This window comes from Photorhabdus thracensis, from assembly GCF_001010285.1.
Lineage (GTDB): Bacteria > Pseudomonadota > Gammaproteobacteria > Enterobacterales > Enterobacteriaceae > Photorhabdus > Photorhabdus temperata.
Genome location: NZ_CP011104.1, coordinates 1671615 through 1784184 on the forward strand (window position 1 = coordinate 1671615; position 112570 = coordinate 1784184).

Annotated in this window: 128 protein-coding genes, 6 tRNA genes, 4 rRNA genes and 10 pseudogenes (2 of these 148 only partly in view); 32 read left to right on the plus strand and 116 right to left on the minus strand. The window is 45.7% G+C overall.

Annotated elements, in window-relative coordinates:
• Positions 1 to 243, plus strand: partial view of a Trk system potassium transporter TrkA gene (gene trkA, locus VY86_RS06810; RefSeq protein WP_046974406.1) — the end only. It extends 1134 nt beyond the left edge of the window; only the last 243 of its 1377 coding nucleotides appear in the window; its start codon lies beyond the left edge, outside the window; the stop codon is at positions 241 to 243.
• Between the two features lie 347 nt (positions 244 to 590).
• Here the strand turns inward: trkA and VY86_RS06815 are convergent, their stop codons facing one another.
• The 37 genes from VY86_RS06815 to VY86_RS06985 all read right to left on the minus strand — a co-directional run bounded on the left by VY86_RS06815 (position 591) and on the right by VY86_RS06985 (position 18544).
• Positions 591 to 791, minus strand: coding sequence for an alternative ribosome-rescue factor A (locus tag VY86_RS06815; RefSeq protein WP_046974407.1), 201 nt, complete (start codon positions 789 to 791; stop codon positions 591 to 593).
• Between the two features lie 79 nt (positions 792 to 870).
• Positions 871 to 1287 carry a Zn(2+)-responsive transcriptional regulator gene (zntR, locus tag VY86_RS06820; protein WP_021322782.1) on the minus strand — a complete coding sequence of 139 codons (417 nt, stop codon included), beginning with the start codon at positions 1285 to 1287 and terminating at the stop codon, positions 871 to 873.
• Between the two features lie 133 nt (positions 1288 to 1420).
• Positions 1421 to 1813 carry a 50S ribosomal protein L17 gene (gene rplQ, locus VY86_RS06825; RefSeq protein WP_021322783.1) on the minus strand — a complete coding sequence of 131 codons (393 nt, stop codon included), beginning with the start codon at positions 1811 to 1813 and terminating at the stop codon, positions 1421 to 1423.
• 40 nt (positions 1814 to 1853) lie between these two features.
• Positions 1854 to 2843 (minus strand): DNA-directed RNA polymerase subunit alpha, encoded by a 990-nt coding sequence (locus tag VY86_RS06830; protein WP_011148772.1) that lies wholly within the window; start codon positions 2841 to 2843, stop codon positions 1854 to 1856.
• Between the two features lie 25 nt (positions 2844 to 2868).
• Positions 2869 to 3489 (minus strand): 30S ribosomal protein S4, encoded by a 621-nt coding sequence (gene rpsD / locus VY86_RS06835; RefSeq protein WP_023043907.1) that lies wholly within the window; start codon positions 3487 to 3489, stop codon positions 2869 to 2871.
• Positions 3490 to 3525: 36 nt separating this feature from the next.
• The gene (gene rpsK, locus VY86_RS06840) at positions 3526 to 3915 is read right to left on the minus strand and encodes a 30S ribosomal protein S11 (RefSeq protein ID WP_002919257.1); all 390 of its coding nucleotides are present in this window, start codon (positions 3913 to 3915) and stop codon (positions 3526 to 3528) included.
• 15 nt (positions 3916 to 3930) lie between these two features.
• Positions 3931 to 4287 (minus strand): 30S ribosomal protein S13, encoded by a 357-nt coding sequence (gene rpsM / locus VY86_RS06845; protein ID WP_011148774.1) that lies wholly within the window; start codon positions 4285 to 4287, stop codon positions 3931 to 3933.
• Positions 4288 to 4432: 145 nt separating this feature from the next.
• Positions 4433 to 4549, minus strand: coding sequence for a 50S ribosomal protein L36 (gene rpmJ, locus VY86_RS23125; protein ID WP_002227352.1), 117 nt, complete (start codon positions 4547 to 4549; stop codon positions 4433 to 4435).
• Between the two features lie 32 nt (positions 4550 to 4581).
• A complete protein-coding gene (gene secY, locus VY86_RS06850) occupies positions 4582 to 5913 on the minus strand; it encodes a preprotein translocase subunit SecY (RefSeq protein ID WP_011148775.1) in 1332 nt (443 codons plus the stop codon).
• Between the two features lie 7 nt (positions 5914 to 5920).
• Positions 5921 to 6355, minus strand: a complete 435-nt coding sequence (gene rplO, locus VY86_RS06855) for a 50S ribosomal protein L15 (protein ID WP_021322787.1) — start codon at positions 6353 to 6355, stop codon at positions 5921 to 5923.
• 3 nt (positions 6356 to 6358) lie between these two features.
• Complete coding sequence (gene rpmD, locus VY86_RS06860) at positions 6359 to 6538, minus strand: 50S ribosomal protein L30 (RefSeq protein ID WP_011148777.1); 180 nt, start codon at positions 6536 to 6538, stop codon at positions 6359 to 6361.
• A 5-nt stretch (positions 6539 to 6543) separates the two neighbouring features.
• Positions 6544 to 7044, minus strand: a complete 501-nt coding sequence (gene rpsE / locus VY86_RS06865; RefSeq protein ID WP_021322788.1) for a 30S ribosomal protein S5 — start codon at positions 7042 to 7044, stop codon at positions 6544 to 6546.
• Between the two features lie 14 nt (positions 7045 to 7058).
• Positions 7059 to 7412: a 50S ribosomal protein L18 gene (gene rplR, locus VY86_RS06870; protein ID WP_046974408.1), complete on the minus strand. Its 354-nt coding sequence runs from the start codon at positions 7410 to 7412 to the stop codon at positions 7059 to 7061.
• 9 nt (positions 7413 to 7421) lie between these two features.
• Positions 7422 to 7955 carry a 50S ribosomal protein L6 gene (rplF, locus tag VY86_RS06875; RefSeq protein ID WP_046974409.1) on the minus strand — a complete coding sequence of 178 codons (534 nt, stop codon included), beginning with the start codon at positions 7953 to 7955 and terminating at the stop codon, positions 7422 to 7424.
• Positions 7956 to 7969: 14 nt separating this feature from the next.
• A complete protein-coding gene (gene rpsH / locus VY86_RS06880) occupies positions 7970 to 8362 on the minus strand; it encodes a 30S ribosomal protein S8 (protein ID WP_011148781.1) in 393 nt (130 codons plus the stop codon).
• Positions 8363 to 8395: 33 nt separating this feature from the next.
• On the minus strand, positions 8396 to 8701 hold the full coding sequence (gene rpsN / locus VY86_RS06885; RefSeq protein WP_021322791.1) for a 30S ribosomal protein S14: 306 nt from the start codon (positions 8699 to 8701) through the stop codon (positions 8396 to 8398).
• Between the two features lie 12 nt (positions 8702 to 8713).
• Positions 8714 to 9253, minus strand: coding sequence for a 50S ribosomal protein L5 (gene rplE / locus VY86_RS06890; protein ID WP_021322792.1), 540 nt, complete (start codon positions 9251 to 9253; stop codon positions 8714 to 8716).
• Positions 9254 to 9267: 14 nt separating this feature from the next.
• Entirely contained in the window at positions 9268 to 9582 is a 315-nt protein-coding gene (gene rplX / locus VY86_RS06895; RefSeq protein ID WP_046974410.1) for a 50S ribosomal protein L24, read from the minus strand.
• Between the two features lie 10 nt (positions 9583 to 9592).
• Positions 9593 to 9964 (minus strand): 50S ribosomal protein L14, encoded by a 372-nt coding sequence (gene rplN, locus VY86_RS06900; protein WP_015836277.1) that lies wholly within the window; start codon positions 9962 to 9964, stop codon positions 9593 to 9595.
• A gap of 169 nt (positions 9965 to 10133) precedes the next feature.
• Positions 10134 to 10388: a 30S ribosomal protein S17 gene (gene rpsQ / locus VY86_RS06905; RefSeq protein WP_011148786.1), complete on the minus strand. Its 255-nt coding sequence runs from the start codon at positions 10386 to 10388 to the stop codon at positions 10134 to 10136.
• Entirely contained in the window at positions 10388 to 10579 is a 192-nt protein-coding gene (gene rpmC / locus VY86_RS06910) for a 50S ribosomal protein L29 (protein ID WP_021322794.1), read from the minus strand. The genes rpsQ and rpmC overlap by 1 nt, the downstream gene beginning before the upstream one ends.
• Positions 10579 to 10989, minus strand: coding sequence for a 50S ribosomal protein L16 (gene rplP / locus VY86_RS06915; RefSeq protein ID WP_012990491.1), 411 nt, complete (start codon positions 10987 to 10989; stop codon positions 10579 to 10581). Before rplP ends, rpmC begins: the two co-directional genes overlap by 1 nt.
• 12 nt (positions 10990 to 11001) lie before the next feature.
• Positions 11002 to 11703: a 30S ribosomal protein S3 gene (rpsC, locus tag VY86_RS06920; RefSeq protein WP_015836279.1), complete on the minus strand. Its 702-nt coding sequence runs from the start codon at positions 11701 to 11703 to the stop codon at positions 11002 to 11004.
• 17 nt (positions 11704 to 11720) lie between these two features.
• Positions 11721 to 12053, minus strand: a complete 333-nt coding sequence (rplV, locus tag VY86_RS06925; protein WP_046974411.1) for a 50S ribosomal protein L22 — start codon at positions 12051 to 12053, stop codon at positions 11721 to 11723.
• A gap of 14 nt (positions 12054 to 12067) precedes the next feature.
• On the minus strand, positions 12068 to 12346 hold the full coding sequence (gene rpsS / locus VY86_RS06930; protein WP_011148791.1) for a 30S ribosomal protein S19: 279 nt from the start codon (positions 12344 to 12346) through the stop codon (positions 12068 to 12070).
• A gap of 14 nt (positions 12347 to 12360) precedes the next feature.
• The gene (rplB, locus tag VY86_RS06935; RefSeq protein WP_021322795.1) at positions 12361 to 13185 is read right to left on the minus strand and encodes a 50S ribosomal protein L2; all 825 of its coding nucleotides are present in this window, start codon (positions 13183 to 13185) and stop codon (positions 12361 to 12363) included.
• Positions 13186 to 13204: 19 nt separating this feature from the next.
• The gene (gene rplW, locus VY86_RS06940; RefSeq protein WP_021322796.1) at positions 13205 to 13507 is read right to left on the minus strand and encodes a 50S ribosomal protein L23; all 303 of its coding nucleotides are present in this window, start codon (positions 13505 to 13507) and stop codon (positions 13205 to 13207) included.
• The gene (rplD, locus tag VY86_RS06945) at positions 13504 to 14109 is read right to left on the minus strand and encodes a 50S ribosomal protein L4 (RefSeq protein WP_021322797.1); all 606 of its coding nucleotides are present in this window, start codon (positions 14107 to 14109) and stop codon (positions 13504 to 13506) included. Before rplD ends, rplW begins: the two co-directional genes overlap by 4 nt.
• A gap of 16 nt (positions 14110 to 14125) precedes the next feature.
• Positions 14126 to 14755 carry a 50S ribosomal protein L3 gene (rplC, locus tag VY86_RS06950; protein WP_046974412.1) on the minus strand — a complete coding sequence of 210 codons (630 nt, stop codon included), beginning with the start codon at positions 14753 to 14755 and terminating at the stop codon, positions 14126 to 14128.
• A 32-nt stretch (positions 14756 to 14787) separates the two neighbouring features.
• Complete coding sequence (gene rpsJ, locus VY86_RS06955) at positions 14788 to 15099, minus strand: 30S ribosomal protein S10 (protein ID WP_001181005.1); 312 nt, start codon at positions 15097 to 15099, stop codon at positions 14788 to 14790.
• A 306-nt stretch (positions 15100 to 15405) separates the two neighbouring features.
• The gene (gene bfr, locus VY86_RS06960; protein ID WP_046974413.1) at positions 15406 to 15882 is read right to left on the minus strand and encodes a bacterioferritin; all 477 of its coding nucleotides are present in this window, start codon (positions 15880 to 15882) and stop codon (positions 15406 to 15408) included.
• A gap of 77 nt (positions 15883 to 15959) precedes the next feature.
• Positions 15960 to 16154, minus strand: coding sequence for a bacterioferritin-associated ferredoxin (bfd, locus tag VY86_RS23130; protein ID WP_071880992.1), 195 nt, complete (start codon positions 16152 to 16154; stop codon positions 15960 to 15962).
• A 658-nt stretch (positions 16155 to 16812) separates the two neighbouring features.
• On the minus strand, positions 16813 to 17997 hold the full coding sequence (tuf, locus tag VY86_RS06965; protein WP_046974414.1) for an elongation factor Tu: 1185 nt from the start codon (positions 17995 to 17997) through the stop codon (positions 16813 to 16815).
• Between the two features lie 110 nt (positions 17998 to 18107).
• A tRNA-Thr gene (locus tag VY86_RS06970) sits at positions 18108 to 18183 on the minus strand.
• A gap of 6 nt (positions 18184 to 18189) precedes the next feature.
• Positions 18190 to 18264, minus strand: a tRNA-Gly gene (locus VY86_RS06975).
• A gap of 103 nt (positions 18265 to 18367) precedes the next feature.
• Positions 18368 to 18452: transfer RNA gene (locus VY86_RS06980), tRNA-Tyr, on the minus strand.
• A 16-nt stretch (positions 18453 to 18468) separates the two neighbouring features.
• Positions 18469 to 18544, minus strand: a tRNA-Thr gene (locus VY86_RS06985).
• A gap of 431 nt (positions 18545 to 18975) precedes the next feature.
• Here VY86_RS06985 and coaA point away from each other — a divergent pair.
• Positions 18976 to 19926, plus strand: coding sequence for a type I pantothenate kinase (gene coaA, locus VY86_RS06990; RefSeq protein WP_046974415.1), 951 nt, complete (start codon positions 18976 to 18978; stop codon positions 19924 to 19926).
• Between the two features lie 43 nt (positions 19927 to 19969).
• On the opposite strand, the gene birA is transcribed toward coaA, so the two are convergent.
• From birA to btuB, 10 genes are all read right to left on the minus strand, one after another.
• A complete protein-coding gene (gene birA / locus VY86_RS06995; protein WP_046974416.1) occupies positions 19970 to 20929 on the minus strand; it encodes a bifunctional biotin--[acetyl-CoA-carboxylase] ligase/biotin operon repressor BirA in 960 nt (319 codons plus the stop codon).
• Complete coding sequence (gene murB, locus VY86_RS07000) at positions 20926 to 21951, minus strand: UDP-N-acetylmuramate dehydrogenase (protein WP_046974417.1); 1026 nt, start codon at positions 21949 to 21951, stop codon at positions 20926 to 20928. The genes birA and murB overlap by 4 nt, the downstream gene beginning before the upstream one ends.
• Before the next feature lie 139 nt (positions 21952 to 22090).
• Positions 22091 to 22206: ribosomal RNA gene (gene rrf, locus VY86_RS07005) — 5S ribosomal RNA — on the minus strand.
• A gap of 21 nt (positions 22207 to 22227) precedes the next feature.
• Positions 22228 to 22303 (minus strand) — tRNA-Thr (locus tag VY86_RS07010).
• 46 nt (positions 22304 to 22349) lie between these two features.
• Positions 22350 to 22465: ribosomal RNA gene (rrf, locus tag VY86_RS07015) — 5S ribosomal RNA — on the minus strand.
• A gap of 127 nt (positions 22466 to 22592) precedes the next feature.
• Positions 22593 to 25503: ribosomal RNA gene (locus VY86_RS07020) — 23S ribosomal RNA — on the minus strand.
• A 189-nt stretch (positions 25504 to 25692) separates the two neighbouring features.
• Positions 25693 to 25768: transfer RNA gene (locus VY86_RS07025), tRNA-Glu, on the minus strand.
• Positions 25769 to 25850: 82 nt separating this feature from the next.
• Positions 25851 to 27396 (minus strand): 16S ribosomal RNA (locus VY86_RS07030).
• The 16S, 23S and 5S rRNA genes sit together here with 2 tRNA genes alongside, the layout of an rRNA operon.
• A gap of 356 nt (positions 27397 to 27752) precedes the next feature.
• Entirely contained in the window at positions 27753 to 28616 is an 864-nt protein-coding gene (murI, locus tag VY86_RS07035; protein ID WP_046974418.1) for a glutamate racemase, read from the minus strand.
• Entirely contained in the window at positions 28561 to 30423 is a 1863-nt protein-coding gene (btuB, locus tag VY86_RS07040; protein ID WP_046974419.1) for a TonB-dependent vitamin B12 receptor BtuB, read from the minus strand. The genes murI and btuB overlap by 56 nt, the downstream gene beginning before the upstream one ends.
• Before the next feature lie 187 nt (positions 30424 to 30610).
• Here btuB and trmA point away from each other — a divergent pair, with 187 nt between their 5' ends.
• Positions 30611 to 31714 carry a tRNA (uridine(54)-C5)-methyltransferase TrmA gene (gene trmA / locus VY86_RS07045; RefSeq protein ID WP_158020018.1) on the plus strand — a complete coding sequence of 368 codons (1104 nt, stop codon included), beginning with the start codon at positions 30611 to 30613 and terminating at the stop codon, positions 31712 to 31714.
• Between the two features lie 61 nt (positions 31715 to 31775).
• On the opposite strand, the gene VY86_RS07050 is transcribed toward trmA, so the two are convergent.
• Together VY86_RS07050 and fabR are read right to left on the minus strand one after the other, a co-directional pair.
• Positions 31776 to 32147: a YijD family membrane protein gene (locus VY86_RS07050; protein WP_046976753.1), complete on the minus strand. Its 372-nt coding sequence runs from the start codon at positions 32145 to 32147 to the stop codon at positions 31776 to 31778.
• Between the two features lie 23 nt (positions 32148 to 32170).
• Complete coding sequence (fabR, locus tag VY86_RS07055) at positions 32171 to 32815, minus strand: HTH-type transcriptional repressor FabR (RefSeq protein WP_021325464.1); 645 nt, start codon at positions 32813 to 32815, stop codon at positions 32171 to 32173.
• A gap of 193 nt (positions 32816 to 33008) precedes the next feature.
• On the opposite strand from fabR, the gene sthA reads away from it, so the two are divergent.
• Entirely contained in the window at positions 33009 to 34406 is a 1398-nt protein-coding gene (sthA, locus tag VY86_RS07060) for a Si-specific NAD(P)(+) transhydrogenase (protein WP_021325463.1), read from the plus strand.
• Here the strand turns inward: sthA and oxyR are convergent.
• From oxyR to argC, 5 genes are all read right to left on the minus strand, one after another.
• Positions 34398 to 35303 carry a DNA-binding transcriptional regulator OxyR gene (oxyR, locus tag VY86_RS07065; protein ID WP_046974421.1) on the minus strand — a complete coding sequence of 302 codons (906 nt, stop codon included), beginning with the start codon at positions 35301 to 35303 and terminating at the stop codon, positions 34398 to 34400. The two genes, sthA and oxyR, sit on opposite strands and share 9 nt — an antisense overlap.
• Positions 35304 to 35453: 150 nt before the next feature.
• Positions 35454 to 36833, minus strand: coding sequence for an argininosuccinate lyase (argH, locus tag VY86_RS07070; protein WP_046974422.1), 1380 nt, complete (start codon positions 36831 to 36833; stop codon positions 35454 to 35456).
• 151 nt (positions 36834 to 36984) lie between these two features.
• Positions 36985 to 38199, minus strand: a complete 1215-nt coding sequence (locus VY86_RS07075) for an argininosuccinate synthase (protein ID WP_046974423.1) — start codon at positions 38197 to 38199, stop codon at positions 36985 to 36987.
• A gap of 57 nt (positions 38200 to 38256) precedes the next feature.
• Complete coding sequence (argB, locus tag VY86_RS07080) at positions 38257 to 39030, minus strand: acetylglutamate kinase (protein ID WP_046974424.1); 774 nt, start codon at positions 39028 to 39030, stop codon at positions 38257 to 38259.
• A 25-nt stretch (positions 39031 to 39055) separates the two neighbouring features.
• A complete protein-coding gene (gene argC, locus VY86_RS07085; RefSeq protein ID WP_046974425.1) occupies positions 39056 to 40060 on the minus strand; it encodes an N-acetyl-gamma-glutamyl-phosphate reductase in 1005 nt (334 codons plus the stop codon).
• Between the two features lie 102 nt (positions 40061 to 40162).
• On the opposite strand from argC, the gene argE reads away from it, so the two are divergent.
• From argE to VY86_RS07110, 5 genes are all read left to right on the plus strand, one after another.
• Positions 40163 to 41320, plus strand: a complete 1158-nt coding sequence (gene argE, locus VY86_RS07090) for an acetylornithine deacetylase (RefSeq protein ID WP_046974426.1) — start codon at positions 40163 to 40165, stop codon at positions 41318 to 41320.
• A gap of 305 nt (positions 41321 to 41625) precedes the next feature.
• On the plus strand, positions 41626 to 44262 hold the full coding sequence (gene ppc / locus VY86_RS07095) for a phosphoenolpyruvate carboxylase (protein ID WP_046974427.1): 2637 nt from the start codon (positions 41626 to 41628) through the stop codon (positions 44260 to 44262).
• A gap of 357 nt (positions 44263 to 44619) precedes the next feature.
• Positions 44620 to 45198 carry a YolA family protein gene (locus tag VY86_RS07100; protein ID WP_046974428.1) on the plus strand — a complete coding sequence of 193 codons (579 nt, stop codon included), beginning with the start codon at positions 44620 to 44622 and terminating at the stop codon, positions 45196 to 45198.
• A 544-nt stretch (positions 45199 to 45742) separates the two neighbouring features.
• Positions 45743 to 46324 carry a YolA family protein gene (locus VY86_RS07105; protein ID WP_052760787.1) on the plus strand — a complete coding sequence of 194 codons (582 nt, stop codon included), beginning with the start codon at positions 45743 to 45745 and terminating at the stop codon, positions 46322 to 46324.
• Positions 46325 to 46438: 114 nt separating this feature from the next.
• Positions 46439 to 46609, plus strand: a complete 171-nt coding sequence (locus tag VY86_RS07110) for a hypothetical protein (protein WP_162200371.1) — start codon at positions 46439 to 46441, stop codon at positions 46607 to 46609.
• A 91-nt stretch (positions 46610 to 46700) separates the two neighbouring features.
• Here VY86_RS07110 and VY86_RS07115 read toward each other — a convergent pair whose 3' ends face one another.
• The 5 genes from VY86_RS07115 to metB all read right to left on the minus strand — a co-directional run bounded on the left by VY86_RS07115 (position 46701) and on the right by metB (position 53793).
• The gene (locus tag VY86_RS07115) at positions 46701 to 47096 is read right to left on the minus strand and encodes a hypothetical protein (RefSeq protein ID WP_052760788.1); all 396 of its coding nucleotides are present in this window, start codon (positions 47094 to 47096) and stop codon (positions 46701 to 46703) included.
• Between the two features lie 2 nt (positions 47097 to 47098).
• On the minus strand, positions 47099 to 48034 hold the full coding sequence (locus VY86_RS07120) for a hypothetical protein (RefSeq protein WP_046974432.1): 936 nt from the start codon (positions 48032 to 48034) through the stop codon (positions 47099 to 47101).
• A gap of 925 nt (positions 48035 to 48959) precedes the next feature.
• Positions 48960 to 49844 (minus strand): methylenetetrahydrofolate reductase, encoded by an 885-nt coding sequence (gene metF, locus VY86_RS07125; protein ID WP_021325406.1) that lies wholly within the window; start codon positions 49842 to 49844, stop codon positions 48960 to 48962.
• Between the two features lie 350 nt (positions 49845 to 50194).
• Positions 50195 to 52630 carry a bifunctional aspartate kinase/homoserine dehydrogenase II gene (locus VY86_RS07130; RefSeq protein ID WP_046974433.1) on the minus strand — a complete coding sequence of 812 codons (2436 nt, stop codon included), beginning with the start codon at positions 52628 to 52630 and terminating at the stop codon, positions 50195 to 50197.
• A gap of 2 nt (positions 52631 to 52632) precedes the next feature.
• On the minus strand, positions 52633 to 53793 hold the full coding sequence (gene metB / locus VY86_RS07135; protein ID WP_046974434.1) for a cystathionine gamma-synthase: 1161 nt from the start codon (positions 53791 to 53793) through the stop codon (positions 52633 to 52635).
• 287 nt (positions 53794 to 54080) lie between these two features.
• Here metB and metJ point away from each other — a divergent pair, with 287 nt between their 5' ends.
• A complete protein-coding gene (gene metJ / locus VY86_RS07140; RefSeq protein ID WP_021325403.1) occupies positions 54081 to 54398 on the plus strand; it encodes a met regulon transcriptional regulator MetJ in 318 nt (105 codons plus the stop codon).
• Between the two features lie 151 nt (positions 54399 to 54549).
• On the opposite strand, the gene rpmE is transcribed toward metJ, so the two are convergent.
• Positions 54550 to 54765 carry a 50S ribosomal protein L31 gene (rpmE, locus tag VY86_RS07145; protein WP_046974435.1) on the minus strand — a complete coding sequence of 72 codons (216 nt, stop codon included), beginning with the start codon at positions 54763 to 54765 and terminating at the stop codon, positions 54550 to 54552.
• Between the two features lie 209 nt (positions 54766 to 54974).
• Here rpmE and priA point away from each other — a divergent pair, with 209 nt between their 5' ends.
• The 7 genes from priA to rraA all read left to right on the plus strand — a co-directional run bounded on the left by priA (position 54975) and on the right by rraA (position 63011).
• Positions 54975 to 57173, plus strand: coding sequence for a primosomal protein N' (priA, locus tag VY86_RS07150; protein ID WP_046974436.1), 2199 nt, complete (start codon positions 54975 to 54977; stop codon positions 57171 to 57173).
• Between the two features lie 326 nt (positions 57174 to 57499).
• Entirely contained in the window at positions 57500 to 58528 is a 1029-nt protein-coding gene (gene cytR / locus VY86_RS07155) for a DNA-binding transcriptional regulator CytR (RefSeq protein ID WP_046974437.1), read from the plus strand.
• A gap of 69 nt (positions 58529 to 58597) precedes the next feature.
• Positions 58598 to 59419, plus strand: a complete 822-nt coding sequence (gene ftsN / locus VY86_RS07160) for a cell division protein FtsN (protein WP_046974438.1) — start codon at positions 58598 to 58600, stop codon at positions 59417 to 59419.
• Between the two features lie 123 nt (positions 59420 to 59542).
• Positions 59543 to 60073: an ATP-dependent protease subunit HslV gene (gene hslV, locus VY86_RS07165; protein WP_046974439.1), complete on the plus strand. Its 531-nt coding sequence runs from the start codon at positions 59543 to 59545 to the stop codon at positions 60071 to 60073.
• Positions 60074 to 60084: 11 nt separating this feature from the next.
• On the plus strand, positions 60085 to 61416 hold the full coding sequence (hslU, locus tag VY86_RS07170) for an ATP-dependent protease ATPase subunit HslU (RefSeq protein ID WP_046974440.1): 1332 nt from the start codon (positions 60085 to 60087) through the stop codon (positions 61414 to 61416).
• Between the two features lie 96 nt (positions 61417 to 61512).
• Positions 61513 to 62433: a 1,4-dihydroxy-2-naphthoate polyprenyltransferase gene (locus tag VY86_RS07175; RefSeq protein ID WP_021325398.1), complete on the plus strand. Its 921-nt coding sequence runs from the start codon at positions 61513 to 61515 to the stop codon at positions 62431 to 62433.
• Between the two features lie 68 nt (positions 62434 to 62501).
• On the plus strand, positions 62502 to 63011 hold the full coding sequence (gene rraA / locus VY86_RS07180; RefSeq protein ID WP_046974441.1) for a ribonuclease E activity regulator RraA: 510 nt from the start codon (positions 62502 to 62504) through the stop codon (positions 63009 to 63011).
• A gap of 65 nt (positions 63012 to 63076) precedes the next feature.
• Here the strand turns inward: rraA and zapB are convergent, their stop codons facing one another.
• Complete coding sequence (zapB, locus tag VY86_RS07185) at positions 63077 to 63319, minus strand: cell division protein ZapB (RefSeq protein ID WP_046974442.1); 243 nt, start codon at positions 63317 to 63319, stop codon at positions 63077 to 63079.
• Positions 63320 to 63622: 303 nt separating this feature from the next.
• On the opposite strand from zapB, the gene VY86_RS07190 reads away from it, so the two are divergent.
• The 3 genes from VY86_RS07190 (at position 63623) to fpr (ending at position 67168) form a co-directional block, all read left to right on the plus strand.
• Positions 63623 to 64453, plus strand: a complete 831-nt coding sequence (locus VY86_RS07190) for an MIP/aquaporin family protein (RefSeq protein WP_021325395.1) — start codon at positions 63623 to 63625, stop codon at positions 64451 to 64453.
• Positions 64454 to 64483: 30 nt separating this feature from the next.
• Positions 64484 to 66007, plus strand: a complete 1524-nt coding sequence (gene glpK, locus VY86_RS07195) for a glycerol kinase GlpK (RefSeq protein WP_046974443.1) — start codon at positions 64484 to 64486, stop codon at positions 66005 to 66007.
• A 414-nt stretch (positions 66008 to 66421) separates the two neighbouring features.
• The gene (fpr, locus tag VY86_RS07200; protein ID WP_046974444.1) at positions 66422 to 67168 is read left to right on the plus strand and encodes a ferredoxin--NADP(+) reductase; all 747 of its coding nucleotides are present in this window, start codon (positions 66422 to 66424) and stop codon (positions 67166 to 67168) included.
• A gap of 2 nt (positions 67169 to 67170) precedes the next feature.
• Here fpr and VY86_RS07205 read toward each other — a convergent pair whose 3' ends face one another.
• Complete coding sequence (locus tag VY86_RS07205) at positions 67171 to 67605, minus strand: DUF805 domain-containing protein (protein ID WP_046974445.1); 435 nt, start codon at positions 67603 to 67605, stop codon at positions 67171 to 67173.
• Between the two features lie 67 nt (positions 67606 to 67672).
• Between VY86_RS07205 and VY86_RS07210 the strand changes: the two genes are divergently transcribed.
• Positions 67673 to 68275, plus strand: coding sequence for a DUF1454 family protein (locus VY86_RS07210; RefSeq protein ID WP_193386971.1), 603 nt, complete (start codon positions 67673 to 67675; stop codon positions 68273 to 68275).
• 136 nt (positions 68276 to 68411) lie between these two features.
• Positions 68412 to 69179, plus strand: coding sequence for a triose-phosphate isomerase (gene tpiA / locus VY86_RS07215; protein ID WP_046974447.1), 768 nt, complete (start codon positions 68412 to 68414; stop codon positions 69177 to 69179).
• 45 nt (positions 69180 to 69224) lie between these two features.
• Here the strand turns inward: tpiA and VY86_RS07220 are convergent, their stop codons facing one another.
• From VY86_RS07220 to VY86_RS25125, 6 genes and pseudogenes are all read right to left on the minus strand, one after another.
• The gene (locus tag VY86_RS07220; protein WP_046974448.1) at positions 69225 to 70226 is read right to left on the minus strand and encodes a sulfate ABC transporter substrate-binding protein; all 1002 of its coding nucleotides are present in this window, start codon (positions 70224 to 70226) and stop codon (positions 69225 to 69227) included.
• Between the two features lie 172 nt (positions 70227 to 70398).
• Positions 70399 to 71370, minus strand: coding sequence for a 6-phosphofructokinase (pfkA, locus tag VY86_RS07225; protein WP_046974449.1), 972 nt, complete (start codon positions 71368 to 71370; stop codon positions 70399 to 70401).
• A 358-nt stretch (positions 71371 to 71728) separates the two neighbouring features.
• Positions 71729 to 72670, minus strand: coding sequence for a phosphatidate cytidylyltransferase (locus VY86_RS07230; protein WP_046974450.1), 942 nt, complete (start codon positions 72668 to 72670; stop codon positions 71729 to 71731).
• Positions 72667 to 73308, minus strand: a complete 642-nt coding sequence (locus VY86_RS07235; RefSeq protein ID WP_046974451.1) for a lysophospholipid acyltransferase family protein — start codon at positions 73306 to 73308, stop codon at positions 72667 to 72669. Before VY86_RS07235 ends, VY86_RS07230 begins: the two co-directional genes overlap by 4 nt.
• Positions 73301 to 73975, minus strand: a complete 675-nt coding sequence (locus VY86_RS07240; protein ID WP_046974452.1) for a CDP-alcohol phosphatidyltransferase family protein — start codon at positions 73973 to 73975, stop codon at positions 73301 to 73303. Before VY86_RS07240 ends, VY86_RS07235 begins: the two co-directional genes overlap by 8 nt.
• Positions 73976 to 74088: 113 nt before the next feature.
• Positions 74089 to 74209: pseudogene (locus tag VY86_RS25125) on the minus strand (phage tail protein); the annotation flags it as partial.
• 574 nt (positions 74210 to 74783) lie between these two features.
• Here VY86_RS25125 and VY86_RS24560 point away from each other — a divergent pair.
• A pseudogene (locus VY86_RS24560) lies at positions 74784 to 75029 on the plus strand (oxidoreductase); the annotation flags it as partial.
• Here the strand turns inward: VY86_RS24560 and VY86_RS07250 are convergent.
• From VY86_RS07250 to VY86_RS26450, 8 genes and pseudogenes are all read right to left on the minus strand, one after another.
• Positions 75005 to 75310, minus strand: coding sequence for a helix-turn-helix domain-containing protein (locus VY86_RS07250; protein WP_015836363.1), 306 nt, complete (start codon positions 75308 to 75310; stop codon positions 75005 to 75007). The pseudogene VY86_RS24560 and the gene VY86_RS07250 overlap by 25 nt on opposite strands.
• 8 nt (positions 75311 to 75318) lie before the next feature.
• Positions 75319 to 75654: a type II toxin-antitoxin system RelE/ParE family toxin gene (locus VY86_RS07255; protein ID WP_015836364.1), complete on the minus strand. Its 336-nt coding sequence runs from the start codon at positions 75652 to 75654 to the stop codon at positions 75319 to 75321.
• A gap of 125 nt (positions 75655 to 75779) precedes the next feature.
• Positions 75780 to 75923: pseudogene (locus tag VY86_RS07260) on the minus strand (DNA cytosine methyltransferase); the annotation flags it as partial.
• Between the two features lie 147 nt (positions 75924 to 76070).
• Positions 76071 to 76173: pseudogene (locus VY86_RS26445) on the minus strand (IS982 family transposase); the annotation flags it as partial.
• Positions 76174 to 76444: 271 nt separating this feature from the next.
• Entirely contained in the window at positions 76445 to 77449 is a 1005-nt protein-coding gene (locus VY86_RS07265) for an IS110 family RNA-guided transposase (RefSeq protein WP_046974455.1), read from the minus strand.
• 211 nt (positions 77450 to 77660) lie between these two features.
• The gene (locus tag VY86_RS26675; RefSeq protein WP_228940717.1) at positions 77661 to 77930 is read right to left on the minus strand and encodes a group II intron maturase-specific domain-containing protein; all 270 of its coding nucleotides are present in this window, start codon (positions 77928 to 77930) and stop codon (positions 77661 to 77663) included.
• 29 nt (positions 77931 to 77959) lie between these two features.
• Positions 77960 to 78958: a group II intron reverse transcriptase/maturase gene (gene ltrA, locus VY86_RS07270; protein WP_238591589.1), complete on the minus strand. Its 999-nt coding sequence runs from the start codon at positions 78956 to 78958 to the stop codon at positions 77960 to 77962.
• Positions 78959 to 79422: 464 nt separating this feature from the next.
• Positions 79423 to 80128: pseudogene (locus VY86_RS26450) on the minus strand (IS982 family transposase); the annotation flags it as partial.
• 88 nt (positions 80129 to 80216) lie between these two features.
• On the opposite strand from VY86_RS26450, the pseudogene VY86_RS23140 reads away from it, so the two are divergent.
• Positions 80217 to 80439: pseudogene (locus tag VY86_RS23140) on the plus strand (tyrosine-type recombinase/integrase); the annotation flags it as partial.
• A gap of 577 nt (positions 80440 to 81016) precedes the next feature.
• Positions 81017 to 81457, plus strand: coding sequence for a type II toxin-antitoxin system PemK/MazF family toxin (locus tag VY86_RS07280; RefSeq protein WP_046974456.1), 441 nt, complete (start codon positions 81017 to 81019; stop codon positions 81455 to 81457).
• Positions 81458 to 81594: 137 nt separating this feature from the next.
• On the opposite strand, the gene VY86_RS07285 is transcribed toward VY86_RS07280, so the two are convergent.
• The 4 genes from VY86_RS07285 to VY86_RS07300 all read right to left on the minus strand — a co-directional run bounded on the left by VY86_RS07285 (position 81595) and on the right by VY86_RS07300 (position 83922).
• Entirely contained in the window at positions 81595 to 81840 is a 246-nt protein-coding gene (locus VY86_RS07285) for a hypothetical protein (RefSeq protein WP_046974457.1), read from the minus strand.
• A gap of 81 nt (positions 81841 to 81921) precedes the next feature.
• On the minus strand, positions 81922 to 82647 hold the full coding sequence (mobC, locus tag VY86_RS07290) for a MobC family replication-relaxation protein (RefSeq protein WP_046974458.1): 726 nt from the start codon (positions 82645 to 82647) through the stop codon (positions 81922 to 81924).
• 656 nt (positions 82648 to 83303) lie between these two features.
• The gene (locus VY86_RS07295) at positions 83304 to 83651 is read right to left on the minus strand and encodes a type II toxin-antitoxin system HicB family antitoxin (protein WP_036780168.1); all 348 of its coding nucleotides are present in this window, start codon (positions 83649 to 83651) and stop codon (positions 83304 to 83306) included.
• Positions 83644 to 83922: a type II toxin-antitoxin system HicA family toxin gene (locus tag VY86_RS07300; protein ID WP_023045644.1), complete on the minus strand. Its 279-nt coding sequence runs from the start codon at positions 83920 to 83922 to the stop codon at positions 83644 to 83646. Before VY86_RS07300 ends, VY86_RS07295 begins: the two co-directional genes overlap by 8 nt.
• A 678-nt stretch (positions 83923 to 84600) precedes the next feature.
• Here VY86_RS07300 and VY86_RS07305 point away from each other — a divergent pair.
• Positions 84601 to 84876 carry a helix-turn-helix domain-containing protein gene (locus tag VY86_RS07305; protein WP_023045645.1) on the plus strand — a complete coding sequence of 92 codons (276 nt, stop codon included), beginning with the start codon at positions 84601 to 84603 and terminating at the stop codon, positions 84874 to 84876.
• Positions 84877 to 84953: 77 nt separating this feature from the next.
• On the opposite strand, the gene VY86_RS07310 is transcribed toward VY86_RS07305, so the two are convergent.
• Positions 84954 to 85169 (minus strand): helix-turn-helix domain-containing protein, encoded by a 216-nt coding sequence (locus tag VY86_RS07310; RefSeq protein WP_023045646.1) that lies wholly within the window; start codon positions 85167 to 85169, stop codon positions 84954 to 84956.
• A gap of 407 nt (positions 85170 to 85576) precedes the next feature.
• On the opposite strand from VY86_RS07310, the gene VY86_RS07315 reads away from it, so the two are divergent.
• Positions 85577 to 85852 carry a helix-turn-helix domain-containing protein gene (locus tag VY86_RS07315; RefSeq protein WP_046974459.1) on the plus strand — a complete coding sequence of 92 codons (276 nt, stop codon included), beginning with the start codon at positions 85577 to 85579 and terminating at the stop codon, positions 85850 to 85852.
• 144 nt (positions 85853 to 85996) lie between these two features.
• Here VY86_RS07315 and VY86_RS07320 read toward each other — a convergent pair whose 3' ends face one another.
• From VY86_RS07320 to VY86_RS07355, 8 genes and pseudogenes are all read right to left on the minus strand, one after another.
• The gene (locus tag VY86_RS07320; RefSeq protein WP_046974460.1) at positions 85997 to 86215 is read right to left on the minus strand and encodes an ogr/Delta-like zinc finger family protein; all 219 of its coding nucleotides are present in this window, start codon (positions 86213 to 86215) and stop codon (positions 85997 to 85999) included.
• A 54-nt stretch (positions 86216 to 86269) separates the two neighbouring features.
• A pseudogene (locus tag VY86_RS07325) lies at positions 86270 to 87365 on the minus strand (phage late control D family protein).
• 14 nt (positions 87366 to 87379) lie between these two features.
• The gene (locus VY86_RS07330) at positions 87380 to 87844 is read right to left on the minus strand and encodes a phage tail protein (protein WP_046974461.1); all 465 of its coding nucleotides are present in this window, start codon (positions 87842 to 87844) and stop codon (positions 87380 to 87382) included.
• Positions 87841 to 90483 (minus strand): phage tail tape measure protein, encoded by a 2643-nt coding sequence (locus tag VY86_RS07335; protein WP_052760789.1) that lies wholly within the window; start codon positions 90481 to 90483, stop codon positions 87841 to 87843. The genes VY86_RS07330 and VY86_RS07335 overlap by 4 nt, the downstream gene beginning before the upstream one ends.
• A complete protein-coding gene (locus tag VY86_RS07340; RefSeq protein ID WP_046974463.1) occupies positions 90476 to 90595 on the minus strand; it encodes a GpE family phage tail protein in 120 nt (39 codons plus the stop codon). Before VY86_RS07340 ends, VY86_RS07335 begins: the two co-directional genes overlap by 8 nt.
• Positions 90596 to 90609: 14 nt before the next feature.
• A complete protein-coding gene (locus tag VY86_RS07345) occupies positions 90610 to 90927 on the minus strand; it encodes a phage tail assembly protein (RefSeq protein ID WP_046974464.1) in 318 nt (105 codons plus the stop codon).
• Positions 90928 to 90972: 45 nt separating this feature from the next.
• Complete coding sequence (locus VY86_RS07350; RefSeq protein WP_046974465.1) at positions 90973 to 91488, minus strand: phage major tail tube protein; 516 nt, start codon at positions 91486 to 91488, stop codon at positions 90973 to 90975.
• Between the two features lie 10 nt (positions 91489 to 91498).
• A pseudogene (locus VY86_RS07355) lies at positions 91499 to 92672 on the minus strand (phage tail sheath protein).
• A gap of 278 nt (positions 92673 to 92950) precedes the next feature.
• Between VY86_RS07355 and VY86_RS07360 the strand changes: the two are divergent.
• Positions 92951 to 93268, plus strand: coding sequence for a type II toxin-antitoxin system RelE/ParE family toxin (locus VY86_RS07360; protein WP_158020019.1), 318 nt, complete (start codon positions 92951 to 92953; stop codon positions 93266 to 93268).
• Positions 93265 to 93603: a helix-turn-helix domain-containing protein gene (locus VY86_RS07365; RefSeq protein ID WP_046974467.1), complete on the plus strand. Its 339-nt coding sequence runs from the start codon at positions 93265 to 93267 to the stop codon at positions 93601 to 93603. Before VY86_RS07360 ends, VY86_RS07365 begins: the two co-directional genes overlap by 4 nt.
• Before the next feature lie 398 nt (positions 93604 to 94001).
• Here the strand turns inward: VY86_RS07365 and VY86_RS07370 are convergent, their stop codons facing one another.
• Both VY86_RS07370 and VY86_RS07375 read right to left on the minus strand, forming a co-directional pair.
• Positions 94002 to 94250, minus strand: coding sequence for a helix-turn-helix domain-containing protein (locus tag VY86_RS07370; RefSeq protein WP_036844852.1), 249 nt, complete (start codon positions 94248 to 94250; stop codon positions 94002 to 94004).
• Between the two features lie 70 nt (positions 94251 to 94320).
• Positions 94321 to 94593: a helix-turn-helix domain-containing protein gene (locus VY86_RS07375; protein WP_046974468.1), complete on the minus strand. Its 273-nt coding sequence runs from the start codon at positions 94591 to 94593 to the stop codon at positions 94321 to 94323.
• Positions 94594 to 94697: 104 nt separating this feature from the next.
• Here VY86_RS07375 and VY86_RS23145 point away from each other — a divergent pair, with 104 nt between their 5' ends.
• Positions 94698 to 94955 carry a helix-turn-helix domain-containing protein gene (locus VY86_RS23145; protein WP_071880994.1) on the plus strand — a complete coding sequence of 86 codons (258 nt, stop codon included), beginning with the start codon at positions 94698 to 94700 and terminating at the stop codon, positions 94953 to 94955.
• A 100-nt stretch (positions 94956 to 95055) separates the two neighbouring features.
• Here VY86_RS23145 and VY86_RS07380 read toward each other — a convergent pair whose 3' ends face one another.
• The 17 genes from VY86_RS07380 to VY86_RS07455 form a co-directional block, all read right to left on the minus strand.
• A complete protein-coding gene (locus tag VY86_RS07380; RefSeq protein ID WP_046974469.1) occupies positions 95056 to 95508 on the minus strand; it encodes a tail fiber assembly protein in 453 nt (150 codons plus the stop codon).
• Positions 95509 to 97032 (minus strand): phage tail protein, encoded by a 1524-nt coding sequence (locus tag VY86_RS24015; RefSeq protein ID WP_082111191.1) that lies wholly within the window; start codon positions 97030 to 97032, stop codon positions 95509 to 95511.
• Positions 97029 to 97637 (minus strand): phage tail protein I, encoded by a 609-nt coding sequence (locus VY86_RS07390; RefSeq protein WP_046974470.1) that lies wholly within the window; start codon positions 97635 to 97637, stop codon positions 97029 to 97031. The genes VY86_RS24015 and VY86_RS07390 overlap by 4 nt, the downstream gene beginning before the upstream one ends.
• Complete coding sequence (locus VY86_RS07395; protein WP_046974471.1) at positions 97630 to 98538, minus strand: baseplate assembly protein; 909 nt, start codon at positions 98536 to 98538, stop codon at positions 97630 to 97632. The genes VY86_RS07390 and VY86_RS07395 overlap by 8 nt, the downstream gene beginning before the upstream one ends.
• A 2-nt stretch (positions 98539 to 98540) precedes the next feature.
• Positions 98541 to 98882, minus strand: coding sequence for a GPW/gp25 family protein (locus tag VY86_RS07400; RefSeq protein WP_046974472.1), 342 nt, complete (start codon positions 98880 to 98882; stop codon positions 98541 to 98543).
• On the minus strand, positions 98879 to 99517 hold the full coding sequence (locus tag VY86_RS07405; protein WP_046974473.1) for a phage baseplate assembly protein V: 639 nt from the start codon (positions 99515 to 99517) through the stop codon (positions 98879 to 98881). Before VY86_RS07405 ends, VY86_RS07400 begins: the two co-directional genes overlap by 4 nt.
• 37 nt (positions 99518 to 99554) lie before the next feature.
• Entirely contained in the window at positions 99555 to 100220 is a 666-nt protein-coding gene (locus VY86_RS07410) for a phage virion morphogenesis protein (RefSeq protein WP_046974474.1), read from the minus strand.
• Position 100221: 1 nt separating this feature from the next.
• Positions 100222 to 100638 (minus strand): phage tail protein, encoded by a 417-nt coding sequence (locus VY86_RS07415; protein WP_046974475.1) that lies wholly within the window; start codon positions 100636 to 100638, stop codon positions 100222 to 100224.
• A 7-nt stretch (positions 100639 to 100645) separates the two neighbouring features.
• Positions 100646 to 100807, minus strand: coding sequence for an Rz1-like lysis system protein LysC (lysC, locus tag VY86_RS25715; RefSeq protein WP_228939934.1), 162 nt, complete (start codon positions 100805 to 100807; stop codon positions 100646 to 100648).
• Entirely contained in the window at positions 100779 to 101159 is a 381-nt protein-coding gene (locus VY86_RS25720) for a DUF2570 family protein (RefSeq protein ID WP_046974476.1), read from the minus strand. Before VY86_RS25720 ends, lysC begins: the two co-directional genes overlap by 29 nt.
• Complete coding sequence (locus tag VY86_RS07425; RefSeq protein ID WP_046974477.1) at positions 101156 to 101551, minus strand: structural protein; 396 nt, start codon at positions 101549 to 101551, stop codon at positions 101156 to 101158. The genes VY86_RS25720 and VY86_RS07425 overlap by 4 nt, the downstream gene beginning before the upstream one ends.
• The gene (locus VY86_RS07430; RefSeq protein ID WP_046974478.1) at positions 101544 to 101867 is read right to left on the minus strand and encodes a phage holin, lambda family; all 324 of its coding nucleotides are present in this window, start codon (positions 101865 to 101867) and stop codon (positions 101544 to 101546) included. Before VY86_RS07430 ends, VY86_RS07425 begins: the two co-directional genes overlap by 8 nt.
• Positions 101868 to 101870: 3 nt before the next feature.
• The gene (locus tag VY86_RS07435; protein WP_046974479.1) at positions 101871 to 102074 is read right to left on the minus strand and encodes a tail protein X; all 204 of its coding nucleotides are present in this window, start codon (positions 102072 to 102074) and stop codon (positions 101871 to 101873) included.
• A complete protein-coding gene (locus VY86_RS07440) occupies positions 102074 to 102538 on the minus strand; it encodes a head completion/stabilization protein (RefSeq protein ID WP_046974480.1) in 465 nt (154 codons plus the stop codon). Before VY86_RS07440 ends, VY86_RS07435 begins: the two co-directional genes overlap by 1 nt.
• Before the next feature lie 82 nt (positions 102539 to 102620).
• Positions 102621 to 103286 carry a phage terminase small subunit gene (gene gpM, locus VY86_RS07445; RefSeq protein ID WP_046974481.1) on the minus strand — a complete coding sequence of 222 codons (666 nt, stop codon included), beginning with the start codon at positions 103284 to 103286 and terminating at the stop codon, positions 102621 to 102623.
• A complete protein-coding gene (locus VY86_RS07450; protein WP_046974482.1) occupies positions 103286 to 104389 on the minus strand; it encodes a phage major capsid protein, P2 family in 1104 nt (367 codons plus the stop codon). Before VY86_RS07450 ends, gpM begins: the two co-directional genes overlap by 1 nt.
• Before the next feature lie 12 nt (positions 104390 to 104401).
• Complete coding sequence (locus tag VY86_RS07455; protein WP_046974483.1) at positions 104402 to 105238, minus strand: GPO family capsid scaffolding protein; 837 nt, start codon at positions 105236 to 105238, stop codon at positions 104402 to 104404.
• Between the two features lie 143 nt (positions 105239 to 105381).
• Here VY86_RS07455 and VY86_RS07460 point away from each other — a divergent pair.
• Positions 105382 to 107034, plus strand: a pseudogene (locus VY86_RS07460) (terminase ATPase subunit family protein); the annotation flags it as partial.
• On the opposite strand, the gene VY86_RS07465 reads toward VY86_RS07460, so the two are convergent.
• The 7 genes and pseudogenes from VY86_RS07465 to VY86_RS25725 all read right to left on the minus strand — a co-directional run.
• Entirely contained in the window at positions 106985 to 108883 is a 1899-nt protein-coding gene (locus tag VY86_RS07465; RefSeq protein ID WP_082111193.1) for a replication endonuclease, read from the minus strand. The pseudogene VY86_RS07460 and the gene VY86_RS07465 sit on opposite strands and share 50 nt — an antisense overlap.
• Positions 108880 to 109695, minus strand: a complete 816-nt coding sequence (locus VY86_RS07470; RefSeq protein WP_046974485.1) for a DNA adenine methylase — start codon at positions 109693 to 109695, stop codon at positions 108880 to 108882. The genes VY86_RS07465 and VY86_RS07470 overlap by 4 nt, the downstream gene beginning before the upstream one ends.
• 4 nt (positions 109696 to 109699) lie before the next feature.
• On the minus strand, positions 109700 to 109903 hold the full coding sequence (locus tag VY86_RS23155) for a TraR/DksA C4-type zinc finger protein (protein WP_046974486.1): 204 nt from the start codon (positions 109901 to 109903) through the stop codon (positions 109700 to 109702).
• Positions 109904 to 110016: 113 nt separating this feature from the next.
• Entirely contained in the window at positions 110017 to 110211 is a 195-nt protein-coding gene (locus VY86_RS07480; RefSeq protein WP_046974487.1) for a DUF2732 family protein, read from the minus strand.
• A gap of 73 nt (positions 110212 to 110284) precedes the next feature.
• Positions 110285 to 110644 carry a DUF5347 family protein gene (locus VY86_RS07485; RefSeq protein WP_046974488.1) on the minus strand — a complete coding sequence of 120 codons (360 nt, stop codon included), beginning with the start codon at positions 110642 to 110644 and terminating at the stop codon, positions 110285 to 110287.
• 128 nt (positions 110645 to 110772) lie between these two features.
• Positions 110773 to 110994, minus strand: a complete 222-nt coding sequence (locus VY86_RS07490; protein ID WP_046974489.1) for a hypothetical protein — start codon at positions 110992 to 110994, stop codon at positions 110773 to 110775.
• A gap of 10 nt (positions 110995 to 111004) precedes the next feature.
• Positions 111005 to 111112, minus strand: a pseudogene (locus tag VY86_RS25725) (Cox family DNA-binding protein); the annotation flags it as partial.
• Here VY86_RS25725 and VY86_RS07495 point away from each other — a divergent pair.
• On the plus strand, positions 111095 to 112090 hold the full coding sequence (locus tag VY86_RS07495) for a phage integrase (protein ID WP_046974490.1): 996 nt from the start codon (positions 111095 to 111097) through the stop codon (positions 112088 to 112090). The pseudogene VY86_RS25725 and the gene VY86_RS07495 overlap by 18 nt on opposite strands.
• 217 nt (positions 112091 to 112307) lie before the next feature.
• On the opposite strand, the gene cpxP is transcribed toward VY86_RS07495, so the two are convergent.
• Positions 112308 to 112570, minus strand: the 3' portion of a protein-coding gene (gene cpxP / locus VY86_RS07500) for a cell-envelope stress modulator CpxP (protein WP_046974491.1). It continues 229 nt past the right edge of the window; 263 of the gene's 492 nt are visible here — the last part of the coding sequence; its start codon lies beyond the right edge, outside the window; its stop codon occupies positions 112308 to 112310.

Below are 112570 nucleotides of genomic sequence, written 5' to 3' on the forward strand. Positions count from 1 at the left end.
GAAGCTATCGAAGCAATTGCTCATGGAGATGAAAACACTTCAAAGGTTGTCGGCCGAGCTGTAGGTGATATTAAATTGCCACCAGGTACTACAATTGGAGCAATAGCCCGTGGTGACGAAGTAATTATTGCTCATGATTACAGTGTAATCGAACAAGGAGATCATGTAGTTATGTTTATTACAGATAAGAAATTTGTTCCCGAAGTAGAAAGACTATTCCAACCAAGCCCTTTTTTCCTTTAGGAATCAAAAAAATAATTATCTATCAGTCATATAATTCAAACACAATAACTGATACAACTTGACACCTTTTAATTAACCTGACGATTAAAAGAACATGGTGAGCTTTTTAAAGCAGTTTGTAAATTTACCATGACAAGAAATTTTACCAATCCAGCTGCTAACATTATCATTGATATAACCTTGAAAAATATCGGGCCGTAACTGGATATTGTTTGCACAATAAAACTAATAAATAAGTCATATAGTAAAAAAGAAATTGAGTCTATGCCAAGCTCCCTCAATTATTAAAGAAAAATAATTAATGGAAGCCTTAGTTCACTGAAAGAGTAAAAATAAACCTATCAAAACTAAAAGGCCAGTGGTAATAAATCTAATGATCCCTTACCGCTGGCCTCCCAGTTACTCGCCTTGTTATGCTTTCCTTTCCTCTGGTAGCTTCCTTTCCCTTTTTTATTTTTCTCAATTCGCTGTTTGAATAATGGATCACGTAGTAGAGCTTCAATAGCATTATCCTTTATCACGCCTTTTTTATGGTGATATGTAATCATCATATTCCTCTATCATATTAATTGACCTAAAAACATAGCAATTGTACTCTCTGAATCATCCATAATAAAGAAAAATTACTTATTCCTTATTTGAAGCTCCTTGTTCTAAAGTTTCAAGAATAGAACAATAAGTACTTATGTGAGAGCTCCCACAGCAAGCATCACTTAACATCTTAAGTGAATCACGCATTTTTAGCATTTCAAGAAGTTTTTCTTCTACTTCCATCAACCTAGAATCTACAATTTGCTTCGACTCTTCACAAGTATGATGATCTGGATCTACACGAATAGACAATAATTCTGTGATAGCTTCCAATGTAAATCCCAGCTGCTTGGCATAACGTATAAACCGAAGGCGCTGTAGATCTTGCTCTGTATAAAGCCTATATCCCCCCTCGGTACGGTTCTGATGTTCCATCATTCCTTGTTTTTCATAGAAACGCACTGTATCAGGGGTTACATTCGCTAATTTAGCCAGTTGACCAATACGATACATCTTCATATCTCCTACAATAAACACGCTGTTTGAGATATCAGCATAGCAGGATGGAAAAAAATAAGTGAGAAATTCAGATATACAGATGTAAAAAAACCGGGATAAACCCGGTTCTTTTATATGCCCCTACAGATTACTCTGCAGTCGCAACTTCTGTTTGAGGCTCAACAGCACGGTCAACGAGCTCGATGTATGCCATCGGAGCATTGTCACCAGCACGGAAGCCACACTTAAGAATACGAGTGTAACCACCTGCGCGGCTCGCAAAGCGCGGGCCCAGCTCATTAAACAGTTTTGCCACAATTTCGTTATCACGAGTACGGGCGAATGCCAGACGACGATTAGCTACGCTGTCGGTCTTGGCAAGAGTAATCAGCGGCTCAACGACGCGACGCAGTTCTTTCGCTTTAGGCAGAGTCGTCTTGATGATTTCATGACGAACCAAGGAACCTGCCATGTTGCGGAACATAGCTTGGCGATGGCTGCTGTTGCGGTTCAATTGACGACCACTCTTACGATGGCGCATGACCTTATCCTTCTCAGTAAAACCTTAACCTGTGATCTAGTTATTCATCAGCAATACTTGCTGGTGGCCAGTTTTCCAAGCGCATGCCTAGAGATAAGCCACGTGAAGCCAGTACGTCTTTGATCTCTGTGAGAGATTTTTTACCCAGGTTAGGTGTCTTAAGCAACTCAACCTCGGTACGCTGTACCAAATCACCGATGTAGTGGATAGCTTCTGCCTTAAGACAGTTAGCAGAGCGGACAGTCAATTCCAGATCGTCAACAGGGCGCAGCAGGATCGGATCAAACTCTGGCTTCTCCTCTTTTACTTCTGGCTGACGTACATCACGTAAATCAACAAAAGCTTCCAGCTGTTCAGCCAAAATAGTAGCTGCACGGCGAATCGCCTCTTCAGGATCGATTGTACCGTTAGTTTCCATCTCGATAACCAACTTGTCCAAATCGGTACGTTGTTCTACACGCGCTGCTTCAACATTGTAGGCAATACGCTCTACTGGGCTATAACAAGCGTCTACTAACAAACGACCAATAGGGCGCTCATCTTCTTCCGAATGAATCCGGGCAGAAGCCGGCACATAACCCCGACCACGCTGAACTTTAATCCGCATGCTTATAGAAGCAGTTTCGTCAGTCAGGTGGCAGATTACATGTTGCGGCTTGACGATTTCGACATCTCCGTCATGGATAATGTCGGCTGCAGTCACAGGGCCAATGCCAGACTTATTCAAGGTAAGAATAACTTCATCTTTGCCCTGAACTCTTACCGCCAGCCCTTTCAGGTTGAGGAGAATCTCCAGGATATCTTCCTGTACACCTTCTTTGGTGCTGTACTCATGCAGTACACCATCAATCTCAACCTCAGTCACCGCACAACCCGGCATAGACGAAAGCAGAATACGGCGCAGTGCGTTGCCTAGAGTATGACCAAAGCCACGCTCTAAAGGCTCAAGGGTCACCTTGGCGTGCGTCGAACTGACTTGCTCGATATCAACCAGGCGCGGTTTTAGAAACTCTGTCACAGAACCCTGCATTGTGTCCTCTCTTTGGTGCTAAGCTTTACTTAGAGTAAAGCTCGACGATCAGGTGTTCGTTAATGTCAGCGGACAGATCGGTACGTTCTGGAGTACGTTTGAACACACCTTCCATCTTCGCAGCATCAACCTCCAACCAAGTTGGTTTCTCACGCTGCTCAGCCAGCTCTAAAGCCGCCTTGATACGAGACTGCTTTTTCGATTTTTCGCGAACGCTGACTACGTCATTCGGGGATACCTGATAAGAAGCGATGTTAACAACGCGACCATTTACCATGATAGCCTTATGGCTTACCATTTGGCGTGATTCAGCACGAGTCGCTCCAAACCCCATACGGTAAACAACGTTATCCAGACGACCTTCCAGCAAACTCAACAGGTTCTCACCTGTATTGCCTTTCAGACGAGTTGCTTCTTTATAATAATTACGGAATTGACGTTCTAGAACACCGTAAATACGGCGAACTTTTTGTTTTTCACGTAACTGTACACCGTAGTCAGACAGACGCGGTTTACGTGCGCCATGCTGTCCAGGTGGTTGTTCCAATTTACACTTGGTGTCAATCGCGCGAACGCCAGACTTCAGGAATAGGTCTGTACCCTCGCGACGGCTCAGCTTGAGCTTAGGACCCAAATATCTTGCCATTTTCTTTCTCCAACAAACCTAAAAAAGTAAACGCTATTAAACGCGACGTTTTTTAGGTGGACGACAACCGTTATGAGGGATTGGAGTCACATCAGTAATGTTAGTGATGCGGAAACCTGCCGCATTTAACGCTCGGATAGTTGACTCGCGGCCAGGACCAGGTCCTTTAACCATAACTTCCAGGTTCTTAATTCCGTATTCTTTCACTGCTTCAGCACAGCGCTCTGCTGCAACCTGAGCCGCAAACGGAGTAGATTTACGAGAACCACGGAAACCGGAACCACCCGCAGTTGCCCAACCCAGAGCATTACCCTGACGGTCAGTAATGGTCACGATGGTGTTGTTGAAAGAAGCATGGATATGAGCCACACCGTCAGAGACTTGCTTTCTTACACGCTTACGTGCACGAATAGGTGCTTTTGCCATTATACAATACCCCGATTATTTCTTGATCGGCTTACGTGGACCCTTACGGGTACGTGCATTGGTCTTCGTACGCTGACCGCGAACCGGTAGACCACGACGGTGACGTAAACCACGATAAGTACCAAGATCCATCAGACGTTTGATGCTCAGGGTTACTTCACGACGCAGATCACCTTCTACAACGTATTTGGCAACTTCGTCACGCAGCTTGTCAATTTGCTCTTCAGACAGCTCACTGATCTTAACATGTTCAGCAATACCCGCTGCAGCACAAATGGCTTGGGAGCGAGTTTTGCCGATTCCGTAGATCGATGTTAAAGCGATTACGGTATGCTTCTGATCAGGAATGTTAATGCCTGCTATACGGGCCACTATGCACTCCTACAATTATTTACGGCAACACTATTCTGAAAAGCCCGTTTTCAGGATACTCAAACAATGTTGCTGTGATATAAAAAGATTGGCTGGCTAATTTAGCCAGCTCAAACCGACTTTGCAAGAAAAATATGCTATTTTATCAGCCTTGGCGTTGTTTATGCTTAGGCTCTGCACTACAAATCACACGAACGACACCGTTACGCTTAACGATTTTGCAGTTGCGACATAATTTCTTGACGGAAGCACGAACTTTCATTTTTACTCTCCGTAACTTCTCAAGCAAACCAATCAGCGGTTATAACCTTTAAGGTTTGCCTTCTTCAATGCAGACTCATACTGACTTGACATCATCAGAGTTTGCACTTGAGCCATAAAGTCCATGATGACCACAACTACGATAAGTAGCGAAGTACCGCCAAAATAAAATGGTACCTTCATCGCGTCACGCATGAACTCCGGGATTAAGCAGATAAAAGTAATATACATCGCACCAACTAAAGTCAGGCGTGTCATTACCTTATCAATGTACTTGGCCGTTTGCTCTCCCGGACGAATCCCTGGTACAAATGCACCGGACTTCTTCAGGTTATCTGCTGTTTCTCTCGGGTTAAAAACCAACGCTGTATAAAAGAAACAGAAGAAGATGATTGCAGACGCGTAGAGTAACACATAAAGCGGTTGCCCAGGCTGCAAATACATTGAAATAGTAGTCAGCCAGTTCCAACCAGTTCCGCCCCCAAACCAAGAAGCTATGGTACCAGGGAACAGAATAATGCTGGAAGCGAAAATTGCAGGGATAACCCCAGCCATATTCACTTTCAACGGTAAATGTGTGCTCTGTGCAGCATAAACTCGGCGACCTTGTTGACGTTTCGCATAGTTAACAACGATACGTCGTTGACCACGTTCCATGAAAACAACGAAGAAAGTTACTGCAAACACTAATACTGCAACCAACAGCAACAGGAGGAAGTGCAGATCGCCTTGCCGAGCTTGCTCAATGGTATGGCCGATGGCCGGCGGCAAACCCGCAACAATACCAGCAAAGATTATGATAGAGATACCGTTGCCAATACCACGCTCAGTAATCTGTTCACCCAACCACATCAGGAACATAGTCCCAGTAACCAGGCTCACAACAGCCGTGAAGTAGAAAGCAAATCCTGGGTTAATCACCAGCCCTTGCATTCCTGGCATATTCGGCAAACCAGTAGCAATACCGATTGACTGGAATATAGCCAGCACTAAAGTACCATAGCGAGTATACTGGCTAATCTTACGACGACCAGCTTCCCCTTCCTTCTTAATCTCTGCCAACGTTGGGTGAACCACCGTCAACAACTGAATAATAATAGACGCAGAAATATACGGCATTATCCCCAGTGCAAAGATAGAAGCACGGCTTAAAGCACCACCAGAGAACATGTTAAACATTTCAATGATGGTGCCCCTTTGCTGTTCGAGCAATTTGGCAAGCACAGTGGCATCAATACCAGGGATAGGAATAAAAGAACCAATACGGAAAACAATCAGCGCTCCAATAACAAACAACAGTCTGCGTTTCAGCTCGCCCAGTCCACCTTTAGCGCTTTGAAAATCTAATCCTGGTTGTTTAGCCATCTGTTACTTATTCCTCAATTTTACCGCCAGCAGCTTCAATTGCCGCACGAGCGCCCTTAGTAACACGAAGGCCACGCACAGTTACTGCGCGATTGATTTCGCCAGAAAGCATAACTTTTGCGAATTCAATTTGAGTGCCAACGATATTAGCGGCTTTCAGTGCGTTCAGATCGATAACATCGCCTTCAACAGCGGCAAAATCAGACAGACGAACTTCTGCTGTAATCATTGCCTTACGTGAAGTGAAGCCAAATTTTGGCAAACGACGGTATAAAGGCATCTGACCACCTTCAAAACCGCGACGTACGCCACCGCCAGAACGAGATTTCTGACCTTTGTGACCACGGCCACCAGTTTTACCCAAGCCAGAACCAATACCACGACCTACACGTTTAGGCGCATGCTTGGCACCTTCAGCCGGAGACAGAGTATTTAAGCGCATCTGTTACTCCTCAACTTTAACCATATAGGAAACCAAGTTGATCATACCACGTATAGCAGGAGTATCTTCACGCTCTACTGTATGACCGATACGACGCAGACCTAAACCAACCAAAGTTGCCTTATGTTTAGGCAGGCGGCCGATTGAACTGCGAATTTGTGTTACTTTAATAGTCTTAGCCATGGCCATTACCCCAGAATTTCTTCGACGGATTTACCACGCTTAGCTGCGACCATTTCTGGAGACTTCATGCTGTCTAAAGCATCCAGAGTTGCACGAACCACATTAATAGGGTTAGTGGAACCATAGGTTTTAGCCAGTACGTTACGAACACCAGCCACTTCCAAAACAGCACGCATAGCACCGCCTGCGATGATACCAGTACCTTCGTGAGCAGGTTGCATGAACACACGGGAGCCGGTGTGTGTACCTTTCACTGGGTGATGCAGAGTGCCGCTGTTTAGTGCGACGGTTTTCATATTGCGACGGGCTTTTTCCATCGCTTTCTGGATTGCTGCCGGAACTTCGCGTGCTTTGCCGTAGCCAAAACCAACGCGACCATTACCATCACCTACAACAGTCAGTGCGGTAAAGCTGAAAATCCGGCCACCTTTTACGGTTTTAGATACGCGGTTTACCGCGATCAGCTTTTCCTGCAGTTCGCCAGCTTGTTTTTCGATGTGAGCCATCTTACACCTCTACCTTAGAACTGAAGGCCAGCTTCACGGGCAGCATCTGCCAGTGCCTGGACTCGACCATGATATTGGAAACCAGAACGGTCAAAGGATACATCTTTGATACCTTTCTCCAGTGCACGTTCAGCAATTGCTTTACCAACTACTGCTGCTGCTTCTTTATTTCCAGTGTATTTCAGTTGCTCATTGATAGCTTTTTCTGTAGTAGAAGCTGCCACCAAAGTTTCAGAACCGTTTGGTGCGATAACCTGCGCATAAATATGGCGTGGGGTACGATGTACCACCAGGCGAGTTGCACCCAGTTCCTGGAGCTTGCGGCGTGCGCGGGTCGCACGACGGATACGAGCTGCTTTCTTATCCATAGTGTTACCTTACTTCTTCTTAGCCTCTTTGATACGCACGACTTCGTCGGCGTAACGAACACCCTTACCTTTATAAGGCTCAGGACGACGATAGGCACGCAATTCTGCCGCAACCTGACCGATTACCTGCTTATCAGCACCTTTCAGTACGATTTCAGTTTGTGACGGACATTCTGCAGTAATGCCTACTGGCAATTCGTGGTCAACTGGATGCGAGAAGCCCAGAGACATGTTAACAACATTGCCTTTGACTGCTGCACGATAACCAACACCTACCAGTTGAAGCTTCTTAGTGAAGCCTTCGGTAACACCAATAACCATAGCATTTAGCAAAGAACGAGTCGTACCTGCCTGTGCCCAACCATCAACATAACCATCGCGTGGAGCGAAGGTTAGTTGGCTATCTGCATGTTTAACTTCAACTGCGCTGTGGATTGTACGACTCAGCTCGCCGTTTTTACCCTTAATCGAAATAACCTGACCGTTGAGTTTTACCTCTACGCCGGCAGGAATGACGACGGGTGCTTTTGCAACACGAGACATTCTTTCCTCCCGAATTAAGCTACGTAGCAGAGAATCTCGCCACCAAGACCTGCTTGGCGAGCTGCACGATCAGTCATTACACCTTTAGAGGTAGAAACAACAGCAATACCTAAACCAGCCATAACTTGTGGCAGCTCATCTTTTTTCTTATAGATGCGCAGACTTGGACGGCTTACACGCTGAATACTTTCTACGACAGCCTTACCCTGGAAGTACTTCAATACTAATTCCAGTTCTGGCTTGGTGTCGCCTTCAATTTTATAATCTTCAATATAACCTTCTTCCTTCAGCACTTTGGCAATTGCCACTTTCAGCTTGGAGGAAGGCATGGTGACCGCAACTTTATTCGCGGCCTGACCGTTACGGATACGGGTCAGCATATCCGCGATGGGATCTTGCATGCTCATCTGTCTTTACTCCCGTGATTCAATTGGTGACAATTACCAGCTAGCCTTCTTAAGGCCCGGAATTTCACCGCGCATAGCGGCTTCACGGACTTTAATACGGCTCAACCCAAACTTCCGCAAAAATCCATGCGGACGCCCAGTTTGGCGGCAGCGATTACGCTGACGAGAAGGGCTGGAATCACGTGGCAGTGTTTGCAGCTTAAGAACAGCATTCCAACGCTCTTCATCAGATGCATTCACATCAGAAATGATAGCTTTCAGTTCTACACGTTTAGTGAAGAATTTTTCAGCTAATTTCACACGTTTTACATCACGTGCTTTCATTGATTGCTTAGCCATGAATACCCTGCCTTACTTGCGGAACGGGAAGTTAAAAGCAGCCAACAGTGCGCGGCCTTCATCATCAGATTTCGCAGTTGTGGTGATAGTAATATCTAAGCCACGAACACGATCCACTTTATCGTAATCGATTTCAGGGAAGATGATTTGCTCACGTACACCCATGCTGTAATTGCCACGACCATCAAATGACTTAGCGGACAAGCCACGGAAGTCACGGATACGAGGTACAGCAATAGAAATCAGGCGCTCAAGAAACTCCCACATGCGTTCACCACGCAGGGTTACTTTACAGCCGATTGGATAGCCCTGACGGATTTTGAAGCCTGCAACTGATTTGCGTGCTTTGGTGATCAGTGGTTTTTGACCAGAGATTGCTGTTAGATCCGCTGCTGCATTATCCAGCAGTTTCTTATCAGCGATCGCTTCACCAACACCCATGTTCAGGGTGATCTTCTCGACCCGAGGGACTTGCATGACAGAATTGTAGTCAAACTGAGCCATCAGTTTTTGGACTACCTCGTCTTTGTAGTAATCATGCAGTTTCGCCATCGTATTACTCCAAATTACTTGATAGTTTCGCTATTAGATTTAAAGAAACGAACTTTTTTACCGTCTTCAAATCTAAAACCTACACGGTCAGCCTTGCTGGTTGCCACATTGAAGATTGCAACGTTTGAAACTTGAATTGCAGCTTCTTTTTCAACGATGCCACCTGGTTGATTCAGCGCCGGAACAGGCTTCTGATGTTTTTTAACCAAGTTAATACCTTCAACAATGACCTTCCCAGTAGGAAGAACCTGTTTTACTTTACCGCGCTTACCTTTATCTTTGCCAGTCAGCACGATAACTTCGTCATCACGACGGATTTTCGCTGCCATTGTCCGCTCCTTAGAGTACTTCTGGTGCCAGGGAGATAATTTTCATGAACTTTTCATTACGAAGTTCACGAGTTACCGGCCCAAAAATACGCGTACCGATAACTTGCTCACTCGTGTTGTTTAACAACACACAAGCATTGCCATCGAAGCGAATGACAGAACCGTCAGGGCGACGAACACCCTTCTTGGTGCGCACCACTACCGCTTTCAGGACATCACCTTTTTTCACTTTACCGCGAGGAATTGCTTCCTTGATGGTGATTTTGATGATGTCGCCGACATGTGCGTAGCGACGGTGCGAGCCACCCAGAACCTTGATACACATTACGCGACGTGCACCGGAGTTGTCGGCCACGTTCAGCATAGTCTGTTCTTGGATCATTTTAGTGCTCCGCTAAATGTCAACTACTACTGAGCCCACTTCATTATTATGAAGAGGCCGTTCAAATACCCCATACCATGAGGGCGCGGCATTATAACACCACATCTCAAATATGGATAGAAAAAATAAACGGCCCATAATCTGAGCCGTTTACTCTATTCGAGTCAGCTTACAGAATCGCTTTCTCTACAACGCGAACTAAGGTCCAAGATTTAGTTTTGGACAATGGACGGGTTTCGCGGATTTCCACTACATCACCGATTCCACATTCATTGTTCTCGTCATGTACGTGCAGTTTAGTCGTACGCTTGATGAACTTACCATACAGAGGATGTTTCACCTTACGTTCAATAGCAACAACAATAGATTTTTCCATCTTGTCACTAACAACACGACCTTGCAGAGTACGGATTTTATCGGTCATTACGCACCCGCCTTCTCAGTCAGTAAAGTCTTAACGCGTGCGATATCACGACGCACTTGTTTCAACAGATGAGACTGTTGTAGCTGGCCACTTGCTGCCTGCATACGCAGGTTAAATTGTTCACGCAGCAGGTTCAGCAGCTCAGTGTTCAGCTCTTCAACGCTTTTTTCGCGCAGCTCTTGTGCTTTCATTACATCACCGTCTTAGTTACAAAGGTGGTTTTGATAGGCAGTTTCGCTGCTGCCAGCTTGAATGCTTCACGAGCCAGCTCTTCAGGCACACCGTCCATTTCATAAAGGACTTTACCGGGCTGGATCAAGGCAACCCAATATTCTACGTTACCTTTACCTTTACCCATACGCACTTCGAGTGGCTTTTCAGTGATAGGTTTGTCTGGGAATACACGGATCCAGATTTTACCTTGACGTTTAATTGCACGGGTCATAGCACGACGTGCCGCTTCAATCTGACGTGCAGTCAGACGACCACGGCCCACAGCTTTCAGACCGAAAGTGCCGAAGCTAACATCCGCACCTGCTGCCAGGCCACGGTTACGGCCTTTATGCACTTTACGGAATTTCGTACGCTTTGGTTGTAACATCAGCGACTCTCCTTACTTGCGGCCTTTACGCTGCTGCTTTTTAGGTTGCGCAGCCGGTTTTTCCGCCTGTTCAACAGCAGCCATACCACCCAAGATCTCACCTTTGAAGATCCACACCTTAACGCCGAGTACACCATAAGTGGTGTGCGCTTCTGAAGTATTATAGTCGATGTCTGCACGCAGTGTGTGCAATGGTACACGACCTTCACGATACCATTCAGTACGCGCAATTTCAGCACCGCCCAAACGGCCACTGACTTCCACTTTAATGCCTTTAGCACCCAAACGCATTGCATTCTGAACTGCGCGCTTCATAGCACGGCGGAACATAACACGACGTTCCAGCTGCGAAGTGATACTATCAGCAACCAGTTTAGCGTCCAGCTCAGGCTTACGCACTTCAGAGATATTAATTTGCGCAGGCACACCAGCGATTTCCGCTACAGTTTTACGCAATTTTTCTACGTCTTCACCTTTCTTACCGATTACGATACCTGGGCGAGCAGTGTGAATAGTTACACGGATGCTTTTAGCAGGACGTTCAATAACAATGCGTGAAATAGACGCTTTTGCCAGTTCTTTGTTCAAGTACTGGCGCACTTTAAAATCGCTGTCCAGGTTGTCAGCGAATTCTTTGGTATTCGCATACCAGGTAGAGTTCCAAGGTTTGACGATACCTAGGCGAATACCATTAGGATGTACTTTCTGACCCATTGCTAGTCTCCAGAGTCTCAGCGATCGGACACAACCACAGTAATGTGGCTGCTGCGCTTCAGGATGCGATCTGCACGACCTTTCGCACGAGGCATAATGCGCTTCATGGTAGGGCCTTCGTCTACGAAAATCTTCGTGACTTTCAGATCATCAATGTCAGCACCATCGTTGTGTTCTGCATTAGCAATAGCAGACTCAAGTACCTTCTTCACTAAACCAGCAGCTTTCTTGTTGGTATAGGCCAAAGTTTCCAGAGCTTGCGACACTTTCTTACCGCGAATCAGGTCAGCTACAAGGCGAACCTTCTGAGCAGAAGAACGAGCGTGGCGATGTTTAGCGATAGTTTCCATCTCTTCCTCCTACCTTAGCGCTTTTTAGCCTTTTTATCGGCCGCATGGCCGCGATAAGTACGAGTCGGCGCAAATTCACCTAGTTTGTGACCAACCATTTCGTCGGAAACAAAAACTGGTACATGCTGACGACCATTATGGACAGCGATGGTCAAACCGATCATGTTAGGAAAGATCGTTGAACGACGGGACCAAGTCTTAATAGGCTTTTTGTCTCCGCTTTCCACCGCTTTCTCTACCTTCTTCAGCAAGTGCAGGTCAATAAATGGACCTTTCTTGAGAGAACGTGGCATGGCTTATCCTCTAATTATTTTTTAGTACGGCGACGTACAATGAACTGATCAGTACGTTTATTACTACGGGTCTTCTTACCTTTAGTTTGAACACCCCAAGGAGTTACAGGATGTTTACCAAAGTTACGACCTTCACCACCACCATGTGGGTGATCTACTGGGTTCATCGCCGTACCACGAACGGTAGGACGAATGCCACGCCAGCGACTTGCACCAGCTTTACCCAGAACGCGTAGCATATGCTCTGCGTTACCAACTTCACCTAAAGTAGCGCGGCAGTCAGACAGAACTTTACGCATTTCACCAGAACGCAAACGCAAGGTTACATAAGAACCATCACGAGCAACGATCTGAACATATGCACCAGCGGAACGAGCCAACTGACCGCCTTTACCCGGCTTCATCTCTACGTTGTGTACAGTAGAACCAACCGGGATATTACGCATTGGCAATGCATTACCAGCTTTGATAGCTGCATCAGCACCAGATTGGATCTGATCACCAGCTTTCAGGCCTTTAGGTGCAAGAATATAACGACGTTCACCGTCTTTATACAGAACCAGGGCGATGTTTGCTGAACGGTTTGGATCATATTCCAAACGCTCAACTACAGCAGGGATACCATCTTTGTTACGCTTGAAGTCAATCAAACGATAGTGCTGTTTGTGGCCACCACCGATGTGACGAGTGGTAATACGGCCATTGTTGTTACGACCACCGGTTTTGCTGCTTTTTTCCAGCAACGGAGCATAAGGTTTACCCTTATGCAGCTCAGGGTTAACCACTTTAACAACGTGGCGACGGCCCGGAGACGTAGGTTTACATTTAACAATTGCCATTGTTCTTTACTCCTCCGACTTACTCTGCACCACCGATGAAGTCCATATTCTGGCCTTCCTTCAGAGTGACATAAGCTTTTTTCCAGTCGCTACGACGACCAATACGCTGACCGTGGCGTTTAGTTTTGCCTTTAACCAGCAAAGTGTTAACACCTTCAACTTCGACTTCAAACAATTTCTGCACAGCAGCTTTAATTTCTGCTTTAGTCGCGTCTTTTGCAACTTTGAGAACGATGGTATTGCTTTTTTCCATCGCTGTAGAAGCTTTTTCAGATACGTGCGGCGCGCGCAGTACTTTTAGCAGACGTTCTTCACGGATCATGCCAGCATCTCCTCAACTTGCTTCACAGCGTCAGCAGTCATAACCACTTTATCGAAGGCGATCAAACTAACTGGATCGATACCAGCTGCATCACGAACGTCAACCTTGTACAGGTTGCGAGCTGCTAAGAACAAGTTCTCATCAACTTCACCAGTGATAATCAGCACATCTTCCAGAGCCATTTCTTTCAGTTTCTGAACCAGAAGCTTAGTTTTAGGCGCTTCTACAGAAAAACTCTCGACAACGATCAGACGATCTTGACGTACCAGTTCAGACAGGATGCTTTTCAGAGCACCGCGGTACATTTTCTTATTAACTTTTTGACTGTGGTCCTGTGGCTTAGCTGCGAAAGTTACACCACCAGAGCGCCAAATTGGGCTCTTAATAGAACCAGAGCGTGCACGACCAGTGCCTTTCTGACGCCATGGTTTTTTACCTGAACCAGAAACTTCAGCACGGGTTTTCTGAGCACGAGTACCTTGACGTGCACCAGCTGCGTAAGCAACAACTACTTGATGCACAAGCGCTTCATTGAAATCACGCCCGAAGGTAGTTTCGGAAACAGTCAGCGCGCCTTGCGCGTCTTTCATTACCAATTCCATTCCTATCTCCTCGACGTTACGCCTTGACAGCCGGTTTTACGATCAGGTTGCCACCAGTTGCACCTGGAACAGCACCTTTGACCAGCAGCAGGTTGCGCTCAGCGTCAACACGTACTACATCCAGGCTTTGAACGGTTACACGCTCATTACCCAGTTGGCCTGCCATTTTCTTGCCTTTAAATACCTTGCCCGGAGTTTGGTTCTGACCAATAGAACCCGGAACACGGTGAGACAAAGAGTTACCGTGGCTAGCATCTTGGGTACGGAAGTTCCAGCGCTTAACAGTGCCAGCAAAACCTTTACCTTTAGATGTACCAGTAACATCGACTTTCTTAACGTCAGCGAAAACTTCAACGCTAATACTTTGACCTACAGCATATTCTTCGTCTTCAGACAGACGGAATTCACGCAGGATACGGCCAGCTTCAACGCCAGCTTTAGCGAAATGACCTGCTTCAGGTTTGTTTACACGGTTAGCTTTTTTGCTACCAGTAGTAACCTGAATTGCACGATAACCGTCGCTATTCAGATCTTTAACCTGAGTAACACGGTTATCTTCAATTTCGATAACAGTTACAGGGATTGAAACGCCATCTTCAGTGAAGATACGAGTCATACCCACTTTTTTACCGACTAAACCAATCATTGTTTCAACCTCTCAATCGTTCAATGACCTGATTAACCCAGGCTGATCTGCACGTCTACACCGGCAGCCAGATCCAGACGCATCAGAGCATCAACGGTTTTCTCGGTTGGCTCAACGATGTCAACCAGACGCTTATGAGTGCGAATTTCGTACTGATCACGCGCATCTTTATTAACATGCGGAGAAATCAGAACGGTAAAACGCTCTTTACGAGTCGGCAGCGGGATCGGACCACGAACCTGCGCACCAGTGCGCTTAGCGGTCTCGACAATTTCCGCAGTTGATTGATCGATCAAACGATGATCAAATGCTTTCAGGCGGATACGGATTCTTTGGTTCTGCATGAGACCAGAGCTCCAACTATTTTATAAACGTAAATAATTACTCCTCGTACCCATTTCGATTGATGGGAGAGTGTAATCGTTCAATATATAACCCCCATATCGGGAGTATTTTTAAATGGCAGAAAAAACACTGCACATTTACTTACTGACTACAAATCAGACTTACTCAAAGTAAGTTCGCGTATTATACGTAAATCAATTAGCAAAGCAAGATACAGATGAAAATCTGTTCGGAGTGCAATAATGCGATAAAATGAGTACAAAATAAGATGCCCTAGCTTTAGTAGATAGGGCATTTTTCCAGGGCTATTCTCCTTCAAGGATCTGTGCCTGGGTATAATTTTGAATCCCCATGCGTTCAATTAATTCAAACTGAGTTTCCAACCAATCTATGTGCTCTTCTTCTTCATCTAAGATATCGATCATCAAATCACGGCTAACATAGTCATGAATCGAATCAGCATAAGCGATAGCTTCTCTCAAATCCTTAGTTCCTTGCAATTCGAGTTGCAAGTCGGATTTGAGCATTTCTTCAATATCTTCTCCGATGTTAAGTTTTCCTAAATCCTGCAAATTAGGAATTCCCTCAAGAAAAAGGATACGTTCAATGTACCTATCAGCATGTTTCATTTCATCGATAGATTCATGATATTCCTTATCATTAAGCCGGGTAAGGCCCCAGTTTTTGAACATCCGGGCGTGCAGAAAATACTGATTAATTGCAACAAGCTCATTTCCAAGAAGTTTGTTCAAATGAACAATTATTTTTATATCACCTTTCATAGCCTACTCCTCCGCTTCCAGTACTTAAAGTGTAGTACCTATTTAGCAGAGTAGTAGTAAACTTACCTTATTTTTTATCAAGCAACGTTATCTATCTTAGGCAGTTGTGCAATTTCCTCATTAATTAGCTCTCTAGCTTGGCGTATGCATTTACCACAATCACGGCCTACAGGCACAATACGTTTTAGTTCTCTGATAGAGTGAATATGATGCTGACGCACCGCGTTACGTATTGTTCTGTCACTCACCGCATTACATAGGCAAACATACATAAATAGCACTCTCTGGCACATATTATAGCTTATATTAAATAATAATGAGTATCATTTCAATAATCATTCGTATTTTAATTCTCTGATCCAGCTCTTCCAAATTTCCTTTCACCTTCATCAGATGGAAGTGGTTCACTCATCCTCATAATATTCTGATGGGCAAGTCTTTTATCACTACTGGTATCTTTATTAAACTTATCCCATCCTAAATAAAATTTAGCTAAACCAACCACATATTAAAGACACAGCAACTACACTATTTCCTATACCAACAACTTGTTCTAGAGCTGATGATTGGAAGGAAGGAGAGAGATCATTTGTTTTACGATATTGCAGGATTCACATGCTTAGTTGTATGGGAATGGACTTGGCATAAGAATAAACGTTAACATATTCAATAATGAATGGGTGATAAGTATAGATGTACCCAGAGCATCCTGGTAGCACAGGCGGATAATGCCTCCAAGGACAAACTACAAAGTGTCACAGTCAAAAACCAGAGACTAGAAGTACCCCAAGATGATTCATGTAGGCAATTCAAGGAAAAGATATATTTAAAGATATCAACCGACAGACACCTGATGTAGTACACCAGGTGTCTATTCTAAAGTAAACCGGAGTTCAAGCTTGTTCTAGGACTAAATATATGATCAAGCTATTAAGCAATGACTTTAGCAACAACACCAGCACCTACTGTACGGCCACCTTCACGGATTGCGAAGCGCAAACCCTGGTCCATCGCGATTGGTGCAATCAGGGTAACAACCATCTGAACGTTATCACCTGGCATCACCATTTCTACGCCTTCTGGCAGTTCGATAGTACCGGTCACGTCAGTTGTACGGAAGTAGAACTGTGGACGGTAGCCTTTGAAGAACGGAGTATGACGGCCGCCTTCGTCTTTGCTCAGAATATAAACTTCTGATTCGAAAGTGGTGTGTGGCTTGATTGAACCTGGTTTTGCCAGTACCTGACCACGTTCGATTTCGTCACGTTTAGTACCACGCAGCAGAACACCCACGTTCTCACCCGCACGGCCTTCGTCCAGCAGTTTACGGAACATTTCTACGCCGGTACAAGTTGTTTTCGCAGTATTTTTGATACCCACGATTTCAACTTCTTCACCCACTTTAACGATACCGCGCTCTACACGACCGGTAACGACAGTACCACGGCCTGAAATAGAGAATACGTCTTCAATTGGCAGCAAGAATGGCTGGTCAATAGCACGCTCTGGCTCTGGAATGTAGCTATCCAGGGCATCAGCCAGTTCAATGATTTTCGCTTCCCACTCTGCGTCACCTTCCAGTGCTTTCAGGGCAGAACCACGGATTACCGGCGTGTCGTCGCCTGGGAAATCGTACTGAGACAGCAGCTCACGCACTTCCATCTCAACCAGTTCCAGCAGCTCTTCGTCGTCTACCATGTCACATTTGTTCAGGAACACGATGATGTAAGGAACGCCTACCTGACGGCCTAACAGGATGTGCTCACGAGTCTGTGGCATTGGACCATCAGTTGCTGCAACTACCAGGATCGCGCCGTCCATCTGGGCAGCACCGGTGATCATGTTTTTCACGTAGTCGGCGTGGCCTGGGCAGTCAACGTGCGCATAGTGACGGCTTGGGGTATCGTATTCTACGTGAGAAGTAGAGATGGTGATACCACGCGCTTTTTCTTCCGGCGCGTTATCGATCTGGTCGAATGCACGAGCGTTACCACCGTAGGTTTTAGCCAGTACAGTAGTGATGGCAGCAGTCAGGGTAGTTTTACCATGGTCAACGTGGCCGATAGTACCAACGTTAACGTGCGGTTTTTTACGTTCAAACTTTTCTTTAGACATTAGATTGTCCCTCTAAGACACGGAATCGGTGGTTTCACCACATCAACCAAGCTGTTGCTTGTTGAATATTGCTTACAGGACGAAAATCAGGAGACAAGGACATAAGGAAGTGGTGCTGATAGGCAGATTCGAACTGCCGACCTCACCCTTACCAAGGGTGTGCTCTACCAACTGAGCTATATCAGCACATCTTGGAGCGGGCAGCGGGAATCGAACCCGCATCATCAGCTTGGAAGGCTGAGGTAATAGCCATTATACGATGCCCGCATTGAACTCGGCTACCTGACTTTAATCAGCTGTACATGTATCTCAATGTGCTTCGCTTGGAGTAACTACTCGAGCAGAACACTCAAGACTAAATCTGATTGTTTGGTGGTGGGGGAAGGATTCGAACCTTCGAAGTCTGTGACGGCAGATTTACAGTCTGCTCCCTTTGGCCGCTCGGGAACCCCACCCTATCCAAATTTTTAATGGTGCCGGCACCAAGAGTCGAACTCGGGACCTACTGATTACAAGTCAGTTGCTCTACCAACTGAGCTATGCCGGCATCAAGTGCTGCGCATTCTAGGCAGTGTGAACACTCTATGCAACAAAAAAATTGCCTCAACCTGATCATTCGGTCATAAAACGCTCATTCTTATCTAATCAGCTGCTTTTTTCAATAGATTCAGATCAAATAACAAACAAAAAATTATCTATAACTATTAAGGAACTGATTATAATCCTCTATAAAACTCGATAAATTACTTCATTTGCCGTCAGTCAAATTTCCATTATTAAACAAACAACCTAAGCTGGCAGTAAATAAAACAACTCAATTTTTTACAATTCTGCATTTCTTATCAAAAAAAACCGCCAAAAATACAAAAAAGCCTACGCCTGTTGCTCCTCAGTCGATATGATGCAATTTATTTTTTGTCGGGTACAGGTTGTTTATTACAACCTGTTCAACCTGCACAAACAGGCAGATGTTGGTTTATGAATAAAAAAGAACCTTTTTTGGCTACTCCATATTTGCAATTCAATCGTGAACAATGGGCAACCTTACGTGATTCAGTTCCACTGACATTAACAAAAGAAGAATTAATTGATTTAAAAGGGATCAATGAAGAAATTTCTTTAGAAGAAGTTGTTGAGATTTACCTTCCTTTATCTCGTTTACTTAATTTTTACATCAGCTCAAATTTACGTCGCCAAGCAGTGCTCGAACAATTCCTAGGCACTGATGGACAAAAGGTCCCTTATGTCATAGGCATTGCTGGCAGTGTTGCTGTTGGCAAAAGTACTACTGCACGTCTATTACAAGCACTGCTGAGTCGTTGGCCTGAACACAGAAGTGTAGAATTAATTACTACAGATGGCTTTCTACATTCTAACAGCGTGCTAAATGAACGTGGATTGATGAAAAAGAAAGGGTTCCCACAATCATATGATATGCATAGCCTAGTAAAATTTGTATCTGATATTAAATCAGGCTCCAAACAAGTATCTGCGCCAGTTTACTCTCACCTTACCTATGATATCGTACCAAATGAACAAAAGTTCATTGAACAACCAGATATTTTGATTCTGGAAGGTCTGAATGTATTACAAAGCGGTATGGATTATCCCCATGACCCGCACCATGTATTTGTCTCTGATTTTGTCGACTTCTCTATCTACGTCGATGCACCAGAAAAATTACTCCAAAGTTGGTATATCAGTCGGTTCCTAAAATTTCGTCAGGGCGCCTTTTCAGATCCAGATTCTTATTTCCACAGTTATTCCAAGTTATCAGAAGAAGAGGCCATAAACATTGCATCTGATATCTGGCAAGAGATCAATGGCTTAAACTTGCAACAAAATATTCTACCAACGCGAGAACGAGCAAGCCTAATCATGACAAAAGGCACGAATCACACTATTGAAAGCGTAAGGTTACGTAAGTAAAAATAGTTTCCGAACCCGGAAGATATCTCTCTTCCGGTTGTTCTTAACAACCTCTCAAAGAAATCTCACCACCGATATATGGCGTGATTACACCATTCTGATCAAGTAACAAAGCACCTTGCTGATTAATACCTCTCGCTATGCCATAAACTTCCTGACTACCAAGAATTAATTTTACTGGCCTATCCATAAAATTATCTAACTCAAACCACCGGGAGATAAATGAAGACAAACCTTCATTTTCAAACTGCATCAGAGCTTTCCTCAGATCAAGTATTATTTCTACAGCCAATTTATTACGATCAATTTCAATTCCAGCCTGCTGCAAATTAACCCATTGCTGATTAATAGATTCTTCGTCCTTATGATCCATCGCAATATTTATACCTGCACCGATCACAACCTGAGCAGCATCACCCGTTTTTCCCATTAATTCGACTAAAATTCCTGCTAACTTCTTGTCATCAAGATATAAATCATTTGGCCATTTTACCCTAATTCTATCAGCGCCAAATCGATGCAATACTTCAGCAATAACAATACCGACAACCAGACTCAATCCGATTGCCGCAGCTGGTCCTTGTTCAAGACGCCAATACATAGATAAGTAAAGATTCTTACCAAAGGGCGAAATCCATTTCCGTCCACGCCTCCCTCTGCCAGCATACTGGTATTCTGCAACACAGGCATCCCCTGACTTTAACTCAGATAAACGTTCAAGTAGATACTGATTAGTCGAATCAATAACTGGCAAAACAGCTATACGATCCTGAGGTAAATATTGCAAAATAGTGCATTCATCAAGTAGCTGCATAGGTGACATGAGGCTATAACCTTTGCCAGGAGCAGTTTCCAGTTCAATTCCCCATTCACGAATTGTCTGTATATGCTTATTAATTCCAGCCCTACTCATCCCTAAATCTTGCCCCAGTTGTTGGCCAGAATGGACTTCACCATCAGACAAAATTTTAATCAATTGTAATGGTACAGTTATATCTTTCATGAAATACATTCCACAGCATCAATTTCGCCTTTAGAACCAATAAAACGCACCTCAGGTTCAAGTAATACACCAAACTTACTTATCACTTGCTGGCGAATATAGGCAGCCAATGCGATTATATCCTTACCTGTCGCATTTCCCTGATTTATCAATACTAGAGCTTGCCTAAGATGCACAGATGCACCACCGATGCGATAACCTTTTAAATTACACCGTTCAATGAGCCAACCTGCCGCTAATTTGAACATCCCATTAGCATGAGGATACTGGGGGCTATCAGGGTAACTTTCTTTAATTTTTACCGCAACTTCCGCACTGACAATTGGATTTTTAAAGAAACTACCTGCGTTTCCTGTTATTGCAGGATCAGGTAATTTACTGGTGCGCATTGTACATACTGAATCAAAGATCTGCTGAGGAGTTACACTACCTCTCGACAACCTAGTCAAATCACCATAACTCAACATCGGCTGCCAATTCTTCTTCAACAGTAAGCCTACAGAGATAATAAAATAACTTTCTTGATATTTATGCTTGAAAACACTATCTCGATACCCAAACTGACATTCATCAACACTAAGACGCGTTTGTTCTCCAGTTTCCAGATTCAGGACATCTACGTACTCACATACATCTCTAAATTCAATACCATATGCGCCAATATTTTGAATCGGTGCCGCACCAGCGCAACCTGGAATTAACGCCAGATTCTCTAACCCATAAATCTGATTTTTAAGAGAATAACAGACTAACTCGTGCCAATTTTCTCCCGCTCCTACATGTAGACGCCATGATTCATCAGTTTCCTGGTATTGAATCCCCATGATTCTATTCAGAATCACAGTTCCTTCAAAATCTTCAGTAAATAAAACATTACTACCCCCACCAAGCAGCAGTACAGGTTGTTTTTGGCTTTTGGCTTTCTGCCATAAAGCTAATAAAGATTCAGCAGATTCAGCTATATCTAAACATTTAGCATGGGCTGATAACCCAAAAGTATTAAACTCTTTAAGGGAAAGCATTTACTCAATACTCAATAAAGCTATTTAATAAGTAGTTTATCAGCCTATAGACATGGAAAACAGTTGGAAAACGAAGTTAGTTTTTTCGCTAAATGCAAAAAGGCCACCCTTTTGGGTGACCTTTTTGTCTTAAAACAAAGTCTGGCAGTTCCCTACTCTCACATGGGGAGACCCCACACTACCATCGGCGCTACGGCGTTTCACTGCTGAATTCGGCATGGGATCAGGTGGGACCACCGCGCTATCGCCGCCAGACAAATTCTTTATATATTATCATGGTGCTGATACCCAGATTCGAACTGGGGACCTCACCCTTACCAAGGGTGTGCTCTACCAACTGAGCCATATCAGCAATAGTGGCTCGCAGTCAATATTAACGCAAACCCAAAAAAATTAAAGCCTGGCAGTTCCCTACTCTCACATGGGGAGACCCCACACTACCATCGGCGCTACGGCGTTTCACTGCTGAGTTCGGCATGGGGTCAGGTGGGACCACCGCGCTATCCCCGCCAGGCAAATTCATTTCATCCCGACCGTTATGCTCGCCCCCGTTTCCCCGGGCCGCACAACCATCAGAACCAATCTGTTCAACAAGCTGAATCTCTCTCTCATCTCTCGCACCAAAACACCTTCGGTGTTGTAAGGTTAAGCCGCTCGGTTCATTAGTACTGGTCAGCTCAATGCATCGCTGCACTTACACACCCAGCCTATCCACGTCTTCGTCTTAAACGTTCCTTCCGTGACCTTACGTCAAGGGAAGACTCATCTCAAGGCAAGTTTCCCGCTTAGATGCTTTCAGCGGTTATCTCTTCCGCACTTAGCTACCGGGCTATGCCATTGGCATGACAACCCGTACACCAGTGGTGCGTCCACTCCGGTCCTCTCGTACTAGGAGCAGCCCCTTTCAATCTTCCTGCGCCCACGGCAGATAGGGACCGAACTGTCTCACGACGTTCTAAACCCAGCTCGCGTACCACTTTAAATGGCGAACAGCCATACCCTTGGGACCAACTTCAGCCCCAGGATGTGATGAGCCGACATCGAGGTGCCAAACACCGCCGTCGATATGAACTCTTGGGCGGTATCAGCCTGTTATCCCCGGAGTACCTTTTATCCGTTGAGCGATGGCCCTTCCATGCAGAACCACCGGATCACTAAGACCTACTTTCGTACCTGCTCGAGCCGTCACTCTCGCAGTCAAGCTGGCTTATGCCTTTGCACTAACCTCACGATGTCCGACCGTGATTAGCCAACCTTCGTGCTCCTCCGTTACGCTTTAGGAGGAGACCGCCCCAGTCAAACTACCCACCAGACACTGTCCCCGATGCGGATCACGCACCCGGGTGAGAACATCGAACATTCAAGGGTGGTATTTCAAGGATGGCTCCATGCAGACTGGCGTCCACACTTCCAGGCCTCCCACCTATCCTACACATCAAGGCTCCATGTTCAGTGTCAAGCTATAGTAAAGGTTCACGGGGTCTTTCCGTCTTGCCGCGGGTACACTGCATCTTCACAGCGAGTTCAATTTCACTGAGTCTCGGGTGGAGACAGCCTGGCCATCATTACGCCATTCGTGCAGGTCGGAACTTACCCGACAAGGAATTTCGCTACCTTAGGACCGTTATAGTTACGGCCGCCGTTTACTGGGGCTTCGATCAAGAGCGTCGCACTTACGCGCTAACCCCATCAATTAACCTTCCAGCACCGGGCAGGCGTCACACCGTATACGTCCACTTTCGTGTTTGCACAGTGCTGTGTTTTTAATAAACAGTTGCAGCCAGCTGGTCTCTGCGACTGGCTTCAGCTCCGGGCGCTCGGCCCTTCACCTACCGCCAGCGTGCCTTCTCCCGAAGTTACGGCACCATTTTGCCTAGTTCCTTCACCCGAGTTCTCTCAAGCGCCTGAGTATTCTCTACCTGACCACCTGTGTCGGTTTGGGGTACGATTCAATATGACCTGATGCTTAGAGGCTTTTCCTGGAAGCCGGGCATCAACCACTTCACCGCCGTAGCGGCTCGTCATCACGCCTCAGTGTTGCAGCAGAACGGATTTGCCTGTCCTGCCCACCTACACGCTTAAACCGGGACGACCGTCGCCCGGATGGCCTAGCCTTCTCCGTCCCCCCTTCGCAGTCACATTCAGTACAGGAATATTAACCTGTTTCCCATCGACTACGCTTTTCAGCCTCGCCTTAGGGGTCGACTCACCCTGCCCCGATTAACGTTGGACAGGAACCCTTGGTCTTCCGGCGAGCGGGTTTTTCACCCGCTTTATCGTTACTTATGTCAGCATTCGCACTTCTGATACCTCCAGCGGGCCTCACGACGCCGCCTTCGCCGGCTTACAGAACGCTCCCCTACCCAACGACACATTCATGTCGCTGCCGCAGCTTCGGTGCATGGTTTAGCCCCGTTACATCTTCCGCGCAGGCCGACTCGACCAGTGAGCTATTACGCTTTCTTTAAATGATGGCTGCTTCTAAGCCAACATCCTGGCTGTCTGAGCCTTCCCACCTCGTTTCCCACTTAACCATGACTTTGGGACCTTAGCTGGCGGTCTGGGTTGTTTCCCTCTTCACGACGGACGTTAGCACCCGCCGTGTGTCTCCCGTGATACCATTCTTCGGTATTCGCAGTTTGCATCGGGTTGGTAAGCCGGGATGGCCCCCTAGCCGAAACAGTGCTCTACCCCCGAAGATGAATTCACGAGGCGCTACCTAAATAGCTTTCGGGGAGAACCAGCTATCTCCCGGTTTGATTGGCCTTTCACCCCCAGCCACAAGTCATCCGCTAATTTTTCAACATTAGTCGGTTCGGTCCTCCAGTCAGTGTTACCTAACCTTCAACCTGCCCATGGCTAGATCACCGGGTTTCGGGTCTATACCCTGCAACTTATGCGCCCAGTTAAGACTCGGTTTCCCTGCGGCTCCCCTAAACGGTTAACCTTGCTACAGAATATAAGTCGCTGACCCATTATACAAAAGGTACGCAGTCACCCCTATTAATAGAAGCTCCCACTGCTTGTACGTACACGGTTTCAGGTTCTCTTTCACTCCCCTCGCCGGGGTTCTTTTCGCCTTTCCCTCACGGTACTGGTTCACTATCGGTCAGTCAGGAGTATTTAGCCTTGGAGGATGGGCCCCCCATATTCAGACAGGATACCACGTGTCCCGCCCTACTCGTTGAGTTCACAACTTGTGTGTTTTGGTGTACGGGACTCTCACCCTTTACTGTGCGACTTTCCAGACGCTTCCACTAACACACCCGCTGATTCAGACTCTGGGCTGCTCCCCGTTCGCTCGCCGCTACTGGGGGAATCTCGGTTGATTTCTTTTCCTCGGGGTACTGAGATGTTTCAGTTCCCCCGGTTCGCCTCGTTTGACTATGAATTCATCAAACGATAGTGCAACGGATTGCACTGGGTTTCCCCATTCGGACATCGCCGGCTATTACGCTTCATATCAGCTTACCGACGCTTTTCGCAGATTAGCACGTCCTTCATCGCCTCTGACTGCCTAGGCATCCACCGTGTACGCTTAGTCGCTTAACCTCACAACCCGAAAATGTCTCGGATTGCCGATTGTTGAGAGACTGGTCAATAATACCTCGGTGATATTATCGACGGTTTCAATTTTCAGCTTGTTCCAGATTGTTAAAGAGCATTTATCGTTAAACCGACTTCATCAGAAATCCGCTTAACGATAACACGACGACGGCTTTCACCCGTCATCACCGCAAGTGGCGTCCCCTAGGGGATTCGAACCCCTGTTACCGCCGTGAAAGGGCGGTGTCCTAGGCCTCTAGACGAAGGGGACACAATGGCCGGCTTCGCAGACGCGTCTTGCTCGACTTTCATCAGACAATCTGTGTGAGCACTGCACTCAACTGCATCTCAGGTAAGGAGGTGATCCAACCGCAGGTTCCCCTACGGTTACCTTGTTACGACTTCACCCCAGTCATGAATCACAAAGTGGTCAGCGCCCTCCAAACGGTTAAGCTACCGACTTCTTTTGCAACCCACTCCCATGGTGTGACGGGCGGTGTGTACAAGGCCCGGGAACGTATTCACCGTAGCATTCTGATCTACGATTACTAGCGATTCCGACTTCATGGAGTCGAGTTGCAGACTCCAATCCGGACTACGACAGACTTTATGTGTTCCGCTTGCTCTCGCGAGGTCGCTTCACTTTGTATCCGCCATTGTAGCACGTGTGTAGCCCTACTCGTAAGGGCCATGATGACTTGACGTCATCCCCACCTTCCTCCGGTTTATCACCGGCAGTCTCCTTTGAGTTCCCACCATTACGTGCTGGCAACAAAGGATAAGGGTTGCGCTCGTTGCGGGACTTAACCCAACATTTCACAACACGAGCTGACGACAGCCATGCAGCACCTGTCTCTCAGTTCCCGAAGGCACTTCGCTGTCTCCAGCAAATTCTGAGGATGTCAAGAGTAGGTAAGGTTCTTCGCGTTGCATCGAATTAAACCACATGCTCCACCGCTTGTGCGGGCCCCCGTCAATTCATTTGAGTTTTAACCTTGCGGCCGTACTCCCCAGGCGGTCGATTTAACGCGTTAGCTCCGGAAGCCACTCCTCTTAGGGAACAACCTCCAAATCGACATCGTTTACCGCGTGGACTACCAGGGTATCTAATCCTGTTTGCTCCCCACGCTTTCGCACCTGAGCGTCAGTCTTCGTCCAGGGGGCCGCCTTCGCCACCGGTATTCCTCCACATCTCTACGCATTTCACCGCTACACATGGAATTCTACCCCCCTCTACGAGACTCTAGCCAACCAGTCTTAGATGCCGTTCCCAGGTTAAGCCCGGGGATTTCACATCTAACTTAATTGACCGCCTGCGTGCGCTTTACGCCCAGTCATTCCGATTAACGCTTGCACCCTCCGTATTACCGCGGCTGCTGGCACGGAGTTAGCCGGTGCTTCTTCTGCGGGTAACGTCAACATACCGCTCTGTTCAAGCGATATCCTTCCTCCCCGCTGAAAGTACTTTACAACCCGAAGGCCTTCTTCATACACGCGGCATGGCTGCATCAGGCTTGCGCCCATTGTGCAATATTCCCCACTGCTGCCTCCCGTAGGAGTCTGGGCCGTGTCTCAGTCCCAGTGTGGCTGGTCATCCTCTCAGACCAGCTAGGGATCGTCGCCTAGGTAGGCCATTACCCTACCTACCAGCTAATCCCATCTGGGTTCATCCGCGGGCGTGAGGCCCTTTCAGGTCCCCCACTTTGGTCTTGCGACATTATGCGGTATTAGCCACCGTTTCCAGTGGTTATCCCCCGCCCTCGGGCAGATCCCCAGACATTACTCACCCGTCCGCCGCTCGTCAGCAAAAATGCAAGCATTTTCCTGTTACCGCTCGACTTGCATGTGTTAGGCCTGCCGCCAGCGTTCAATCTGAGCCATGATCAAACTCTTCGATTAAAAGCTTGATGCTCAAAGAAACTGACTGTTCATTCGTTATGAATTAACTGTTGTTCACTCTTTAAGACTTTAGTGTATTCTTTTGTGATACCGTCTTGTGAGTGCCCACACAGATTGTCTGATTAATTGTTAAAGAGCAGGCTGAAATAAAAAGTAATATTCTCGTTCAGCCGGGCTGCGTATACTACGCTTTTCGCCCGCAGAGTCAAGCGCTTATTTGCTTTGCTCTGCCTGGCCTCACACGTTTTGTCAGCGTTGTGTCGGTCAGTGGTGGCGCATTATAGGGAGTTCTTCGGCGCTGGCAATAATTATTTTGAAAAAAGTTAACGACTGCTGCTTATTACACCAAATTTAACTTAAGTTATCAATTTCTCCAGTTTTGAGAACCCATATTCCTGCAAAACAGAGATTAATTCATCAGTATCAGCATTCATTTTTATACAATAAGCAAGGCTATCTGCTGAAGTACAAACAAGATTCTCCTGATGTTTAACCAACCAAGCTGTCCTTCTGGCAATAGCGGCACCGGAATCAATTAAGCGTGTACCATCAGGCAGTACCTGAACTAATTCTTCTGCCAATAATGGAAAATGAGTACAACCCAAGACTACCGTATCAGGTGGTTCTTTCATTCTGAGCCAAGGTTTCAGTATCTTTTTTAAAGCATCGGAAGATACCTTGCCACCATGCAGTTTAGCTTCAGCTAATTCTACCAACTCAGCAGAACCTATAGATTCAATTCTGCAATCTATCGCAAATCTTTCGATAAGTTCTTTTGTATAGGATCGGTTAACTGTTGCTCTCGTCGCCAATAGCCCAACAATGCCATTACGAGTTAACTTCGCTGCGGGCTTTATCGCTGGAACCACACCAACCACCGGGAAATGGAACCGTTCGCGCAAAGCTGGCAAACTGACGGTACTTGCGGTGTTACATGCAATAACGACTATTGCCAGAGAGTGTTTTTGTTGAACGGCATCAACAATTTTAACGACTCGTTCAATAATAAACTCTTCCGATTTTTCACCATAAGGGAATGCTTCATTATCAAATACGTATATATAGTGGAGATCCGGCAACAATTGCCGGATCTCTTGGTAAACGGATAAACCACCGACACCCGAGTCAAAAACTAAAACTGTCGGGCGGACAGGTTTATTCAAATCAGAAGTTATAGCTCCCAGTGAGGTAGTATTCACGTCCTGGAGTGCGATAGCCATAAACTGTCTCGTAATCTTTATCAAGCAGGTTGGCTATTCTACCACGAATTGTCAGATGAACAGTGACCGGATATGAAACAGTTAAATCCCAAAAGCTAACTCCGCCTAATTTTACTTCTCGAGCAGGATATGTACTGGAATCTTTATCATAACGCCGCCCAAGATATTGATAGGTTAATCCCCAATCAAAATCATATAGCTGCCAGTCAAGTTGATATTTCACTTGCTGCTTCGCACGGCGAGTTAAAATCTCATTAGTTTCACCATTACGTGGATCGATATATTGCAATGTCAATAGATGCTGGAATATTCCAGCATCTATTGAACCAGTCCATTCAACACCTTTAATTTTTGCTTTGCCAATATTGTAGTAGCGACTATTTGTATAATCGATCAATTGTTCAATGTCATTACGATATACAGAAAGACGCCAATTCAACAAACCTGTTACGCCTTCTATACCCCCTTCCCATTGTTTACTTTCTTCAGGTTTCAAATCTCGATTACCTCCCCAAGAACCATACATCTGGCTAAGAGTCGGCGCTTTAAACGCCGTACCATAAGAAGTAATCAAACGATAACCTTCAATAAACTCCCAGCCTACACTGGTTTGCCATGTAGTATTCCAGCCAGCTTCTGAATGTTTATCCGACCGAATCGCGCCTTCCAGGATAAAATCATTTAATTGCTGCTGTGCTGTCAGATATATCCCTGTATTACGTACTGTTTCACCCGTTGGAATATAACTTGTTCCAGCGTCAATGGACTGTTTTTGGAAGTCAACACCAGCACTCATCATTCCCTGATATAACTGAAAGGTATTTCCCCATTGCAAGTTATATTGTTCAGAATCACCAAGAGTCGCGGATTTGTCATAACGCCCATACTTAGGATCAAAGTTGTAGTCTTTTATATGACTATAACTTGCAATTAATTGGGACGAGTAAATCCCTTGGTTAAATTGGATCCCTGCGTCATAGTGACGGCTATAAAGTTCACGAGTATCTGGCCTGGCATATGGATAACTCCAGTTAATATCCGCATCATAAGATGTTCTATTGTCATAGCCATAAGCACGGGCAAATCCGCTGAATTGCTCATTAAATTTCTGATCAACTCCCAACCAGAGCATTTTACTCATAAAACCATCACGATCAGGCTGCCTGAAACTACCGGTATTACCCGCAGCAACTACATCAAATCCCTTAGTATAGGTATAGCTGGCTGCTGCTGTCAGTGAGGTGTTTTCAGCTAATCTTTGCTGGGTTGCGCCATCATAAATCTGGTAACCGTGTGAGCCAATACCTACATTTAGACTGGTTCCCAGTTTCTCTCTGTTCGTTATGATATTGATAACGCCGCCAATCGCATCAGAACCATAAACCGCAGAACGTGGCCCACGGATATATTCAATCTTCTGAATTAACGATACAGGTATTTGGCTTAAATCAGAGGAGCCACTGATACCAGCTTGATTCAGACGTATTCCATCCACCAGCACCAATACATGACTAGAGTTAGTACCACGGATAAACAGAGAACTTAACTGCCCAATACCACCATGCAGCGCAATATCAACACCGGGCAAGCGGCGTAAAATATCGGCTACGCTATTTGACTGCCAACGCTCAATTTCATCTCGTGTTACAACGGTATGAGGAGCCAGTATGCTTGAAACAGGCTGTTTAAACCGACTTGCCGTAACAACCAATGAATCCTGCTGTTCTTCCGCAACAGCAACAGAATTCCAACCAGAAATCACTGCAACTGAAATTGCGGATAATAAAAACCGGTTTTTATTTATCATATAGAGAAAACATCCAACAATGATTGTTAGAAGGCCAAAACTCCATGCTACGATGAAGGATCAGACCTGTTTAGAATATAAGCATAGACAGGATTATGAATGAGTAATAAGAAAACTGGACATCCTTTGCTCTTTCCCTACAATTTCGCACGAAAATTTTTCTTACTACAGATATAAGAGAACAAACATAATGCAAAATCTCCTGCCAACGGAAAGCTATGAGCAACAACTTGCAGAGAAAGTAAGCCGTTTAAAAAGCATGATGGCGCCTTTCCAAACTCCGGAGCCAGAGGTTTTCCGCTCACCAGTATCTCATTACAGAATGCGTGCAGAATTCCGAATCTGGCATGAGCAGGATGATTTGTACCATATTATGTTTGATCAACAGACAAAACAGCGTATTCGCATTGTACAATTTCCTGTCGCCAGTAAATTAATCAACAACATGATGGCAGTGTTAATTGACGCCATTAAATCCGAACATATCCTGCGCCATAAGCTATTTCAGATTGATTATCTGTCTACTCGCAGCAACAAAATCCTTATTTCTCTGCTTTATCACAAAAAATTGAGTGATGAATGGACACAACAGGCATTAAAGCTACGTGAAGAGTTAAGAAATAAAGGGTTTGACGTTGAGCTAATTGGCAGGGCAGCTAAAACCAAAATCGTATTGAACCATGATTACATTGATGAGGTTTTACCTATTGCAGGTCGGAATATGATCTATCGTCAGGTAGAAAACAGTTTCACCCAGCCAAATGCCAGCGTCAATATTCACATGCTCGAATGGGCGATTGATATTACCAAAGGTTCACAAGGCGATTTACTTGAACTTTATTGCGGAAATGGTAACTTTTCTCTAGCATTAGCTCAAAATTTTGAAAGAGTATTGGCGACAGAAATTGCCAAGCCATCCGTTGCTGCGGCTCAATACAATATCGCGGCCAATAATATTGATAACGTGCAAATTATCCGAATGTCGGCTGAAGAATTCACTCAAGCAATGAACGGCGAACGCGAATTTAATCGCCTACAGGGAATCGATTTAAAAAGCTATCAATGTGAAACTATTTTTGTCGATCCACCACGTAGCGGCCTTGATGAAAAAACGGTTGAGATGGTCCAGGCATATCCGCGGGTTCTTTATATTTCCTGCAACCCGGAAACCCTTTGTCATAATCTGGAAACATTAACCCAAACGCATAAAATCAGCCGTCTGGCTCTGTTTGATCAGTTCCCTTATACACACCATATGGAATGCGGCGTACTTCTGGAAAAATTAAACTGATACTTTAAGCATACAAAACAAAAACGCCGCAGATAGTTATCTCTCCGGCGTTTTTCATCAATTAATGGCTGTTTTCTGCAATTGCCTGGTCTTTACGGACTTTTATTTTTCTGTAAATCCAGAACACCAGTATAGTCCCTATTACCGCGGGGAGAAAATTAGAACCAATTTCAGGGTATTCCACCCTGATAATCGCACTATAACTAAATAATCCCAAGAGGAAGCAAGCGACAACCAGCTTAGGCACCCCATCAGGCATTGAGTGATTCAAATAGCGCTGATGGAGACAATAAATTGATAACACCAGTGTTATCAATGGGAAAACTGAAAAAGAAACAACTGAGTTAAAAACTGCTGAAAACGTTCCATTAGTTGCTAATCCGACAATAAAAGCGAGTAACAATGTACTTTTGTCCTGGCGGTATTGTTCCATCATTTCGTTCTCCTTCTTCATAGTTATTTAAGTTTAGGGTCCGGTGGATTTATTTCTCTGCGATACCAATAATATGCACCTTTAGCAATCATCCGTAGTTGCAAGACTAAACGTTCTTCCAAACGCTGTCTTTTCTCCAAATCAATATCCAATGCTTCTGCACCTGCACTGAATACTATTGTTACCATTGCCTCTGCCTGTACTTCAGTAAAATGTCTCGGCATACGGCTTTCCTGCTCTAAATAGTCTGCCAACTCAGCAATAAAATGTTGGATTTCCCGTGCGACAGCGGCACGGAATTCAGCAGAGGTACCTGAGCGTTCACGTAATAATAAGCGGAATGCATTTGGATTATTACCAATAAATTCCATAAAAGTTGAAACAGATGTACGGATGACACTGCCACCTTTAGCAATACGTTGCCGGGCTTGTCTCATTAACTGACGTAGCATCAAGCCACTCTCATCCACCATAGTCAGCCCTAATTCATCAACATCACGGAAATGGCGATAAAATGAAGTTGGCGCAATACCTGCTTCACGAGCCACCTCACGCAAGCTAAGACTGGTAAAACTCCGTTCAGCACTCAGTTGACTGAATGCCGCCTCAATCAGTGAACGGCGGGTTCTTTCTTTCTGTTTCGCTCTGACGCCAGTAATGTTACTCACACGAATCCTGATATCTCTGTCTAAATATAGTGAAGAAATAGACCAAATTTTATAATCATGCTCTTATCATGTCACTGATACGGATTTGTTTCATCATTAAACTGTGACATAAAATCCTTATGACGATTGGGTTATTAACTCAACCAATGTTAATATGGCGTTGTAATTTTGTGTAAAAACAGGTCTTTCCTCTATGCAACATATTCATTTTGACGCCATTGTCATTGGCTCCGGCCCCGGTGGAGAAGGAGCAGCAATGGGATTGGTGAAACAGGGTAAAAGCGTTGCCGTTATTGAACGCTATAACAACGTCGGCGGTGGTTGTACTCACTGGGGTACTATCCCGTCCAAAGCCCTCCGCCATGCCGTCAGCCGTATTATCGAATTTAACCAAAACCCGCTGTACAGTGATAATTCCCGCATTCTTCGCTCTTCATTTGCTGAAATCTTACGCCGCGCTGAAATTGTCATTAATCAGCAAACTAAAATGCGCCAGGGATTTTATGAGCGCAATGGGTGCCGTATGTTCTCCGGGGAAGCAACATTTATTGATGACCACCGGGTGAGTGTGCGCTATGCCGATGATAACTACGATATCTTAAGTGCAGATAAGATTATTATCGCGACCGGCTCCCGCCCATATTGTCCGCCAGATGTTGATTTCACCCATTCCCGTATTTATAACAGCGATTCCATTCTGAAACTGGATCACGAACCACGGCATGTGATTATTTATGGTGCCGGGGTGATTGGTTGTGAATATGCGTCAATTTTCCGCGGATTAGGCGTGAAAGTTGATTTAATCAATACCCGTAACCACTTACTGGCTTTCCTTGATCAAGAGATGTCAGATGCCCTTTCCTACCATTTTTGGAATAGTGGTGTCGTGATCCGCCACAATGAAGAATATTCTAAAATTGAAGGTGTTGATGATGGTGTTATCGTTCACCTCAAATCCGGTAAAAAAGTCAAAGCCGACTGTCTGCTTTATGCTAACGGCCGAACAGGCAATACCGATACGCTTGGGCTGAAAAACATTGGTCTGGAAGCCGATGGCCGCGGGTTACTGAAAGTCAATAAGATCTATCAAACCAGCAACGAAAATATCTACGCCGTAGGAGATGTTATCGGTTATCCAAGCCTGGCATCCGCTGCTTATGATCAGGGCCGAATTGCCGCGCAAGCGATGACTAAAGGAAGCGCCGAAGTTCATCTGATTGAAGATATTCCAACGGGCATCTATACCATTCCAGAAATAAGCTCTGTGGGTAAAACCGAACAACAATTAACAGCAATGAAAGTGCCTTATGAAGTTGGGCGCGCGCAGTTTAAACATCTTGCACGCGCACAAATTGCGGGGATGAATGTCGGAAGCCTGAAAATACTGTTCCACAGGGAAACCAAAGAGATTCTTGGTATTCACTGCTTCGGGGAGCGTGCTGCTGAAATCATTCATATCGGCCAGGCTATTATGGAACAAAAAGGTGAAAGTAATACTATCGAATATTTCGTCAATACTACCTTCAACTATCCAACTATGGCTGAAGCCTATCGTGTCGCGGCCCTGAATGGCCTGAACCGACTATTTTGAATGCCCGTAATAGCGCCCCATTTTAGCGCTGATAACCTCTGCCAGTTGCTCATAGCGACCACGCAGAGGTGAACCAGGCCGATAAATCAAAATAACAGACCGCTTAGGTTCAGGGTTGCCACACCTCAGATAACAGACACCATCACGTTTTCTCTCCTGCGGAACTGCCAGATCAGGCAATAAAGTGATTCCACTACCGGCAGCAACCATATTACGCAGAGTTTCCAAACTGGTTGCACGGAAATGTGTATCTTCCTTCGCTCCGGCTTGAAAACAGAAACCCATGGCCTGATCACGTAAGCAATGACCATCCTCCAGCATCAGCAGCTTCTCACCTGCCAATTCATCCATCACAATTTTTTCTCTATCTGCCCAGGGATGGTCATCATAGATTGCCAGTTTCATTGATTCTTCAAATAACGGCACTTCGATGAAAGCTTCTGTCTCCTTAATCATTGCCAGAATCGCACAATCCAATTTGCCACTCTCCAACTGGGCTAACAAACTTTGCGTCTGAGCTTCATGCAAATACATTTCCAACTTAGGAAACAAACTATGAAGTTCAGGAATAATATGAGGTAACAAATATGGGCCAATTGTTGGGATCAAACCAATATGCAGAGGGCCAGACATATTTTCCCCCTGAAGTGATGCCATTTCCTGTAGGATCCTAACCTCACGGAGAACCGTTCTGGCCTGTTCCACTAATAACATCCCTTGTTGCGTGAACAAAACCTTACGACTGGTGCGTTCTAACAGCATGACACCCAGATCATCCTCAAGCTTACGAATTTGCCCGCTTAACGTAGGCTGGCTGACGTGGCATGAATCGGCAGCATGGCGAAAGTGCCGATGCTCCGCAAGAGCCACAAGATATTCCAGATCGCGGATATTCATTCCCACCTCAACATATTGAATATAAATGATAGAAACTACCAATAGACAATTATATCAATGTGAGGAGAAGACTATCAGATAATCCTTAAAAACTTATATGTAAAGATCTCATTTATTTTACAGGGGATATTAATACCCCCTAACGATGACTTACTTAAACTTTAGTCTCTGTTTAGCATCTATAATCGCTTTCATGACCTGTTTCCGCGATACACCACCTTTTGCAAGACGCTTATCCAGACAAGATTGCAGAGACAAAATATCGTATACATCTTCAGTAATTGTGCTGCTAAATTTCTGCAACTCTGCCAATGACAGCTCTTCCAGCGCCTTACCCTGAGCAAGCGCCATAATCACGGTTTCCCCGACAATATGGTGAGCTTCACGGAATGGAACACCTTTTGCGACCAGATAATCAGCCAATTCAGTTGCGTTGGCATAACCCTGTTTAGCCGCTTCTTCACAACGTGAACGCCTGACTTGAATACCATCCAGTACCAACGCGGCCATATGCAAGCAATCGATCCAAGTGTCCAGCGTATCGAACAACCCTTCTTTATCCTCCTGCATATCTTTATTATAGGCCAGAGGCAAGCCTTTCAGGGTCATCATCATACCGGTCAATGCTCCCTGCACCCGACCACATTTCCCGCGGATTAACTCCAGCGCATCCGGGTTTTTCTTCTGTGGCATCAGGGAAGAACCCGAAGTCACCCGATCTGACAGTTCAACAAAGCCCGCTTCACCACTGTTAAAGAAAATCAGGTCTTCAGCAAAACGGGAAAGGTGGATCATGCTGATGCTAGCGTCAGACAGCAATTCCAGTACATGGTCACGATCTGAAACGCTATCCAGACTGTTACGAGTCGCGGAAGCGAAACCCAGCCATGACGCCAATTGCTCGCGGTCAATATCATAAGCGGTTCCAGCCAATGCACCGCATCCAAGCGGACTGGTATCCAGCCGTCTTAAAGTATCCTGTAACCGACTTTCATCACGAGCCAACATTTCTACATAAGCCAGGCACCAATGAGCAAATGTAACAGGCTGTGCTCTTTGCAAATGGGTATAACCCGGCATAACCGCATCCTGATTATTCTCTGCGGTAATAACCAATGCCTGCTGTAATTCCACAATTGCCTGATGAATATAAGTAATATACTCTTTACACCAAAGTTTGAGATCTGTTGCCACCTGATCATTACGGCTACGACCTGTATGAAGCTTCTTACCCAGATCACCGACTTTGCTGATCAACTGTCCTTCCACCCAACTATGAATATCTTCCGCATCACTTTGCAGGATAGCTTGTGGACTAGCTTGAACCTCACTCAGCAATTCATTTAATGCCATCTCCAGCTTTTGTTGCTCCTTAGCCGTCAGCACCCCAACAGTCACCAGCGCTTTCGACCATGCAACCGAACCTGTAATGTCCTGCTCCGCCAGTCGGTAATCAAAGCGAAGTGAATCGTTAAATTGTTTGAACCGTTGATCGGCTTCCTGACTGAAACGCCCGCCCCAAAGTGCCATATTTTTATTCCTGATTATTTGATGCCTGAGTGCGTGATTGCCTTTTATAAGCCGTCATTTCATGCATTAAGTGGAGATAATGGGCCAGAAAAGCCAATCCAGGAACGGATTCACAATCTGGTCATTATCCCCGTTGCCACGAACGATAAAATTACTCTTTACTATTTAATGCCCGAATACGTGAAGAGAGAGAATACAGACGGATAAACCCTTCTGCATGGCTGTGATCGTAAACCTCATCTTCACCAAACGTTGCAAACGCTTCAGAATAAAGGCTGTTTGTTGATCTCTTCTGGATTGCTGTCACCTGGCCTTTATAGAGTTTCAGTACCACTTCACCACGGACATCCGCAGCCAACGTCTCAGCCGCTGCCTGAATAGACTGACGCAGCGGCGCGAACCAACGTCCGTCATAAACGATATAGGACATTTCCAGCCCAAGTTGCTGGCGCCATTTAAAGCTATCGCGGTCCAGCACCAGTTGTTCGACACCACGCAATGCGGCCATCATGATGGTTCCTCCCGGTGTTTCATAACAACCACGGGATTTCATTCCCACCAGCCGGTTTTCCACAATATCAATCCGGCCAATACCGTGTTTTGCCCCCAACACATTCAACGCTTCAAGGCATTGATATGGCGACATCACCTTACCATTAATCCCAACAACTTCGCCTTTTTCAATAGTGATGCTTACCAGTTCAGCTTCATCTGGTGCTTCTTCTGGCTCCACTGTCCACACCCAACAATCTTTATTAGATGCATTCCAGGTGCTTTCCAGCACGCCACCTTCTGTAGAGATGTGCCATGCATTCTCATCACGGCTGTAAATTTTCTCCAGTGTTGCCGTCGTTGGGATATCCCGTGCTTTCAGATAATCCAACAACGCTTCGCGGGAACGTAAATCCCACTCTCTCCACGGAGCTACCACTTTCAGATGAGGCGCTAACGCGGTATAAGTACTTTCAAACCGAACCTGATCGTTACCCTTACCTGTCGCGCCATGAGCAAGTGCATCTGCTCCCACTTTCAGTGCCAGTTCAACCTGTGCTTTAGCAATAATTGGTCGCGCCATTGAAGTTCCCAGCAAATAGCTGCCTTCATACAAGGCACCGGTTTTCAGTACTGGATAAACATAATCTTTAATGAATTCCTCACGCAGATCCACAACGTGACATTCTGATGCGCCAGAACGCAAAGCTTTTTGTTCCACGCCTTCCAGATCTTCACGGCTTTGCCCCACATCGGCGACAAATGCAACAACTTCACAGTTGTCATAATGCTCTTTCAGCCAGGGAATAATGGCAGAAGTATCCAGACCACCAGAATAAGCGAGAACTATTTTTTTAATATCTTTAGTATGCATGAAGTTACCCTTTGAAATTCCGTTGTTGTTCATTGCCGAAAATTAATCAAACTTGATTTAAGCCAGAATACGAGTACCGACGGGAACACCGTTAAATAGGGCGGTCAGTTGATCCGCATGACGCCAACTGGCGATATCTACCGGGCGGCCTAATGTTTTAGCTGCATCCAAAGCTGCATTCACCTTCACGATCATGCCGTCAGTAATGATGCCCTGCACAATAAGTTGTTCAGCTTTCTGAGCGGTCATATCAGGGATCTTCTGCCCTTTACCATCCAAAATGCCGCTAACATCAGAGAGCAATACCAGATCAGCCCCCAAAGTTTGAGCTATCGCCGTTGCCGCCTGATCAGCATTCACATTCATCAGCTCCCCTTTATCAGTTACACCAATTGAGCTAATAATGGGTATATAACCAGCATCCAGTAAAATTCTTAGCAACTTAGTATCACCCGGCATCGCTTTCCCCACATGCCCCAACTCTTCACTCAGTTGGGAAACCGTGACCACATTACCATCTCCTAAATATAATCCAACTGATGCAAGCTGATACTTAGTCGCCCACGACAACAAAGTTTTATTAGCGATACCTGCCAATGCACCGGTAATAATCCCTATCTGATTAACGGGTGTTACCCGTAATCCTTGCTCCTTCACTACCGGCAGTTGCAACTTCTGCATCAGTTCATCTACCAGACAACCACCACCATGCACAATCACCAACTGGCGTTTATGTGTTTGCCGATATTCCTGTAATGCAGTAAACACGCGTTCCAGTGCTTCTTCATTGTCCAGTAACACTCCACCTAACTTTATGACTAAAGGTTCCATCTGCTTTACTCCCTCACGCCAATAATTAAAGTAATGCTTGGGTTTCTTCAAACCCAAAACGAATATTCATACACTGAACTGCCTGAGCTGCCGCGCCTTTCAAAAGATTATCCTCAGTACCCACAATAATCAGGTGATCACCCTGTACAACAAAACCAATATCACAGAACGGTAATCCAACAACCGATTTCAGAGCTGGCAACCCTTTGCTGTAGAGACGCACCAGAGGCTTATCTTTATACGCCTGTTGATAAGCTTCACTTATCTGTTCTGCGGTAACACCCGACTTCAATTTACAGGTAATCGTGGCAAGAATACCCCGCGCAAAATTACCAAGATGCGGAGTAAAAATCACCCTGGTCCCCAGATGTTCCTCAATCTCTGGTAGGTGACGATGAGTAAATATCCCATAAGGTTGCAGGCTAACTTCGCAGAAACTGTTGGTCATACTGGCCTTCCGACCTGCACCACTCACGCCGCTGGTCGCATTAATCACCGGCCAGTGACCGGTATCCAGCAAACCCTTTTCCAGTAGCGGCTTTAGCGCGAGTTGAGAAACCGTTGGATAACAGCCTGGGACAGCAACCAACTGGGCCTGTTTAATTTCTTCAGTCTGCCATTCGGCAAGTCCATATACAGCTTGTGTTAACCATTGAGTATGCTTATGTTTGAATCCGTAGTATTGTTGATAAATCTGAGCATCTTGTACGCGATAGGCACCGGACAAATCGAACACAACGCAACCTGCTGCCAGAAATACCGGCGCAATGTCATGACTGACCTCATGGGCGGTGGCAAGGAAAACCACATCAATCCCTTTAGCAGCATCAGTAATGTCAGTCAACGGTTGCAGCGGTAGATCAACGATGCTTTTATACTGTGGATGTAAATCTGAGAAGCATTTATCTGCATCAACGCTCTGGGCAGAAACCATTAGCCTAATCAGATTTATATGTGGGTGACGATGCAGATATGCTGCCAGTTCTGCTCCGGTATAACCACTTGCACCAACAACCAGCGTATTCAACATGGGATATCTTTGCCTTGTGCTCAGTATTTAAACGGGATAATGTATTTTTATTCAAAAAAAATGCATGAATATTGATACTATCATGAATAAAGGCTGTCAACAGTGAATATTAAATTACCTCCATTTATTGAGCTATTTCGGCAGTTAATCGCTACTCCCTCAATCAGCGCCACCGATATCAGTATCGATCAAAGTAATGAGTCTTTAATCAACCTACTGGCAAGCTGGTTAAAGGAAATTGGTTTCGAGATTGAAATACAACCGGTACCCAAAGTCCGTGGGAAATATAATTTACTGGCAACTCTGGGGAGTGGTTCAGGTGGATTACTGCTATGTGGGCATACCGACACCGTCCCTTTTGACGAAGGGCGCTGGAGTAAAGATCCCTTCACCCTGACAGAACGTGATAACAAACTATATGGTTTAGGTACGGCTGACATGAAAGGCTTCTTCGCCTTTATCATTGATGCCTTGCGGGATATTGATGTCAGCAAAATAACCCGTCCGCTGTACATTCTGGCTACCGCGGATGAAGAGACAACAATGGCAGGTGCCCGTTATTTTGCAGCAAGTACAACAATCCGGCCGGATTTCGCGATTATCGGTGAGCCGACGGCATTGCGGCCTATCTGTGCACACAAAGGGCATTTATCGAACGCTATCCGCATTGTCGGCCAGTCAGGGCATTCCAGTGATCCCGCCCGTGGTGTCAACGCCATTGATTTACTGCATGAATCTATTGGTCATCTGATTGAATTACGCGACACGTTAAAAGAGCGTTACAACAATCCGGCGTTTGCTATTCCATACCCGACCATGAACTTCGGCTATATTCATGGCGGTGATGCGGTAAATCGGATTTGCTCACATTGTGAATTGCATATGGATATTCGCCCATTACCGGGGCTGACATTACAGGATCTGAACGGGCTGTTAAATGAGGCTCTGGAACCGGTAAAACAGCGTTGGCCTGGCCGTCTGACCATCAATGAATTACATCCACCCATTCCCGGATATAAATGCCCAACAGACCACAAGATGGTTGATGTAATAGAAAAACTGCTGGGACGCAAGGCTGAAACCGTGAATTACTGTACTGAAGCGCCATTTATTCAGGAATTATGCCCAACGTTGGTACTTGGCCCAGGTTCGATTGAACAGGCACATCAGCCGGATGAGTTTATTGATATGTCATTTATTGAACCTACCAGAAAGATAATCTCTCAGTTAATAGATCATTTTTGTCTGAGCAATAATTAATTGTTTCAACTTATCCCCCCCCCAAAAATCAGGGGGGACTCAAGCATCAGAACAAGAAATAAACAAACCTTTCCCAAGTACCTTGCACATAAACACAGCGCAGATAATAAGTAATACTTATAGAAAACAGCCCGCCATTAAATTTTAGAAATTTCGCCCAAACTGATTATTTTCTGATATGAATATGAGGGCTTAGGGTAAATGCAACACTGTGGCGCCACAAAAAACAATTTCCCGCCACTTTAATAAAATTTTTCTACAGGAACAGAATCAACATTCTGCCAGTTATAAAGGCCAAGAGTCACATGAATCAACAATATTCCGCAATGCGCAGTAATGTCAGCATGCTAGGTAAGCTGCTGGGAGATACGATCAAAGAAGCTTTAGGAGAAGATATTCTCGATAAAGTTGAAACTATCCGCAAATTATCCAAATCATCCCGTGCCGGCAATGAAGCACACCGTCAGCAACTATTGTCCACATTGCAGAACTTATCCAATGATGAACTGTTGCCGGTTGCCCGCGCTTTCAATCAATTTCTCAACCTGACAAACGTCGCAGAACAATATCACAGCATATCTCCACATGGTGAAGCTGCCAGCAACCCGGTTGCTTTGGCGAAGTTATTCACCCAGTTAAAAGAAAAAAATTTCAGTAACGACGATCTAAAAAAAGCGGTGAATGAGCTGTCTATCGAACTGGTCCTCACTGCCCATCCAACTGAAATCGCGCGTCGTACCTTGATTCACAAACTGGTAGCCGTTAACACCTGCCTGTCACAATTAGATCACGATGATCTGGCGGATTATGAGCGTAATAACATTATGCGCCGCCTGCGCCAGTTAGTTGCCCAGTCATGGCATACCGATGAAATCCGTAAAATCCGCCCGACTCCCATTGATGAAGCTAAATGGGGCTTCGCTATGGTGGAAAACAGCTTATGGGATGGTGTACCGGCATTCCTGCGGGAATTCAATGAACAGTTGGAAGAGTCAATTGATTACAGCTTGCCGGTCGAAGCTGTTCCCATCCGTTTTACTTCCTGGATGGGTGGAGACCGCGACGGCAACCCGAATGTCACAGCTGAAGTTACTCACCATGTATTACTACTTAGCCGCTGGAAAGCAGCCGATCTGTTCCTGAAAGATATTCAGGTTCTGGTTTCTGAATTATCCATGTCCGAATGCACATCAGAAGTTCGCAAACTGGCAGGTGGTGATGAAATTCTGGAACCTTACCGGGAAATTGCCAAAAAACTGCGAACACAGCTCAGCAATACATTGGAATATTTAGAGAAGCGGCTGAAAGGGGAGCAAGTTCTGCCACCCACTGATCTGCTGATGGATAATGAACAGCTCTGGCAGCCTCTTTACGCCTGTTATCAATCATTGAAAACCTGTGGCATGGAAATCATCGCCAACGGCCAATTATTGGATATCTTGCGCCGTATTCGTTGCTTCGGCCTGTCACTGGTACGCATTGATGTCCGTCAGGAAAGCAGCCGCCATACAACCGCCATGTCTGAATTGACGCAATACCTGGAATTAGGCAACTACGAAAGCTGGTCGGAAGAAGAGAAACAAGCTTTCCTGCTGCATGAACTGAATTCCAAACGCCCACTGATCCCACACAACTGGCAACCAAGCGCTGAAACTCAAGAAGTTTTCAAAACCTGTAAAGTGATTGCAGAATCACCTCAAGACGCCATCGCTGCTTACGTTATCTCAATGGCTAAAGTGCCTTCTGATGTATTAGCGGTTCACCTGCTGTTGAAAGAAGCCGGTTGTCCGTTCACCTTACCAGTTGCCCCGCTGTTCGAAACCCTTGATGACCTGAACAACGCCGAGAATGTCATTCAACAATTGATGAATATTCAATGGTATCGCTCGCTGATTCAGGACAAACAGATGGTGATGATTGGCTACTCTGACTCGGCAAAAGATGCCGGGGTGATGGCAGCGGGATGGGCGCAATACCGCGCACAAGATGCACTAATCAAAGCCTGTGAAAAAGAAGGCGTCACGCTGACTTTGTTCCACGGTCGCGGCGGTACCATTGGCCGTGGCGGCGCACCAGCACATGCAGCGCTGCTTTCCCAACCACCGGGAAGCCTGAAAGGTGGGCTACGTGTCACTGAACAGGGTGAAATGATTCGCTTCAAATTCGGTCTGCCACAGGTCACTATCAGTAGCTTAGCGTTGTATGCCAGCGCAATTCTGGAAGCTAACCTGCTACCACCACCGGAACCTAAGCCGGAATGGCATCAGATAATGGATACCTTGTCTGATGTTTCTTGCAAGATGTATCGTGATTATGTGCGTGAACAACCTGATTTTGTGCCTTATTTCCGTGCTGCAACGCCAGAGCTGGAATTGGCTAAACTACCTTTGGGTTCTCGCCCGGCCAAACGCCGCCCGACAGGGGGTGTGGAAAGTTTGCGCGCTATCCCGTGGATTTTTGCCTGGACACAGAACCGTCTGATGTTGCCGGCCTGGTTAGGCGCAGGTGCTGCATTACAAACAGTCGTGAATGATGGTAAACAGGATGTATTGGCAGAAATGTGCCGCGATTGGCCCTTCTTTACAACTCGCATTGGTATGCTGGAGATGGTTTTCGCTAAAGCGGACCTATGGCTGGCGGAATATTATGATCACCGCTTGGTAGAGAAGAGTTTGTGGCCGTTAGGTCAGCAACTGCGTGAGCAACTTTCAGCAGATATTAAAACAGTATTAACCATTTCCAAAGATGAACATCTGATGGCAGATTTACCGTGGATTGCAGAATCAATCGCCCTGCGTAATGTTTATACCGATCCATTAAACGTTTTGCAGGCAGAACTTCTGCTACGTTCCCGTCAGCAGCAACACCCTGATCCACAGCTTGAACAGGCGCTGATGGTCACAATAGCGGGTGTAGCGGCAGGAATGCGAAATACAGGTTAGTCGCTGTCAGTAAGAAGCAATCTCCGCACGACAGTAGTGATATTATTGAGCACAGTACGGGTATCTTTTATCTCCATATAACCCCGTACAAGATGTGCTCAATGGTATCACGATTTTCCCACATTTACCGTTTGCGAAACTCGGCTAAATATGGATGCAAACGAAAAGGAAGTCATTTCTCGCCAGATGAAACGTGTTTGGAGAGCAATTCCCTAATAATTTACCACCCCTGTTCCACTAAACAAAAACACGACAAGAGCAGCCTAAACCCCACTCATTACATAAATAAAATTTGATAATGTGATTTTTACTTACTTCCCTAGAATTGTGCCTTTCCATTTCTAAGAGGGTTCAATCATGAAGAAAAATAAACTTGCCATTTTGTTATCTCTTGCTTCCCTGTTTGGCGTTAATGCCTATGCCCAAACAGAGAAACCACAGGAAGCCCCTGCTGCTAAAAATGCCCTGACAGCGCAATCCCAGCTGCTGCCTAACCCTGAGAGCCCCATCCGTGCCGACGAGAAGGCGCTCGACATTAAGTCTGAGATAGCTTACATCCCCGCACCTCCGCTAACCAATATGTGGGTCTATGCCGTTGGTTCGACGACTTGCGGATGGGAATACACTTCCAACTTACCGGTGACGAACTGCGATCACGGAGGGAACCTGCTCCGCGCCGCCGTTCTGGAAATTGGCTACGGATTCAACCCCATTGCTGGGATGAACGGCGTTACATTGCCAGGCTCGATGTACTCTTCTACACCAGTTTGTATTACAGGCGGATACTACACTTGGCCATGCGCTGCGGGCCAAATTGTGGTTGGCTCCCTTAAGGAATACAGCCTCGACGGCTACCAGAATGGTCTCTTCAGATACCAGAACACTTCCACTAATTGGCCTCATAATACTATATCAACACAGATCAACATTCGTTGACCTACTACTTAAATCTGTAAAGGGCGGGAAACCGCCCTTTTTCATCGTAATTAAACAATTATATAAAATTAATTTAAAAGTTTACTCCTGTGAATTTCTCACAAATTATTTCCGTAAGGCCCCCTGTAAGAGAGCCTATACCCAGTAATAAAGTCATTAATCAGAGAATGGTATAACGAATGTGCAAAAGAATATCGCTCATGATTTGCAATAATACGCCTGATTAATCAATCCCTTAGTTGACTTGCTGTAACACTCGCCCGACCAAGCTGTCCAACAACTCGGCATCCAAATACAGGTTAGTCGCTGTCAGTAGGAAACAATAAATATGGATGCAAACAAATGAAGAAGCAATTTCTCGCTAGGTGAAACGTATTTGAAGAGCAATTCCTTATAATTTACCCGCCCCTATTCAGCAATGAAATAAACAAAAACAGCGACAATAACAGATTAAATATCGAACATTATATAAATAAAATTTGATAATGTGATTTTTGCTCATTTCCCTAGAATTGTGCTTTTCCATTTCTAAGAGGATTCAATTGTGAAAAAAAATAAACTTGCCATTTTGTTGTCTCTTGCTTCCTTGTTTGGTGTTAATGCCTATGCCCAAACAGAGCAACTGCCGGAAGTTCCTGCTTCTCAAAAAGTCCTGATAGCACAATCCCAGCTTCTGCCTAACGCTGATAGCCCCATCCGGGCCGAAAAGCAGGATCCCAACATTAATTCTGAGCCTGTTGACGCCCCCGCACCTCCGCTAAGCGATATGTGGGTCTATGCCGTTGGCTCGACGAATTGCGGATGGGAATACACTTCCAACGTGCTTGCAACAACCTGCGATCACGGAGGACAGCAGCTCCGCGCCGCCGTTCTGGAAATTGGCTACGGATATAGCCCTTTTGCTTGGATGAACGGCAATCTACTGCCCAAATCAGCGATGTACGCCGATACACCAGTTTGCATTACAAACGGGTATTACACTTGGCCGTGCACTGCGGGTCAAACTGTGGTTGGCTTCCTTAAGGAATATAACCTTGACGGCAACCAGAATGGTCTCTTCAGATACCAGAACACTTCCACTAACTTACCTCAGAACATCGAATCAGTTCAGATCAACATTCGTTGACCTGAACTGCTGAAACTCACTTAAATCTGTAAGGGCCGGGAAACCGCCCTTATTCATTTTTATGCGCAAGTATCGACGCCGATAGTTTCCTGCTATATGACAGATTCAAGCACCTTGAGCATCTTTTTACCATTACGCATCACGCTGGTGAAATCGGCTTATTTAACACCACCTATTTCTGTCAGAGAAACCTCGGCTGTAGCCATTATCAGAGATATCAAAAATGATGTTGAGCTGTTGACCACAACACTGAGCGATTGCGCGCGCTGGCATAGAGGTAACTGACTCTGGCATTAATTCTCATCGTAATCAAGCCTTTCGGTTTTTTCGCCTGATATTCCCGCCCGCATTAGGCGAAGGTTTACAGCGATTTTTGCTAAACTTTGTGCCACGAGGTCCCTTGAATGCCTAATGGCGGCCATCCTTGGCTTTCAGTGGTGGGAGCCGTAGCCGTAAGGTCCCTAGCTTGCTGTAACATTCGCCCGACCAAGCTGGCTAACAACTCGGCATCCAGCCTCTCCAACCATTCACGGCTCCAAAGCAAGGTCTCCCCCTCACTGCTGCGACTCAATTGTAATGGCGGCCAGTCGGTTAATGTAGCCAAAGAGCGGGGTTGAACATCACCCAGCGGAATAAACAAAGTCACCAGCTCATCACGTTGACGGATATGCAAGCTAAAAGGGCCTAGCGGCAGATCAAGCCCCTCCGGGTGCAGGGACTCCTCAGTCTGACCAAGGAGCCGGCACAGATCCGATAATAGGAGATTGAACATGATTACTCTTTATGGTTGTCAAACACGGATTCAGTCGGCGGCCACAGGTTGGCGATTGGAGGCTTACTTGGTGTACCTTGCAGCTCACCACCTATGGTCGCGGCCCAAGGATCGATGACGCGTGCCTGAGAACCCCAAGTTTCTGGTTTGCTGAGCTCACTGTTGGGATCGCGCCCGACTACCACGAAGCAGTGGGTCTGGGTATGCCCCTTGGAGCCACGATGAGCGACTACCTCAATGCGCTGCTGGTCGTCTTGATTGTGCTTCATCAATTCGGCTGCCGCAGAGTAGGCCAGGGTAGTGCAGCAGCCAGCCTGGGCCTGAGCGACATGGCGGGCGATGGATTGCAACTGGTTGAGGCTGACGTTGCCTCGCTTGGCGGCGATGGCTGCCATGTTGGACATCATGTTGGCTTGGCTGTTGACCTTCTGGCGCTCAGGATTATCATTGAATAACCGTAACCTCTCCATGATTTGCTGATATTGGGGATTCTGCTTGCTAACGAAGGTGCCTGCATCGGTGCATGCATAGGTTCCCATCTTCTCCAAGGTTGGCATGGCCTGTTGTAACACGGCTTTGATACCGGGTGCGACCACATTTGGCTGGTGGGCACGCACCATAGCACCCTGTTCCGCCAGGGCCTGTTTGAGTTCGGTGAGACGGGTGCCCCGGGCCTCCACCTCTTTGGGATGGTGGTTCTCCCAGTGCTGGATAGCATCCTGTACCCGTTGGGCCTGCACACTACTGGGGGCACTCTGCAACTGGCGCAGTTCGGTAATCAACTGTTTGAGATCCGAACTCTGGAAATGCAGAGGACCGCGTCGAACAGACTGTTCAAACAAACGATTGCCCTGTTCGAGTAGAGGAGAGGCGGCAGCGTGCTGAGGAGCCTGCATTTGGCTAAGTGGCATATGGCCGCTAATGGGTGAGATTGGCATTATCTTTTCCAAAATTAAGTTGAATTAATTAGAAGCATCTTAGTATTTTTCCTGCCCTGCTTATGTAAAAAAGTGACCCGATTTTTGTCTATTTTAGGTATCAGAAGATTTTCGTTACCGACTCAATACTCAAACTTGCTTATTTAAATTTCATACAGCAAAACACTGTGTACGTTAATTTACTGTATCTATAGGAAAACGAGCGTACCCAGCACAAATCACCGCGTTATCCGGTGCCTTGTTTTCGTATGGGCCAATTGACTGCTCATATTGGAGCTCTTTGAAGCCAAATATATGTTCGCGACCATATTGTCAGAAAAAATAAAAAACCATGTTTACATTGGATCGGTGTCCATGTAGCTATTTAGCCAGAAATGATCAAGAATATTTTACGATATATGTGTAAATATAGAGTGTATATAACTTTAAAAGGCGTATGAACGGGATAGCGGAAGTTAGGCGCCTAATCCAACCAATGGTTACCAGCCCAAGAGCGGTTATAAAGAGTTCCCAGTTAAATTTCTCAGTTATAAAATAAAAAGCCTCTCGTTATTGTGAGGTTTTTTACCTTAAATCAGTATTTAGCGACAATCACAAGATAATAAACAAACATTTTTTACATATAAAAAAATATTATCCATAAAACCCCTGTCTATGAAAGAGTGATAATCGTGTGAAAAGATATTATGGAAATCATGATAACCATAGTAATCGTTTACTATAGTTTATATTTAACAATTTAATTTATAACAATGAATTATTTACTAACATTAAAACCATTTTATTATTTCAACCCTATAAAATTAAATATCAAAAATATGTTAGCCTTAATATTCACAAATATAATAAGAATTTACCATTCATATCAATACAGCAGAAAAAAATATGCTCTTACTAAGCGACATTTCTTAATAAGAGCCAATGATTAAGGACGAACACCCAGAGTATGACAAATTGCATAACTCAGTTCCGCACGGTTTAAGGTATAAAAGTGAAAATCTTTCACACCTTCACGACTTAAAATTTTCACCATATCCATTGCGATAGAAGCGCCAACCAGATTAGAGCTCTCAGGATCATCATCCAACCCCTCAAACATTCTGGTCATCCAGCTTGGAATACGAACATTGGTCATTGTCGCAAAACGTTTCAGCTGACGGAAGTTGGATACCGGCAGAATACCCGGTACGATTTCCACATCAATTCCGGCGGCAACACAGCGGTCACGAAAACGCAGATAACTTTCAACATCAAAGAAGAATTGAGTAATCGCGCGGTTCGCACCCGCATCAATCTTTCGTTTCAGGCAAATCAGATCAGCCTGAGAATTTTTCGCTTCAGGATGAACTTCAGGGTAAGCAGCCACTGAAATATCAAAATCAGCTTCTTTCTTCAGTAATTCAACCAGATCAGCCCCATACATTTTGGGTTTTTCACTGTTATCAGGTAAATCACCCCGCAAAGCCACAATATGACGAATTCCATTATTCCAATAATCACGGGCGATTTCGCACAATTCATCGCGGCTGGCATCAATACAGGTAAGGTGCGGAGCAGCCTCAAGACCGGTTTTCTCTTTTATTCCTTTGATAATGCTATGGGTACGGTCACGTTCACCAGAGTTAGCCCCATAAGTAACAGAAACAAATTTAGGCTTGAGAGTGCTCAAGCGACCAATGGATTTCCACAGGGTTTTTTCCATCTCAGCTGTACGCGGTGGAAAGAATTCAAATGAAACACGGATCTGTCCTTCCAATTCAGCCAGATTCTGATTCAGCGCTTCTCGCTGATTAGCGTGAAAAAAACTCATACCCTGTACCTCGTTAACAAGCGGAATAATTTCCTGTCTTATAATTTGCCAGTTACGTTTATTTAAACATCTAAACGCCTAACCACCTATACGTTTAGACGTCTAAATAAGATGAAGGATTGGGATTTTTTAGTCAACAATAAGTTTGAGTTAAGAGAGTGAGTAATATTCATCCTGAATCGGAAAAAAATTCATCAGAGAATATTTGGCTTTGTTTATATCGAGTTGGCAAATCAAGATACCCAAGGCAGCGATGAAGAAGGGTGTCTTTACCAGAACACCCTTCCCCTCGTTACCTCAAATATCAAGCGAAGGAAATTGCATCAGCAAACAAGTGGGGATTTTGCAACCTAAAGCAGTTGTGACAAACGGTTAAGATCAGACTGAATCGCGCCTGCTGTAACATCACGACCGGCACCCGGCCCACGGATCACCAGCGGATTATCACGATACCAACGACTCTCAATCGCAAATACATTGTCGCACGGTAACAAGGAAGCCAATGGGTGATCGGGACGTACCGCCTCAACACCGACTTTAGCCTTACCATTCGCATCAAAACGGGCGACATAGCGCAATACCATGCCCATTTCCTGTGCCGCAGCCAATCGCTGTACCATTTGCTCATTGATAACACCGCTGTTATCAAAGAACTGCTCAATAGAACCTGATTTCGCTTCTTTCGGCACTAATGACTCAACACGCACCTGCTCTGGCTCAATCTCATAGCCAGCTTCACGGGCAAGGATAATTAGTTTACGCATGACATCCTGACCAGACAGATCAATTCGTGGATCAGGTTCTGTCAGTCCCTGCTGCCACGCCTGTTCAACCAAATCACTGAATGGCACTGAACCATCAAATTGCAGAAACAGCCAAGATAACGTACCGGAGAAAATACCACTTATGGATAAAATGGTATCGCCACTCTCGCGTAAATCTCTCACTGTATGGTTGATCGGTAAGCCTGCGCCAACGGTTGCATTGTAAAACCAGTGACGACCGGTTTTGGCAAATGCGTCACGAATAAGACGATAATCATTACTACTGGAAGCACCGGCAATTTTATTGGCACTGATAACATGGAAACCATAACTGGCAAAATCACTGTAACATCGTGCCAGTTCTTCACTGGCAGTCACATCCAGGATCACCAGATCGTCATAAGGGTGCGCCCGCATCCACAGGAACAACTCATCGACATCATGCTCTGTCGCTTCAGCATCAAAGAAAGCTAATGCCCGGCTGGCATCAATCCCCTGATAGTCAAGCAAACTCCGGCGACTATCCGCTACACCCGCCAGAATAAATTCAAAATCACTGCGGGCAGAAATATTTTTCTGCTCACGGGCGAATAGCTCCAACCAACGGGAGCCGATATTTCCTTTACCAAACAAAATCAGGCCAATTCGCTTTTCAGCACGGAACAAACACTGATGCAGCCCCTGAATCACATGTTCAGTCTGATTGGTCCGCAGCACAGCGACAAGACTGATACCATCCTCCGCGTGCCAGATAAATTCTACCGGCTGATCTTTAAGCTGCTGATAAAAACGATGGCAATGCAATGGATTCTTACAGACACCCGCCCCAACCAGCGCCACCAACGCCAATCCTTCTCTCAGGGAAAGTTTCCCCGGCAGCGCAGCATCTTCCAAAACCTCCAGTGCACTATTCACCACTTCGGAGGTGTAACAGAGCTGAATCAGGTTACAGTCCGGATGGATACCGGCTGCCAGTGGGCGGATTTGTCCCCGCTTTAACAACAGATCAATATCTTTGTATATCTGTTTGAAATCATTATGGGCAGCCACATGCAATTCAATCAGACAAACTTCATCATGGCTGGTGACAATTTTTGCCCCAGTCCCGGAAGCCAACACCCTTTCAATACGGGTGGAGCCCTGCTCCGGCTGATAGCTGCAACGCAGCAGTAAATCAATATCACTGACGGAAACAGGCTGTAAGGTACGGGTATGCAGCACAGGTGCTGCAAGACGAGCAAGCTCACTCGCTTCATCCAGACGTAATAAAGGTAACAGACAGGCGTCTTTTACTTTTCTCGGATCGGCGCTGTAAACACCAGCGACATCACTCCAGATGGTTACCCGTTTAGCCCCTGCCAGAGCACCAACCTGCGTTGCAGAATAGTCACTGCCATTTCGCCCCAGTAAAACCGTTTCTCCATCATGATTACTGGAGATAAAACCCGTTACAACCAGCCGCTTATTAAGATTTTGAGTTAATAGCTGACTCAGTAATGGCTGAGAAAGGTCAACATCAACTTGAGGTTGAGCCGTCCGTTCAGCGCGTAAAAACTGACGGGCATCCACCCAGTCACTGGCGATGCCCTGAGCTTCAAGTACCGCTGACATCAAACGTGCAGACCAGATCTCTCCATGACCAACAACTTCGGCATAAGTCACATCACTGACCGGCTTATCCAGTAATGCACTTAACCTTTCAAGATCAGCAATAAAATGCTTCACCAATTCCTCAGCAACAGTTTCAGGCAGCAAGCCTCTGATAAGATCCTGCTGATAACGGCGCAAAACCTGCTGTACCTGATGGGCAGAAATACGGTCATTCTGGCTGAGTTTAAGCCAGTTAATTAACTGGTTGGTTGTGCTGCCTGCCGCGGATACCACCATCAAATCACCAGGTTGGCTGTAATTAGCCATAATCTTGGCTACCCGTTGATAACATTTCACATCCGCGAGGCTGCTACCTCCAAACTTATGTAATTGGCGGCCATTTTCCGCCCCTGCTACTGCCAGTGCACTCATGGTCACTCCTTTACTACTGCCTGAAATGCATTTTCCAAATCAGCGATTAAATCCTGACTATCTTCAATACCCACAGAAACACGCAACAATGAATCCGTAATACCCGCTTCTGCCCTTGCCTGTGCTGACATTCCCGCATGAGTCATAGTAGCAGTATGGGAAATCAACGTTTCCACGCCTCCCAATGATTCCGCCAAAGTAAATAATTTCAACTTAGACAGAAAACAGAGTATTGCCGATTCATTGCCATCTAACTCAAAACTTATCATTGCGCCAAAACCGGACTGTTGCTTACAGGCAATTTCATGCCCTGGATGATCTTTCAAAGCAGGATAAAAAAGTTTCTTCACTAACGGTTGCTGTTGAAGATAATTCACAATCTCCCGCGCATTATTTTGCTGTAAAAGGATCCGTGGCGATAAAGTACGCATCCCACGCAACAGAAGATAACTATCAAACGCCGCACCGGTCACACCAATATTATTCGCCCACCAGGCAAGCTCCGTCGCGATATCTTCATCCTTTGCAATAATGGCTCCGGCAATAACATCAGAATGTCCATTAAGATACTTAGTACAGGAATGAACAGCCAGATCTGCCCCCAATGCCAGCGGTTTTTGTAATACAGGACTCAGAAAAGTGTTATCAACAATCACTGTCGCACCGACATCATGGGAAAGCTGGCATATATGGGCAATATCCACGATACGCAATAAAGGATTACTTGGTGTTTCAATTAATACCAACTTTGGCTTTCTGGACAATACCTGTTTTAACGCCTGTTCATCACTCTGATCAACAAAAGCCACTTCATAAGCACCGCGTTTACTCTGGCTGTCAAACAAGCGGTAGCTGCCGCCATAACAGTCATGGGGAGCAACCAACAGATCGCCCGGCTTAAGAAAAACCGTGCATAACAGGTGAATCGCTGACATGCCGCTGCTGGTCATAACAGCACCTACTCCCCCCTCCAGTTCAGCCAATACCCTCTGCACCATATCGCGGCCTGGATTACCCCTCCGGGAATAATCATGTGTTCTCGGCTGATTAAAATCAGTAAAATTATATGTACTGGAAAGATAAATAGGCGGAACAACACAACCATACTGCTCATCATTATTCAGCCCACTGCGAACTGCTATTGTTGCCTGTTTGCGTGTCATATCAGTCACCACTGCCTGTCATAAATTCGAGTCAGGGAAGAATACCCGCCACCACAATAGACGTCAATACATCTAGACATCCAAACCTCTTTACGGTTAGATTAAGTAATGGGATAATTATCCATTACAACTATGCTGCTTTTATTATTAGTAGTCATTAGTTTATCGCATATACTATAACTGTATAATTGATAAGGAAATCACGATAAAATGGCAATATTTTGCAACGAAAGCGGGTTCTGTTATCCGGCTTACTTTTATGACTTCACGACTATTTAAGGTACCCCATGGCTGAGTGGAACGGTGAATATGTCAGCCCTTATGCTGAACATGGCAAAAAAAGCGAACAGGTGAAGAAAATCACAGTTTCAATTCCTTTGAAAGTGTTGAGGATCCTCACTGATGAGCGCACCCGCCGCCAGGTAAATAACCTGCGTCACGCGACTAACAGTGAATTGCTGTGTGAAGCATTCCTGCATGCATTTACCGGGCAACCACTGCCCGATGACGCTGATTTACGCAAAGAGCGTAATGACGAAATCCCAGAGGCTGCCAAAGGGATCATGCGGGAATTAGGCATTGATCCCGATACCTGGGAATATTGATAGTGGCATAACGAAACCTCCTGCAAAATTCAGGGGGTTTTTACTAATTAAAATACAAAATGACCGATTTAAATACAAAACGCCCGATGCAAAACATCGGGCGTTTGTTCGTACCAGTTGATCTGCTTTATAAGCAGACACAATTTGGCAATTACTTGCCAACACCTGGAACGTTGAAACGTTTGTTGAAGCGATCAACACGACCACCGGTAGCAACATCACGTTGTTTACCAGTATAGAATGGGTGGCATTGGCCACATACGTCCAGATTCAGAGCGCGATTAACGGTAGATTTGATCTGCATTACATTACCGCAAGAACAAGTTGCAGTAACTTCTTCATATTTAGGATGAATATCTTTTTTCATGGGATAACCTCTGTTAAGGCCGTGTCGCTATCCAGCCCTGTTGCCGCCAGACACCACACGTCGTGTTGATAAAATAAGTTTGGTATCTTTTGTACCAAAGGCGGCGGATCATACAGAATATCTGCCTATCCCGCAATGAAATCCGCTGATTGTCTATGATACTCTATAGCCAATTTTTACTTTATTTATTGATCGCCCGGAATAATTTTATGACCGTCGTTCAGGTTGCCCTGCCTATCCCTCTTGCCCGCTCTTTTGATTATCTGTTGCCCGCAGAGAACCAAGTACCCGTTGCAGGGATGCGGGTGGCCGTCTCTTTTAGTAACCGCAAGACAATTGGTATCGTCACCGGAACAACTGACAGCAGTGATATTCCAACGGAACAACTGAAATCGATTGAATCTATTCTCGACACTCATTCCCTATTTTCAGAAGATCTCTGGCAATTACTACTTTGGGCATCCAGCTATTACCATTATCCCATCGGAGAAGTACTGTTCCATGCATTGCCGACACTGCTTCGTCAAGGAAAGTCCTCTGAATCCTCCCCGCTCTGGCAATGGCAACTGACTCCGGCGGGAGCTGAAATACCCTTGGCGCAATTGAAACGTTCACCAAAACAGCAACAAGTGCTGGCAGCACTGCGCCGAAAAGCAATATATCGCCATCAGATTACAGAACTGGAATTAAGCGAAAGCGCCTTCCAGTCACTCAAAAAGAAGTTACTTATTGATTTATACCCAGTGCAACCTGAATCTCAGAACTGGCGAAATCACTTCCAAGTCACCGGCGAACGCCTGAAATTGAATACAGAACAAGCCACAGCAGTTGGTGCTATCCGTGCGGAGGACCAGCAATTTTCTCCCTGGTTACTGGCCGGCATTACCGGATCAGGTAAAACGGAAGTTTATCTCAGTGTGCTGGAAAATATTCTGGCGCAAGGTAAACAAGCACTAATACTTGTACCGGAAATTGGCCTGACACCACAAACAATCCGTCGTTTCAGAGAACGCTTCAATGCTCCGGTTGATGTTCTTCATTCAGCCCTGAATGACAGTGAACGCCTTGCTGTATGGTTACGGGCACAACGTGGTGAGAATGCAATCGTCATCGGTACACGTTCAGCTTTATTTACCCCCTTTGCCTGCCTTGGCGTCATCATTATTGATGAAGAGCACGACAGCTCTTACAAACAACAGGAGGGCTGGCGTTACCATGCCCGGGATTTAGCGGTATTCAGGGCAAAGAAAGAGAATATCCCAGTGATTATGGGTTCTGCGACTCCGGCACTGGAGACACTTTATAATGTGCAACAGGGCAAATACCGCCAGCTAACATTATCCAAACGAGCAGGTTATGCCCAGCCAGCAACTCAACACCTGTTGGATTTAAAAGGCTTGCCACTCAAAGTCGGATTATCTCAACCACTGATAAAGCGCATTGAAGAACACCTGCAAGCAGATAATCAGGTAATGCTGTTTCTCAACCGCCGCGGTTTCTCACCTACTCTGCTCTGCCATGAATGTGGCTGGATTGCAGAATGCCAACGCTGTGACCATTATTACACCTTGCATCAGCACCATCGTCAGTTGCGTTGCCATCATTGTGACAGCCAACGCCCGGTTCCCCGCCAGTGTCCACAATGCGGCTCTACCCATCTTCAACCTGTTGGCCTTGGCACAGAACAGCTTGAAGACGGTATTACAGCGCTGTTTCCTGATGTACCGGTTACCCGCATTGACCGGGATACCACCAGCCGCAAAGGAACACTGGAACAACAACTGGCCGACATTCATGCCGGTGGCGCCCGTATACTGATTGGTACCCAAATGCTGGCAAAAGGCCACCATTTCCCCGATGTCACTCTGGTCGCTTTGCTGGATGTTGATGGTGCCCTGTTCTCAGCCGATTTCCGGGCAGCAGAACGCTTCGCACAGCTTTATACGCAAGTTTCTGGTCGTGCCGGCCGGGCAGGTAAACAGGGAGAAGTGGTTCTCCAAACTCATCATCCTGACCATCCGTTACTGCAAATTCTGCTGAATAAAGGTTACGACGCCTTCGCAACTCAGGCGATGGATGAACGCCAAAGTGTATTTTTGCCGCCATTTACCAGCCACATTATCTTGCGGTCAGAAGATCACGATAATCAGCAAGCACCCGCTTTTTTACAGCAATTGCGCCTGCTTTTTGAAAATCATCCTCTGCGTGATGATAACTTATGGATAATGGGGCCAGTTCCCGCATTAAAGGCAAAAAGAGGTGGACGTTATCGCTGGCAATTATTGATTCAACATCCATCCAGAATTTTTTTACAAAAAATCATGATGATGGTTTATCCACAAATAATGACTCTGCCGCAAACCCGGAAAGTGAAATGGAATATTGATGTTGACCCAACGGATGGTTAGTGATTAATCATCTTTATTTTAAAACATATAACGTTATCAGATTAAGCATACTTCTATTAACGAATGAGTAAAATCAACTAAGTCATCCTCAATTAATAAAAAATTATCCACTAATTTGCGAGCCATATCGAATAAATGATTCATATCACACTTTTTTGCAAACTAAAGAACAAACGAATTTGCCAAACTGTTTAGAATGGTCCCTTAATAACATTGTCATCACCTTAAACCAAAATGTCGTGACTTTCCTAAGGCCACTGACGGTCTCCCGGCAACCAGAAAATGACAATCGTTTAACTAATCAGTCAGGAAATGAGGAGTGAGTTTTGGAGCAGAAAAAGAATGGCACCTCTGCAACGATGAAAGATGTCGCTGAAGTGGCTGGCGTTTCTACCGCAACAGTATCAAGAACACTCATGAATCCAGAAAAGGTTTCTTCCCAGACACGACAAAAAGTGGAACAAGCTGTACTGGCTGTGGGTTATTACCCAAATAATTTATCCCGTAATCTTAAACGCAGCGAGTCGAAAACGGTTTTAGTCATAGTGCCGAATATCAGTGACCCTTTTTTCACTGATGTGATTTGCGGTATTGAAGAGACAGCAACGCAACAGGGTTATCTGGTTTTAATCGGTGATTGTCAACATCAGCAAAAACAGCTACACACATTTCTTAACTTGATTGTCACCAAACAAATTGATGGCCTGTTGCTGCTTGGCTCCAATATTCCATTTGACGCCAGCAAAGAAGAACAAAAAAACTTGCCGCCCATGGTCATGGCAAACGAATTTGCGCCAGAGCTGGAACTGCCGACTATTCATATTGATAACCTGACCGCAGCATTCAATGCCACTCATTACCTGCAAACACTTGGGCATAAGCACATTGCCTGTATCTCCGGGCCGGACGATATCCTGCTTTGCCGCTACCGCCTTCAGGGATATATTCAGGCGTTGCGTCGTTCTGGAGGGACAATCCGTGAAGATTATATCGTCCAAGGTAACTTTACCCATGAAAGCGGCGCAAAGCTGACCGAGCAGCTGATGTCTCTGCCAGAACCCCCAACAGCTATTTTCTGCCACAGCGATGTGATGGCGATTGGCGTTATGTGGCAGGCTAAAAGAATGGGCTTAAGAATACCGCAAGATTTATCAATCATTGGGTTTGATAACTTAAGCCTGGCCATGTACAGCGATCCGCCATTAACAACCGTTGGACAACCCCGTTATGAGATTGGTCAAAAAGCAATGTTGTTGTTGTTGGATCAAATCCAGGGCCATACAACATCTGGCGGTTCTCAATTACTGGAATCTGAATTAATCATCCGGCAAAGCACCTGTTCGCCTAAAAGCTAGGCAAATAACTCCAGGTTAAGTAACATGTCGTTTATTTCCTTTTATTTAAATAACTCAGCGAATTAGACAGTGGCACAACGAGATTATGTGAGTCGCGGGCGTTCAAACGCCCGCCGTAAAAACACCGATAAGAAAAAATACCCGTCCCAGGGGCTGCCAAAAACCACTCTGGCAATCGCGGTAGCATTGGTCGTTATCTTTATTGGCGGCCTTTATTTTATTACCCACAATGGACAAGAAAGCGCGCCAGACGTACTACCAAAACATCCTCAGCAAAATAATGGCTTACCGCCAAAACCAGAAGAGCGCTGGCGCTATATCAAAGAATTGGAAAATCGTCCTGTTGGTATCGCGACGCCACGTGAGCCATCATCCGGCGAGCAGACAAAATCACGCATTCCGCTGACGGCAGAACAACGGCAGTTGCTTGAACAAATGCAGGCAGATATGCGTCAACCAGCGACTTCATTACCAGAAGTCCCATACAATGGCGTTCAAGTACCGCGTTCACAAGTGATCATCAAACCATCAGCAGAAACGCAACAACCATTGGAAACAAGACCACAACCTCAGCAAACATTGCCACAACAACAAATGCAGACTCAGCCAGTTCAGCCACAAACACCGTCACCGGCTGAACCCAGCAAACCTAAACCAGCAGAAAATGCACAACGTATAATTTTGCAATGTGGTTCATTCCGCAATATGGACCAAGCTGAGTCAGTACGCGCCAACCTGGCATTTGCGGGTATTGAAAGCCAAATCACAACGGGAGACGGCTGGCATCGTGTCGTTCTTGGCCCTTACAGCAAAAGCACCGCAGGAAAAATGCAGGAACGCCTGAAAGGCGCTGGCGTACCCGGTTGTATTCTCCGTGTTGCTGGGGGTTGAAAAATGATAATTCTCCCCCATTTATACTGCTAGCACCGTGCACACGGTATTTTCGATAGCCATATACACTGTCGAAAGTACCGTGCGTCACATTTATTTATTTTTGTAACCAAGGGCTTATTCGTGACTACAATCGTAAGTGTTCGCCGTAACGGCCAAGTTGTAATCGGTGGTGATGGACAGGCAACGATGGGTAATACCGTCATGAAAGGCAATGTCCGCAAAGTTCGCCGCCTCTATAATGACAAAGTAATCGCGGGTTTTGCTGGCGGTACAGCAGACGCTTTTACTCTGTTTGAACTGTTTGAACGTAAACTTGAAATACATCAAGGACATCTGACCAAGGCAGCCGTTGAACTTGCCAAAGACTGGCGGACCGACCGCATGCTACGCAAACTGGAAGCATTGCTGGCAGTCGCAGATGAAAATACCTCCCTGATCATTACAGGTAACGGCGATGTCATTCAGCCGGAAAATGACCTGATTGCCATTGGTTCCGGTGGCCCATACGCGCAGTCTGCTGCACGAGCAATGCTGGAAAATACCGATCTCAGTGCCAGAGAAATTGCAGAGAAAGCACTGACAATTGCCGGTGATATCTGTATTTACACCAACCATAATCACAACTTCGAAGAACTTCCTTCAAAAGCGTAAGGGTAGATAGTATGTCTGAAATGACTCCACGCGAAATTGTCAGCGAACTTGACAACCACATCATTGGTCAGGACAAAGCGAAACGCGCTGTAGCTATCGCACTCCGTAACCGCTGGCGTCGTATGCAGCTGAATGAAATGCTGCGTTATGAAGTGACGCCTAAAAATATTCTGATGATTGGCCCAACAGGTGTCGGTAAAACCGAAATCGCCCGGCGGCTGGCAAAACTGGCAAACGCGCCATTCATCAAAGTTGAAGCGACAAAATTCACCGAAGTTGGCTATGTTGGTAAAGAAGTCGATTCTATCATCCGTGATCTGACCGATGCTGCGGTTAAAATGGTTCGTCTGCAATCCATTGAAAAAAATCGTTACCGGGCTGAAGAACTGGCAGAAGAGCGCATTCTGGATGTCTTGATCCCACCAGCAAAAAATAACTGGGGACAAGCGGAGACACAATCTGAACCCTCAGCCGCTCGTCAGGCATTCCGTAAGAAGTTACGTGAAGGTCAGCTTGATGATAAAGAAATCGAGATCGATGTTGCCACCACACCGGTGGGCGTAGAGATCATGGCACCTCCTGGCATGGAAGAGATGACTAACCAGTTGCAATCCATGTTCCAGAACCTTGCCGGTCAAAAACATAAATCCCGTAAGCTGAAAATCAAAGATGCTTTCAAACTGCTAGTGGAAGAAGAAGCCGCTAAACTGGTTAACCCGGAAGAATTGAAACAACAGGCCATTGATTCGGTTGAACAACACGGTATCGTCTTCATTGATGAAATCGACAAAATCTGTAAACGCGGCCAGACTTCAGGCCCTGACGTTTCCCGTGAAGGTGTTCAGCGTGACCTGTTGCCACTGGTGGAAGGCTGTACGGTATCCACCAAACACGGTATGGTAAAAACAGACCATATCCTGTTTATCGCCTCCGGCGCATTCCAGGTTTCCAGCCCTTCTGATCTGATCCCTGAATTACAAGGGCGTCTGCCAATCCGTGTGGAATTACAGGCATTAACCACAGAAGATTTTGAACGTATTCTGACTGAACCTAATGCATCCCTGACGGAACAGTACAAAGCGCTGATGGCAACAGAAGGAATGAACATCAGCTTCACCGCTGATGGCATCCGCAAAATCGCTGAATCGGCATGGCAGGTAAACGAATCAACCGAAAATATCGGTGCCCGTCGCTTGCATACTGTTCTTGAGCGACTGATGGAAGATATCTCTTTTGACGCCAGCGAACGTCCTGGTCAATCAGTTGATATCGATGCCAATTACGTCAAAGAACATTTAGATGAGCTGGTTGCAGATGAAGATCTGAGCCGATTTATCCTATAATCGGAATATACGGTTTCTTATCCGCTATAATTATTGATGGGAGGCTCGCCTCCCATTTATTTTTTATAATATTTAAAGGAGTAAGTTAACGTAGAAATGAACTCACCAACTTCCGTCAGTCAAACTCAAGCATGGCTGGAGAGTTTACGCCCTAAAACGCTGCCACTCGCCCTCGCAGCCATTATTACCGGCTCCGCCCTTGCGGTCTGGACAGGACATTTCAAGCTGCCTGTCGCCTTACTGGCTCTGTTAACAGCGGCTATGTTACAAATTCTGTCCAATCTCGCCAATGATTACGGCGATGTTGTCAAAGGAAGTGATACTGAAAAACGTATCGGGCCACTGCGCGGTATGCAAAAAGGCGTTATCACCGCCTCGCAGATGAAAAAAGCGCTGAAGATTACGGTGCTGTTGGCTTGCCTGTCTGGAATTGCCCTCATTGCCGTTGCCTGTGAAGAACCTAGGGACATATTAGGTTTTCTGGTCCTTGGTCTGTTGGCAATTGTTGCTGCAATTACCTATACAGTCGGCGCAAAACCCTATGGCTATATAGGACTTGGCGATATTTCCGTACTGATATTCTTTGGCTGGTTAAGTGTTGCCGGGGCTTATTATCTTCAAGCAGGGTTTTTTGACTCAATTGTCATGCTGCCGGCAACTGCCTGTGGTCTTCTTTCCGCTGCTGTTTTAAATATTAATAATTTGCGTGATATTGAAGATGACAAACGGAATGGCAAAAACACCCTTGCTGTCCGTCTCGGCCCCCAAAAAGCCCGCTATTATCATGCCTGTCTCATCATCGGAGCCACCCTCTGCCTGGTCTTGTTTACCATACAAAATCTGCCAGGCTGGTCCGGTTGGCTGTTCCTGCTCGCATTGCCTTTGTTGCTCAAACACATGTGGTATGTGCTCAACGAACCCACACCAGAAGGCATGCGCCCAATGCTGGAACATATGGTTAAAGCGGCATTACTGACTAACATTCTGTTTTCGGCTGGACTTGTTCTTAATTATTGATGATTTTGCTAACATCAACCTGAAAGGGATATACTTACTGTTCCATACCTTAACCAGACGTAAATCCTATGAAATATGATACTTCCGCGCTTTGTGACATCTATCAAGAAGAAGTAAATGTGGTAGAGCCTATGTTCTCCAATTTTGGTGGGCGTACTTCATTTGGTGGTCAAATCATCACAGTCAAATGTTTTGAAGACAACGGGTTAATTTACGACCTGCTTGAAGACAACGGTCACGGCCGTATTTTACTGATAGATGGTGGTGGTTCTGTACGTCAGGCATTGATTGACGCAGAACTGGCGCAACTCGCTGTGCAAAATGGATGGGAGGGCATTGTCGTTTACGGTGCAGTACGTCAAGTTGACCAGCTGGCAGAGCTTGACCTTGGTATTCAGGCTATAGCGGCCATTCCTGCTGGCTGTCGTGATGAAGGAACCGGTGCAAGCGATATCCGGGTAAATTTCGGTGGTGTAACCTTCTTCTCCGGCGATTATCTGTATGCTGACAATACGGGCATCATTCTATCTGAAGAGCCACTGGCACTTGATAACAGTGAAGATGAAGTGAGCATCTAACGACAGCGTATAAGATCAAGGGCGATTTTTGGGATCGCCCTTTTTTGTCTGCCGACAATTTGTAACTACTGGACATCTTCCATTTTGCCTAACAAGGCACGCAAACGCTCCTGCCATACTTGCTGCTCTTGTTTTAATTGCTCATTCTCATGAACCAGAGACTCGCGGCTGTTGGCTGCGGTTTCAATTTCCTGAGACAAAGACTTATTCTTTTCTTTTAATTCTTCAATTTCCATTTGTAGCAGGGTAATAGTATCAATCGCCTGCTGAACCTTAGCTTCCAGCTTTTCAAAAACTTCAAATGACATTCTCGGTTCCCCCTTATAAGCAATCGTCTGATTGTATGTAGCCAAAGCGTCCCTGTCTAGCAACATCCCCAACACATGAAAAATAACTATCAAATAAAAACTACAAAGTGTCTCACACTTTAATTTTTAGCAAGATGCCAAAAAAATGCGGAACCGCTCATTTTGTTGACACAACACACACATTTCAATTTCGCTATTTCTCGTTTCCGCGCATTAACGATAAATTTACAAAACCTTCCTTTCAATGCTGAAAGGCGAAAATAATAATTACCACTCCAAAATCTTCTTCGTAGGATAGAACATATGAGCCAAACCACTAGCACGACATTAACCGGACAATGTATCGCTGAGTTTCTTGGTACCGCACTATTGGTTTTCTTTGGCGTAGGTTGTGTTGCCGCTGCCCGAATTGCCGGCGCACAACTGGGCTTGTGGGAAATCAGTATCATTTGGGGGATGGGTGTCGCATTGGCAGTTTATCTCACCGCAGGTGTTTCCGGTGGTCACCTTAACCCGGCGGTGACAATTGCCTTCTGGCTGTTTGCCCGTTTCGAGGGCAAAAAAGTCGTTCCTTTTATTATTGCCCAAATGATCGGTGGTTTTGTCGCTGCTGCTATCATCTATATGATGTACTACAGCGTATTCCTTGATTACGAGCAAGTACATAATATTGTTCGCGGCACCCCTGAAAGCCTGTTTACAGCAGGTGTATTCTCCACTTACCCGATGGCATCGCTATCTATTTCTCAAGCATTTATGGTAGAAGTCATCATTGCCGCAGCGCTGCTGTGTCTGATTCTGTCACTCACTGACGATGGTAACGGTGTTCCACGCGGGCCTCTGGCTCCGTTACTGATTGGTATTCTGATTGCCGTTATTGGTGGCGCATTTGGCCCATTAACCGGTTTCGCCCTAAACCCGGCCCGTGACTTTAGCCCTAAACTAATTGCTTATCTGGCAGGTTGGGGAGATATCGCTCTGACTGGTGGACGTGAAATCCCTTACTGTCTGGTTACTCTGACCGCACCGATTATCGGCGGTATTATAGGAGCATTCGGCTACCGCAAACTTATTGGTCGCCATTTGCCATCGGATACCAACAAGACTAAAGACCAGAGCAAAAAGAAAGCCTAAAGTAGAGCATTACCAGAACAGGTTATTATCATGACAACAAAAAATATGATTGAGAAAAAATATATTGTCGCTCTTGATCAGGGAACAACCAGTTCCCGGGCAGTCATTCTTGATCACGACGCCAATATTATCTCTATTTCCCAAAGAGAATTTACTCAAATTTATCCTAAACCGGGCTGGGTCGAACATGATCCTATGGAAATCTGGGCAACCCAAAGCTCAACGCTGGTAGAAGTATTAGCGAAAGCGGATATTAGTTCTGATCAGATTGCCGGCATTGGCATTACCAACCAACGTGAAACAACAATTATTTGGGAAAAGGAAACCGGTAAACCAATCTACAATGCCATTGTTTGGCAATGTCGTCGTACCGCAGATGCCTGTACCAAACTGAAACAAAAAGAAGGCCTGGAAGAATATATTCGCCAGAACACAGGATTGGTCGTTGACCCTTACTTCTCTGGCACCAAAGTAAAATGGATTCTGGATCATGTTGAAGGTGCGCGTAAGCGGGCAGAAAAAGGCGAGTTACTGTTTGGTACTGTAGACACCTGGCTGGTATGGAAAATGACCCAGGGCCGTGTCCACGTTACGGACTACACCAACGCGTCCCGTACGATGCTGTTCAATATTCACAATCTGGAGTGGGATCAACATATTCTTGATGAGTTACAAATCCCACGAGCCATGCTACCCACTACTCATTCATCTTCTGAGATTTATGGTCAAACCAACATTGGCGGTAAAGGCGGCACCCGGATCCCTATCGCCGGCATTGCCGGTGACCAACAGGCAGCTCTGTATGGCCAGCTTTGTGTCCAACCCGGTATGGCGAAAAACACCTACGGAACAGGCTGTTTCCTGCTGATGAACACAGGTAACGATGCCGTACGCTCCAATCACGGCTTGCTGACAACCATTGCCTGTGGTCCCCGCGGTGAAGTGAACTATGCGCTTGAAGGTGCGGTTTTCGTTGGCGGCGCTTCTATTCAGTGGCTGCGTGATGAACTGAAACTCATTGCAGATGCTGCTGACTCCGAATACTTTGCCACCAAAGTTAAAAACAGTAACGGCGTGTATGTGGTTCCCGCGTTTACCGGTCTTGGCGCGCCCTACTGGGACCCTTACGCCCGCGGCGCCATTTTCGGCCTGACCCGAGGAACAAACAGTAATCACATTATTCGTGCAACGCTGGAATCCATTGCCTATCAGACCCGTGATGTACTGGATGCCATGCAAGCGGATGCAGGTACCCGATTGCAAGCACTGCGTGTAGATGGCGGTGCCGTTGCCAATAACTTCCTGATGCAATTCCAGTCAGATATCCTAGGTACTCGCGTAGAACGCCCTGTAGTGCGTGAAAGCACCGCATTGGGAGCCGCATTCCTCGCAGGATTAGCAGTAGGCTACTGGCAAGATCTGGATGAAGTGAAAAGCAAAGCCACCATTGAGAAAGAATTCCGTCCGGGTATTGAAACCACCGAGCGTAATTACAAATACAATGGTTGGAAAAAAGCAGTTGCCCGCGCGCAAGACTGGGAAGATAAAAGCTAAGATTTGCTGATAGAAAGATAAAGAAAGGGTGGAATTTTCCACCCTTTGAAATTCTATTTCTTTCCTATCTTCAGAAATTTTCTTTTAAAGCTAAATCGAACATTAAGATCTAACGTAAAGCCTAATTTCGACAAACTTTCTATTATCTCGTAGATAGAATCAGAATATTCCTTTGATAATTTATCTCCATATTTATAGATAAGATCTATAGCATGGTAAACTATTATCTTTATGAATTTTATACTAAAATTATTATCGGCTATTAAGATAACCTCGACTATTCAAACCCGATATTAAGAAAAACAAATTCATTCCCCTATGACACAGAATCGATAATGATATTTATATCGATAGACTAAAATCACGGCATAAAAACAAACTGTTCCGGGGTTTCAGGATAGGAGATTAATTCCAATGGCAAACTGGATTACAGGAAAAGTTACACAAGTTATTCACTGGACGGATACCTTATTCAGCATCAGGATGCATGCACCGGTTGAAGAGTTTACCGCAGGTCAATTTGCGAAACTGGCGCTGGAAATAGAGGACGAGCGGGTTCAACGGGCCTACTCTTACGTTAATGCGCCGACAGATAATAATCTTGAATTCTATTTAGTGACAGTTCCAGAAGGCAAACTCAGCCCACGGTTAGCAGCCCTGCAACCCGGTGATGATCTATTGGTTACAGAACAAGCCGCCGGATTTTTTATCCTTGATGAGATACCGGATTGCAAAACATTATGGATGCTTTCAACGGGGACAGCCATTGGCCCTTATCTGTCAATCCTTCAGCAAGGGGATTATCTGGACAGATTCGAGAACATCGTATTGGTGCATGCAGTCAGGCTAACACAAGATTTAAGCTACCTGCCCTTAATGGAGCAATTAGTTCAGCGCTTCAACGGCAAATTAAGAATTCAGACGATCGTCAGCCGCGAACAAAATCCTGGCTCATTGACTGGCCGTATCCCGGCATTGATTGAAAATGGCGAACTTGAGGCGGCTGTCGGGCTGCCGATGAACAGCGACAACAGCCATATAATGCTATGCGGTAATCCCCAAATGGTGAAAGATACCCAACAACTGCTAAAAGAACAGCGTGGAATGGCAAAACACCTGCGCCGCAAACCAGGGCATATCACCAGCGAGCAATACTGGTAATTTCAATCATCTTCGGCAGAAATAAAATCCACTTTTTCTGCCCCTTCACCAAACCGGTTTGGCCCATCCGTGCCACGGAATACACCGCAATCAAGCACCATCATAACGATAATTAATGTGGGGATAAAACGGCCAATCCCCCATTGCCAGAATGGTTCCATGCCGCCCCAATCAGCGGCAATCAGCAACCATGCCAGCAATAAAAGCAGCGACCAGCCTCCCCGCTTATTGCGATCATGCAAACGCTTCGCCATCATTGCCGCCGCAGGATACATCACCAAAGCCAGCGCAAAAACAGCATAGTGCATGGTCAAAGAGCTCATTCCCTGAATAGTCAAGATAACAAACATCAAGGCCAGACAAACACCGATGCCAATCCAGAATTCCCGTCGCCCAATTCGCCCTTTAAATGAAAAACCCCATTGTTGTAATGTCATCTATTCTTTTCCAATCGTGTATTCTGTTTTTCGGTGCAGTTTAACCCAAGCGAGCGGCAACATGAAAATGGACATTAATAAATTTCTGGCGATAACGTTAATGGCAAACAGCGCGGGCTTACCGTTGGTAACCCATGCCGATAAATCCAAAACAACTGTCCCCATCGCACAAGCGGCCTACCTTCTGCCAAACGCCCCCTCTTTTGATGAAACCATTCCGCGGTTTCGTGAAAAATATAATCGCCGCAACCCGGCATTGCCACTACACGAGTACCGGGTCATTACCGGCAAAGACATTTATCTGCCTCTGACACGAGCAGCCAGCAAAATCAATGAGAAACTTTACTCTTCGGCAGTACTGGAACGGGGAAGTGAAAAAATCAAAAGTCTGCAACTGACATTACTGCCATCAGAAAATGAAACAGAAACTCAGAAAAATCAAATTTTAACAGAGCAGTACATGATAGCGTTGATGCGCCACTTTAATCCGACCCTTTCACAGGATCAAAGCAAAGAGAATATTGATAATTTGCTGAAAAACAGCAAAAAATTGCCATTTTTCAGCCATAACATCGGTGCCATTCGCTATATTGTGGTAAACGGCAGCAAAAAAACGCTTACTTTCGCAATTGAACCGATTAAGCTATCGCTATCTGGACCAGAAAACTAATCAAAATTAGTGATAAAAAGCAAAGCTATTGTTTGCAATGACCACTATACTGTGGACCACTGATCTAACGACTTGATCCCAAGAATGAATTTCATTCAATCCACTACTTAAAAATTCTCTGGTTGGAGGAAAAAACATGCGACATCCATTAGTTATGGGTAACTGGAAATTGAATGGCAGCACCCATATGGTCAACGAGCTTATCACTGGCCTGCGTAAAGAACTGAACCATATTGCTGGCTGTGAAGTCGCTATCGCGCCACCAGCACTTTATCTCTCTCAGGCTAAACAAGCGCTGGTTGGCAGCCACATTGCTCTGGGCGCACAAGATGTTGACGTCAACCTGTCTGGCGCATTTACCGGTGAAACTTCCGCTGAAATGCTGAAAGACATTGACGCAGAATACATTATCATCGGCCACTCTGAACGCCGTACTTACCACAAAGAAAGTGACGAATTCATTGCGAAGAAATTTGCCGTTCTTAAAGAACAAGGTCTGATCCCGGTTCTGTGTATCGGTGAAACTGAACAGGAAAATGAAGCCGGCCAAACTGAAACAGTATGCGCAAGACAAATTGATGCTGTCCTGAACACATTAGGTGTAGAAGCCTTCCAAGATGCGGTAATCGCTTACGAACCTGTTTGGGCGATTGGTACCGGTAAATCAGCAACACCAGCGCAAGCTCAGGCTGTGCACAAATTTATTCGTGACCACATTGCAAAGAGAGACGCGGCAATCGCAGAGCAAGTGATTATCCAGTACGGTGGTTCTGTGAACGCAGGTAACGCGGCTGAATTATTCACCCAGCCGGATATTGACGGTGCACTGGTTGGCGGTGCCTCCCTGAAAGCTGACGCTTTTGCTGTTATCGTAAAAGCCGCCATCGCAGCGAAAAGAGCCTGATCAAATTTTAGTGATAATTGTCCGCCGTACACCTACGGCGGCTATTCATTTTTGACGCTGAATAATCTCATCAAATACACCGCCAGTTACAAAATGCACTTTTTGCGCATTTCCCCAGCCATCGAATACCTTGTCAACAGTAAATAATTTCAACTCAGGGAAAATAGACCGGTATTTATCGGCAATCGCTTTATCACGTGGACGATAATAGTTTTTAGCCGCTATCTCCTGCCCAGCAGGAGAGTAAAGGTATTGCAGGTATTCCGTTGCCAACTGACGGCTGCCACGTTTATCAACCACCTTATCAACGACAGAAACCGTCGGTTCAGCAAGGATTGAAACGCTGGGTGTCACAATTTCGAATTTATCTTTATCAAGCTCATGGATAGCCAATAACGCTTCATTCTCCCAGGCAATTAAAACATCACCAATTCCACGCTCGACAAAAGTATTGGTCGCTCCTCTGGCGCCGGAATCCAGCACTTCAACATTCTGATAAAGCGCTTTAACAAACGCTTTGGCTTTACTCTGATCCTGATTGTTATGCGCCAACCCATAACCCCAAGCAGCCAGATAATTCCAACGTGCTCCACCCGATGTTTTTGGATTTGGCGTCACAACAGCTACACCAGGGCGAATTAAATCCGGCCAGTCTTTAATTTGTTTTGGATTGCCCTTCCGCACCAGAAAAACAATTGTTGAAGTATAGGGGGCAGAATTATCCGGTAAACGCTTAATCCATCCTTTATCTATCCGGCCACGCTCGGCAATGGCATCCACATCATAGGCCAGAGCCAGTGTTACCACATCCGCCTCAAGGCCATTGATGACAGACGTTGCCTGCTTGCCGGAACCGCCATGAGATTGCCGGATTGTCACTTTATCCCCAGTCTTCTGCTGCCAGTAATCACTGAAAGCCTGATTATATTGTTGATATAACTCTCTGGTTGGATCATAGGATACATTAAGAAGCTGAAGATTCTTTGCCCACACACTGCTACCGGTCATCAACAGTAACGCCAATGCCACACGCCATCTGACTCTCATTTGAATCTCTCCACAAACTGTTTTAACTATTATGAAATTCAAGGCTGACAGAAAGCGTTATCACTCAGAAATAATTAAAAACATTTACTTATATGCAAGAGGAATATACTAAGGAGAAATTACAGCCTCCAAAGAGGCTGCAACAGATTCAGATTTGCTTGTATTGACGTGATCAGTACAGCTTTTTCGCAGTTTCCAGCCAATCCTGTTTAAACACACGTTTCATATTCTGCACTGCATCAATGATGTCATGATGAACAAGTTTCTCGTTCTGGATACCAACACAACGGCCACCATAGCCTTCCAACAGCAATTGAATGGAATATGCCCCCATACGGGAAGCCAGAATACGGTCATAAGCGACCGGAGAACCACCACGCTGAATATGGCCTAAGACGGTTGCACGGGTTTCATGATGAGTCTCTTTTTCGATATGCCTCGCAAGTTCATAGACATCACAAACATGCTCAGTAATCGCAACGATCGCATGGCGTTTACCTTTATCGATACCCGCTTTAATCTCAGCCACCAGTTCATCACGACTAAATGAGACTTCAGGCAGAACGATAAACTCACAACCTCCCGCAATAGCGGCTGACAGAGTAAGATCACCACAATAACGCCCCATCACTTCAACAATGGAAATACGTTTGTGGGAAGTTGAAGTATCACGCAGGCGGTCAATGGCTTCAACAACCGTTTCCAGCGCGGTGAAATAGCCGATGGTATAGTCCGTACCCGCCACATCATTATCAATGGTACCCGGCAGACCGATACATGGAAAACCGGCTTCGGTCAGTTTCTTCGCCCCAAGATAAGAACCATCACCGCCAATAACCACCAGTGCATCAAGCCCGATCTTTCTCATGTTCTCAATAGCGATAGCACGAACTTCCTCATCCCTGAATTCAGGGAAACGGGCTGAACCCAGAAAAGTACCACCGCGGTTAATCATGTCGGATACACTGAAACGGTCAAGTTTCTTCATACGGTTTTCATACAAGCCAAGATAGCCATCATAAATACCGAAAACCTCTAACCCTTCGGTTAATCCTGCACGAACTACACCACGAATAGCCGCATTCATACCCGGCGCATCACCGCCACTCGTTAAGACACCGATTCTTTTGATCTCGTTGATCATGATGACCTCTAAACTTGTAGATGTAATAATTGCAAACCCGCTAACGGCGGACTTCGTATGCTATCACTTTGCCTGAAACAGAAATCTGCCTTTGTGACCTGTTATCGCTCAATACAATAATGCTGAATTGATTCAACTCTGCGTATAATACGGTAAAAAACCAAGTCTGCATTAACAATGGATCCCTTTTTGAGATCAATTTAACTGAAAATAATTTAATTACAGCTCCTACGACTCTTTACGCTCATCAGACATACACCTTATCAACAATAAAAGCAGAGTCCAGCACTGCGGTACTTCATGCCACAGTACTGATCAATCACCTGTAACCCTCATTCGTGCGTTAAAATCTTTCCGACTATGTATAGAAATAACGTGTCAGGTGAAAAAATACCGGTGCAGCAAAACATAAAGAATCAATTCTATCTAACATGCCGCCATGACCTTCAATCATTTCACCAAAATCTTTGATGCCACTATCGCGTTTTATCGCTGACATACACAAACCACCAATAAAGCCCATCAACGTAATCGCCAGCGACATCAAACCCGCCTCCCACGGAGAAAATGGCGTTACCCAGTAAAGTGACATTCCCAATAAAACGGAAGCCAAAATACCGCCGGCAAAACCTTCAACGGTTTTATTCGGGCTTAACTTAGGCACAATCGGATGTTTGCCAAACAATTTACCAAACACATACTGCAAAACATCCGACATCTGCACCACAATCATTAAAAACAGCAATAATTCGACATTCTCCCCTTCATAACCTGGAATATCCAACATCAATAAAGCAGGCGCATGGCTAATACAGAATACAGCAACTAACATCCCCCACTGTATTTTAGCTGTCCGCTCCAGAAAGTTCGTCGTATCTCCAGCCAATGCAATACGGGCAGGTAAAAACAGAAAAACATAAACAGGAATGAAAATAGAAAACACGCCATACCATTGAATACCAACGGCAATGTATTGTAATGGCATGAAAATAAAAAAACACCAGAACATGGTTTCATGATCACTTCGTCGTGTTGGTGTCAAAGTGAAAAATTCCCGTAAAGCAAAAAATGACATACTTGCAAATAATAAAACTGAACCGATTGGCCCAATAATGACAGACAACACACAAATAATGCACATCCCCCACCAACCGCGGATGCGAGCATTCAGATTCTCGATTGTCGGATTACTTTCCCCTGAATATTTAGACGCCAATATCCCTCCAACAATACTGGCAACAATTAACGGCACAAACATGCCACCCAACAACAAAAGCAACTTATTATTCAGCATGGTCATAGTATTAACGCCTCCAATGCCAGACGAGCCCGCTGTAGAAAATCCGCTTTTTCCTCTTTCTCACCTAATTTCTCCAAAGGCCGGCCAAATGTCGCCGAACAAATAACCGGAACAACAAGTGCTGACCCTTTTGGCAAAACCCTGTTTAAATTTTCCAGATACACAGGAATAAGCTCAACATCAGGGTATTTCTTAGCTAAATAATACAGACCACCTTTGAATTTATTGATTTGTTCGCCACTTCCTCGCGTCCCTTCCGGGAATAAAATTAAAGACTCCCCGCGTTTTAACACGTCCTCCATTGGCGTAAGGGTATTTTCCTTTAAACCATCCTCCCCTTTGCGATCAATCAGGACAGATCGAAAAACCTTATTGATAAAATACCTACGTAAACCCGTCTTACTCCAATAATCACGGGCAGCGACCGGATGCACCCGATAGCGTAATACCCGGGGAAATCCGGCCCAAATAACCAACCCATCCAGATGGCTAGTGTGATTGGCATAATAAATCCGGGAAGCAACCGATGGCTTACACCCAATCCAACGAATCCTCACCCCGGTTAATAAACGGCAAAGCCCAGACAGAAAAGAGCCCATTCCTTTACTTACCAATGTCACTTCTTGTGATCTATTCATTACAAGCATCCTTCTCCCGTAATTCATCCAATATGACTCGGGTTCGCCGAATACATGTCCAGAGACAACCCAACGTAACAACGACTAATACCGCCAACAAAAGATACTGGCCCCATAACTGAGATAAAAAAGCCGCGACAATCGAACCAACAGTCATTAACGCCATCCGGTGTTGTTTCGCCATTGGGCCAAGGAAACGCTGAGGCAAACCACAAGTACCACCTAATAAACGAATATAAGCCGTTAAAACAGCCAATAATGCAGCAATACAGCCAAGAGAAATCGCAAATGGAAAAAGTGTTAAACCACATCCCAATCCAATTAAAATAAAAGAATCCGCGATACGATCGGGAAGATCATTAAAAACAGCGCCGGCGGCCGTCTTCAATCCTCCTTCAACAGCAACCATCCCATCTAATAAATTACACATCAGCCTGGCTTGAATGAATAGCGCTCCAGAAATCAATAAAATTGAAGTCAGCCAGAAAGGTTTGACCAAAAAACAAACCGCAAAACACAACCCAGCTAATACAGCAAAAACAACACTGGCAACAGATATGCCATTTGGTGTCACCCCTCTATATTGCAGCCACTTAGCCGTTTTCCCGACCCATATTGCATTACGTGTTTTGATCGGGCGCCTATCTTTTACCTCATTACCAGACATATCATTTCCCTTCCAAAAAACAAATGAACAATCAAATCCACTTAAGTTAAATGAAATAAGATAAACAGGATTGGTTAGAATAACAACAATAAAAAAACCTGCCGGAGGGAGGAGGGAAAGGTTTTGATGTCAGCATCATCCACTGTACAGACTAACCCGACAATGGCAGTGCTGGCAGCGCGTGCCCTTGTTGATTTCCAGCACGCGGACGCCATGATGATAGTCTTGTGCCATAGCGAAAATGGTGATTTCGCTATGGTGCTCACTGTGACAATAAAATTCAGTTGGTTGGATGAGTGCCAAGGTTAGTCTTCCCTACAAACACACGTAAAGACGCAGGCTATCAGCTTCATAGAATACAACATGGAATAGATCCTGAAGACTGGAAACCCTTTTCTGACATCGGTTCTGGCATAAAAAAATACGGCAAAGAGACAGTATTGGTGTTTGCTTTTCAAACATAACACATTGTAATAAAATGATTTATTTAAATAAGTGTCCACACCTTGACCACATCGACATACAAAAAAAGCCCTTCGCATGCCGGGGGGCTTTTTTATAACTCAGTTTACTGTCAGACAAAGAAATGCTCCCAGTTATCTGGCTGGAATATTCTTTAGATTCACCTCAAACTTTTTTACTTAAAAAAGCCCGGTTATTCTTCTGGAGGTGTGCAATATTCTGAGAATTTTTATATTTTCTATATCTTCATCGTAACGGTAGAGAATGATGAAAGGAAAATGAGGGACAACGAGTTTTCTATAACTCTCATCTGGGCTGTTACGAGCCTTTATGCCCATGCCTGCAATGGGATGAGGTGACCCCGTTTGAACGAATCGAATTGTCCCTTGAAGCACGGCTATGTCAGCTTATCGCCAAGGAGCAAAAAGAAGGCAAAGACTTTAAGGAAATTGACCTGCTGCACCGTCAGTTAGAACGACAGGCGCGGATCAGGAAATACAGCAGCAGCGGTAATGAAACCGATCTGAACCTCAAAATTGCCAACCGCAACAAAAGAATAAAAAACGATCACTTTGTTAATGATAAGGATATTTTGATATCGTTAACACCACAGGCACGCGCATAGCGACTGAGTGTATCAATGGATGCCTTAACGATATTTCTTTCTATTTTTGATACAGTCGGTGGTTTGATACCCATTTTTTCAGCAACCTGAGCGCTGGTCAGCCCAGCATGTTTCCGCCATTCAGTCAGCATATTCTGCATCTCAATCGCTAACTCAAGCTCTTTCTCCTCTTCCGCTAACGTGGCTTTAAATCGGGGGTTTTCTTTGGTTCTTTCCTCAATGTAGAGGTCTAAATCATCACGCATCATATTTCCTCTTAATCTCTTGATGGTTCTGTCAGTTCATTTTTTCGCGCAATCGCTATCCTGAGTTCATTCAGGGGAGTGGCATTAGTTTTTTTCACAAAACATCGTAACAGATAGATTTTCTTCCCTGTGGCATAACAAAAAAAACTTCTGGCTATTCCGTCTTTGGCTTTTGCTCTCAGCTCAAACAGCCCTTTATATCCCTCTATCGGTTTTGAATGCGGCTCTCTCAGGCTGGTTGGGTTTTCCCTCAAACGCTTAATTAACGCGACCATGCGCAATTCCAGCGAGTCAGGCAGTGATTTTAATTCTTCCTTAAAAGCATCATGAAACTTAATTTCAAACATTCGACAATCCCCTATTGATGCCTAAATAATAGCCCTTGAGCTAAATTGGCGCAAGAGCTAAGTTAGCCCTTGCGCTAATAATCTCTAGCATCGACACATAGCAATAACCCGCTTTGAAAGCGGGTCAGATTTCGGACATAAGGCCAGTGATATTGCAGTACCGCGCTGGGGAATTTTTCGATTTCACTGAACCATGCCGGAGACATACCCAGCGGTTCCCATGCCACACTGGCTGCTTCAATACCGGAACAAACCGAGCCGAAACGCATATTCACGATAGGTTTTTCCTCATTTCACCAATATTCTTAATCCGTTGCCACAACAAATCGCGACGTGCTTCTTTCTGACATTCCGTCTCTATCGGAATAAAACTTCCATCCGTCCATAACTTGAACGACTGCTCACCTACATTAACCTCAGCTTCGTTTAAAAATAGCGATATCACAATCCCGTAAATTCAAGCTCGGTTTTTTTAGGTTGGAATGTATAAGCAATTAAGCCAGCGACGATTTCCAATAAAATCTATGGTCACCCCCGTTTTTGCAACACAAATTTTGATGTATGGTGGGCTTGCGTAAATCTATTCGGCGTCTGGTGAGCAGTCATGCCCGCGCCACGATGAGTTCCGTGCCTGCCGAACCTTAAAAACCGGTCGGCTTCAGAGAGCCATTTTTTATATCAGGTTCATCAGCAGGCCGATATGCCGTTCATGTCATCAATTATCTGTCGTCGCAAAACCAGATGGTAACTGCTTAACTTACTGAGCTAACGCAGTTTTTCGTTGGCTCTTTTATTTAATGAACACCGTCTGATGTGCCGTAACGGCCCAGGCTATTCGTGCCAGTTTATTCGCCAGCGCGTACGCCACAACGTTCGAGTGATGGCGGGCAAGCTGCCTGTTCACCCACTCTGCCAGACGCCCTGGATTATGCTCCAGCCGCTGCATAAAGACCCTGGCACACTGTACCAGCAGCCGCCTCAGATTTTTATCACCCCGCTTGCTGATGCCCATCAGTGTCGTTTTTCCACCCGTGCTGTACTGGCGGGGAACCAGCCCTGTTGAAGCCGCAAAGTCACGGCTGCTGGCATAGTTTTTACCGTCCCCCAGCCGCATGGCTAACAGACTCGCCGTTACCGGCCCAACGCCAGGAATGGTCAGCAGGCGTTGCGCGGTTTCATCTTCCACCAGATGCGTTTTCAGTTCCTTATCGACTTCCTCAATTTCTCCGCTGAGGTAAACATAATGACTGTGGAGTCTGCTCAGAACCCTTGCCAGATAAGGCGGAAAGTCATTTTCTTCCAGCACAGCGGCCAGACGTCGTATCACGGCAATACCGCGCGGCAGACTGACGCCGAACTCCAGCAAAAAAGCGTGCATCTGATTGGTGGTTTTAACGCGTTGCCGTATCAGTGAGTCTCTGACGCGATGGAGGGCGGCCATCGCCTGTTGGTCTTCTGTGCGGGGGGGCACAAAGCGCATGGAGGGCCGGGAAGCTGCCTCGCAGATAGCTTCAGCATCGACAAAATCGTTCTTGTTACTCTTAACAAAAGGACGGACGAACTGCGGAGAAATCAGCTTTGCCTCATGGCCTAAATCAGCGATCCGGCGAGCCATAAAGTGCGCCCCACCGCAGGACTCCATCACTACGGTTGCAGCCTTGCAGGAACCGAGAAAATTAATAAGCTGAGTGCGGGAAAACTTCTTACGCAGCAGGGCGTTACCCTGCCTGTCCTGACAGTGGACATGGAAGGAATGTTTACCGAGATCGATACCAATAAGCGTAACGTTTTGCATGATGGTTCCCTCTAAAATAAAATACCCTGCTAGCGTACCTCTCACAGGGTGGGGGTGACCATCTCATTAACCGAGCTGACTGCGGTGTCTTGAATGCGCTATCTGAGAAATATTTTTGAGCTGATCCACGACCGGTTGAGTAGACCGCGGGAACTGCCCCCGCAGCCTCTCGCAGAACGGTACGTGAGCCTCTCGACTCATACCGCTCCCATCAAGCAAACGTGCCTGTCATTCCTGCCCGCCAATGGGCAAACAACCCCTGATGCTGCTTTGCAATCCTTTGAAGCCGTTTTGAAGCCTGGGTTTTATGCCTGCTCAGTGCCTTGTACTTTCGTCTGGCCCAGCGCACTAATGCTTTGTTGAGTTGCCTGAATACCTTATACAGCTCTGAACGACAAAATTGACCATAATAGCTCAACCATCCACTTATCATGGGATTTAGCCAGTTTGCCATCTGTGTTAAGTTCAGTTCTGTCCGCATTCGGATCCTCAACTTGCGAATTTTGAATCTCATGGCCTTTTGCGGTTCTTCACCCATCTTGGCCTGAATGTGTATCCAAGGAAATCGAAACTGATGTGTTCATACCTGCCCTTTCGGTCCCCATCCTTGCAGTAGGCAATCCGGGTTTTGTCCGGGTGCAGTTCCAGTCCACACTCACTGAAACGTCGCTCCAGTATTTTCCGTATTTCTCTGGCCTGAGCTTCATTCTGACAGTGAACCAGACCATCATCAGCATAACGACACCACTTCAGCCGGGGATGATGCTTTTGCATCCACTTGTCGAACACATAATGCAGGAACAGATTTGCCAGCACCGGGCTGATAACTCCTCCCTGTGGGGTGCCTTTCTCCCGGAATAACACCTCACCATGGCATTTCATCGGTGCAGTTAGCCAGCGTTCGATGTACAGACAGATCCACGGTCTGTTTGTGTGTTTCCTCACGGATTTCATGAGTAAATCATGAGGAATATTGTCAAACAAGCCCTTGATATCGAACTCCAATATCCAATCTTGCTGCCAGCATCGCTGCCTTGTTACTCTGATGGCTTCAATTGCCGATTTATTCGGTCGGTAGCCATAAGAATCCGGCAGAAAATGAGGCTCAACAAGCGGTTCGAAATGAAGCCTGACCACCATTTGCGCCACGCGATCCGCAACCGTGGGAATACCCAGCAGACGTTCACCTCCCGACTTCTTGGGAATAGCGACACCTTTCACCGGGGGCGGATAATAACTGCCCGATGATAAGCGGTTCCAGAGTTTGTACAGATTATCTTTCAGATTGGATTCAAAATCCGCGAGGGTTTGACCCTCCACGCCTGCCCCACCTTGATTGGTTTTAACCAATAACCAAGCTCGGTACACAGCCCTTTTCTCAATGACAAACGGTTTTGCCTTAACCTCCGTATCTCCTCCTGCCTGACAGTTGGATACCGGGTAAGGCTGCCTGACGTGACCCCTTCGCTCCACATTCATTACAAATATTTCCTCACTACTACGAGTCACTCCGCCCCCCTATCACCCATCGGTACTCTCATACTTGTCAATTTAGTGACTTGCATTTCTCCCTTGACATCGTGATGACGGGTTCCCGCAGTTCCCAGAAAAAGCCCGATACAAAGTCACGCCCACTCTACGCCAGACACCACCTGCGCAGCATTCGGAATTCACTCACAGATTTATCCCGGAAGATAGAAACGCCCCCGGTTTTGATGTCAAATCTCTTCTTTACGACGCGTCCACATGGGTTCGGTTTTACTCGTCTCTTTGTACCCTACCTGCCGAACTATTGTTCGCGCTTTGACCTCAACGCTCACGACCACCGCTCTTTACGGCAGCCGCTTGAGGGGGTTTGAAGCCGGCTTCCGACAGCGGACTTCGGTGGGCCTGCCACCCTCTCCTCCTGAGCTTATGCTACATACTGGCTGCGTTCCCTATGTTGCCAGTTTATATGCCTGCGGCACACTTTATATCAAAAATTGCCTTCTTAACAACAGCTTATCCCAGAGAGATAACGCTTTTGCCTTCATGTTACTACGGACATGAGTGATTAACGTTATTCCTTCTGCTTCCAGTTCATCGCACAAGGCCTGTGACAAACGCCATACAAACACCCTGTTAACCCTTGTACCCGCGCTTTGACGGGATGACGATCATCTTTATTTCCTGAGGTCAACTTAACCGCCAAAAGTTCACCACAATCATTGATAACCCGATGAAGTTTAAAGCCATAAAACCAGCCGGTACTGGTTTTCCCCCGCTGTGCGACGCCCTGAAATACGCGATGACGGGGAATACGGAGGTTGTGACAAACGGCAATTTTAGTTGAATCAATAAAAGCGAGCCCCTGGGTTTCCGCCTTGCGTGACGAAAGAAAAGCACAGCACAGAGGGGAATGAGCGCCCTTTGCTTCAAGGTTAACATCCGGGTGTAGCTGACCAACTTGGGAAAATCGGCCTTAAGATAGTGTTTGACATGCTGAATATAAAACGTTTTAAAATCACGATAATGGCTCATATGGAATAAAATGAGGAGCGTCATGACTTCACTGAGAGAAAGGGAAGCTTCGCGGCGACGTTTGAGCAAGCCATTTTCAATTAACTGTTGATGCCAGAGAGGAATAAATTTTTGGCAAAAGTCATCGACGCAGCAGTAAAGTTCTTCTAAATTAGACATGCCTGAGGATCTCCACGATTTTGTTTTATCTAGCAAAAACTTTGATCGTGCCTCAGGCACTTAGTTCCCTTCTTAAGCAAACCTCAGGTTACATGTAGTAAAGCCCGACTTACCTAAAGGCCAAGCAACTCATATCCTCAGACACACTTTTGCCAGTCACTTCATGATGAATAGAGGGAATATAATTGCATTACAACAGATATTAGGGCACGCCAGCATAATCCAAACAATGGTCTATGCACACCTTGCCCCAGACTATCTTGCAACATGCCATTACATTAAATCCACTGAATGGAGGCATAGAAATTTAGCAATAACAAGCAACCGTAGCACTCAAAAGTGTCCACACTTAAGAATTTCCGTGCTACTTACAGTTGCTTATAAAATTTTTATCTGGTTGATTTTAAAGTGAATTAATCTTAGCCAGATAAAGAAATCCCGCCAAAAGGCGGGGAAAAAGACAGGGATGGTGTTTGTTTTCCAAACATAACACATTGTAATAAAAGGATTTATTTAAGTAAGTGTCCACACCTTGACCACATCGACATAAGCCCTGATTTTTTGGGGCTTCCACCCCATTAAGTGTGGGCCGGACCGTAAACTTTAACTTTGGCTGATGAAAGCTAGCCATCCTTTTCTCCTACCCCAGTTCACTATTGAACATAGTACCGGATGAAAAACAAGCACATCGTCAATAATCTGAATTGCAGTCAATAAAAATATCTATCAACTATAATTTCCCATAAGTAGCATGTTATGATAGGATATCTTCATCGAACACTAGTAACGAACTATTGACCGTTAAAATTGTTCGTTTACACTGTTAGATATCTGACCTAACACATATACTAGGGTAGGAACTATTATTTTAGAGGGCTGATTAATTAAATGGCTATTAGATATCGCCCGCGTATCGGTGAAATATTAGAATGTGACTTTGGTTTACCGGCACAACCAGACCATTTTAATGGTCGCATCCCACCTGAGATGGTAAAAAAAAGAATGGTTGTAATCATGAATGCCCGTTTGTGTAGCAATGGTTATCTCGTTGTTCCGATTTCTTCAACTTTGAACAACGATGGTATTGCTCGCGGTTATCATGTCGAATTAGATCAATCTATTTTTCAAATAACTAATTTTTATGATCGCCGTAGACGCTGGGCGTTAGTTCATCATATGCAGATAGTAAACACAAACAGACTCTTTAAATTAAGAGATAATAAACAAACATTTCAGCAATATTTGACGCGTGAAGATGTTGAAAAGATACAACGTGCAATAATCAAAATCATCGGCGCATCAGGTCTCATGAGTAAATCTGAAAGTTGACTTTTGGGATTCTATCAACTAAAGTATGATTATTCCCCATGAGGGCTTTGTTAAAAATTTCTCCCGCAAAGGGCTTAAAACCCCTCATATATGTCTGAGGGGTTTTTGATTTAGTAGTCTATATCCGCCTTATACGATTATGTACGGCTTGATAATTTTCCCATCAAAATAAGCTCGCCATCAACTGACAATTCGTGTAGTTTACTAGCGACATCAATGAGACAACGACTAAGTGGCAAAAGTAAAAGCTGGGAAGACTGAACAAAATCTTCTTCATCTGGAAAAAGACAGAAAAATATGTCGAATGCTTCCGCAACTTCTATAACTCGCTCGATTAACTCTGCTAATTCCCGTCCAGTTATGGTACTATTTTTAATAGTCATATAAACACTTCCTCAAAGTGCTGTTTATGTGATCAGAGGGCACAGCGCTTGCCCGCGTTGTGTCCCTCGCCTGCTTTCTATTTATAAGGTGTTTTTCAACTCCTCATATGTAAAAAATTTAATAAAATTCCATGTCTGATCATCAATCGTGATAGTCTCATTCCCAACTATCACACTGTTAATAGATTTGTAAATCTTCTCAACTCTATTTTTTAAATTAACATCAAGTAATAAGTAATATACTTGGTCAAATTGTTTGCTTTGCTGCTGTTCGATGTATTGTCCCAATATCTTACGATAGTGTTCAAGGCTCTTAATTGTACGTTCAACTTTAACCGCAATTTTATTGATGGATTTAGATGTAATAATATAACCATCAGGAGTTTCAGGCTTTTTCTTTTTAGTACTATATATCGATAACCATTGATGCCCCTTAGTCTCAACAATTATTCGAATCAACTGTATGTCAAGCTTATGCCTAAGAACTGAGATTGTGGTCTTAGATGGATGGAATATACGAATGTCTGCAATATTATCGTTCTCATCCATAGCAAGCCCTGCCCCATGTGGGGTCAAACCGTATATGTTGATTTTGCCCGTACCAAGATCACAGGAATATACACAAATTACACCTTCGGCTACTAGTTTCCTCAACAGAGTATAAACAGGGCTGATTGTTTTGAACTTTAACACACCTTTTAAAACATCCGCTGTAGTGAACGTTTCTGATTTGAGAAAACAAAGTACATCATTTATTTTCTTGTTTTTTCTTTGATTTCTAAGCGTGTAGTCATTAATCAAATTCATAATTAGGCCGTTACTCAGTCAGTAATCTAACAGTATAAACGAACAATTTTAACGGTCAATAGTTCGTTACTAGTGTTCGATAAAGATAGCCTATCATAACATGCTACTTATGGGAAATTATAGTTAGCAGGTCTGAATTGCAGCCTGATTTGTAATAACGATGATCTTCGATATGAAAATCATAAATCGCTGTTAACTATCAGAACTAACTGGCACATCATGTTCGAATTTAAAAATGGTGATGCTTATACTTTAAACTTGGAGGATTATCACTAACGAGACAGGCTATTGTTTCTCATCCGGGCATTATGGTATCTAACATGCTGGTGTCCACATACAACCCATAACATATTGAAAATAAATATACTTTTTCTATCATCGTCCACCCAATGTCCACATTGACGACAAAGCCCCTTAAACGGGGCTTTCACCACAAATTACTTTCATAAGAAATACTTAATTAAAATTTAACCATCACCTTAACAGATCTATCAATCCCACATACTGTAGGCTTTTTCATTTATCAAGGCCGAACAGGAAAGTATCCTCGATAAGTCACTATTGCAGTATCTGTTATCGCTGGGGTGGTTGAGTAGACCCCAACAACCCCAAACAGCAATAAAAACAAGTTTTGTCACTGTCCGGCATTATCTATTTTATTGAAGTTCCCGCTCAAGCAGCTGAACTATGAACTGGTTCTTTGAGACTGCGTGTGATATCGTCGCCGCAGTCAAGCGAGCTTCCAGCCAGCCAGGATAACGAAGAGTAAAAGATTTTAGCTTGCCCTCTTCCTTGAATGGGTTAATTCCCTCTTCCTCGCACGTTTCTATATATTCAGCCAGTGAAATTTGTCCCTCTTTTTCAAGCCCGTCAATACTGTTTGATACGAAATCACAATATCCAGTGACATCCAGAAACTTGCCGCGAAAGGCCCTAATTTCTGCTTCGTAGATAACAGAAGCGGGATGGCCGTCGATAGTCATAATGTTGTTGCTTTTAATCATGTTCGACCCCTATTACATTTTCGAACCACTCACGAAGGCCATTTACTGCGCCTTTATCCATTACGTTACCAGGATGAGGTTGATGAGTCTGATAGACTGAGCCCATGAGGATAAACTTCCGGCGTGATCCATTGCCGTTCTTGATCTTCCCCCCCAGTTTGTTAATCAGGCTGACTACATCATCCCATTTTATGCCGGATTTCGGCGGGATGGTCAGCACATCCGCAAGGGTCTTGCGGTGCTTTGAGCTCAGCTCTTTAACCTTAATCATCATTCATCCCATTGACGTCATTTGATGATATCATTCTATTTTGGTCCCATTATGATGTCAAACAATGACGTCGTTTTTCGCTTCTTAAGTTTGTTAATTGGGGCTTGAGTTGAGTAGACCCGCCGGTTACCCGGACGGACCCCTCCTTAGAACCGGACGTGCGGAACTACCGCATCCGGCTCCCAACAGATCAGAACCCCCACACATATTCAGCGAGCCCTGAATATTGATCGGGTTTTCCATTTCGTTGGATAACCCATCATTTTCAGGATCAGATTCAGCTTTTTCCACGTCAGTTGGCGACGACCACCTTTACGGTTGAACCATCTTCATTTATCAAGGCCGAACAGGAAAGTACCCTCGATAAGTCACTATTGCAGTATCTGTTATCGCTGGGGTAGGAGCATATCAACCTAGCTGGGGATTACCTCTGGCGCAACAGCATAGACCACTACGACCACTGTTGCCGAATTAACGTGCTTTATTTTCCGAATCCTGAGATGTCCCTTAAATGTGCGTAATTGGTACTTACCTAGCAAATTCTTTAGCAAAGTTACCAAACACTATAATATTCTTTAATAGCTAAATGATTTTTGTTAAGTAAGTTTTGACAAAAAAAACATTAAGAAATGTTACATATATCGTCAACTACACCTTTAATAACTGACGGTTAATTTTATGATTAACAAACGCTTAAAAGCCGCTCGTTTGCGTGCAAAGATCACGCAAGAAAAACTAGGGATTGCGGCTGGCATAGATGAAAAGTCAGCACGAGCGAGAGTATCACAGTATGAAAATGGAACTCATCAGCCAACCTTTGAAACAATGTGTGCGTTTTCCAAGGTATTAAACGTTCCTGAATGCTATTTTTATATTGTAGATGATGATTTTTCTGATGTTGTTTTGTCTATTCATCAGATTTTAGTGAATTACAAACACACTTCTAAAAATTGAATACTGTTTAAGATAGCACTGACACCCAATAATGGCGCTAACCGTACCCAGCGCCATTGGCTTGAGTTCACCCTTTTCTACCTTCCACGCGATGGCCAAATATCAGATGGATGTAACCCCAGTTCGGTAGCAATCAGATTTTCTCCTTTTGGCCACGGGCGATATAGTGCGTTACTTAATGTGGATGACGCTAATCCCGCTTTACGTGATACGGCTGAAAGATTTGTTCCCTGTTTCTTTAGAGCTGCAATAATATCTGCTGGATGCCAGTCACCAGAGATTGTTTTATTCATGATAGTCTTCCTTTCGATTCCTTTAATTTTTCTGCTAAGAATTCCTTAACACGATTCATGTTAAGAGATGCTAAACATTCCGTCAACATTCTTAAAGAAAATATATGTGACTATCGTTAATGATTTGACTTTACATGTTCATAGCTAAAATAACGTGCTCAAGTATCAAAAGTATTCGTTTTTGGTAACTAATCTTCATGCCACTTCACCTTGCCAAAAAATTTATACACAAGCCATTTTTGCAAAAACAAACCAGATTAAATAAAATATATAGCAATTAAATCTTTAATTATCATAAATAACAAATTAAACATTAAGACTATTGTTAAGTAAGTTTTGACAAAAAAAGTACTAAGAAGTGTTAAATATATCGTCAGCTACATGTCTAATAACTGACGGTTAACTTTATGATTAACAAACGTTTAAAAGCAGCTCGTTTACGTGCAAATATCACGCAAGAAAAACTCGGAATTGCGGCTGGCATAGATGAAAAGTCAGCACGAGCGAGAGTGTCACAGTATGAAAATGGAACTCATCAGCCAACCTTTGAAACAATGTGTGCGTTCTCCAAGGTGTTAAACGTTCCTGAATGCTATTTTTATATCGTAGATGATGATTTTTCTGATGTTGTTTTGGCTATTCATCAGATTTTAGTGAATTACAGACACGCGCCTGAAAATTGAATATAGTTTAAGGCGACTATGGGATAAATCCTTTCCCCACCACACCGAAGCCCCTCAGAAAAAATATTTTTCACATAAAAAAAGCGCACCACGATGAATAATGGAACGCTTTTTTTAATTATTTACTCATCGACAACTATTCGATCAGAATACCAGCACGGTCTGCTGTCCACTATCAGGATGCGGCGGAACTGCTTCAATCAATGTCGGCTTGGTGACGAACCGCACAAAGGTTTCATAACTAACAAACGTTGAGCCACAATTAATATTCTGGCACTGGTTGTAACGTTCCTTAGTTTGGGGCGTGTGTTCAAAACTGCTACGGGTGTGGGCGGCATGACCGCATAAGGGGCATCTCATCATAACGCGAGTACCTCAACAAACAGGTTGCCATAGCTGAAACTGGCACTAAAGCAACTATATCATATCTGAATCAGAAATTTTCACTTCCAATTGCAAGGATGACGTTAATCCACTGTCATTCAGGGTGTGTGTGTGTGACAGTTACCAGCGTCCAGTCTGCCGCGTCGATTTCGGTCTTGAAGCCACTCCCCCTGACTTTCATTTCAGGGAACAGCTCTGGCCTTCCCTTCGCCAGTCGAATAGAGAATGACGCCACACCACGCTGAATTTTCTCCCATTCTGCTTCAGCTGCACGTTCGGCATTGGCCTTGTTAGCATAGATGTGCTTCATCACAAAAACGTTACCCTCACTGCCAACCAGATAATGGTCCTGTTTTTTCTTTTCTTGCTGCGGATTAGTCTTACTTCGCTTGCGTTTGACAGTGATGTTCTCTTTTTTCCTCGGATTACGAGTATTAAGCCAACTGGCGGAAACGCCGGTGTAAGCGCCCCGGTCAGCCAGTGAAAAACGGTGACCGTCTCCAGACTGCCGGGTAATGATAACCGAAGGCAGGGACTGCCCGCTGGCAGCTTTGTTCTGCCCCTGTCGGATAAAAAGCAAATAGCCATTCTTGATAGTGGCAATGGCACCCTCCTGTTTTGCCAACCGGGTTAGAAAATTGCCGTCGGATTCGTTGGTCTGGTCAATATGACTGAGGGTGATGCTGGCTAGCATTTTGTCCACTTTCGGCGTCAAATCGTTACGCACGGCAATAGTGTGTACAATATCGCTGATCTTTTTCTGGTGATAAGCCACCTCGCGATTGATATTAAGCGTCGCCCGAAAATCTGCACTGCGGGCACGAATGATTATCTTGTCCGGCACACCACTGTATTCGATTTCATCCACAATAAATTTGCCTTTGTGGATCAGTGGTTCCCCCTGCCAGCCCAGATGCAGAGATAACTCCGTCCCACGACGCGGCAGAGATAACAGACCATCGCTATCATCCAGTTCAATATCCAACTGGTCAGCCTCAAAACCCCGATTGTCGGTTAGATTCAGGGAAATCAACCGTGACTGAATGCGGGCATTGACATTTTTGTCACCAGCACTGAGAACATACACAGGTGTATTAGTTTTGCCGGTTACCCAATCTAGTTTTAGCATATCAGGTAAAGAAATCATGAAAATAGCCCACCCAATTTGTGTGTGACACGAGTTTTCAAGTCAGTCATTTGGGTGCGAAGGTCGCCGAACATCTCCCCTAAATTGTCATCCACACGGCGCAACGTGACGGTAAAGTCAATTTTACGGGCGGTACCGTCGGTAAAAAATTCACTTTTGGTCTGGTCGATGCTTGCAATGATAAACATGCCGTAAATCGTGCCGCTACCATCCAGAAATGACCATGCCTTGCCACTCTCAGCCATCAATTGCAGAGCCAGCAAGGACAACCGGCCTCCGGTGATTTCAGGGTACAGGGCACCGGACAGCGTGATAGTATCGTTGTTCGGTCCCATAAACTGACATGTCGGACAAGCACCTACCCGATTGTTAAATCCATAGCGCCATGATTGTTGGTGTTGCAGGCTCTGGTATGGCGTGGTTTTCAGCATAAAGACAAATAAGCCGAGTGCGGCCATCATGAATAAAAGTCCTCGCTATCAGAAAATGAGCTACGGGCGCGGGCGCGTTGTTGTTGCTCGCGGCGATCCAGTTCACGTGCCACCGCCTGCGCAATATCCTGTGCGGATTGTGCAGGGACGGCGTGTATATGAATTTCATAAACAGATCGTCTGTTGTCCTGGATCTGGTTAGCAACTGAAACAACCGATGTCTGATACTGTGACGCGGGCAAACTGTATGGATGCAACGGAGCATTTTGGGCGCTGACTGGCGAGACTGCCCCTACAGATAGGGCCGCGATTGTCGCCAATGCAGCCGTTTGACGGCGACTAGTGACACGAGCAGGACCGTTAATGATCTCCGGGCCATATTCGCCCACGATACCAATCTTGCCCGTCGGGATGTAACCACCTTTATCGAATCCACCCGCCAGTATGCCGCTAATCGGACTGGTAGCCTCCTTATAAGCATTCAATGCCGCCTTTTGCCTGGGATCTTGGTTTTCTTCCTGCATAAAGTCAGGAGTCAAGGCGTCTTTAACCATCTTGCCCAGTTCGGAGAATTTCTTTTTCAGGGATTCCCATTTTTCCTCAATGCCTGCCTTAAGATTTTCGACAAACTCACCGCCAATCTTCTTAAATTCGGACGGAATTTTTTTCGTGTCAGCGACCAGCTCATTCCATTTGGCTAATGCCCGCTGTTTGATGTTTTCCCATGTGGTGGAAACAGAGTTCGAAATGTTGTTCCATAAGTTCTGGAACCACGGGCCGAGTTTATCCCAATATTGCCAGATCAAATAAGCGCCCACAGCAATCAAACCGATAACCGCTAAAATGGGATTTGTCCACATAACATGCCCCAGCCACATCGCCATTTTCCCAATATAGGAAAACACGTTACCAAGACGCAGCATTGAACCTGCTCCCTTGATACCCAACACTGACAGGCCAAATTTAACGATTGCCAGTGGTCCCAACAGGGCAACCAATGCCAGCGTAACCGCACCAAAAACCGTCAACATAATACCCAGCCCGATACTCACCATCGTTAACGTTTTGGTCAGTTCAGGGTTGGCCTTCATCCACTCACCCGTTTTACTGATAATTTTGGTGATACGCTGGGTGATCCCACGCAAGGGACTGTTCACACCGCCAAAGATTTGAATACCGATATCTTCCCACGCCGATGACAGACTTTTCAGGTCGCCGTCAAGGTTATTAGTCATAGTATCAGCGACTTTCTTAGCCTCACCTTGGGCGTTCTTCAATTCTTTGATGAGTTTCTGCAATTCCCCCGTACCGGCTCTTTCAGCCAATACCGACAGAGCGGAAAAGGCTTCCTCCCCGGCAATAGCTTTGAAAATGCCGGCACGCTGAGCGTTACCCATTTTAGTCGTTTTCTTGTCCAGCTCAGTCAGGATATCCGGCAAGGCGCGGAGATTACCCTTGGCATCCTTAGTCTGAATGTTCAGTTTTGCCAACGCTTTCGCTGCGGTGGCGGGCGGTTCAGCCAGTCGTCCTAAAATGGATCTTAGGGAGGTACCCGCCATACTACCCTGAATACCGGCATCACCGAGTTTACCCGTCGCCGCAGCGGCGGTTTCAATATCAACCCCTAAGCCTGCCGCTACAGGGGCAACATACTTCATGGTGTCACCCAGCATCATCAGATTAGTGTTAGAACGAGTAAAGGCACCCACTAGTACGTCACTCACCCGTTCCATTTCTTCGGATTTCAGCTTAAAACCCGTCAGGATATTGGAACCAATGTCCGCCGTAGCGGCCAAATCGGTATCACCCGCCAATGACATCGCCAATGTACCAGGCATGGCTGATCGTATCTGGTCTGGAGTAAAGCCGGCCATTGCATAAAAACTCTGTCCCTGCGCGACCTGATTGGCGGTGAATGCCGTTGTCGCGCCTAAGTGCCGCGCCTGCTCCTGCAATTTTTTTAGTTCGGGAGAATGCTTATCCAGACGGGTCAGTGACTGCACCTTAGACATCCCCACGTCAAAGTCATAACCCGGCATCATCACCCGTTTAGCGCCATAGAGCGCACCAACACCCGCTGCCGTTGCCGCAACACCGGTTGCCGTCATTTGGTTACGCACATCTTTCATTTTTTGGTAGCGAGAGCGGGCATTCGCCAACCGTTGTTCCTGCTGCCTCAGACGCCCAAGCTGCTGCTCCTGTTGCTGGAGCATACTGGTTGTGTGGTTGATGTCCGCGTTTATCCGTCTCTGCGCCTGTCCAAGCTGGTTAGTTGAGATACCGCTGGCGCGCAAGGCATCACGCTGACGTTGCAGGGACTGACTCAGGGATTGATTTTTTTCCTCGAACTGCCTGGCTGCGTTTTTTGCCCGCTGTAGCTGGTTGATTTGGGCCTGTGTCGGGTTTTGGCTGGCGTTGATTTCACGGGTCAGTGCCGCTACTCGTTCGGTGGCACTGCGGTAAGCCTGCCGGGTTTCAGTCAGTTGGCGCTTGGTCTTGCGAAAACCATCAATCCGTCCGGCCTGCTGGTTCAGTTCCCGGAGTTGCTGGCGCGACTGGCGAAGGGCTTCAGCCAGCCGTTTGTTAGAAGCCTGCGCACTCTTGAAAGGACGGGTAATTTTATCAACGGCATTCAGGATAACTTGCAGGCGTAAGTTTCGGTCACTCATTATCGGCCCCATTCCGTTTCATGGCCCGGTAACGCCATGCCAACAATTCAGGTAGGCCCATCTCAGTTGTCACAGCAGGCGGCCAATGAAACACGGTGGCAATATCTGCCACCAGTTCATCAACGGTTATTGATGCTGGAAATCGGACTTCACCGACTTCGGCAACAAAAAATTAACCACCTCAATGCAGAGGTTAATCAGATCGCCGGGCGACATCAGCAACAAATCATTTTTAGTCAGTGCTGGCGCGGTGACACGAGGCAAAACCAACATCATAGAATCGACGTCCATTTCCATCAGGGCCTGCAAACGAGCACCACGCAGTGCGCCACTGTTGGGCTTACGCACAACGACGTCGCTGATAGTGGTTGCACCACGAGTAATAGGTTCTTCCAGTGTCACTGTAGCGTGTTCCTGCTGGGCAACAGGGGTTTGTTCAATCATGGTGAATGTTCCTATGGTGATTTATAGATGATAAGCGTTCAATTGTTACAAACCGATGGCGCGTCGGTGGGCTTCCAGACGGTCAGCACCACCAACGATTTCCACCATATTAACGGTGTCGATTTCGATCAGGACTTCTCCGTCCCACGTCAGTTTGAAGTAGGTGTTTTTGGCGCTGACTTTGGTCTGGCTGTTATCGCCCTGTTTATAGCTGCCGTGGTCAAACTCCGAAAAGCGGCCACGCATCACGACTTCGACCGCAATCACTTCCCTGGTATCATCACGCTGAAAGGAGCCGTTAAAGCGCAGAGAAACACCGTCCACTTTCTCAATGCCCCATTGGCGGTAAAGTTGGGCTTCCACGCCGACCAAGGTAAATTCGGTATCCAGTGCGCCATCATCCAGCCCCAAGTCCACCGAGGCGGTACCATTCATGCCACCGCCGCGATAGGCTTCGAGCTTACGGCTCAGTTTAGGAAGCGTCATTTCTTCCACAACACCGATGTAATTATTGCCATCATTGAATAAATTCAGATATTTGAGTTTACGAGGTAATGCCATGAGTAGCCCCTTAGCTGTTAATGCTGTTTGCGAAATTCATCAGGTACTGGTCAGTGATTCGCTGGTGCAACAGCAGGTTTTCCAATGGCGGGATCGGCGTGTAGTTGTAATCGATGAACAGCTTGCCCGCTTTCAGGGTGTCCTTGGTGTTAGCGCTTTCGTCATACCAACACTGGCCGTCAATCAGGTAACCATTGGATTTCAGTTCACGCAGCTTGGCATTAATACCTTCGATAATGTCGCGTACCAGTGAAGGTGTCAGTGGCTTGTCAATCGCCCACATATGCGCATCAGCCATCGTGTCGGCCAGTACCTGCGCCGTGCGTGTGTAACTTTCGAACTGAAACAGTGGATCATCCGAACAGGTGCGGGAACCCCAGAAGCGAAAACCGTCCTTGCGGATCAAGGTCGTAACGGCGCTCTGGTTAAGTAGGTTGGCATCGGTGGCAACATCTTGCAAATCCCAAAAAACATCGGCAGAAATCCCTGTCACACCATTAACACCAACGTTGGACAGGGTTTTATGCCAGCCAGTTTCCTCGTCGATTTTGGCACGCAGGCCCAACGCACGAGCAGTTGCGTATGCAATAGACTCGCTATTTTTGACCGTATCCCAACTGAGGAAGTCCGGCCAAATCAACATCAGTTCGCGCTGGTTAAAGTTGTTGCGGTAGTTGATAGCCTCTGAGATGGTCTTGCAGCCATAGGCGTTGACATAAGCCATTGCCCGCAATTTCTGGGCAATACCCGCGAGAGCCGCCGCAACAGGTTGGGTATCGTGACCGGGTATACCTAGAATGCGTGGTTTAACACCGAGCTGACCTTGTGCCGCAGGCAGCGCCTGCATTCCCATTTTTTTACCTTCGTCGGTAACACCGCCAATGATATTCGACGTGGTTTCGACTTCGGTTTCCCCTTTGAGCCACACGCACAACAACAGTCACGGGTTTGGACTGGTCGGCAATCGCTCGCAGAGCATGGGACAGTGTGCCCGTTTTTCCAGCCTTACTACTGGCAGTCAGAACGTCGGTTAACAAGACTGGCATGTTCAAGGGAAAAGTTTTGGTGTCAGCATCATCCGCTGTGCAGACTAGCCCGACAATAGCAGTGCTGACAGTGGTAATAGTGCGCGTGCCCTCGTTGATTTCCTGCACGCGGACACCATGATGATAATCTTGTGCCATAGCGAAAGACTCCCGTAATGATGATTTCGCTATGGTGATCGCTGTGACAATAAAATTCAGTTGATTGGGTAAGTATCAGGGATAGCACAAAGTGGAGGATATAAAAAGAGTATTAGAGATGTTCATCCTTGAGTAATCAAAAGACTCATGCCGCGCACGATAAATGAAGCGACAATTCTTGTAACTTTGCACAGAATTGTATAAAATTTTATACAATCAGGTAAGGAAGGGAAACTATGACGAAAATCAGGAGCGGTACAGAGAAAGAAATTGCCTGGATTGGCTCTTCTTATGAAGATTTGTTAGCCTTCCCTACAGATGCACGTAAAGACGCAGGCTATCAGCTTCATAGAATACAGCATGGAATAGATCCTGAAGATTGGAAACCCTTTTCTGACATCGGTTCTGGCGTAAAAGAAATACGGCTAAGAGACAATACAGGTATTTATCGTATTATGTATGTTGCTAAATTCGATGAAGCTATTTATGTATTGCATAGTTTTCAGAAAAAAACTCAACAAACGAGTAAACATGATAAGGATATCGCTAAAGTACGATACAACGCAGTTATCCAGCAGCGGAGAAATATCAAATGACCACTAAAATTGACACTGAAATTCGTAGGGTAACTCCAGCCGGGCATAATATATTTTCTGAGTTAGGTTTTACTGAGCAAGAGGCTCAGCAACTTCATGCAACCTCTTTACGAGAAATAGAAAACACATTGCAAATCAAAGAACGGTTAATGGAAGAAATTACTTTATGGATTGCAGATAAAAAAATGAAACAAACTGAAGTAGCAACGGTGTTGCACATTTCTCGACCAAGAGTATCTGATGTTGTGAATAAAAAGGTAAGTAAATTCACCATTGACGCATTGGTTAATATGTTAACCCGTATAGGAAAACCTGTTCAGATTACGGTAGGCTAAGACCCACACATAAAGGTGTTAGAGCAATTCAAAACAAGAGGCACCTAGAATGGGTGCTTCTTGGCATTTCACAAGATTCAACCTTTCGGTTCAATACCTCGTTCCCGTAGTTCTTTACGCAAAATCCGCTTAATCCATATAGCTGAAAAAGTCGACCTCATGACCTCATAAACCAGCACCCACGCCAACCTAGAGCGGAACGTTTATCTGCGCAAAAGGAGCGCAGATAGCCCCAATTGTAGTGTTAGCCGAGTAAAACGTGTATAGACACTGCACAACACGGAGTATAAAAAACAATTTCAGGGATATTAAAACCCTAATTGTTCTACCACATGATTAACTATGTGAATCCCTCTTTAGCTACGCTATCTGATGAAACTGGTATAGATAGAAAGTTATCAGCATATTGAGGAATATCTTCTTGGGATTCTTTTTATGAGAACACTTGGCTCTAATGATAACAAATGTGCTATATGAACAAATTCCACAACATCCAATCTTCTTTCACCATTCTCAACTTTCGCAATAAACGATTGAGGGCGATCTAGCGCTTGAGCTAAATTCTCTTGAGTGACTCCCTTTGCTATACGAGCCTCACGGAGTGCTTTGATAACTACTTGATATTCATCAGAGTAAATTGAAACCATATATTCAATCCTACTAAACATTTAGGATTAAATATCAATCGATTGTTGATTTATACCAAAATGGGATTTTTTATTTTATAAGCTCTGATCGTTTTAACTTGTTAGGTAGTTTTTTGAACAGTATTTTTCCTAAAATTAGTCCATGATCGACAGATAGCAAATGTGCTATATGCACAAATTCAACCACATCCAACCTTCTTTCACCATTTTCAATTTTAGCAATAAATGATTGAGGTCGATCTAAGGCTTGAGCCAAGCTCTTTTGAGTAATACCTTTTTCTATCCTAGCCTTACGAAGAGCGTTTATAACCAGTTGATATTCATATGAATAAATCGATGCCATTTCTTTAACCTTGATTAATATCCCAAAATCGAATATCAATCATTTACTTAAATATCCCAAAACAGGATAATTCATTGCGTTTGTTATATGGAGATATAAAGGAAATGAATAAAAAAGATTGGCATACCGCCGACATTATCGCTGCCTTACGTAAGCTCGGCACTACCTTAGCAGCAGTATCACGTAAGGAGGGACTTAGTTCATCTACGTTAACTAATGCTCTATCACGACCTTGGCCTAAAGGAGAATGGATTATTGCTAACAATCTCGGAGTACATCCCTCAGAAATTTGGCCAAGCCGATATTTTGATGAGAATGGACAACCTATTGAACGAGTTAGCCGAAATAATTCCTCAATGTGATTAATTCCCAACCAAATGGTCTAAGTTCGGTACAATATCGAACCTAGGCCATGTTAGCTGCTTAGACTGTCTAACTATTGGAGCTAGTTTATTGCAACCCTTATTCTATTACTCTGGGTTTTTCAGGCCAATGAATATCTGGTACTAAATTAACATCAACGCGGTTCAGTAATACCCGATATTTTTTCAAAGCGGCTAACAGCGATTTTTCCTCATCACTCGCCATCCCCAAATCTACCGCATCTTGTAACGGGGCTATCTGTTTACCTACCGTGAGCATAAGTTGCTGTTTCTTATGTTCTGCTTGTTGCTGCTGTTCCTGCCTAAGTTGTACCTTACCACTTTCTGATATTATCCATTTTTCACCATCATATTTATGATAAACGGACGGAGCACGTTCAATGAGTACTGGATAACCCTCTTTACTACTGACAATTGATAAACCGCGCGATTGCCCGGCGAGTAATTCATTGTGTTTTTCTGCTGTTATTTCAACGCATTCTTTATAAGCTTCATTATAAAAAGCGCATTCTTTTCTGGAGAAATAAACCATTTATACCCCCCAAAATAATATATGTACAACTCTGTCTGGATTCTCATTATTGTTAGGAGTGCCAGCTTGATATTCAAATGTCGATAGTGTTGCATTACGTACTAATGTGTGACCCGTTGATGTATTGATACTCGACATACTGGCAATATAGCCAAAAAACTTATTTTTAAAAGAAATTGGATAATTAACTTTTACCCATGATTGTTGACTGGATGCAACTTTAACCCATTGAATCATTATTCCCGTATCCCCGCATTGCCACCAACCATTTTCAGATTTTATCGCTGCATTTTGTAGCGCAAGGGTACCGCTTCGCTCTGGAGTTAATATATTGTAACGCCGCCGATTGCTCGGATCGTTGGAATAGATATGCAACAATTTTCCTTCTGAGCCGTTAATTCCTACCACATACCCATCTTTCGATTTGAAACGCAATTCAGGAAAGGGCGTTTTGCTATCAATCAGTAAACTACCAACAGTGGCGCTCTTATCGCTAGAAATATGCAAGAAAATATTATCACTCTCAGATTTAGCATAACTCCCCACATCCCCAGCACTTAAACTCAGATCCCCGGTCAACGCCTTACCGTTGATTTTCCGGTTGCTCGGTACTGCTCCTTTAGCCAATACCACCGTTTCCAACAAATTGAGGTTTTTCACAAAAGCATTTTTGTCAGGAATGTCAGCGCCGTTCCCCTTCCTGGACAATCGACTATTAGCATTGTCATTAGCATCAGTCGCATTCTGGTTTGCCGTGTTTGCCAGTATGTTGACTTCATTCACACGAGAATCGATTTCCCCTTTGGTATACGCCCCAATATCCCCCGCATTCAGTGAAATATCAGAGGAAAGCACCTTCCCGTTCACCTTACGACTAGCAGGCACACGGCCATTAGCGTTATTGTCCGCGACATTTGCCAAGTCATACGCCGCCTTAACCGCCTTCGGGGTTGCCGCGTAGGTTTCACTGCTGCTGTCTACCGCGCTGCTCAAAACAACGACACCTTTATCTTTTAGCGTAGCGTCAGGGTGGTTAGGGTTCTTCACATGAGTTTGAATCGACTCGTCCACATATTCCCGCGTTGCCAGCACCACGGAGGGATCAACTTTCAATGTTACTGTGTCAGTGCTGCTGACAATCAAGACCATACGAATAGTCTGTGTACGCCCAGCGCCTTCCTGTAACTGCGGTTTGTAAGTCTCCGCGCAGTTTCCGACGGCAATCAAAATGCCGTCTTTATCAAACAGGCCAATTTCCCGTATCCACCAACCGCCCTCGTTTTCGGGGATTACCTGCTCGGCAATAATCTGGTTAGTATTCTTGGGATCAACATTTAGCTCATTAATCGCCGCACGACGGCGTTCGTTAACCAGTTTAGTCTGTGCAGTATCTGGTGTCGGCAAGCTTCCGCCACCATCACCAACAGCCATATGGGTGATTTCAATCTTGGTACCCAACGCGGCGGCATTTGCCAGCTTATCCGCGCCCAATTGAGTTAACAGGGCAAAATATTTGGTCCTCATGACTCAATCCTCACATCATCAATAATATGCACTCCAGCCCCTACTACATCAGAGCCAGTGACAGTGATTAATTCCGGGATATAGGGGTAAACGGTTAATACATCACCGCTGTAACTGGTGACTGCGCAATAATTTTCGCCTCCGGTCTCCAACTGAATAGACATACCGACCAAATGCCGTGAAGCGGGTTTAGCATCAAAAATCAACCGCTCTAGTTCTTGATAAGTTTCCGCTGTGATACCGTTTTCCATGACACCAATATCCAACCGGAAAGTGCCGGGGGCATCATTAGTTTGCCACCATTCGATAACACGGATGAGATAACCGAATGGTTCCACCACACGGCGGATAGCGCCTATTGTTCCCTTATGCTGATGAACAAACATCGACGCCTTAATTGACTCGCGTTTAGTACTCTCCGACCAATCCATATCCCAGCGATCAACTGACCACGCCCACGCCAGATAGGGGAGCAATTTCACTGGACACCGCTCAGGACTCCACAAGTCACGAAGGAGAACCGGCACAGCTGACAGACTAGCGAGGGCTTCAGCGGCGGCTACTTCCAGCAGTGATGATCCGACTGGTAACAAGCGGTTATTCATCCGCTCCCCCAATCACTACCTGCGCACGTGTGCAAAAACTTGCTTGAGTTTTATCCAGAATCACATCCTGCGCCGGAGCTTTCAGGTGAACACGCTGAACACCTGGCATATGCAAGACAGCAAAAATGGCACTGCGCACGATATCGCGACCAATCCGGTGTTGCTCGGCAGTGTAACGCGCCAGTCTTTCACGCACAGCCTGCAATATCGGCTCATATTCCGGGGTTGGATACAGGTACAGCACGGCATCAATTTGATAATCGACAATCTCCACAGACTGTACGGTCAGGCGATCAGCCACGGGGCGAACGTCCTCATCATTCAGAGCAGTATTCACGACCGCAATCAATTCATCACTGGCCGCACCGCTCCCCTCACGTGACAAGATACTGACGGTGACACAGGCAGGCGCTGGGCTGATCACCGACGCATCGGCAACCCGCCCGTCAGCACTGCGCGCATGGTATTCATAGGACGCCACCGGGCCAGCGACGCTTAACCCCTCGAACGCTTGCGGAATGCATACCCGAAAATCAGCGTCAGATTCCAGCACCGCAGAGATCGGCGGTATGGCGAGATTATCAGCGGGCTGTAATACCAAACGCTGCACATTGTTATTCGCCCCCAGTTGGTCTAAATCGCTGCCTATGGCATACGCCACCATCGCCGCCCGCGCTGCTTCATTGATGCGCTGACGCAAGAGCAATTCCCGATAGGCGTTTTCCTGCAACAGTTTGGTGATGGGTTCGGATTCCAGCGCCAACGTACGGGTGATAGCATCGCGATGCTCTGGCGGATACAGTGAAATCAGTTTTTCTTTTCGCTCAGCCAGCAGGGTTTCGAAATCCAATAGTTCGACAACCTCCGGCGGCGGTAACTGACTAAGGTCGATGGGCGGCATGGTCACCCCACAGGCACAGAAAAAGCAACCGGGACATTGGATAGCCGATATTGGCCGCTGATATCAACAGTCATGTATCCGGCTTCACCCTGATTGATAGTGATAGCGGTCAGGGTAATGCGGGGTTCCCATCGCTGGATGGCGGTATAGCACGCAGCCATAATTTGCAGACGTAAAGCAGGATTTTGGGGCGCATCAATCAGTTCGGATAACAACGAACCATATTGGCGGCGAGTAATACGGCTACCCATCGGCGTTAGCAAGATATCGCTAACTGACTGGCGAACATGGGCGATATCGCTGATAGCCTCACCCGTCTGTCGATTCATACCAAGGTACATCATGATATGGGGACTCCCGATGTACTGTCACCGGAGCGCACACCGTGGTGTCGGTGCGAATCCACCACAATCCCGTTAGAACTGAATTCACCCCCTACATGGACGATATTGCCGCGCATAGTGCCGCTTTTTCGCACTTCCAGACTGCCCGTAGTCAGATGGTGGGTGCAAATGACGGTGGGTGTATCCAATGTGATCTGATTGCCGGCCACACAAGTGATTTCTGGTGCAGTAACATGTACGGAGGCCGACGCGGTGATCATGGCAGTCTTAATACCTGTGACAGTTAAGGTGCTGGTCTGCGGTTCATATTCCATCACGGCACCATCAGGAAAAGCGATACACACCGCTTCCGGTGATGCCGAAGGGGCCGGAAACTCATCAGAAAAAATCGCAGGCAGTATAAAAGCTGTGGTCAAGTCACCACCAAGGGATAGCAATAAAACCTGTTCATCAATACTGGGCGCCCACCATGTTCGGGAACTTCCCGCTCTGGATGTCAACCAGTGCAACCAGTCGGTTTCAAGATTGCCTGTCATAACCCGGCACATGCCCCGTGTAGTATCTACCTGGGTAATGACGCCGATTCGGATCAGATTGCGCAATCGGCGCAACAGTTCAGTTAATTGTGTGTTCATGCAGACAACAATGTCACCCCAAACCCTCACCTGCACGTCATGAGGTTTGTGTACTGACTGGCACACATCCGTGGATGAGATGGGAAAATATCTGGTCTTCGATATGTTGAATATCGCTCTGTGTCAGTCCCAAAAGTCGCCGCGATGGATATTTGGCTTCAATGTTTTTCCCTCTCATACGTTCCTTTAATCCGAACTGATGCACACGAGCAACCGCAGTGACTTTCGATGCGAAAAAGATAATGGCTTCCCGCTCACTGGCGGACAGACGTAAGTAACGCGCAGTAGCCAGTTTCTTAAACATGCGGGACTTTTTATTGGATTTTCGGGTACTTATCCGGTCGGTTTTGACGTCCAGAAAACGTTGGATATCGCGTTTGTAAAAAGTACGCTGCCCTTTACGCTCAGCATCATAACCGGTAATCGTTTCACCCTTCTTGCCCTTGCGGATTTGCCAATTTTTCAAGGTGCGAGGTTCACCGCGCCAGATAAATTTTATACCATGCTGTACAGTGCGGGTTTGTGCCTTGCGTTGGGTAAAACGGCTGCCGTCAGGGTTACGCTGGGATCGGATACGTTGCATTTGGCTCTGTCGTAAGTCCCGTGCGATATCACGGGCTAGCTGCTTTCGACTGGCGGGAGAAAGTTGATTCAACAGGGCGGTTAGTGCGGTATCCAAAGGCTGCAATGCGTCACCGTTCATCTCACCACCTGTCAAACGGGTTTTCAGGCTCAGGAACGGCGCACACCGTGCTAACCTGCCCTTGCTGGGTGACCAGTACACGCTCGGTCAGTTTCAGATCGATACTGATATCAGCGGTGTCATCATTGAGAATATTCACGTCAAAAGTAAAGCCGCTGCGGCGATTGTCAGGATGAGCGAAAATATCTGGCTGGTGCTCGCGTATCCAGTGCACGATAACCACCATGAGCACATCCTGATCATCGGGATAGGCTTCAATAATCAGGTTTAGCGTGTATTCATATTCGTAAGACAAGGAGAGTGCCATTGTCGCCAAAACGACGCCATCTTCAACAAACAAATGCAGGTATTCAGGGTTGTCGCGCAAGTAGGGGATCTTTTCTGTCAGGACTTTCCGCAAAGCGTTAGGCTTATTCATGTGTCACCTATCTAATCTGTTCTATTTGTCGAATGGCCTGTTTATCCAGATTGCACTGTTCAATAACCGCCAGTAACTGTGCATTCAGCAACAAGCTATCACCCCATGTCATTGTGTCGGATATGACCGGGGGCAGACAGTCAGCGAGCAGATGCATCGGAATCGGCATCAACGGTACCTGAACGTATTCGGTTCGCGTGCTGCTGCAACCGGACAACAGCCCTATCAGGAGCAGCACGACGGGCGCAATCATTACCGACAACAACAGTGTTGATAGCCGCCTGAATTTGTGCAGCATCCACGGCTGATCGCTTCCGATTTTCGTTATTAACCCGTGAGATATCATTGATTATCGTGATGGTCTGGAATGCGTTATCGGTAATGGTTTGCTGTTGCTCATACCGCTGGTTCAGCGTTTGGTATTCATCGCTTTTTTGCTGATACTCACCGTAATAGAACCAGAGCAGGCCAGACACTGCCACCAGCGTACTCAAGGTGAATATGTGCAGATTAAACCTCATAACAGCGCAAACGCCCGTTTAATGATCATATCGGCATATGGTTGCTGTCCGTTCTCCATTTGAATGATGGCGCAAACCAATCGAGTCATGATCACCGGATTATCAACATCAATCACCACGTTACAGGGAATACCCACCGTCCGGCTCATATATGCAATGTAATTTTCGGTATCATTTTCATTCGGGGGTGCCCAACGAGAAATTATCTGCCGGATACTGTTCAATCCGTATTTTCGTTCATAATTGCGGATAATCTTGATAATGGCCCGTATGCCGTATTCTGGTGATACAAATTGACAAAATGACGGGTCTGTTTGTGTGTCGTGTAATCCCAGCCATTTATCGCCGTGGCGGATATTGCCCGGATTATGGTTGCGAACACCTCTAGTCATGTGATTTGTCTCCCAAACGTTTATTGATTGCGCGAAGGGCAAATTCACGCAGTTTTTCAACACCAATAAAACCAATGGCACCCCCCAAAGCCGGTGAAACACTGCCGGGAATGCCAAACAGTTCCAACCCGCTGGAAACACCCCACGACAACGCGCCACATAGCAACGGTTCAACCCAGCGTTTTTTCCGTTCTACGCCGTCATAAATCAGGCGACCATAACAGATCAGTACAGCCAGTAAGGAGCCGGATATCTGCGGCCATGAATTTCTCAGGCCATTCAATAAATCGGCCCATAAATCCGGTTGTTTGTTCATTTTCTAATCCCATAATTGAATGACGGGCGTTACAGCAGCAGGCGTGATTTCAGGCAGTTCAATCTCGGTACCCTGCGGCAGGATGGCCCCAACATCGGCCAAACCGGGATTGGCTGCTAATACCCGTTCGGTGACTCCCTGTGTTCGTCCATAGTGACGCCAGCATAAGGAATCCACGGTGTCATACTGTTGTGCCCTTACCCGCATTAGATCAGCGCCACAATGACATGATCCCGCCCCTGTATCCGACACATCGCCCATTGCGCATCCCGCCACAGGTCATCAATGGTGATTTCCATTGCCTCAGCCTTTTTGCTGCCGGTCTGAGTAGTGTCGATATCGCGGTAACGTTCGATCAGGTTCGCCTTGGTCAGGCAAAACACCGCTCGACGATAGAGATAAACCAACTCACTCTCGCCATTGAGAGTATCGGCGGGAATGTCGGTCAGTGATGAGTATCCCTCATCGATATGGATCTGCCGCCAATGGTTCAGCTCGCGATTCACCTCAACAATGGCGTTGGAAATTGCTTGATGTAATCTCGGCGCAGTGACCGTACCATCTGTGCGCATCTCGTCACGGTAGCGACTGATCTCGATAACAGGAAAAAACGGGACACTGGTCATGGTGGCCTGTTTATCCGTTGCCGGTGCGGTTGAAATAAAGTCCATATTGCCCCCTGAATAGGTGGGCGGTGAACAGGGCGTTGAGACTTCGCCACCCCGTGCCGCCCCGGCGCGTTGGCACGTTCGGTTATGTGTTGTCGTGTTTCTGACTGCGGAGCGCTCTGGCAAGTTGCTCTAAGTCTTTTTTCACGCCAACATGATTATTCAGTTCTAAAGCCCTGCTCAGTGAACAATAAGCAGGCTGCGGCTGGTTGTTATCCCGCTGGCTGTAACCGAGCCATTTATATAACTCCGCCCTCACCTTATCGGGCATATCCTGATCGTGGGTGAGATTGGTCGCCCGTTCCAGCGTGGCAAGAGGCATCGGAGATTTAGCGGTATAGCAACGCTGGGCTGCTTCGGCGATCTCTTCTGTAACGGCACAGCCCGTTGTCCGCTCATGATTTTCGGGCATAGCGAGTCGGTGCTGTAACGCGTACTCGGCGATATCCAGCGCACCATCATAATCACCTGCATCAATGCGCCACAGCAGGACATACATCAGCACATCATCTTGATGACCTATCCCCCTGTGTAATACCCCAGTAATCCACGGCGCATATTTAGGCAAGATCTGCCTTTTGTGCTGCGCTTTGCGCTCCATAGACTGGATTTTTTTAAGGTGACGGCGGTCTTGCTCCAGCATCAGCAGCATCTGGTTATAACCACCGTGATTTTGCAGCGCGGGACTACTCAGTTGAGCGGCCTCGGTCGCCTGTAATCGCATTCGGTGACGCTGCCACGGGCTAGCCATTATGGTTCCTCAGTGTCGGCGTTGTGCTCAGATGCGCCATTATCTGGCTGCGGCAACGCTGCTTTTTTGCTGGCTGTCAACATCTCAATATTTTCAATCAGAGCCACACCGCGATAGTCTTCAACGACATACGCCTCATTGACTGATTCGTAGTTTTCAATGCGATCACGTTTGGGGTTATCCAGTACAGAACGTCGGCGGGTGCCTTCCTGATAATAGATAGACAGATTATCCAGACGGCTAATTAGCAATGCTTTGGGCGGGAAATACGGTACACGCACTGCGGGCAAATTACCGATACGTTTCTGGCTGATAATCACATCTGCCGCCATTTTTTCGGTGTTGGGCTGCGACTGATTGACCAACGGGAAATATTTGTCAGCCAGCAGTTCACGGCCACAGATGACCACCAGTTCCGTATCATCCTGATATTCTGGGTCGATAGCATTGTTGGCGGTATCTATCACCAATGCGTCAAGATTATTAAAATCTCCCCCATCTCCTACACGGATGGTTTCAGATATAACCTTACCGGCTTCGTCAGTGATATTGCTCATGACATGATCCGGTGCATCCTGTCGGATTTTTTCCAACCAGCCGATATTTACATCTTGCAATAGTGGATATTGAACGCGGTTTGAAGTTTTGGCGCGTTTAACCCCATTCCAGCCGATCATAATGCGGTCCAATGCCTGACGACGGATAATGACGTTACGGATACGTAACTGGAAATCTTGAAATTTCGCCCACAAGTCTAGTTTTTTGTAAGGAATGCTAGTATCAAAGTTGGTTTGTTCGCATTTGTATTCAATAGCGTTGAATCGGGTCGGATCGGAAGTTTCTCGCTCCTTACTGTCGGTGTCTGTCGTCCCTGCAATAGTTGAACCGATACCTAGCCCAATCGCTTCGCCCGACTGCTCGCTGACGGGAACCATGTTAATTTTTTGCAGAAAATCGGCACTTTGCTGGATTTCATCTTCCAACGTCTGGGCAACGGATGGATTGACTTCTACCTTGCCTGTAAATGCCGTGGCGTCCACACCGTAAATTTCACCCAGACGCATCAGAAAGGCGTTAAATTTAAATCGAGTTTCGTTCTTCATGGGGTTGTTCCATTAACAATTAGTCAGATGTTTACTGACTGGAGTGTCGGCGTTCGGCGATCCCAGCGAAACAGGTCGGTGTGTTTTCTGGCTGTCTTGCTGACTCAACTGAGTTTTTAAGTCACTAAGCTGGGTTTCAAGTTCGGTCTGCTTCTGTTTGATAGCAGCTATTTTGCCTATTTGTTGAGAAAGTGTGTTTACGGTTTCCACCGTGGCCTGCTGCTCTTGGGCACACAGTTCGACGGCCCGATGGATATCGGTAAAACGAGTATCATCACTCTGCTGCTTTTTCTGGAAGAACGTCTGTACACAGGAAAAGAGAGAGATTTTTTCGGTTTCCTCTGACAAATCAATAAATTCGAGCAAAGTTTCTTCCGCGGCAGTAAAAACATTGTTCGGGTGCTGCTTGCGTGAATTCAGCGGGTTATTGGTCGCATTAGCGCTAAACTGCAACATTTCAGTGCCAAGGCTCGCCGGACTGTCAGTAACGGCCAATCCCACCAGATACGCCCCGCCGAAGTCAGCAAAATCCAGGTTGATTTCGGCGGAGGTGTAAACCTTTTGACGCTTACGGTTCATTTCCACCAGATCATCGGTGGGTAAAAGTATCCCATACAGCCCCAGCTTGCCCGCCAGCGCACCGTCCTTGATTTCTTCGGTAAAAACCGATTCCACATCGCCAAAGCGCGGACTCCACGAAAAATTGTAATGTTCCATGTTGATACGCGCACCGTAGGTCTGCGGGTCATAGTTGGCGGCAATCTGTGTCAGCCATTCGCGCTGAACCTTGCGCCCGTCTGTGGTTGCACCTTCCACACAGATTCGAAAGGGTTTGGATTTCTTCGGCATTGTAAGCCCCCGATTATCAATGAATCAGTCATGGCCTACTAGTTTGTATCGTCATGTCGAGGAAACAATAAAATGCGGTTGTGTCTGGGCTGGCACACAGGCCAGACACAGAGAAATGACGGACGGGTCTGTAGTCTGGTGGCATGAAAACAACGCCCGATTTTGATCCCCGTAAGCACGCAATGCACCTGTATTTTAACGGGTACCGGATCGCACGGATTGCGGAAATGCTCAACGAGAAAGCATCAACTATCCATAGCTGGAAACGTCGCGACAAATGGGATGAGGTGACCTCGTTTGAACGAGTCGAGTTATCTCTTGAAGCACGGTTATGTCAGCTTATCGCCAAGGAGCAAAAAGAAGGCAAGGACTTTAAGGAAATTGACCTGCTGCACCGTCAGTTAGAACGACAAGCGCGGATCAGGAAATACAGCCGCGGCGGTAATGAAGCCGATCTGAACCCCAAAATTGCTAACCGCAACAAAGGTGAGCGCCGGCCACCGGAAAAGAACGTGTTCAGTGAAGAACAAGTCAAAAAGCTGGAAGACATTTTCCGCTCGACCCTATTCGATTATCAACATGATTGGTATCACGCCGGATTAGCGCATCGTATCCGCAATATCCTGAAATCCCGCCAAATTGGTGCGACATTCTTTTTTGCCCGTGAAGCCCTGATCGATGCGTTGACTACCGGACGCAATCAGATATTTCTCTCTGCCAGTAAAGCGCAGGCCCACGTATTCAAGCAGTATATCCTGGAAATGGCGCGGGAAGTGGACGCCGAACTAAAAGGCGATCCGATCACCCTGAATAATGGTGCCACCCTGTATTTTCTCGGTACCAATGCCCGCACCGCGCAAAGCTATCACGGCAATCTCTATCTGGATGAATATTTCTGGATTCCGAAGTTTCAGGAACTGCGTAAGGTAGCATCCGGTATGGCGATGCACAAAAAATGGCACCAGACTTACTTTTCTACACCGTCCAGCTTAACCCACAGCGCGTACCCGTACTGGTCAGGTAAACTGTTTAACCGTGGCCGCGCCAAGGCCAATCGCATTGACATTGATATTAGCCATCAAGCATTAGCCAGCGGCCTACGATGTGCCGATGGTCAGTGGCGGCAGATTGTCACGGTTGAAGATGCAGTCAGAGGCGGCTGTAACCTGTTTGATATTGACCAGTTACGGCTGGAATATAGCCCGGACGAGTACCAGAACCTGCTGATGTGTGAATTTATGGACGATATCGAATCCATTTTCTCACTGCAACTGATGCAGGGTTGCATGGTCGATAGCTGGGAAATCTGGGACGATGTGCAACCCCTGATGCTACGCCCCTATGGTTATCACCCTGTCTGGATCGGTTATGATCCCGCCAAAGGTGGCGAGAATGGCGACAGTGCCGGTTGTGTCGTAGTCGCTCCACCGCGAGTACCGGGTGGCAAATTCCGCATCCTTGAACGTCATCAGTGGCGTGGCATGAACTTTCGCGCTCAGTCTGACGCCATCAAACGACTGACGGAACAGTACAACGTCGAATATATCGGCATTGACTCGACCGGCGTCGGGCATGGGGTTTACCAAAACGTCAAAGAATTTTTCCCGTCCGTGCGGGAATTTGTCTATAACCCCGCCGTTAAAAACGCGCTGGTACTTAAGGCATGGGACATTATCAACCATCGTCGGCTGGAGTTTGACGCCGGCCAGACCGACATTGCACAAAGTTTTATGGCTATCCGCCGTTCTACCACCGCCAGCGGCAACCGCCCGACCTATGAAGCCAGCCGCAGCAAGAGGCGGCAAAGCCGCCAGAAAACCCCAAACCCACGCCTTTAACATCAGCGTTAAATTTAGGAACAATGTTCCATTTAACAGTACGGGTAATAAAAGAAGAGGAATCGCCCAAACGGGGCGAGTAGACACCGGAAATACGCAACACATTTTCGCCGTAAGCATTGCCCTGTTCAGTGATTTCATAGGACAACCGCACGGTTAAATCTTTCCGTGCAACCAGAGGCCCACCCTGGAACTCGGTATAGGCGAACCAGTCCCCCACATCCGCAGCAAATCGAACATTATCCATATCTGCATCAGGCAAAATTTGCTCATCACCACTCAAACGACGCAATTCTCGCCAGACGGAAACAGGAGCACCGCCGATCTGCTGAAACTGCCGGATACGCCAACGACTGGCCCAGGCAGCAACAGACCGTGACATATCCTTAAGAAGTTGGCCTGTTTCCCCATCCTTTTCGCCATCTAGCGCGTAACCGTCGATATTCTTGGAAATGTACTTAGCGATATAGCCCGTAGCCGAACCTTTCGCCTTATCGATGGGCTTCACATGGAATCGTGCTTTTAGTGCTTTCTGCCCCTGTAATTCTTCTGAATCTTCCAACCGGGCGTAATAACACATGATGTCACGCATTTCATCGACATGTTCAGGACGCATAAACAGCAACATGTGCCAATGCGGCGTGCCATCATGGTGAGGTTCAACTACACGAAAACCGAAGGCGCTGATCCCCGCACGGGAATAAGCCGCCCTGATTTTCGCCCAGACGTTGCACAGATATTTTTGTGTATCACGGGGACTGGCCCCGTTCCAATTTGAAACAAAGCCACCGACACTGTGGACAGCGTGATACTTTGATGGCGCGGTGATGGTATAAAACTCACCGGCATAGCCGAGTTCGTCAGCCAGATTTTCAAAACCGCGCATTCTCACCATCAATTCACTACGGCGGACGGCGGGATTAGCCACACTACCGAGTACCATATCTTCCAGCGGTACCCTGTCGCCCTGTTCATTCTCAACATCAAACTGTTTGATAAAATCCCAATTGCGGCGCTTCTGTTCCAACCATTCACGCAGCGTACTACGGGAAACGTAGGGAGATGCCGATTTCTGCACTTGACCTACCGCAATAGCCATATGCTCGGCGCGAATATCACGCATTCTTTTCAAGCGGGCATACCACCATTTATCCGACATCATGCGCAGGAGGCCGGCACACAATTGATCGACTGTGGCACCTTCCCTGCCTTTGGTGAACTGCTGCCAGTAAGGGGCTGTTGTGCCGGCTTGTTGAGTCAGTTTTGCCAGTAACTCATAGATACGGATCAAACGTTTTCTAGCGTCTTGCTCACTCGCAGGTTGTTGATTGACATACTGAGCCGATGTGTTTTCGTAGTTCTCGACCATAAAATGGGAAATTCCCCAAGCAAGCTGTTTTATATCCTTACGCTCCAACGTAACCAATCGCTCTAACTGCTCAATAAAAGGGAATGGGGTAACGCCGGATACCTGATTCTTGAATTGATAGCGTTCAGTGACTTTATTCAGCCGTGGTAATACGTTCTCGCCAAACTGACGCAAAAACGTATTAGCACGGCGGCGATTACCCCCCGATTGGGTAAATATTTTTTTGTACCGGGCAGCAAAATAGAGCGCCAAAAAATCGGGCATATCACCGATAATTTTATGACGCCAGTCATAATCATCAGGGTTTACCTGCCACATGATCTGTTCAGCTAACGTTGACTCGCCGGGCAAACCGGGCTTGAACATCTCATATTGCAGGCGTTTTGACTGCTGGTAATCGCTGTTGTGCTCCTGCAACAAGTCGATTAACTCACTCATGCACTCGCCTCTAGCGTCGCAATAATTTCTATTACTGGCTGACGATTGCCATTGGCGGCAATGGTGCGTGGTGCTTCGATTTCATGGATAGTGAACCCCAAATCGGCATAAAGTTCTTTGGCTTCAATGGAGTTGGAAACTGTGACAGGAACGCCCAATAATTCATTGAGCTGTTTCAGAGAGGTAGCAAGCTCCTGATGGTCATTATGAAGAAAGCCATTTTTGCAATACTGCGTGAAATTAACGCCTTTGGTGAAATAAGGCGGATCGCAATAAACCACATCCCCAAAATCAACCAGTTGCAGTATTTCGCGCCAATCAGCACAATGAATAGAGGCAATCTTGGATTTCTCAGCAAACGCCAATATTTCTACTTCGGGAAAGTAAGGTTTTTTACAATTCCCAAAAGGCACATTGAATTCACCTTTTGAGTTATAACGACACAGGCCATTAAAGCAATGCCGGTTTAGAAATAAAAATACTGATGCGTGCCATATCTGCGATTTATACTTTTCATCATCAGAATTAAATAAAGCTCTCAGACAATAAAACCCATGCTCGATATTAAAATACGAAAACCAGTCTTGCGCAGAATTTATAAATCCATCACAATTCTCTTTGATGCACTGATACATATCAATTAAGTCGCTGTTAGCATCCGCAATTAAATACGCATCATATTGCGTATTCATCATTACAGAACATGAACCTGCGAATGGTTCAACCAATCGTTGACCTGCTGGCAAATAGGGCAGCAATTTATCCATAATGCGAACTTTGGAACCTGCCCATTTCAAAATAGTTTTATTCATCAATTCATATACTCCGATAATGCTTCTGTTTCAGTTCAAAAACTTCCTGACATGCGACGCAGCGGATGACTCCAGCGATACTCATCCGGCGCTCTACGGGGATAGGTTGGTCGCACTCTTCACATTCAAATGCAGAGACACCAACAGAGCGGTTTATATGCTCTGATATTCTGTGCTCTAAATAACATTTCATAATTTTGCTACACATGGCCTTCTTCAACCCATTGTTATATATAGAATTATGAGTAGTATAAGATGTAGCGCTATTTTGGAATCTTATTTAGCGTTTTCTCAGCATGTTGGCAAGCACAGTCGATTTCCCTAGACACTCTCCAGATCCCGTGCTTCGTGTTCTATTTTCTCAGCTTCACTGTTCAATAATGCAGATGAAGCGGCATAATCTAATTTCTTTGCCACAATATGCGCCGCGATTTTTAACAGACGTGAAGAAGAACGTTCGGCTAATATCTTGCGCTCGTCTTCTCTATTCTTTTTAATTAATTGCTCTATATTCATTTTTTATTTCCTATTTTTAGGCAATAAAAACTCCTGCGAATTCACGCATTAATTTCTTAAATTATGCTTTAAATTAATACTGGGTTGGTTTTGGCAATGCCAATTTATCTGGCAATATAGACGCCACTGCCCGAAGTTGATTAATTGCCAATATTAATGAACGCTGTTCCTCTATTGTTAATTCCTTAAACTTGACGTGATAACGCTCTTTATCAAAACCTGCCAAGTGAAAAATTAAATGCAAAACCCGTTCATTATTTCTAACGCGGTTATTTGTGCGATCACGCATAGTTTCCATGAAATCGGCCAATTTGTTATTATTTTCTTTATCATCACAAAAATGCCGATTACGCACCTCAGAGGCTTTATTGAGGCCATCGATTTTTTCATCCAGTGTTAAGACAACAGCACGGCACGGTTCTGTATTTGCCATTTCATCACCTGTAAATAAAAACTAATAACGGGGTTAATATCACAGTTGCCAAACCAATTACCGAAATTACGAAATATCTGTAATGATCCGTTTTTTTGAAATCATCGCCAGTTAATTTATATTTATGCCTAATTTTCGTTAACTCGTTCATTTATTTTTCTCCCATAAAGCTGCCTTGCAAAACTGATGGCCTGCTCTTTTGAATCGAATTGACCATAAGAGTATTCACCATCACTGACCTGATATTGGGTAATGTGGACTACGGCGTTCTTGCGTAAAGGCCGAATAAGTAATTTTCCAAATTTTACCCGCCCCTTTTTGTATTCCTCTGGTGTTGGGATCTGAGTCATAACACGCACCTTATAGCCCAATCCACAATAGCCACGCGTCACGCTGTTCTTTTGGCCGGTTGTAGAATGCCTCGCGCATAGCACGATTAAACTCAGGAACATAAATCCACTTCTCCCCTATAAGAAGCTCAATGATGGACGCTACGAAGTGGATGTAAGACCCTACGGCAGCACAGGAACAAGACTCCGTAGGAAATTTAATAGAAAAAGTGAAGCAGTTGCCTTTGAACGTTACACGCTCACACAGGCTAGCAATAGTGAACCATCCACCACGAATGATAAGACACAACTTAGTGATTTCATCAATATTTGGTGGCTATATTACGGACAAAACACAGACAATGGAGCAATAGAGAAGCGACATCTCACCAAAACAATGAGGCAGCTTAACAACCCCACAATAGGTCACCTCACAAAGAGAGTCATCATGGAACATCGGGGAAAACGGCTGGCTGATGGAATAAGCGCGAAAACTGTAAATCGAGATATGTACAGACTATCCGGTATGTTCTCGACCTTAATAAAAATTGAGGAATTTACTGGCACAAATCCTCTACAAGGATTAGAACCATTAAGCGAGAAAAATGTTGCTATGACCTATCTCACAACACCAGAGATAGAACTACTGCTTAATTCTCTAAATAAAGAGGAAAAAAAGCTGGCTTTACTTTGCCTTAGCACTGGCGCTCGCTGGGGGGAAGCGGAAAGTCTGGCAGCTCAACAGGTATTAAAAGGCCGTGTAATTTTTCTAAATACCAAAAATGGAGATCAACGCATCGTTCCCATTTCTGACAAATTAGAGAAAGAAATTCGCGGCAAAAAGAAAATGGGCAAGATGTTCAATGTTGACTACATAAATTTCTGCAAGATCTTACATGTAGTAAAGCCCGACTTACCTAAAGGGCAAGCAACTCATGTCCTCAGACACACTTTTGCCAGCCACTTCATGATGAATGGAGGGAATATAATTGCATTACAACAGATATTAGGGCACGCCAGCATAATCCAAACAATGGTCTATGCACACCTTGCCCCGGACTATCTGCAACATGCCATTACATTAAACCCTCTTAAGGGTGGGATAGAAGTAGAATAAAGCTAGAGAGTGTGGCGAACGTCCAACAAGCGTCCACACTCAAAAACTTTCGTATACTTTCTAACCCCTTCATACTTTTTTATGTTGTTGTTTTACAAAGAAATGCGTTGTAAGTGACTGAAAAAAAAGGCCCTAAAAAGGGCCTGAAAGACAGGGATGGTGTCTATGGCAAGGAAAAATTTCGTTTGCTACTATTTACTGCTATGGGTATTACAAATCAGTTTGGTAACTGAGACACATGCTGCTGATGATGTTGCTCCAATTGCACCTGCTGCTCAGGAGTCAGCAATTGGTACATCTGATGATGAATACGGGCCATTTCTACCTGACGTTCAACATTATATTTAACCATCTTTTCAACCTGGGCCTTTACTGCCGCTTCATCAAAATCTTTCGCGGTAACCAGCTTACGCATCTCTTCACGTTCTGCGCGACTCATAGACATTGATGAACGCTGTTGATGCTTTTGCCCCACCAAAT

Excerpts from the sequence above, each read along its gene's own strand:
- VY86_RS07350 (WP_046974465.1), bottom strand. The coding sequence starts at position 91,488 with ATGGCATTACCTCGTAAACTCAAATATCTGAATTTATTCAATGATGGC.
- rpsE (WP_021322788.1), bottom strand. The coding sequence starts at position 7,044 with ATGGCTCACATCGAAAAACAAGCTGGCGAACTGCAGGAAAAGCTGATC.
- VY86_RS07410 (WP_046974474.1), bottom strand. The coding sequence starts at position 100,220 with ATGAACGGTGACGCATTGCAGCCTTTGGATACCGCACTAACCGCCCTG.
- VY86_RS07365 (WP_046974467.1), top strand. The coding sequence starts at position 93,265 with ATGACCACTAAAATTGACACTGAAATTCGTAGGGTAACTCCAGCCGGG.
- VY86_RS07310 (WP_023045646.1), bottom strand. The coding sequence starts at position 85,169 with ATGAATAAAACAATCTCTGGTGACTGGCATCCAGCAGATATTATTGCA.
- rpsC (WP_015836279.1), bottom strand. The coding sequence starts at position 11,703 with ATGGGTCAGAAAGTACATCCTAATGGTATTCGCCTAGGTATCGTCAAA.
- VY86_RS23145 (WP_071880994.1), top strand. The coding sequence starts at position 94,698 with ATGAATAAAAAAGATTGGCATACCGCCGACATTATCGCTGCCTTACGT.
- VY86_RS07285 (WP_046974457.1), bottom strand. The coding sequence starts at position 81,840 with ATGACTATTAAAAATAGTACCATAACTGGACGGGAATTAGCAGAGTTA.
- VY86_RS07375 (WP_046974468.1), bottom strand. The coding sequence starts at position 94,593 with ATGGCATCGATTTATTCATATGAATATCAACTGGTTATAAACGCTCTT.
- fpr (WP_046974444.1), top strand. The coding sequence starts at position 66,422 with ATGGCAAACTGGATTACAGGAAAAGTTACACAAGTTATTCACTGGACG.
- VY86_RS07345 (WP_046974464.1), bottom strand. The coding sequence starts at position 90,927 with ATGATTGAACAAACCCCTGTTGCCCAGCAGGAACACGCTACAGTGACA.
- metB (WP_046974434.1), bottom strand. The coding sequence starts at position 53,793 with ATGACACGCAAACAGGCAACAATAGCAGTTCGCAGTGGGCTGAATAAT.
- VY86_RS23155 (WP_046974486.1), bottom strand. The coding sequence starts at position 109,903 with ATGTGTAGCAAAATTATGAAATGTTATTTAGAGCACAGAATATCAGAG.
- rplC (WP_046974412.1), bottom strand. The coding sequence starts at position 14,755 with ATGATTGGTTTAGTCGGTAAAAAAGTGGGTATGACTCGTATCTTCACT.
- VY86_RS07305 (WP_023045645.1), top strand. The coding sequence starts at position 84,601 with ATGATTAACAAACGCTTAAAAGCCGCTCGTTTGCGTGCAAAGATCACG.
- rplR (WP_046974408.1), bottom strand. The coding sequence starts at position 7,412 with ATGGATAAGAAAGCAGCTCGTATCCGTCGTGCGACCCGCGCACGCCGC.
- VY86_RS07335 (WP_052760789.1), bottom strand. The coding sequence starts at position 90,483 with ATGAGTGACCGAAACTTACGCCTGCAAGTTATCCTGAATGCCGTTGAT.
- VY86_RS07430 (WP_046974478.1), bottom strand. The coding sequence starts at position 101,867 with ATGAACAAACAACCGGATTTATGGGCCGATTTATTGAATGGCCTGAGA.
- mobC (WP_046974458.1), bottom strand. The coding sequence starts at position 82,647 with ATGAATTTGATTAATGACTACACGCTTAGAAATCAAAGAAAAAACAAG.
- tuf (WP_046974414.1), bottom strand. The coding sequence starts at position 17,997 with ATGTCTAAAGAAAAGTTTGAACGTAAAAAACCGCACGTTAACGTTGGT.
- secY (WP_011148775.1), bottom strand. The coding sequence starts at position 5,913 with ATGGCTAAACAACCAGGATTAGATTTTCAAAGCGCTAAAGGTGGACTG.
- bfr (WP_046974413.1), bottom strand. The coding sequence starts at position 15,882 with ATGAAAGGTGATATAAAAATAATTGTTCATTTGAACAAACTTCTTGGA.
- rplX (WP_046974410.1), bottom strand. The coding sequence starts at position 9,582 with ATGGCAGCGAAAATCCGTCGTGATGACGAAGTTATCGTGCTGACTGGC.
- argC (WP_046974425.1), bottom strand. The coding sequence starts at position 40,060 with ATGTTGAATACGCTGGTTGTTGGTGCAAGTGGTTATACCGGAGCAGAA.
- rpsN (WP_021322791.1), bottom strand. The coding sequence starts at position 8,701 with ATGGCTAAGCAATCAATGAAAGCACGTGATGTAAAACGTGTGAAATTA.
- VY86_RS07415 (WP_046974475.1), bottom strand. The coding sequence starts at position 100,638 with ATGAATAAGCCTAACGCTTTGCGGAAAGTCCTGACAGAAAAGATCCCC.
- VY86_RS24015 (WP_082111191.1), bottom strand. The coding sequence starts at position 97,032 with ATGAGGACCAAATATTTTGCCCTGTTAACTCAATTGGGCGCGGATAAG.
- rplV (WP_046974411.1), bottom strand. The coding sequence starts at position 12,053 with ATGGAAACTATCGCTAAACATCGCCACGCTCGTTCTTCTGCTCAGAAG.
- VY86_RS07220 (WP_046974448.1), bottom strand. The coding sequence starts at position 70,226 with ATGAGAGTCAGATGGCGTGTGGCATTGGCGTTACTGTTGATGACCGGT.
- VY86_RS07490 (WP_046974489.1), bottom strand. The coding sequence starts at position 110,994 with ATGACTCAGATCCCAACACCAGAGGAATACAAAAAGGGGCGGGTAAAA.
- rpsD (WP_023043907.1), bottom strand. The coding sequence starts at position 3,489 with ATGGCAAGATATTTGGGTCCTAAGCTCAAGCTGAGCCGTCGCGAGGGT.
- VY86_RS07480 (WP_046974487.1), bottom strand. The coding sequence starts at position 110,211 with ATGAATATAGAGCAATTAATTAAAAAGAATAGAGAAGACGAGCGCAAG.
- VY86_RS07210 (WP_193386971.1), top strand. The coding sequence starts at position 67,673 with ATGGACATTAATAAATTTCTGGCGATAACGTTAATGGCAAACAGCGCG.
- VY86_RS07235 (WP_046974451.1), bottom strand. The coding sequence starts at position 73,308 with ATGAATAGATCACAAGAAGTGACATTGGTAAGTAAAGGAATGGGCTCT.
- VY86_RS07405 (WP_046974473.1), bottom strand. The coding sequence starts at position 99,517 with ATGAACACACAATTAACTGAACTGTTGCGCCGATTGCGCAATCTGATC.
- metF (WP_021325406.1), bottom strand. The coding sequence starts at position 49,844 with ATGAGTTTTTTTCACGCTAATCAGCGAGAAGCGCTGAATCAGAATCTG.
- tpiA (WP_046974447.1), top strand. The coding sequence starts at position 68,412 with ATGCGACATCCATTAGTTATGGGTAACTGGAAATTGAATGGCAGCACC.
- VY86_RS07050 (WP_046976753.1), bottom strand. The coding sequence starts at position 32,147 with ATGGAACAATACCGCCAGGACAAAAGTACATTGTTACTCGCTTTTATT.
- birA (WP_046974416.1), bottom strand. The coding sequence starts at position 20,929 with ATGAAAGATATAACTGTACCATTACAATTGATTAAAATTTTGTCTGAT.
- VY86_RS26675 (WP_228940717.1), bottom strand. The coding sequence starts at position 77,930 with ATGCGGACAGAACTGAACTTAACACAGATGGCAAACTGGCTAAATCCC.
- VY86_RS07115 (WP_052760788.1), bottom strand. The coding sequence starts at position 47,096 with ATGTTCAATCTCCTATTATCGGATCTGTGCCGGCTCCTTGGTCAGACT.
- VY86_RS07435 (WP_046974479.1), bottom strand. The coding sequence starts at position 102,074 with ATGCGGGTAAGGGCACAACAGTATGACACCGTGGATTCCTTATGCTGG.
- rplO (WP_021322787.1), bottom strand. The coding sequence starts at position 6,355 with ATGCGCTTAAATACTCTGTCTCCGGCTGAAGGTGCCAAGCATGCGCCT.
- VY86_RS07390 (WP_046974470.1), bottom strand. The coding sequence starts at position 97,637 with ATGAATAACCGCTTGTTACCAGTCGGATCATCACTGCTGGAAGTAGCC.
- VY86_RS07175 (WP_021325398.1), top strand. The coding sequence starts at position 61,513 with ATGAACTCACCAACTTCCGTCAGTCAAACTCAAGCATGGCTGGAGAGT.
- VY86_RS07190 (WP_021325395.1), top strand. The coding sequence starts at position 63,623 with ATGAGCCAAACCACTAGCACGACATTAACCGGACAATGTATCGCTGAG.
- rraA (WP_046974441.1), top strand. The coding sequence starts at position 62,502 with ATGAAATATGATACTTCCGCGCTTTGTGACATCTATCAAGAAGAAGTA.
- VY86_RS07450 (WP_046974482.1), bottom strand. The coding sequence starts at position 104,389 with ATGAAGAACGAAACTCGATTTAAATTTAACGCCTTTCTGATGCGTCTG.
- VY86_RS07455 (WP_046974483.1), bottom strand. The coding sequence starts at position 105,238 with ATGCCGAAGAAATCCAAACCCTTTCGAATCTGTGTGGAAGGTGCAACC.
- VY86_RS07250 (WP_015836363.1), bottom strand. The coding sequence starts at position 75,310 with ATGATGCGTGATGATTTAGACCTCTACATTGAGGAAAGAACCAAAGAA.
- rplD (WP_021322797.1), bottom strand. The coding sequence starts at position 14,109 with ATGGAATTGGTAATGAAAGACGCGCAAGGCGCGCTGACTGTTTCCGAA.
- rpmC (WP_021322794.1), bottom strand. The coding sequence starts at position 10,579 with ATGAAAGCACAAGAGCTGCGCGAAAAAAGCGTTGAAGAGCTGAACACT.
- rpsK (WP_002919257.1), bottom strand. The coding sequence starts at position 3,915 with ATGGCAAAAGCACCTATTCGTGCACGTAAGCGTGTAAGAAAGCAAGTC.
- VY86_RS07320 (WP_046974460.1), bottom strand. The coding sequence starts at position 86,215 with ATGATGAGATGCCCCTTATGCGGTCATGCCGCCCACACCCGTAGCAGT.
- rplP (WP_012990491.1), bottom strand. The coding sequence starts at position 10,989 with ATGTTACAACCAAAGCGTACGAAATTCCGTAAAGTGCATAAAGGCCGT.
- rpmJ (WP_002227352.1), bottom strand. The coding sequence starts at position 4,549 with ATGAAAGTTCGTGCTTCCGTCAAGAAATTATGTCGCAACTGCAAAATC.
- coaA (WP_046974415.1), top strand. The coding sequence starts at position 18,976 with ATGAATAAAAAAGAACCTTTTTTGGCTACTCCATATTTGCAATTCAAT.
- btuB (WP_046974419.1), bottom strand. The coding sequence starts at position 30,423 with ATGATAAATAAAAACCGGTTTTTATTATCCGCAATTTCAGTTGCAGTG.
- VY86_RS07120 (WP_046974432.1), bottom strand. The coding sequence starts at position 48,034 with ATGCCAATCTCACCCATTAGCGGCCATATGCCACTTAGCCAAATGCAG.
- VY86_RS07300 (WP_023045644.1), bottom strand. The coding sequence starts at position 83,922 with ATGATTAAGGTTAAAGAGCTGAGCTCAAAGCACCGCAAGACCCTTGCG.
- ppc (WP_046974427.1), top strand. The coding sequence starts at position 41,626 with ATGAATCAACAATATTCCGCAATGCGCAGTAATGTCAGCATGCTAGGT.
- VY86_RS07400 (WP_046974472.1), bottom strand. The coding sequence starts at position 98,882 with ATGATGTACCTTGGTATGAATCGACAGACGGGTGAGGCTATCAGCGAT.
- rpmD (WP_011148777.1), bottom strand. The coding sequence starts at position 6,538 with ATGGCTAAGACTATTAAAGTAACACAAATTCGCAGTTCAATCGGCCGC.
- VY86_RS07395 (WP_046974471.1), bottom strand. The coding sequence starts at position 98,538 with ATGCCGCCCATCGACCTTAGTCAGTTACCGCCGCCGGAGGTTGTCGAA.
- VY86_RS07380 (WP_046974469.1), bottom strand. The coding sequence starts at position 95,508 with ATGGTTTATTTCTCCAGAAAAGAATGCGCTTTTTATAATGAAGCTTAT.
- VY86_RS07470 (WP_046974485.1), bottom strand. The coding sequence starts at position 109,695 with ATGAATAAAACTATTTTGAAATGGGCAGGTTCCAAAGTTCGCATTATG.
- VY86_RS07255 (WP_015836364.1), bottom strand. The coding sequence starts at position 75,654 with ATGTTTGAAATTAAGTTTCATGATGCTTTTAAGGAAGAATTAAAATCA.
- VY86_RS07280 (WP_046974456.1), top strand. The coding sequence starts at position 81,017 with ATGGCTATTAGATATCGCCCGCGTATCGGTGAAATATTAGAATGTGAC.
- sthA (WP_021325463.1), top strand. The coding sequence starts at position 33,009 with ATGCAACATATTCATTTTGACGCCATTGTCATTGGCTCCGGCCCCGGT.
- VY86_RS07100 (WP_046974428.1), top strand. The coding sequence starts at position 44,620 with ATGAAGAAAAATAAACTTGCCATTTTGTTATCTCTTGCTTCCCTGTTT.
- metJ (WP_021325403.1), top strand. The coding sequence starts at position 54,081 with ATGGCTGAGTGGAACGGTGAATATGTCAGCCCTTATGCTGAACATGGC.
- rplE (WP_021322792.1), bottom strand. The coding sequence starts at position 9,253 with ATGGCGAAACTGCATGATTACTACAAAGACGAGGTAGTCCAAAAACTG.
- VY86_RS07440 (WP_046974480.1), bottom strand. The coding sequence starts at position 102,538 with ATGGACTTTATTTCAACCGCACCGGCAACGGATAAACAGGCCACCATG.
- VY86_RS07315 (WP_046974459.1), top strand. The coding sequence starts at position 85,577 with ATGATTAACAAACGTTTAAAAGCAGCTCGTTTACGTGCAAATATCACG.
- VY86_RS07240 (WP_046974452.1), bottom strand. The coding sequence starts at position 73,975 with ATGTCTGGTAATGAGGTAAAAGATAGGCGCCCGATCAAAACACGTAAT.
- rpsS (WP_011148791.1), bottom strand. The coding sequence starts at position 12,346 with ATGCCACGTTCTCTCAAGAAAGGTCCATTTATTGACCTGCACTTGCTG.
- VY86_RS07075 (WP_046974423.1), bottom strand. The coding sequence starts at position 38,199 with ATGCATACTAAAGATATTAAAAAAATAGTTCTCGCTTATTCTGGTGGT.
- VY86_RS07485 (WP_046974488.1), bottom strand. The coding sequence starts at position 110,644 with ATGGCAAATACAGAACCGTGCCGTGCTGTTGTCTTAACACTGGATGAA.
- hslU (WP_046974440.1), top strand. The coding sequence starts at position 60,085 with ATGTCTGAAATGACTCCACGCGAAATTGTCAGCGAACTTGACAACCAC.
- murB (WP_046974417.1), bottom strand. The coding sequence starts at position 21,951 with ATGCTTTCCCTTAAAGAGTTTAATACTTTTGGGTTATCAGCCCATGCT.
- VY86_RS07425 (WP_046974477.1), bottom strand. The coding sequence starts at position 101,551 with ATGACTAGAGGTGTTCGCAACCATAATCCGGGCAATATCCGCCACGGC.
- rplQ (WP_021322783.1), bottom strand. The coding sequence starts at position 1,813 with ATGCGCCATCGTAAGAGTGGTCGTCAATTGAACCGCAACAGCAGCCAT.
- rplB (WP_021322795.1), bottom strand. The coding sequence starts at position 13,185 with ATGGCAATTGTTAAATGTAAACCTACGTCTCCGGGCCGTCGCCACGTT.
- glpK (WP_046974443.1), top strand. The coding sequence starts at position 64,484 with ATGACAACAAAAAATATGATTGAGAAAAAATATATTGTCGCTCTTGAT.
- rpmE (WP_046974435.1), bottom strand. The coding sequence starts at position 54,765 with ATGAAAAAAGATATTCATCCTAAATATGAAGAAGTTACTGCAACTTGT.
- argH (WP_046974422.1), bottom strand. The coding sequence starts at position 36,833 with ATGGCACTTTGGGGCGGGCGTTTCAGTCAGGAAGCCGATCAACGGTTC.
- oxyR (WP_046974421.1), bottom strand. The coding sequence starts at position 35,303 with ATGAATATCCGCGATCTGGAATATCTTGTGGCTCTTGCGGAGCATCGG.
- VY86_RS07130 (WP_046974433.1), bottom strand. The coding sequence starts at position 52,630 with ATGAGTGCACTGGCAGTAGCAGGGGCGGAAAATGGCCGCCAATTACAT.
- rplN (WP_015836277.1), bottom strand. The coding sequence starts at position 9,964 with ATGATCCAAGAACAGACTATGCTGAACGTGGCCGACAACTCCGGTGCA.
- zapB (WP_046974442.1), bottom strand. The coding sequence starts at position 63,319 with ATGTCATTTGAAGTTTTTGAAAAGCTGGAAGCTAAGGTTCAGCAGGCG.
- rplW (WP_021322796.1), bottom strand. The coding sequence starts at position 13,507 with ATGATCCGTGAAGAACGTCTGCTAAAAGTACTGCGCGCGCCGCACGTA.
- rpsQ (WP_011148786.1), bottom strand. The coding sequence starts at position 10,388 with ATGACCGATAAAATCCGTACTCTGCAAGGTCGTGTTGTTAGTGACAAG.
- gpM (WP_046974481.1), bottom strand. The coding sequence starts at position 103,286 with ATGGCTAGCCCGTGGCAGCGTCACCGAATGCGATTACAGGCGACCGAG.
- VY86_RS07330 (WP_046974461.1), bottom strand. The coding sequence starts at position 87,844 with ATGATGGCCGCACTCGGCTTATTTGTCTTTATGCTGAAAACCACGCCA.
- VY86_RS07370 (WP_036844852.1), bottom strand. The coding sequence starts at position 94,250 with ATGGTTTCAATTTACTCTGATGAATATCAAGTAGTTATCAAAGCACTC.
- rplF (WP_046974409.1), bottom strand. The coding sequence starts at position 7,955 with ATGTCTCGTGTTGCAAAAGCACCCGTCGTCATTCCTGCCGGCGTAGAG.
- VY86_RS25720 (WP_046974476.1), bottom strand. The coding sequence starts at position 101,159 with ATGAGGTTTAATCTGCACATATTCACCTTGAGTACGCTGGTGGCAGTG.
- pfkA (WP_046974449.1), bottom strand. The coding sequence starts at position 71,370 with ATGATCAACGAGATCAAAAGAATCGGTGTCTTAACGAGTGGCGGTGAT.
- VY86_RS06815 (WP_046974407.1), bottom strand. The coding sequence starts at position 791 with ATGATTACATATCACCATAAAAAAGGCGTGATAAAGGATAATGCTATT.
- VY86_RS07230 (WP_046974450.1), bottom strand. The coding sequence starts at position 72,670 with ATGACCATGCTGAATAATAAGTTGCTTTTGTTGTTGGGTGGCATGTTT.
- priA (WP_046974436.1), top strand. The coding sequence starts at position 54,975 with ATGACCGTCGTTCAGGTTGCCCTGCCTATCCCTCTTGCCCGCTCTTTT.
- murI (WP_046974418.1), bottom strand. The coding sequence starts at position 28,616 with ATGGCTATCGCACTCCAGGACGTGAATACTACCTCACTGGGAGCTATA.
- bfd (WP_071880992.1), bottom strand. The coding sequence starts at position 16,154 with ATGTATGTTTGCCTATGTAATGCGGTGAGTGACAGAACAATACGTAAC.
- rpsJ (WP_001181005.1), bottom strand. The coding sequence starts at position 15,099 with ATGCAGAACCAAAGAATCCGTATCCGCCTGAAAGCATTTGATCATCGT.
- VY86_RS07465 (WP_082111193.1), bottom strand. The coding sequence starts at position 108,883 with ATGAGTGAGTTAATCGACTTGTTGCAGGAGCACAACAGCGATTACCAG.
- VY86_RS07205 (WP_046974445.1), bottom strand. The coding sequence starts at position 67,605 with ATGACATTACAACAATGGGGTTTTTCATTTAAAGGGCGAATTGGGCGA.
- zntR (WP_021322782.1), bottom strand. The coding sequence starts at position 1,287 with ATGTATCGTATTGGTCAACTGGCTAAATTAGCGAATGTAACCCCTGAT.
- argB (WP_046974424.1), bottom strand. The coding sequence starts at position 39,030 with ATGGAACCTTTAGTCATAAAGTTAGGTGGAGTGTTACTGGACAATGAA.
- VY86_RS07265 (WP_046974455.1), bottom strand. The coding sequence starts at position 77,449 with ATGCAAAACGTTACGCTTATTGGTATCGATCTCGGTAAACATTCCTTC.
- VY86_RS06830 (WP_011148772.1), bottom strand. The coding sequence starts at position 2,843 with ATGCAGGGTTCTGTGACAGAGTTTCTAAAACCGCGCCTGGTTGATATC.
- VY86_RS07295 (WP_036780168.1), bottom strand. The coding sequence starts at position 83,651 with ATGATTAAAAGCAACAACATTATGACTATCGACGGCCATCCCGCTTCT.
- rpsH (WP_011148781.1), bottom strand. The coding sequence starts at position 8,362 with ATGAGCATGCAAGATCCCATCGCGGATATGCTGACCCGTATCCGTAAC.
- lysC (WP_228939934.1), bottom strand. The coding sequence starts at position 100,807 with ATGCCGATTCCGATGCATCTGCTCGCTGACTGTCTGCCCCCGGTCATA.